General features: G+C 65.5%; 111 protein-coding genes, 1 tRNA gene and 1 pseudogene (1 of these 113 running past the window's edge). 60 read left to right on the top strand and 53 right to left on the bottom strand.

The annotated features are described in order from the left end of the window. The 3 genes in view from CSQ99_RS08390 to CSQ99_RS08380 are tightly spaced (each overlapping or abutting the next) and all read right to left on the bottom strand, a layout consistent with a single transcriptional unit that may run on beyond the window. Positions 1–559, bottom strand: the 5' end (the start) of a protein-coding gene (locus tag CSQ99_RS08390) for an AMP-binding protein (protein ID WP_099038592.1). It extends 992 nt beyond the left edge of the window; 559 of the gene's 1,551 nt are visible here — the first part of the coding sequence; the start codon lies at positions 557–559; its stop codon lies beyond the left edge, outside the window. Continuing rightward, entirely contained in the window at positions 556–1,302 is a 747-nt protein-coding gene (locus CSQ99_RS08385) for a GntR family transcriptional regulator (protein WP_099038591.1), read from the bottom strand. The genes CSQ99_RS08390 and CSQ99_RS08385 overlap by 4 nt, the downstream gene beginning before the upstream one ends. Continuing rightward, the gene (locus CSQ99_RS08380) at positions 1,299–2,906 is read right to left on the bottom strand and encodes an SMP-30/gluconolactonase/LRE family protein (protein ID WP_099038590.1); all 1,608 of its coding nucleotides are present in this window, start codon (positions 2,904–2,906) and stop codon (positions 1,299–1,301) included. The genes CSQ99_RS08385 and CSQ99_RS08380 overlap by 4 nt, the downstream gene beginning before the upstream one ends. 138 nt (positions 2,907–3,044) lie before the next feature. On the opposite strand from CSQ99_RS08380, the gene CSQ99_RS08375 reads away from it, so the two are divergent. From CSQ99_RS08375 to CSQ99_RS08320, 12 genes are all read left to right on the top strand, one after another. Then, on the top strand, positions 3,045–3,890 hold the full coding sequence (locus tag CSQ99_RS08375; protein ID WP_099038589.1) for an SDR family NAD(P)-dependent oxidoreductase: 846 nt from the start codon (positions 3,045–3,047) through the stop codon (positions 3,888–3,890). Next, positions 3,890–5,302 carry an aromatic ring-hydroxylating oxygenase subunit alpha gene (locus tag CSQ99_RS08370; protein ID WP_099038588.1) on the top strand — a complete coding sequence of 471 codons (1,413 nt, stop codon included), beginning with the start codon at positions 3,890–3,892 and terminating at the stop codon, positions 5,300–5,302. Before CSQ99_RS08375 ends, CSQ99_RS08370 begins: the two co-directional genes overlap by 1 nt. 68 nt (positions 5,303–5,370) lie before the next feature. Further along, complete coding sequence (locus tag CSQ99_RS08365; protein WP_099038587.1) at positions 5,371–7,221, top strand: flavin-containing monooxygenase; 1,851 nt, start codon at positions 5,371–5,373, stop codon at positions 7,219–7,221. 60 nt (positions 7,222–7,281) lie between these two features. Then, positions 7,282–8,238: an SDR family NAD(P)-dependent oxidoreductase gene (locus CSQ99_RS08360; protein ID WP_099038586.1), complete on the top strand. Its 957-nt coding sequence runs from the start codon at positions 7,282–7,284 to the stop codon at positions 8,236–8,238. Further along, positions 8,231–9,388, top strand: a complete 1,158-nt coding sequence (locus CSQ99_RS08355; protein WP_099038585.1) for a CaiB/BaiF CoA transferase family protein — start codon at positions 8,231–8,233, stop codon at positions 9,386–9,388. The genes CSQ99_RS08360 and CSQ99_RS08355 overlap by 8 nt, the downstream gene beginning before the upstream one ends. Before the next feature lie 3 nt (positions 9,389–9,391). Beyond that, positions 9,392–10,543, top strand: coding sequence for an acyl-CoA dehydrogenase family protein (locus CSQ99_RS08350; protein WP_099038584.1), 1,152 nt, complete (start codon positions 9,392–9,394; stop codon positions 10,541–10,543). A 5-nt stretch (positions 10,544–10,548) separates the two neighbouring features. Next, the gene (locus tag CSQ99_RS08345) at positions 10,549–11,466 is read left to right on the top strand and encodes an acyl-CoA dehydrogenase family protein (protein WP_099038667.1); all 918 of its coding nucleotides are present in this window, start codon (positions 10,549–10,551) and stop codon (positions 11,464–11,466) included. After that, positions 11,463–12,374, top strand: coding sequence for a Gfo/Idh/MocA family protein (locus tag CSQ99_RS08340; RefSeq protein WP_099038583.1), 912 nt, complete (start codon positions 11,463–11,465; stop codon positions 12,372–12,374). The genes CSQ99_RS08345 and CSQ99_RS08340 overlap by 4 nt, the downstream gene beginning before the upstream one ends. Further along, the gene (locus CSQ99_RS08335; RefSeq protein ID WP_176560931.1) at positions 12,371–13,576 is read left to right on the top strand and encodes an acyl-CoA dehydrogenase family protein; all 1,206 of its coding nucleotides are present in this window, start codon (positions 12,371–12,373) and stop codon (positions 13,574–13,576) included. Before CSQ99_RS08340 ends, CSQ99_RS08335 begins: the two co-directional genes overlap by 4 nt. Beyond that, a complete protein-coding gene (locus CSQ99_RS08330; RefSeq protein ID WP_099038582.1) occupies positions 13,576–14,526 on the top strand; it encodes an acyl-CoA dehydrogenase family protein in 951 nt (316 codons plus the stop codon). The genes CSQ99_RS08335 and CSQ99_RS08330 overlap by 1 nt, the downstream gene beginning before the upstream one ends. 19 nt (positions 14,527–14,545) lie before the next feature. Then, positions 14,546–16,258 (top strand): thiamine pyrophosphate-binding protein, encoded by a 1,713-nt coding sequence (locus CSQ99_RS08325; RefSeq protein ID WP_099038581.1) that lies wholly within the window; start codon positions 14,546–14,548, stop codon positions 16,256–16,258. A gap of 52 nt (positions 16,259–16,310) precedes the next feature. Beyond that, positions 16,311–17,735, top strand: a complete 1,425-nt coding sequence (locus tag CSQ99_RS08320) for an aldehyde dehydrogenase family protein (protein ID WP_099038580.1) — start codon at positions 16,311–16,313, stop codon at positions 17,733–17,735. A 6-nt stretch (positions 17,736–17,741) separates the two neighbouring features. Here the strand turns inward: CSQ99_RS08320 and CSQ99_RS08315 are convergent, their stop codons facing one another. Beyond that, a complete protein-coding gene (locus CSQ99_RS08315) occupies positions 17,742–18,062 on the bottom strand; it encodes a DUF1330 domain-containing protein (RefSeq protein ID WP_099038579.1) in 321 nt (106 codons plus the stop codon). Positions 18,063–18,097: 35 nt separating this feature from the next. Between CSQ99_RS08315 and CSQ99_RS08310 the strand changes: the two genes are divergently transcribed. Further along, positions 18,098–18,991 carry an amidohydrolase family protein gene (locus CSQ99_RS08310; RefSeq protein WP_099038578.1) on the top strand — a complete coding sequence of 298 codons (894 nt, stop codon included), beginning with the start codon at positions 18,098–18,100 and terminating at the stop codon, positions 18,989–18,991. 23 nt (positions 18,992–19,014) lie between these two features. Next, complete coding sequence (locus CSQ99_RS30935; RefSeq protein ID WP_176560930.1) at positions 19,015–19,161, top strand: hypothetical protein; 147 nt, start codon at positions 19,015–19,017, stop codon at positions 19,159–19,161. Positions 19,162–19,165: 4 nt separating this feature from the next. Here the strand turns inward: CSQ99_RS30935 and CSQ99_RS08305 are convergent, their stop codons facing one another. Next, positions 19,166–19,822: an SDR family oxidoreductase gene (locus CSQ99_RS08305; RefSeq protein ID WP_099038665.1), complete on the bottom strand. Its 657-nt coding sequence runs from the start codon at positions 19,820–19,822 to the stop codon at positions 19,166–19,168. A 247-nt stretch (positions 19,823–20,069) separates the two neighbouring features. Here CSQ99_RS08305 and CSQ99_RS30930 point away from each other — a divergent pair, with 247 nt between their 5' ends. The 3 genes from CSQ99_RS30930 (at position 20,070) to CSQ99_RS08290 (ending at position 24,169) form a co-directional block, all read left to right on the top strand. Beyond that, positions 20,070–22,958 (top strand): beta strand repeat-containing protein, encoded by a 2,889-nt coding sequence (locus CSQ99_RS30930; RefSeq protein WP_176560929.1) that lies wholly within the window; start codon positions 20,070–20,072, stop codon positions 22,956–22,958. Positions 22,959–23,036: 78 nt separating this feature from the next. After that, complete coding sequence (locus CSQ99_RS08295) at positions 23,037–23,414, top strand: RNA-binding S4 domain-containing protein (protein ID WP_099038577.1); 378 nt, start codon at positions 23,037–23,039, stop codon at positions 23,412–23,414. A gap of 32 nt (positions 23,415–23,446) precedes the next feature. Continuing rightward, the gene (locus CSQ99_RS08290) at positions 23,447–24,169 is read left to right on the top strand and encodes a 3-keto-5-aminohexanoate cleavage protein (protein ID WP_099038576.1); all 723 of its coding nucleotides are present in this window, start codon (positions 23,447–23,449) and stop codon (positions 24,167–24,169) included. On the opposite strand, the gene CSQ99_RS08285 is transcribed toward CSQ99_RS08290, so the two are convergent. Then, entirely contained in the window at positions 24,159–24,605 is a 447-nt protein-coding gene (locus CSQ99_RS08285) for a cupin domain-containing protein (RefSeq protein ID WP_099038664.1), read from the bottom strand. The two genes, CSQ99_RS08290 and CSQ99_RS08285, sit on opposite strands and share 11 nt — an antisense overlap. Positions 24,606–24,627: 22 nt before the next feature. Here CSQ99_RS08285 and CSQ99_RS08280 point away from each other — a divergent pair, with 22 nt between their 5' ends. Together CSQ99_RS08280 and CSQ99_RS08275 are read left to right on the top strand one after the other, a co-directional pair. Next, positions 24,628–25,065 carry a hypothetical protein gene (locus tag CSQ99_RS08280; RefSeq protein WP_099038575.1) on the top strand — a complete coding sequence of 146 codons (438 nt, stop codon included), beginning with the start codon at positions 24,628–24,630 and terminating at the stop codon, positions 25,063–25,065. Beyond that, on the top strand, positions 25,062–25,658 hold the full coding sequence (locus tag CSQ99_RS08275; protein ID WP_099038663.1) for a GNAT family N-acetyltransferase: 597 nt from the start codon (positions 25,062–25,064) through the stop codon (positions 25,656–25,658). The genes CSQ99_RS08280 and CSQ99_RS08275 overlap by 4 nt, the downstream gene beginning before the upstream one ends. Positions 25,659–25,739: 81 nt before the next feature. Here the strand turns inward: CSQ99_RS08275 and CSQ99_RS08270 are convergent, their stop codons facing one another. The 4 genes from CSQ99_RS08270 to CSQ99_RS08255 all read right to left on the bottom strand — a co-directional run bounded on the left by CSQ99_RS08270 (position 25,740) and on the right by CSQ99_RS08255 (position 29,928). Then, positions 25,740–26,189, bottom strand: coding sequence for an Hsp20/alpha crystallin family protein (locus CSQ99_RS08270; protein WP_099038574.1), 450 nt, complete (start codon positions 26,187–26,189; stop codon positions 25,740–25,742). Positions 26,190–26,306: 117 nt separating this feature from the next. Further along, positions 26,307–27,155, bottom strand: coding sequence for a winged helix-turn-helix transcriptional regulator (locus CSQ99_RS08265; protein ID WP_099038662.1), 849 nt, complete (start codon positions 27,153–27,155; stop codon positions 26,307–26,309). Between the two features lie 33 nt (positions 27,156–27,188). Next, positions 27,189–28,712 (bottom strand): carotenoid oxygenase family protein, encoded by a 1,524-nt coding sequence (locus tag CSQ99_RS08260; RefSeq protein ID WP_099038573.1) that lies wholly within the window; start codon positions 28,710–28,712, stop codon positions 27,189–27,191. Between the two features lies 1 nt (position 28,713). Beyond that, the gene (locus CSQ99_RS08255; protein ID WP_099038572.1) at positions 28,714–29,928 is read right to left on the bottom strand and encodes an acetyl-CoA acetyltransferase; all 1,215 of its coding nucleotides are present in this window, start codon (positions 29,926–29,928) and stop codon (positions 28,714–28,716) included. 187 nt (positions 29,929–30,115) lie between these two features. Between CSQ99_RS08255 and CSQ99_RS08250 the strand changes: the two genes are divergently transcribed. Both CSQ99_RS08250 and CSQ99_RS08245 read left to right on the top strand, forming a co-directional pair. After that, the gene (locus CSQ99_RS08250; protein ID WP_099038571.1) at positions 30,116–30,823 is read left to right on the top strand and encodes a GAF and ANTAR domain-containing protein; all 708 of its coding nucleotides are present in this window, start codon (positions 30,116–30,118) and stop codon (positions 30,821–30,823) included. After that, positions 30,801–31,493, top strand: a complete 693-nt coding sequence (locus CSQ99_RS08245; RefSeq protein ID WP_099038570.1) for a DUF6766 family protein — start codon at positions 30,801–30,803, stop codon at positions 31,491–31,493. The genes CSQ99_RS08250 and CSQ99_RS08245 overlap by 23 nt, the downstream gene beginning before the upstream one ends. On the opposite strand, the gene CSQ99_RS31270 is transcribed toward CSQ99_RS08245, so the two are convergent. Next, on the bottom strand, positions 31,433–31,696 hold the full coding sequence (locus CSQ99_RS31270; protein ID WP_245908799.1) for a helix-turn-helix domain-containing protein: 264 nt from the start codon (positions 31,694–31,696) through the stop codon (positions 31,433–31,435). The two genes, CSQ99_RS08245 and CSQ99_RS31270, sit on opposite strands and share 61 nt — an antisense overlap. A 114-nt stretch (positions 31,697–31,810) precedes the next feature. Continuing rightward, positions 31,811–31,883, bottom strand: a tRNA-Arg gene (locus CSQ99_RS08235). Between the two features lie 119 nt (positions 31,884–32,002). Here CSQ99_RS08235 and CSQ99_RS08230 point away from each other — a divergent pair. The 3 genes from CSQ99_RS08230 to CSQ99_RS08220 are packed head-to-tail and all read left to right on the top strand — an operon-like array spanning position 32,003 to position 33,584. Beyond that, positions 32,003–32,719 carry a hypothetical protein gene (locus CSQ99_RS08230; protein ID WP_176560928.1) on the top strand — a complete coding sequence of 239 codons (717 nt, stop codon included), beginning with the start codon at positions 32,003–32,005 and terminating at the stop codon, positions 32,717–32,719. After that, a complete protein-coding gene (locus CSQ99_RS08225) occupies positions 32,716–33,306 on the top strand; it encodes a cytochrome c oxidase subunit 3 (RefSeq protein WP_099038569.1) in 591 nt (196 codons plus the stop codon). Before CSQ99_RS08230 ends, CSQ99_RS08225 begins: the two co-directional genes overlap by 4 nt. After that, entirely contained in the window at positions 33,306–33,584 is a 279-nt protein-coding gene (locus CSQ99_RS08220; RefSeq protein ID WP_099038568.1) for a cytochrome C oxidase subunit IV family protein, read from the top strand. Before CSQ99_RS08225 ends, CSQ99_RS08220 begins: the two co-directional genes overlap by 1 nt. Here CSQ99_RS08220 and CSQ99_RS08215 read toward each other — a convergent pair whose 3' ends face one another. Beyond that, positions 33,585–34,406 (bottom strand): TIGR03621 family F420-dependent LLM class oxidoreductase, encoded by an 822-nt coding sequence (locus CSQ99_RS08215; protein ID WP_099038567.1) that lies wholly within the window; start codon positions 34,404–34,406, stop codon positions 33,585–33,587. A gap of 177 nt (positions 34,407–34,583) precedes the next feature. Here CSQ99_RS08215 and CSQ99_RS08210 point away from each other — a divergent pair, with 177 nt between their 5' ends. After that, entirely contained in the window at positions 34,584–35,684 is a 1,101-nt protein-coding gene (locus tag CSQ99_RS08210) for a glutamate--cysteine ligase 2 (RefSeq protein ID WP_099038566.1), read from the top strand. On the opposite strand, the gene CSQ99_RS08205 is transcribed toward CSQ99_RS08210, so the two are convergent. The 16 genes from CSQ99_RS08205 to CSQ99_RS08130 form a co-directional block, all read right to left on the bottom strand. After that, a complete protein-coding gene (locus CSQ99_RS08205) occupies positions 35,681–36,391 on the bottom strand; it encodes an anti-sigma factor (RefSeq protein WP_099038565.1) in 711 nt (236 codons plus the stop codon). The two genes, CSQ99_RS08210 and CSQ99_RS08205, sit on opposite strands and share 4 nt — an antisense overlap. Beyond that, positions 36,388–36,969 (bottom strand): sigma-70 family RNA polymerase sigma factor, encoded by a 582-nt coding sequence (locus CSQ99_RS08200; RefSeq protein WP_099038564.1) that lies wholly within the window; start codon positions 36,967–36,969, stop codon positions 36,388–36,390. Before CSQ99_RS08200 ends, CSQ99_RS08205 begins: the two co-directional genes overlap by 4 nt. Next, positions 36,966–37,751 (bottom strand): DUF1295 domain-containing protein, encoded by a 786-nt coding sequence (locus tag CSQ99_RS08195; RefSeq protein WP_099038660.1) that lies wholly within the window; start codon positions 37,749–37,751, stop codon positions 36,966–36,968. The genes CSQ99_RS08200 and CSQ99_RS08195 overlap by 4 nt, the downstream gene beginning before the upstream one ends. After that, complete coding sequence (locus CSQ99_RS08190) at positions 37,748–39,016, bottom strand: class I SAM-dependent methyltransferase (RefSeq protein ID WP_245908823.1); 1,269 nt, start codon at positions 39,014–39,016, stop codon at positions 37,748–37,750. Before CSQ99_RS08190 ends, CSQ99_RS08195 begins: the two co-directional genes overlap by 4 nt. Positions 39,017–39,018: 2 nt before the next feature. Next, positions 39,019–39,786: a DUF1365 domain-containing protein gene (locus CSQ99_RS08185; protein WP_099038562.1), complete on the bottom strand. Its 768-nt coding sequence runs from the start codon at positions 39,784–39,786 to the stop codon at positions 39,019–39,021. Then, positions 39,780–41,081: an NAD(P)/FAD-dependent oxidoreductase gene (locus CSQ99_RS08180; protein WP_099038561.1), complete on the bottom strand. Its 1,302-nt coding sequence runs from the start codon at positions 41,079–41,081 to the stop codon at positions 39,780–39,782. The genes CSQ99_RS08185 and CSQ99_RS08180 overlap by 7 nt, the downstream gene beginning before the upstream one ends. 36 nt (positions 41,082–41,117) lie before the next feature. Beyond that, positions 41,118–42,182 carry a poly-gamma-glutamate hydrolase family protein gene (locus CSQ99_RS08175; RefSeq protein WP_099038560.1) on the bottom strand — a complete coding sequence of 355 codons (1,065 nt, stop codon included), beginning with the start codon at positions 42,180–42,182 and terminating at the stop codon, positions 41,118–41,120. Beyond that, entirely contained in the window at positions 42,183–43,385 is a 1,203-nt protein-coding gene (locus tag CSQ99_RS08170; protein WP_099038659.1) for an Nramp family divalent metal transporter, read from the bottom strand. A gap of 113 nt (positions 43,386–43,498) precedes the next feature. After that, on the bottom strand, positions 43,499–43,738 hold the full coding sequence (locus CSQ99_RS08165) for a hypothetical protein (RefSeq protein ID WP_099038559.1): 240 nt from the start codon (positions 43,736–43,738) through the stop codon (positions 43,499–43,501). A gap of 199 nt (positions 43,739–43,937) precedes the next feature. Continuing rightward, positions 43,938–44,195, bottom strand: a complete 258-nt coding sequence (locus CSQ99_RS08160; RefSeq protein WP_099038558.1) for a hypothetical protein — start codon at positions 44,193–44,195, stop codon at positions 43,938–43,940. Between the two features lie 30 nt (positions 44,196–44,225). After that, complete coding sequence (locus tag CSQ99_RS08155; protein WP_245908797.1) at positions 44,226–45,383, bottom strand: NAD(P)H-dependent amine dehydrogenase family protein; 1,158 nt, start codon at positions 45,381–45,383, stop codon at positions 44,226–44,228. 10 nt (positions 45,384–45,393) lie between these two features. Beyond that, positions 45,394–46,185: an SDR family oxidoreductase gene (locus CSQ99_RS08150; RefSeq protein WP_099038557.1), complete on the bottom strand. Its 792-nt coding sequence runs from the start codon at positions 46,183–46,185 to the stop codon at positions 45,394–45,396. 197 nt (positions 46,186–46,382) lie between these two features. Then, positions 46,383–47,294, bottom strand: coding sequence for a non-homologous end joining protein Ku (gene ku, locus CSQ99_RS08145; protein WP_099038556.1), 912 nt, complete (start codon positions 47,292–47,294; stop codon positions 46,383–46,385). Between the two features lie 9 nt (positions 47,295–47,303). Continuing rightward, positions 47,304–48,251 carry a carbohydrate kinase family protein gene (locus CSQ99_RS08140; RefSeq protein WP_099038555.1) on the bottom strand — a complete coding sequence of 316 codons (948 nt, stop codon included), beginning with the start codon at positions 48,249–48,251 and terminating at the stop codon, positions 47,304–47,306. Next, positions 48,251–49,636 (bottom strand): mannitol dehydrogenase family protein, encoded by a 1,386-nt coding sequence (locus tag CSQ99_RS08135; RefSeq protein ID WP_099038554.1) that lies wholly within the window; start codon positions 49,634–49,636, stop codon positions 48,251–48,253. The genes CSQ99_RS08140 and CSQ99_RS08135 overlap by 1 nt, the downstream gene beginning before the upstream one ends. After that, complete coding sequence (locus CSQ99_RS08130; RefSeq protein ID WP_099038553.1) at positions 49,633–50,634, bottom strand: NAD(P)-dependent alcohol dehydrogenase; 1,002 nt, start codon at positions 50,632–50,634, stop codon at positions 49,633–49,635. The genes CSQ99_RS08135 and CSQ99_RS08130 overlap by 4 nt, the downstream gene beginning before the upstream one ends. Before the next feature lie 114 nt (positions 50,635–50,748). Here CSQ99_RS08130 and CSQ99_RS08125 point away from each other — a divergent pair, with 114 nt between their 5' ends. Genes CSQ99_RS08125 through CSQ99_RS08100 form a run of 6 tightly spaced genes read left to right on the top strand, consistent with a single transcriptional unit; the run spans position 50,749 to position 57,374 of the window. Beyond that, complete coding sequence (locus tag CSQ99_RS08125) at positions 50,749–51,771, top strand: sugar-binding transcriptional regulator (protein WP_425437794.1); 1,023 nt, start codon at positions 50,749–50,751, stop codon at positions 51,769–51,771. A 19-nt stretch (positions 51,772–51,790) separates the two neighbouring features. Continuing rightward, positions 51,791–53,155 (top strand): ABC transporter substrate-binding protein, encoded by a 1,365-nt coding sequence (locus tag CSQ99_RS08120; protein ID WP_099038656.1) that lies wholly within the window; start codon positions 51,791–51,793, stop codon positions 53,153–53,155. Further along, positions 53,155–54,129, top strand: a complete 975-nt coding sequence (locus CSQ99_RS08115) for a carbohydrate ABC transporter permease (RefSeq protein WP_099038552.1) — start codon at positions 53,155–53,157, stop codon at positions 54,127–54,129. The genes CSQ99_RS08120 and CSQ99_RS08115 overlap by 1 nt, the downstream gene beginning before the upstream one ends. Further along, entirely contained in the window at positions 54,129–54,998 is an 870-nt protein-coding gene (locus tag CSQ99_RS08110; protein ID WP_099038551.1) for a carbohydrate ABC transporter permease, read from the top strand. The genes CSQ99_RS08115 and CSQ99_RS08110 overlap by 1 nt, the downstream gene beginning before the upstream one ends. Positions 54,999–55,032: 34 nt before the next feature. Continuing rightward, entirely contained in the window at positions 55,033–56,112 is a 1,080-nt protein-coding gene (locus CSQ99_RS08105; RefSeq protein ID WP_099038550.1) for an ABC transporter ATP-binding protein, read from the top strand. A gap of 2 nt (positions 56,113–56,114) precedes the next feature. Further along, positions 56,115–57,374, top strand: a complete 1,260-nt coding sequence (locus tag CSQ99_RS08100; RefSeq protein WP_099038549.1) for a DUF4032 domain-containing protein — start codon at positions 56,115–56,117, stop codon at positions 57,372–57,374. A gap of 89 nt (positions 57,375–57,463) precedes the next feature. Here CSQ99_RS08100 and CSQ99_RS08095 read toward each other — a convergent pair whose 3' ends face one another. After that, entirely contained in the window at positions 57,464–57,697 is a 234-nt protein-coding gene (locus CSQ99_RS08095; protein ID WP_099038548.1) for a hypothetical protein, read from the bottom strand. Positions 57,698–57,728: 31 nt separating this feature from the next. On the opposite strand from CSQ99_RS08095, the gene CSQ99_RS08090 reads away from it, so the two are divergent. Continuing rightward, positions 57,729–60,020: an ATP-dependent DNA ligase gene (locus tag CSQ99_RS08090; protein ID WP_099038547.1), complete on the top strand. Its 2,292-nt coding sequence runs from the start codon at positions 57,729–57,731 to the stop codon at positions 60,018–60,020. A gap of 37 nt (positions 60,021–60,057) precedes the next feature. On the opposite strand, the gene CSQ99_RS31150 is transcribed toward CSQ99_RS08090, so the two are convergent. Next, positions 60,058–60,567 carry a MarR family winged helix-turn-helix transcriptional regulator gene (locus CSQ99_RS31150; protein WP_099038546.1) on the bottom strand — a complete coding sequence of 170 codons (510 nt, stop codon included), beginning with the start codon at positions 60,565–60,567 and terminating at the stop codon, positions 60,058–60,060. Between the two features lie 92 nt (positions 60,568–60,659). Between CSQ99_RS31150 and CSQ99_RS08080 the strand changes: the two genes are divergently transcribed. Beyond that, positions 60,660–61,355 carry a class I SAM-dependent methyltransferase gene (locus CSQ99_RS08080; RefSeq protein ID WP_218014583.1) on the top strand — a complete coding sequence of 232 codons (696 nt, stop codon included), beginning with the start codon at positions 60,660–60,662 and terminating at the stop codon, positions 61,353–61,355. 54 nt (positions 61,356–61,409) lie between these two features. Here the strand turns inward: CSQ99_RS08080 and CSQ99_RS08075 are convergent, their stop codons facing one another. Further along, positions 61,410–61,982, bottom strand: coding sequence for a TetR/AcrR family transcriptional regulator (locus CSQ99_RS08075; protein WP_099038545.1), 573 nt, complete (start codon positions 61,980–61,982; stop codon positions 61,410–61,412). Between the two features lie 97 nt (positions 61,983–62,079). Here CSQ99_RS08075 and CSQ99_RS08070 point away from each other — a divergent pair, with 97 nt between their 5' ends. The 3 genes from CSQ99_RS08070 to CSQ99_RS08055 all read left to right on the top strand — a co-directional run bounded on the left by CSQ99_RS08070 (position 62,080) and on the right by CSQ99_RS08055 (position 66,506). Further along, positions 62,080–62,556 carry a DUF1772 domain-containing protein gene (locus CSQ99_RS08070; protein WP_099038544.1) on the top strand — a complete coding sequence of 159 codons (477 nt, stop codon included), beginning with the start codon at positions 62,080–62,082 and terminating at the stop codon, positions 62,554–62,556. Between the two features lie 373 nt (positions 62,557–62,929). Then, positions 62,930–63,310, top strand: a complete 381-nt coding sequence (locus CSQ99_RS08060; RefSeq protein ID WP_099038654.1) for a DUF4267 domain-containing protein — start codon at positions 62,930–62,932, stop codon at positions 63,308–63,310. 136 nt (positions 63,311–63,446) lie between these two features. Continuing rightward, a complete protein-coding gene (locus tag CSQ99_RS08055; RefSeq protein WP_099038543.1) occupies positions 63,447–66,506 on the top strand; it encodes a serine/threonine-protein kinase in 3,060 nt (1,019 codons plus the stop codon). Here CSQ99_RS08055 and CSQ99_RS08050 read toward each other — a convergent pair. Further along, complete coding sequence (locus CSQ99_RS08050) at positions 66,503–67,126, bottom strand: FHA domain-containing protein (protein ID WP_099038542.1); 624 nt, start codon at positions 67,124–67,126, stop codon at positions 66,503–66,505. The two genes, CSQ99_RS08055 and CSQ99_RS08050, sit on opposite strands and share 4 nt — an antisense overlap. Positions 67,127–67,243: 117 nt before the next feature. After that, on the bottom strand, positions 67,244–68,257 hold the full coding sequence (locus CSQ99_RS08045) for a hypothetical protein (RefSeq protein WP_099038541.1): 1,014 nt from the start codon (positions 68,255–68,257) through the stop codon (positions 67,244–67,246). A gap of 223 nt (positions 68,258–68,480) precedes the next feature. Between CSQ99_RS08045 and CSQ99_RS08040 the strand changes: the two genes are divergently transcribed. Further along, entirely contained in the window at positions 68,481–69,446 is a 966-nt protein-coding gene (locus tag CSQ99_RS08040; protein ID WP_099038540.1) for a linear amide C-N hydrolase, read from the top strand. On the opposite strand, the gene CSQ99_RS08035 is transcribed toward CSQ99_RS08040, so the two are convergent. Then, positions 69,443–70,318 carry a TIGR03619 family F420-dependent LLM class oxidoreductase gene (locus CSQ99_RS08035; RefSeq protein WP_099038539.1) on the bottom strand — a complete coding sequence of 292 codons (876 nt, stop codon included), beginning with the start codon at positions 70,316–70,318 and terminating at the stop codon, positions 69,443–69,445. The genes CSQ99_RS08040 and CSQ99_RS08035 overlap by 4 nt on opposite strands. A 65-nt stretch (positions 70,319–70,383) precedes the next feature. Here CSQ99_RS08035 and CSQ99_RS08030 point away from each other — a divergent pair, with 65 nt between their 5' ends. Further along, on the top strand, positions 70,384–70,656 hold the full coding sequence (locus CSQ99_RS08030; protein WP_099038538.1) for a DUF4235 domain-containing protein: 273 nt from the start codon (positions 70,384–70,386) through the stop codon (positions 70,654–70,656). Between the two features lie 3 nt (positions 70,657–70,659). Here CSQ99_RS08030 and CSQ99_RS08025 read toward each other — a convergent pair whose 3' ends face one another. Both CSQ99_RS08025 and CSQ99_RS08020 read right to left on the bottom strand, forming a co-directional pair. Then, the gene (locus CSQ99_RS08025) at positions 70,660–70,941 is read right to left on the bottom strand and encodes a DUF4873 domain-containing protein (RefSeq protein ID WP_176560927.1); all 282 of its coding nucleotides are present in this window, start codon (positions 70,939–70,941) and stop codon (positions 70,660–70,662) included. Further along, the gene (locus CSQ99_RS08020; protein WP_099038536.1) at positions 70,938–71,828 is read right to left on the bottom strand and encodes an AurF N-oxygenase family protein; all 891 of its coding nucleotides are present in this window, start codon (positions 71,826–71,828) and stop codon (positions 70,938–70,940) included. Before CSQ99_RS08020 ends, CSQ99_RS08025 begins: the two co-directional genes overlap by 4 nt. 125 nt (positions 71,829–71,953) lie before the next feature. Here CSQ99_RS08020 and cobF point away from each other — a divergent pair, with 125 nt between their 5' ends. The 4 genes and pseudogenes from cobF (at position 71,954) to CSQ99_RS31260 (ending at position 73,994) form a co-directional block, all read left to right on the top strand. Then, entirely contained in the window at positions 71,954–72,709 is a 756-nt protein-coding gene (cobF, locus tag CSQ99_RS08015; protein WP_099038535.1) for a precorrin-6A synthase (deacetylating), read from the top strand. A 4-nt stretch (positions 72,710–72,713) separates the two neighbouring features. Then, on the top strand, positions 72,714–73,115 hold the full coding sequence (locus CSQ99_RS08010; protein ID WP_099038534.1) for a phage holin family protein: 402 nt from the start codon (positions 72,714–72,716) through the stop codon (positions 73,113–73,115). 15 nt (positions 73,116–73,130) lie between these two features. After that, positions 73,131–73,373 (top strand): annotated as a pseudogene (locus tag CSQ99_RS31265) (DNA-formamidopyrimidine glycosylase family protein); the annotation flags it as partial. 153 nt (positions 73,374–73,526) lie between these two features. Beyond that, the gene (locus CSQ99_RS31260) at positions 73,527–73,994 is read left to right on the top strand and encodes a zinc finger domain-containing protein (RefSeq protein WP_245908818.1); all 468 of its coding nucleotides are present in this window, start codon (positions 73,527–73,529) and stop codon (positions 73,992–73,994) included. On the opposite strand, the gene CSQ99_RS08000 is transcribed toward CSQ99_RS31260, so the two are convergent. Then, positions 73,987–74,559 carry a chorismate mutase gene (locus CSQ99_RS08000; RefSeq protein ID WP_342746687.1) on the bottom strand — a complete coding sequence of 191 codons (573 nt, stop codon included), beginning with the start codon at positions 74,557–74,559 and terminating at the stop codon, positions 73,987–73,989. The genes CSQ99_RS31260 and CSQ99_RS08000 overlap by 8 nt on opposite strands. 26 nt (positions 74,560–74,585) lie before the next feature. Between CSQ99_RS08000 and CSQ99_RS07995 the strand changes: the two genes are divergently transcribed. The 4 genes from CSQ99_RS07995 (at position 74,586) to CSQ99_RS07980 (ending at position 76,701) form a co-directional block, all read left to right on the top strand. Next, on the top strand, positions 74,586–75,335 hold the full coding sequence (locus tag CSQ99_RS07995) for an SDR family oxidoreductase (RefSeq protein ID WP_099038531.1): 750 nt from the start codon (positions 74,586–74,588) through the stop codon (positions 75,333–75,335). A gap of 46 nt (positions 75,336–75,381) precedes the next feature. Further along, positions 75,382–75,762, top strand: a complete 381-nt coding sequence (locus CSQ99_RS07990; protein ID WP_099038530.1) for a hypothetical protein — start codon at positions 75,382–75,384, stop codon at positions 75,760–75,762. 110 nt (positions 75,763–75,872) lie between these two features. Next, a complete protein-coding gene (locus tag CSQ99_RS07985) occupies positions 75,873–76,181 on the top strand; it encodes a helix-turn-helix transcriptional regulator (RefSeq protein WP_099038529.1) in 309 nt (102 codons plus the stop codon). Then, complete coding sequence (locus CSQ99_RS07980) at positions 76,156–76,701, top strand: hypothetical protein (RefSeq protein WP_099038528.1); 546 nt, start codon at positions 76,156–76,158, stop codon at positions 76,699–76,701. The genes CSQ99_RS07985 and CSQ99_RS07980 overlap by 26 nt, the downstream gene beginning before the upstream one ends. 260 nt (positions 76,702–76,961) lie before the next feature. On the opposite strand, the gene CSQ99_RS07975 is transcribed toward CSQ99_RS07980, so the two are convergent. Beyond that, entirely contained in the window at positions 76,962–77,888 is a 927-nt protein-coding gene (locus CSQ99_RS07975) for an SDR family NAD(P)-dependent oxidoreductase (RefSeq protein WP_099038527.1), read from the bottom strand. A gap of 50 nt (positions 77,889–77,938) precedes the next feature. On the opposite strand from CSQ99_RS07975, the gene CSQ99_RS07970 reads away from it, so the two are divergent. Beyond that, positions 77,939–78,511 (top strand): TetR/AcrR family transcriptional regulator, encoded by a 573-nt coding sequence (locus CSQ99_RS07970; RefSeq protein ID WP_099038653.1) that lies wholly within the window; start codon positions 77,939–77,941, stop codon positions 78,509–78,511. A gap of 15 nt (positions 78,512–78,526) precedes the next feature. Here the strand turns inward: CSQ99_RS07970 and pgi are convergent, their stop codons facing one another. Further along, complete coding sequence (pgi, locus tag CSQ99_RS07965; RefSeq protein ID WP_099038526.1) at positions 78,527–80,206, bottom strand: glucose-6-phosphate isomerase; 1,680 nt, start codon at positions 80,204–80,206, stop codon at positions 78,527–78,529. A 48-nt stretch (positions 80,207–80,254) separates the two neighbouring features. Between pgi and CSQ99_RS07960 the strand changes: the two genes are divergently transcribed. Together CSQ99_RS07960 and CSQ99_RS07955 are read left to right on the top strand one after the other, a co-directional pair. Further along, on the top strand, positions 80,255–81,703 hold the full coding sequence (locus tag CSQ99_RS07960; RefSeq protein WP_099038525.1) for an NAD-dependent succinate-semialdehyde dehydrogenase: 1,449 nt from the start codon (positions 80,255–80,257) through the stop codon (positions 81,701–81,703). Positions 81,704–81,815: 112 nt separating this feature from the next. After that, a complete protein-coding gene (locus tag CSQ99_RS07955) occupies positions 81,816–83,744 on the top strand; it encodes an SGNH/GDSL hydrolase family protein (protein WP_245908795.1) in 1,929 nt (642 codons plus the stop codon). Between the two features lie 3 nt (positions 83,745–83,747). On the opposite strand, the gene CSQ99_RS07950 is transcribed toward CSQ99_RS07955, so the two are convergent. Next, the gene (locus CSQ99_RS07950; protein WP_099038523.1) at positions 83,748–84,035 is read right to left on the bottom strand and encodes a chorismate mutase; all 288 of its coding nucleotides are present in this window, start codon (positions 84,033–84,035) and stop codon (positions 83,748–83,750) included. A 224-nt stretch (positions 84,036–84,259) separates the two neighbouring features. Between CSQ99_RS07950 and pcrA the strand changes: the two genes are divergently transcribed. Then, positions 84,260–86,560 carry a DNA helicase PcrA gene (gene pcrA, locus CSQ99_RS07945; RefSeq protein WP_099038522.1) on the top strand — a complete coding sequence of 767 codons (2,301 nt, stop codon included), beginning with the start codon at positions 84,260–84,262 and terminating at the stop codon, positions 86,558–86,560. On the opposite strand, the gene CSQ99_RS07940 is transcribed toward pcrA, so the two are convergent. Beyond that, on the bottom strand, positions 86,557–87,126 hold the full coding sequence (locus CSQ99_RS07940) for a hypothetical protein (RefSeq protein ID WP_099038521.1): 570 nt from the start codon (positions 87,124–87,126) through the stop codon (positions 86,557–86,559). The two genes, pcrA and CSQ99_RS07940, sit on opposite strands and share 4 nt — an antisense overlap. Next, complete coding sequence (locus CSQ99_RS07935; protein WP_099038520.1) at positions 87,127–88,203, bottom strand: M23 family metallopeptidase; 1,077 nt, start codon at positions 88,201–88,203, stop codon at positions 87,127–87,129. 274 nt (positions 88,204–88,477) lie between these two features. Here CSQ99_RS07935 and sucC point away from each other — a divergent pair, with 274 nt between their 5' ends. The 3 genes from sucC (at position 88,478) to CSQ99_RS07920 (ending at position 92,199) form a co-directional block, all read left to right on the top strand. Beyond that, on the top strand, positions 88,478–89,644 hold the full coding sequence (gene sucC, locus CSQ99_RS07930) for an ADP-forming succinate--CoA ligase subunit beta (protein WP_099038519.1): 1,167 nt from the start codon (positions 88,478–88,480) through the stop codon (positions 89,642–89,644). Positions 89,645–89,657: 13 nt separating this feature from the next. Beyond that, entirely contained in the window at positions 89,658–90,560 is a 903-nt protein-coding gene (sucD, locus tag CSQ99_RS07925) for a succinate--CoA ligase subunit alpha (protein ID WP_099038518.1), read from the top strand. A gap of 106 nt (positions 90,561–90,666) precedes the next feature. After that, positions 90,667–92,199, top strand: coding sequence for an acetyl-CoA acetyltransferase (locus tag CSQ99_RS07920; protein ID WP_099038517.1), 1,533 nt, complete (start codon positions 90,667–90,669; stop codon positions 92,197–92,199). 86 nt (positions 92,200–92,285) lie between these two features. Here the strand turns inward: CSQ99_RS07920 and CSQ99_RS07915 are convergent, their stop codons facing one another. Further along, positions 92,286–93,134 (bottom strand): LLM class F420-dependent oxidoreductase, encoded by an 849-nt coding sequence (locus CSQ99_RS07915; RefSeq protein WP_099038516.1) that lies wholly within the window; start codon positions 93,132–93,134, stop codon positions 92,286–92,288. A gap of 274 nt (positions 93,135–93,408) precedes the next feature. Between CSQ99_RS07915 and CSQ99_RS07910 the strand changes: the two genes are divergently transcribed. Genes CSQ99_RS07910 through purH form a run of 4 tightly spaced genes read left to right on the top strand, consistent with a single transcriptional unit; the run spans position 93,409 to position 98,004 of the window. Next, the gene (locus CSQ99_RS07910) at positions 93,409–94,248 is read left to right on the top strand and encodes a DUF5336 domain-containing protein (protein ID WP_099038515.1); all 840 of its coding nucleotides are present in this window, start codon (positions 93,409–93,411) and stop codon (positions 94,246–94,248) included. Between the two features lie 57 nt (positions 94,249–94,305). Further along, positions 94,306–95,796: a cell division protein PerM gene (locus CSQ99_RS07905; protein ID WP_099038514.1), complete on the top strand. Its 1,491-nt coding sequence runs from the start codon at positions 94,306–94,308 to the stop codon at positions 95,794–95,796. Between the two features lie 10 nt (positions 95,797–95,806). After that, positions 95,807–96,439, top strand: coding sequence for a phosphoribosylglycinamide formyltransferase (purN, locus tag CSQ99_RS07900; RefSeq protein WP_099038513.1), 633 nt, complete (start codon positions 95,807–95,809; stop codon positions 96,437–96,439). Further along, the gene (purH, locus tag CSQ99_RS07895) at positions 96,436–98,004 is read left to right on the top strand and encodes a bifunctional phosphoribosylaminoimidazolecarboxamide formyltransferase/IMP cyclohydrolase (RefSeq protein ID WP_099038512.1); all 1,569 of its coding nucleotides are present in this window, start codon (positions 96,436–96,438) and stop codon (positions 98,002–98,004) included. The genes purN and purH overlap by 4 nt, the downstream gene beginning before the upstream one ends. A gap of 1 nt (position 98,005) precedes the next feature. Here purH and CSQ99_RS07890 read toward each other — a convergent pair whose 3' ends face one another. Continuing rightward, entirely contained in the window at positions 98,006–98,263 is a 258-nt protein-coding gene (locus CSQ99_RS07890) for a DUF7218 family protein (protein WP_099038511.1), read from the bottom strand. A gap of 151 nt (positions 98,264–98,414) precedes the next feature. Between CSQ99_RS07890 and CSQ99_RS07885 the strand changes: the two genes are divergently transcribed. The 3 genes from CSQ99_RS07885 to CSQ99_RS07875 all read left to right on the top strand — a co-directional run bounded on the left by CSQ99_RS07885 (position 98,415) and on the right by CSQ99_RS07875 (position 102,335). Then, positions 98,415–99,797, top strand: coding sequence for a sigma 54-interacting transcriptional regulator (locus tag CSQ99_RS07885; protein ID WP_176560926.1), 1,383 nt, complete (start codon positions 98,415–98,417; stop codon positions 99,795–99,797). Then, complete coding sequence (locus CSQ99_RS07880) at positions 99,790–101,784, top strand: vWA domain-containing protein (protein WP_099038509.1); 1,995 nt, start codon at positions 99,790–99,792, stop codon at positions 101,782–101,784. Before CSQ99_RS07885 ends, CSQ99_RS07880 begins: the two co-directional genes overlap by 8 nt. 71 nt (positions 101,785–101,855) lie before the next feature. Beyond that, positions 101,856–102,335 (top strand): hypothetical protein, encoded by a 480-nt coding sequence (locus tag CSQ99_RS07875; RefSeq protein ID WP_099038508.1) that lies wholly within the window; start codon positions 101,856–101,858, stop codon positions 102,333–102,335. A 9-nt stretch (positions 102,336–102,344) separates the two neighbouring features. Here the strand turns inward: CSQ99_RS07875 and CSQ99_RS07870 are convergent, their stop codons facing one another. The 8 genes from CSQ99_RS07870 to CSQ99_RS07835 all read right to left on the bottom strand — a co-directional run bounded on the left by CSQ99_RS07870 (position 102,345) and on the right by CSQ99_RS07835 (position 112,228). Next, positions 102,345–102,926, bottom strand: coding sequence for a DUF1707 SHOCT-like domain-containing protein (locus tag CSQ99_RS07870; protein ID WP_099038652.1), 582 nt, complete (start codon positions 102,924–102,926; stop codon positions 102,345–102,347). Between the two features lie 126 nt (positions 102,927–103,052). Beyond that, positions 103,053–103,814 carry an SDR family oxidoreductase gene (locus tag CSQ99_RS07865; protein WP_099038507.1) on the bottom strand — a complete coding sequence of 254 codons (762 nt, stop codon included), beginning with the start codon at positions 103,812–103,814 and terminating at the stop codon, positions 103,053–103,055. After that, positions 103,815–104,585 carry an enoyl-CoA hydratase family protein gene (locus tag CSQ99_RS07860; protein WP_099038506.1) on the bottom strand — a complete coding sequence of 257 codons (771 nt, stop codon included), beginning with the start codon at positions 104,583–104,585 and terminating at the stop codon, positions 103,815–103,817. It abuts the gene before it with no gap. After that, positions 104,585–105,745 carry an acyl-CoA dehydrogenase family protein gene (locus tag CSQ99_RS07855; protein ID WP_099038505.1) on the bottom strand — a complete coding sequence of 387 codons (1,161 nt, stop codon included), beginning with the start codon at positions 105,743–105,745 and terminating at the stop codon, positions 104,585–104,587. The genes CSQ99_RS07860 and CSQ99_RS07855 overlap by 1 nt, the downstream gene beginning before the upstream one ends. A gap of 8 nt (positions 105,746–105,753) precedes the next feature. Further along, positions 105,754–107,685, bottom strand: coding sequence for an acetyl/propionyl/methylcrotonyl-CoA carboxylase subunit alpha (locus CSQ99_RS07850; protein WP_099038504.1), 1,932 nt, complete (start codon positions 107,683–107,685; stop codon positions 105,754–105,756). Positions 107,686–107,781: 96 nt separating this feature from the next. Continuing rightward, a complete protein-coding gene (locus CSQ99_RS07845) occupies positions 107,782–109,377 on the bottom strand; it encodes an acyl-CoA carboxylase subunit beta (RefSeq protein WP_099038503.1) in 1,596 nt (531 codons plus the stop codon). Then, positions 109,374–110,522: an acyl-CoA dehydrogenase family protein gene (locus CSQ99_RS07840; protein ID WP_099038502.1), complete on the bottom strand. Its 1,149-nt coding sequence runs from the start codon at positions 110,520–110,522 to the stop codon at positions 109,374–109,376. The genes CSQ99_RS07845 and CSQ99_RS07840 overlap by 4 nt, the downstream gene beginning before the upstream one ends. After that, positions 110,519–112,228: an acyclic terpene utilization AtuA family protein gene (locus CSQ99_RS07835; RefSeq protein WP_099038501.1), complete on the bottom strand. Its 1,710-nt coding sequence runs from the start codon at positions 112,226–112,228 to the stop codon at positions 110,519–110,521. Before CSQ99_RS07835 ends, CSQ99_RS07840 begins: the two co-directional genes overlap by 4 nt. Positions 112,229–112,493 lie beyond the last annotated feature (265 nt).

Genomic DNA, 112,493 nt, shown 5'->3' with positions numbered 1-112,493 from the left:
ACGTGTAGAGGATCATCCGCACCGTGTCGGGATTCAGCACGGGCAGCACCGCTGCGGTGTTCGTGGTGAAGGAGGCGTAGGACGTGTGCGTGCCTGCATCGCCGCGGACCACCACAACTTCCGGCGGTGACGCCATCGACGCGGTCACCCGATCCAGCATGGCGGCGTAGTCGTGGTTGCCGAAGGTCGACGGCACGAAGACCGCGCGGCTGTCCGCGTCGGACAGGATGAACGCGAGCTCGCGATCCCGCAGCGAGGGAAGGATCGGGTTCACCACCATGCCTGCCAGTGTCGCGCCGAGATAGATGACGGCGGCTTCGTGCCAATTGGGCAACATGAAGGACACCACGCCGCCCGCGGGCATCAACTCCATCAGGCTCTGAGCCAGCGCGGTCGCCTTTTCATGCAAGGCCCGACAGTTGAGCCGAATATCGCCGTCCACCAACACCGTTCGCTCGGGCGTCGCCCTGGCGGCGTCCCGCAACGAGTCGGCGAGCGTCTCGTTCACCCACAGCCCGCGCCGGTAGGCGTCGGCCGCACGCTGCTCGTCGACCCTCACTGCCCGGACAGCCCCTTTACCCGGCGCATCGTCATCGAATGCCGGTAGCGCGACGACGGATGCGTGTTGACGGTCACCTGTGCGACCTCACCGTCGGACGTCTTGTACGTGCGCTGCATCTCCAGCGCAGCGGTGCCCACGTCGACCTGCAGCGCGTCGGCCAACTCAGCGGTGACCGGTACCGCGGAGATTTCTTGACGTACCTCGACGACGCTGACCCCGAACAGGTCCTCGATCAGGGGGAAGATGGGCCCTGAATGCCGTTGCAGCAGGCGGCCGACCGCCGCGAATGCCCGGTTGATGTAGTACTCCGTCGCGCAGACCGGTGCCGCGGTGCCGTCCACCCGGAAGCCTCGGACCGCGAGCCATTCCGTCCCCACACTCAGGCCGGTCCGCTCGGCGAGGCGTTCGTCGATCATCACCATCGCGTTGGACTCGATGGCGAGCTGCGCGCCCGAGGCGAATGCGAGCAGATCATTGATCGACATCACGTCCTGGGCATAGCTGGTGGCCTCCGGACGCGGAACGACGAGCGTCCCGGCACGCGGCCGGGACGCGACGAGGTTGTCGTCGCGCAGCCGTCGCAGTGCCTCGCGCACCGTGTAGCGGCTGACCTCGAAGCGTTCGCACAATTGCTGCTCGGTCGGTAACTGTGAACCCACGGGATACACCCCGTCGACGATCTCCTTGCGAAGGGTGCGCGCCACCTGGAGGTACCGGTGGTCGGCAGGCGTGACGGTCATTTGCGTCGCAATGCCAGAACGCTGCCGTCGCCGTCGGCCGAGACGTACAGACTGCCGTCGGGCCCCGAGGTGATGCCGGCGAACGGTCCCTGCGGACCGGAGAATGGCGGCATTCCCTTGAGCGGCTTGGGATTCACCCCTGGCGGCGGGCCGACCGGCATGCCGGAGGCGATGGTGTGCCGTTCACCGCTGGTCAGATCGACGGCGATGACCTCTTTCGCGCCCGCGTCGACGATGTACAGCCGACCGTCGCGGACATGGATGCCCTGTGGCCGCTGCAATCCGTCGACGACGGTCTCGGTCGAGCCGGTCAGCCGCACAACGCGGCCCGCGCCCGACTCCGCCACCAACGGCACTCCGTCGGACCCGAACGCCACGCCGATCGGGTCCTGCAGTCCGGAGGCGAGCAGTTCGACGTTGCCCGACCGCAGCGCGTGCACGCTGCCCGTGCCGAGTTCGGCGAACACGATGCTGTCGCCGGGGCCGATGGCAACGCCGTAGAGCTGATCGAATCCATCTGCCAGGTAGTCAGTTTCGCCGTCGCCCGGCCGGTAGCGGGCGATCTGGCCACCCGACGTCGCCACCACGAAGACTCCCTCGCCCGCAGGAGCCAGCCCGCGCAGAAAGCCGGGATACCCCGGGGTGAAGAGCATTCCGACGATGTCCAGCGAGCCGTCGGCGCCGACGGCGTAGAAGTACGTGCCGTCGGCGACGTACAGCCGGCCGTCGTCTGCGACGACCAGGTCCAGCGGCCAGTTCAATCCGCCCGGTAGCGCCGTGCGCGTCTCACCGCCGGCCAGTATCTCGGTGATTTCGCCGGTGAAGTTGGAGACGAACAGTCGGTCGCCGAGGAAGGTCAGGTTGTCGAGACCCGGGTTGAGCTGTGCCAGCAGCGTCTTGTTGCCGGTGCGCGGGTCGATACGCAGTACCTGCCCGCTGGCCACCTGGGTCGACACCAGGAAGCCGTCGGCGTCGAACTTGACCGCATCCGGCACGCCCAGATCACCGGTCACCCGCTGCGGTTCACCGCCGTCGGGATCGATGCGCCAGATCTCGTTGGCCGTCATCAGCGGGTAGTACAACATTCCGTCCGGCCCGACCTCCATCGCGTTCGGCGATGGCAGATCCTCCAGCAGAATTCGCGATGCGCCGGTAGCCCGATCGAGTTCCATCAGACGGCCGCCATCACGGCATTCGTTGATGAACAGCCGGTCGGCGTGCACGGTTATCCCGTTGGCGCACGGAAGGCCGTCGCGCAGCACCCGTGCCGCGCCGCCGGGCTCACGCACGCTCACCCGCCCGTCCATCACCTCGGTCGCGTACAGGTTGCCGCTGGAGTCGAAGGCGACGTCATCGGGTGCGATGATCTCGCTCCCTTTGGGACTGACCGCCTCGATGTCGCCGCTTCCCAGATTCACGGCGCTGATCTGGCTGCCGGTCACCTGCGCGACGTAGACGCGGCCATCGGGTCCCGTCCGCAGCCCGTTCGCGCCGAACAGCCGGCTCGGCATCGTGAGCCGCTCGAGGCGCCAACCGTCGGCGACCTCCGGATTGGTCGCGATATACCGGGAGGGCGGGCGCGATGCCGTCGCGGGAAGAGTCATGACCCCGGACGTTATCAAGCCCTGCTAGTCCAGACAATAGCCCGAAGAGCCTGCTCGTCCACCCTTGACGGGGCGATAACCGCTGCGGAATAGTGTTCTGCAATATGCAGAGCACCGTATGTTGTCCGGACAAATGACATGGATGACCTTCTGAGGCTGGACGGGCGCATCGTCGTTGTGTCCGGGGCGGGCGGTGGCGGCATCGGCACCACGATCACCCGGATGGCGGCGCAGGCCGGAGCCACCGTGGTCGCGGTGAGCCGATCCAAGGAGAACCTCGACGAGCATGTCGCGCCGCTTGCCGATCAGGGCTTGTCCGTCGTGCCGGTCTCCGCGGACGCGTCCACCGACGACGGCGTCGCCGCCGTCATGGATGAGGTGCGACGCACCGACGGTGCCCTGTACGGGTTGGTGAACATCGCGGGCGGGGCCGCGCCATCGACGTGGATGCCCTCGACGCGGGTGACGCGTGAGGACTGGCGGGCACTGTTCGCCGCCAATCTCGAAACCGCGTTCTTCATGAGCCAGGCGGTGGCCGCAGAAATCCGCGAGCACAAGAACCCAGGATCGATCGTCTCGATCTCTTCGATCAGCGGGATGAACACGGCGCCGTTCCATATCGCCTATGGCACCGCGAAGGCGGGGGTGGTGGCGATGACGCGGACGATGGCCGCCGAACTCGCACTGGACAACATCCGTGTCAATGCCGTTGCGCCGGGCGTGACGGCGACGGCCGCGTCACGCACCTATGTCGACGACGACCCCGACCGCGACCGCACCGCCATCGCAATGGGCCGTCGCGGCACCCCCGAGGAACAGGCGGGCGCGATCCTGTTCCTGCTGTCGGACATGTCGAGCTATATCACCGGCCAGACACTGCTCGTGGACGGTGGGCTCAACCTCAAATGGACGCATCTGGGTGCCGACAACACCTCACTCTTTCTCGCTGACGATTCCTTCCGAGAAGCCATTAGGAGGATCTAATGACCCACACCGAATCCGATCTCGACGCCACCATCGAGGTCGACGCGGAACCCGACGACTCGACCGGCGAGATTGCCGAAGATCTGTCGTCGCCGATGACCATCGGTGTCGAGGCATACATCTCGCAGGAGTACGCCCGCGCAGAACGAGACCGGCTGTGGCGCAAGGTATGGCAACAGGTCGGCCGCGTCGAGGAGATCCCCGAAGTCGGCGGCTACCTGACCTACGACATACTCGACGACTCGATCATCATTGTACGAACGGGCGCGCACACCTTTGCCGCACACCACAACGTGTGCATGCACCGCGGACGCAAACTGGTCGACAATCCCGACGGCGCCAAGAACGCCGTCGGCCGGGCGCGCAAATCCTTTGTCTGCGGATTCCACGGCTGGACATACGGTTTGGACGGCGCCTGCACCCACATCCGCGAGCAGGACGACTGGAAGGGTGCGCTGACCGCCGACAACACCCACCTCGTTCCCGTCCAGGTCGATACGTGGGGCGGCTGGTTGTTCGTCAACATGGATCCCGATTGCGAACCATTGACGGATTACTTGATGCCCGCGGCGAAGATCCTCGACCCGTTCGGTCTGGAGAACATGCGCTACAAGTGGCGCAAGTGGCTGTACTTCGACTGCAACTGGAAGGTCGCGATGGAGGCCTTCAACGAGACCTACCACGTGTTCACCACGCACCCGGAGTTCAACAAGTTCGGCGAATTCAAGGGTTGGGCCAAGGCGCAGGGCAAGCACAGCAACATCGGCTATGACGCGCCAAAGGGTATGGACGAGACCAAATCCAAGATCCGCCTCGGCACCGGTGATCCACGCATCTCGACAGCAGAGATGCAGATCTACACGATGGAAGAGACCAACGCGACCACCACAAACACCTTGGTGAACGCCGCCAAGCGGCTCGTCGACGAATTGCCCGAGGGCACACCCGCCGACCAGGTGTTGCAGCACTGGCTGGCTTCTGCGCGCCGCGACGACGAGGAACGCGGCGTCATCTGGCCGACGATCCCGCCGGACATCCTCGGTCAGAGCGGCACGGCCTGGCAGATATTCCCGAACTTCCAGGTGGGCCAGGGGCTGACGAGCGCGCTGTGTTACTCCGCCCGGCCCGATCCGAGCTACGACCCCGACAAGTGCATCTTCGAGGTTGCGGTCTTCGAGCTCTACCCCAAAGGCGAAGAGCCGCAGACGGAATGGCAGTACACCCCGAAAGACTCCCCGAACTGGCTCTCGGTCCTGCCTCAAGACTTCTCGAACATGGCCGCCGTGCAGCAGGGCATGAAGTCGGCCGGCTTCGGTGGGACCAAGCCCAACCCGTACCGCGAGCGCAGCACCGTGAACCTCCACTTTCAGCTGTCCAAGTACATGGGCACCGGCGAACCACAGGAGCTTTAGCGAATTCGGCGCGCTAATGCACCGTCACGGTCGGTTTGCGCGCCGAATTCGCCAACAAGAGGAGATATATGACGACGACCGAGAACACCTGCGGTCCGACTGACACCCCTACCGACATCGACATCCCAGCGATTCGCGAGAAGTACGCAGCCGAGCGGGCCAAGCGTCTGCGGCCCGAAGGCGGGTCGCAGTACCTGGAGCTCGAAGGGGAATTCGCCGAGTTCTACGAGGTCGACCCCTATACGACGGTGACCGACCGCGACCCGATCGTCGAAGACGCCGAGGTCGTGATTCTGGGCGGCGGCTTCGCCGGACTGCTGGCGGGCGCGCATCTCACAAAGGCCGGCGTCGACGGTATCCGTGTGATCGAGATGGCGGGCGACTTCGGCGGGGTGTGGTACTGGAACCGATTCCCCGGAATCCAGTGCGACAACGACGCTTACTGCTACATCCCATTACTCGAAGAGCTGGACTTCATGCCGTCGAAGAAGTTCGCCGACGGTGCCGAGATATTTCAGCACTGCCGCAACATCGGCAAGCACTTCGGCCTGTACGACGGCGCGCTGTTCTCCACCCAGGTGCGCGAACTTCGTTGGGAGGATGCGACGCAGCGTTGGCGGATCAGTACCGACCGCGGCGACGACATCCGGGCGCGGTTCGTCGTCATGGGGCAGGGCTCGTACAACCGGCCCAAACTGCCAGGAATCCCGGGTATCAAGGACTACACGGGCCACGTGTTCCACTCGGCGCGATGGGATTACGACTACACCGGTGGTGACGCCGATGGCGGCCTGGAGAAGCTTGCGGACAAACGAGTCGCCCTCGTGGGCACCGGCGCGACCGGAATCCAATTGGTGCCGCACCTCGGCCGCGATGCCAAAGAGCTCTTCGTGTTCCAACGCACACCGTCGTCGGTGGATGCGCGCACCAACCCGGCCACCGATCCCGACTGGGCCGCGTCGCTGCAGCCGGGCTGGCAGGAGGAGCGCAAGCGCAACTTCCACAACTGGTCGCCGTTCGTCGGCGTCGTATTTGGCGAGCCGGATCTGGTGTGCGACTTCTGGACTGAGCTCGGCCGCAATTTGACCGCCCGAATCGCGGGTAGCGATGACCCCACGGCTGTGACCATTGAGCAGATCATGGCATTTCGGGAAGAGGAAGACTTCAAGATCATGGAGCGGCTGCGTCGCCGCGTCGCCGAGATCGTCGACGATTCCGACACCGCCGAGGCGCTCAAGCCCTACTACCGGTTCATGTGCAAGCGCCCGACGTCCAGTGAGCAATATCTGGCCACCTTCAACCGGCCCAACGTCACGCTTGTCGACGTGTCTGCGTCCAAGGGCGTGGAACGGCTGACCGAGAAGGGAATCGTCGCCGACGGTGTTGAATACGAGGTCGATTGCGTCGTCTTCGCCAGCGGCTTCGAGATTTCGACGGAGATCAGCCGCCGGTACGCGATCGACCAGATCGTCGGTCGCGACGGGCTCTCGCTCTTCGACTACTGGCAGGACAACTACAAGACCCTGCACGGGATGACGAGCCGCGGATTCCCGAACCAGTTCTTCATGGGCTTCATTCAGGGTGGAGTATCGGCCAACACCACGGCGATGTTCGAGCAGCAGGCCAAGCACATCGCCTTCATCATCGCCGAGGCGCAGAACCGCGGTGCGACGACGGTCGAGCCCAGTCAAGAGGCTCAGGACGCCTGGGTGCAGACGGTCCGCGAGCTTGCAATCGACAACTCGGCATTCGAACTATCCTGCACGCCAGGCTATTACAACAATGAAGGCCGAGGAGGTGCCGTGGGCAATGGTTCGTTCCTCGGCGACTTCTATTCACCCGGCTTCTACGCCTTCGAGGAGTTGATCGCCGAGTGGCGGGACAAGGGAGACCTCGATGGCCTTGTCCTCGGAAACTAGCGATTTGTGTGCGCTCACGTGCGGTGAGCGCACGTTCTTGCACACAAATCGGAGGTACGAATGGCTGACTTGAGATTCGACGGTCGGGTGGCCGTCGTCACCGGCGGTGGCAGGGGGCTCGGCCGCTCATACGCCCTGCTGCTGGCCGCACAGGGTGCGAAGGTCGTCGTCAACGATCCCGGCGGAGACCTGTCCGGAGGCGGTAATGCCTCCCACCCACCACCCGATGCGGATGCCACGCCCGCCGACGATGTGGTGCGCGAGATCGTCGCTGCCGGAGGGGAAGCGGTCGCCAGTACCGACTCGGTGGCCACCGCGGCCGGTGGCACGGCGATCATCGAGACCGCGCTGGAACGGTTCGGCCGCGTCGACATCCTCATCCACAACGCCGGAAACGTCCGGCGCGCCCCATTGCGGGAGATGACCTATGAGGACTTCGAGGCCGTGGTCGACGTCCACCTTCGCGGCGCTTTCCACGTTGTGCGGCCGGCATTCCCGGTGATGTGCGATGCAGGCTACGGACGCATCGTGCTGACCTCGTCGATCGGCGGGCTCTACGGAAACCACGGAGTCGCGAACTACGCGGTCGCCAAGGCGGGCGTGATCGGGCTGTCGAACGTCGCAGCGATGGAAGGCATCGAACACGGTGTGAAGAGCAACGTGATCGTGCCCGCTGCCGTCACGCGCATGGCCGAAGGCATCGACACGTCGGCATATCCGCCGATGGGACCCGAACTGGTGGCGCCTGTGGTCGGGTGGCTCGCGCACGAGACCTGTTCGATCACCGGGGAAATCCTCGTCGCGCTCGCGGGTCGAGTGGCCACGGCCATGGTGGCCGAGACACCTGGGGTATACCGCCCGTCGTGGTCGATCGCCGACGTCGGTGCGAACATGACCGCGATCCGCGACGACACCCAACCGCTGGTGTTCCCCGTCGTGCCAGACGGTCACGGTGACCACATCCGGTACAGCTTTCAAATGGCGGCGCATGAGTCATCGGAAGTGAACCATGCCTGACGGTCCGCTGGCGGGCGTACGCGTCGTCGACCTCACCGCGATGGTGATGGGTCCGTACTGCACGCAGATCATGGCGGACATGGGCGCCGATGTTGTCAAAGTTGAACCCCCACAGGGTGATAACACACGATTCATCTCCGTCGGCCCGGAGTCGGGGATGAGCGGAGTGTTCGTCAACGTGAACCGCGGCAAGCGGAGCATCGTCTTGGATCTGCAAACCGACGCGGGTAAGGAAGCGCTGCGCGCGCTCATCGAACGCGCCGACGTCTTCATCCACTCGATGCGATCGAAGGCGATCGCCAAGCTGGGGTTCAGCTACGAGGATGTCGCCGCGATCAATCCGGCCATCGTCTACACGAACTGCTACGGATACGGTCACCGCGGGCCCGACCGCGACCGGCCCGCCTACGACGACACCATCCAAGCCGAATGCGGACTGCCCGCGGTGCAGCAGCAGCTGACGGGTCAGGCCGACTTCGTGGGCACCATCATCGCGGACAAGGTGGCCGGGCTTACCGCGGTCTATGCGACGACGATGGCGCTGTTCCACCGCGAGCGCACGGGGGAGGGACAGGAGGTGGAGGTCGCGATGTTCGAGACCATGGCATCCTTCATGCTGGTCGAACATGCCAACGGCGCCATGTTCGACCCCCCGTTGGGCCCGGCCGTCTATCCGCGCACCGTGGCGCCGAATCGCAGGCCGTATCGCACCAGCGACGGGTACATCGCGGCGCTGATCTACAACGACAAGCACTGGGACGCCTTCATCAATGCGGTGCAGCCGGCATGGAACAACGATAAGTACGCGACCCTCGAGCTGCGGTCCAACGACATCGACGCCGTGTACGGATTGCTTGCCGAAACCTTGAAGGAGCGCACCACCGAGGAGTGGCTCGCGCTGTTCGGTCAGCTGGAGATTCCCGCGGCGCCGCTCAACACACCGGATGCATTGTTCGACAACGCGCATCTCAACGCCGTCGGTCTGTTCGAGACGGTGGACACCGTGCACGGGCCGGTTCGGTTCCCAGGTGTGCCGACGTGGTTTTCGCGTACCCCCGGCAGAGTCGCCGGCCCTGCTCCGCTGTTGGGTGAAGACACCGACGATGTGCTCGGCGAGCTCGGGCTTACCGGCGCGGAAAGATCGGGGTAGGCCATGGATTTCGAGATGGGACAGAAGGCCGACGCGCTGCGCACAGAGCTGCGCGAGTTGGTGAACAGTAATGTGCCCGAACACTTTCTGGGTGCGTTCACCGACAATCCGGCCGACCTGGAGACCGCGCAAGCCTTCTGCCGGCTGCTGGCCGAGCGCAACCTGCTGTGCCTGTCCTGGCCCGAAGAGTTCGGCGGCGGCGCGGCATCGGTATGGGAGCAGACAGTGGTGCGCGAAGAGATGTGGGCGCACCACGAACCACGCGGAGCGCAGTACATGGGCGTGAACTGGGTCGGGCCGATCATCATGAGGCACGGCTCAGAAGAACAGCAGCGCAAGCATCTGCCGCCCATCTCGCGCGGCGAGGTCATCTGGTGTCAGGGGTTCTCCGAACCAGAAGCTGGCTCGGACCTTGCATCGCTGCGGACCACAGCGCGACTCGACGGCGACGGCTGGCTGGTGAGCGGTCAGAAGATCTGGACCTCCTACGCCACCATGGCTCAATGGTGCTTCCTGCTGGCGCGGACGTCGAGAGGTGAGAAAAAGCAGCAGGGTCTGACGATCTTCCTGGTTCCGATGGATGATCCGGCGATCCAGGTGCGACCGATCCGCGCCATGTTGGGCCCGCACCACCTCAACGAGGTGTTCTTCGATGATCTGCGGGTCACCGAGGCCGATGTGCTGGGCACCGTCGACGCGGGCTGGTCGATCGTGCAGGACGTGATGTCCTTCGAGCGGGTCGGCATCGCCCGGTATGCCCGGTGCGAGCGTCTCCTGGCGGCTGCGCCAACGGTTCTCGGGGACCGCTGGGATCAGCTGCCGGCAGAGCTTCGCGGTCGGTGGGTCCGCATGCTGACTCATTGCCGCCGGGCCCGTTTGATGGCCTACCGGGTGGTCTCGTTGCAGAGCAGCGGGCGCATCCAGCCGGGCGACGCGGCGGCATATCGGATCGCCGTCACGAAGCTGGACCAGGACAGCGCCGAGGTGCTGATGGACATCGCGGCCGAGGTGGCCCACGACGATCCACGAGCGGCATGGTTCCTCGGGGAGGTCGAGGACCATTGGAAGTACTCGCAGGCCTCGACGGTGTCATCGGGCAGCATCGAGATGCAGCGCATCCTGCTGTCCCGCGCACTATTGGCGGCCGCCAAATGAGCGAGATGGTGCTCGACCTATCCGACGATGCCAAAGAGTTTGGTCGCCAGGCGCTTCGGGCGTTCGAGTCGGCCGGTGGCGATCAGCTGGTGCAAGACGCGGAGGCGAAACCCGCCGGCAGGGAGTCGCTTGCGGGGCCCGTGCTCGCGGGACTCGGTGCATGGGATCTCGATCCGCGCAATGACACCGACGGCCTCGAGGCCGCCGCGGCGCTGTGTCGCAGCGCCGGTTACTGGGCGGTGCCCTATCCGGTCGCCGAACGGTTGGCTGCCCCCACCGATCTCGATGTCGACGGCTTGGTCGTGGTCGCGGACAACCGTCCGTCCGGTGTGATCGCGGGTCTCGAATCGCGCTGGGTCGCGGTGACAATGGACGGTGCACGGTCGAAGGTGACACGTCAGGGTGCAGCCGGCCCTGCGTTCGTCACCGAACTCGAGCTGTCCGCGATCGACGATGCCGGTGCCGCTGATGTGGCGCTGGGTCTGGTGCTGCCGTGCTGGACGTTGCTCGGAATGTTGGATCGCGCGATCGAGCTCACCATCTCGCACATCAGCCTGCGCAAGCAGTTCGGGCAGACGCTGTCGTCATTCCAGGGTGTGCAGTTCCAGCTGACGGACGCCGAGGTCGAGCGCAGCGGGGTGGACATCCTCGCGAAGTACGCGCTGTGGAGCATCGGTTCAGGGCGGCCGGATGCGCTCAACGACGCTCTGGCGCTGAGGATGTCGGCCATCGAGGCGGCGGAGATCGTCTTCCGCGTGTGTCACCAGCTGCATGGTGCGGTCGGGTTCTGTGACGAGACCACACTGTCGTGGCTGTCGCGCTACAGCCAGCCGCTGCGCCGATTGCCGCTGGGCCTTTCGGCGACGCGCGACGAACTGACCCGCCGGGTTGGCGGATCGGGTCTGACGGGACTCTTCGCATGAAGGTGGCCGTCATCGGGACCGGCTTCGGCAAGCACGCCGCCGCCCCGGTCTACGAGAGCCTCGGACTCGATGTCGAGGTGATCAGCCCGCGTGACGTCGTCGCGGTGCAGAACGCCATGGCGTCGGACGTCGACCTGGTCTCGGTGCACTCGCCGCCCTTCATGCACGTCGATCACGTGAGCGCCGCAATCGACCACGGGCACGCGGTGCTGTGCGACAAACCGTTCGGGCGCGACGCGGCCGAGGCCGAGGCGATGCGGAAACGCGCAGACGGGGTGCTGCACTTCCTGAATTTCGAGTTCCGCTACAACGAGTCGTGGGCGAAGGTCAAGCAGCTCGCTGACGATGGAATCATCGGCACACCAATACATTTGAACTGGACGTTCTACGGCAGCGGACTGCGTGGCCGCAAGTTCGGTTGGATCAACGACCGTAAGCTCGGTGGCGGCTGGATCGGCGCCTACGGATCGCATCTGATCGACTTCACCCGGTGGCTGTTCAACAGCGAGGTCGCCGACTGCGGTGGAGTGACCCGCATCGACGGATCGCCGCGCGAGGCGACAGCCGAGGATGCGTATTCGGCATGGTTCACGATGGCGAATGGCTGCACCGCCGCGCACGACACCGGCTTCGCCGCGGCGGTTCCCCTCGCACCACGTGCGACGCTGCTCGGCAGCGGGGGCTCTATTGAACTGAGCGCAGACACGACATTGGTCGTCCATCGGCCGGGTGAGGACCCGCAGACGTTCGAATTCCCGCCCGCGCCACGGCGGTCGCCGCCACCGGCATTGTCGGCGTTTCTCGGCGAGGTCGTCGAAGCGGTCCGGACCGGCACGCAGATCACTCCCTCGTTCGACGACGGTGTCGCGGTAGCCCGTGCCATGGATCAGCTACGGGCCACCTCATGACCGGCGAAACTGAAGATATGCGAGAGTTTTCAGGGGATTCTCCTGCACAAGCTCAGTTTCGGCAAAGTGTGCGCGCGTGGTGCGTTGACCACATCCCGAGCGATTGGCGTCAGGCCCAAACCGGCGCCACCGAAGAGGAATTCGTCGCGTTCCAGAAGTCGTGGTTCGCCGAGTTGCGCAGCGCGGGCTTCGCCGTCCCGCACTGGCCCCGCGAATGGGGCGGCGGTCTCTCAGTGGCCGAGCAGGTGGTGCTGTACCAGGAGCTGGCCGCCCACGACGCGCCGCGGCTGGTGCTCGCGTTCGTCGGGATCCACCACGCGGCATCGACCCTGCTGGTCGCCGGTACCGAAGATCAGCGCCGTCGTCACCTTCCGGCGATACTCGACGGGGAGATCTGGGTGCAGGGCTTCTCGGAGCCCGAGGCCGGGTCCGATCTTGCCGGCCTGCGCACCACCGCGCGACGCGAAGGTGACGTCTTCATCGTCAACGGCCAGAAGCTCTGGGCCAGCGGCGGTATGCACGCCGACTGGTGCCTGTTGTTGGCCCGCACCGACCCCGACGCCCCTAAACGCAAGGGCATCTCGTATTTCCTGCTGGATATGACGACACCCGGCGTCGACGTGCGGCCGATCCGCAATGCGATCGGGGATTCACACTTCTGCGAGGTGTTCCTCAACGATGTGAGCATCCCCGCCGCCAACCTCATCGGCACCGAGAACCAGGGATGGCAGGTCGCCCAGGCAACACTCGGCGCGGAACGTGGCATGACGATGCTCGAACTCGCCGAGCGTCTCGGTAATGCCGGCTTCAAGTGGCTACTCGAGAGCAGCCCGGTCGACGATCCGATCGTGGCGGATCGACTGGCACAGTTTGAGATCGAGCTCACCGGCCTGCGCGGGCTGTGCAGGAAAGTCGTCGAGTCCGCCGAGGCTGGTACCGCCGGCCCCGCCGACGCATCCATCGTCAAGCTGTTCTATAGCGAGCTGTTGCAGCGGATGACGGATTTCGGCGCGGAGGTCGGGGGACTGGCCGCCCACACCGAGTTGGCCAAGCCGATGTCCAGCGGCTGGGAGTCCGGCGCCTGGATGCTCGACTTCATCGGGTCGTGGGAGTGGACGATCCCCGGTGGGGCGAGCGAGATCCAGCGCACCATCATCGGCGAGCGCGGGCTGGGCCTTCCGCGAGAACCGAGTGCCGTCTGATGGCCGCCGACTATTCCGAGTTCCACGACGAGTTGCGCTCAATCGCAGGCGATTTGCTGGCCAAGGACCGCGCGGTAGGCTGGCCGGTGCTCGTCGACGCGGGCTGGGTCGGGCTGGAAGTGCCAGAACAGTTCGGAGGCGCCGGTGCGACGTTCGCTGAAACTGCGGTGGTCTGCGAGGAGATAGGACGCGCCGCAAACACCAACAGCTATCTCGGTAGCGCTGTCCTGGCGGTCGGCACATTGAAGGCGCTGCAGCCCAGCGATACTCGTGATGAACTGCTGACCGACGTGGCGTCCGGGGCGATCAGGCTGGCCGTCGCGATCGAATCGGATTTTGTGCCCGACGCCGAGGGTGCCGACCGGATCCTCGTCCTCACCGAAGGCGGCGTCGCAGTCAGTGCACCGACCGTCACCGCGAGGCCGGTGCTCGACGAGACACGCAGACTGGCCACGGTCACGGCGACCGACACCGCTGAGGTGCTGCAGTTCGATGGGGATCCCGCCGCTGCGGTGCAAAGACTGCGTGATCGGGCGGCGGTGGCCGTCGCGTGCGACAGCCTGGGTGTGTCGGAGGCGATGCTGACCGCGACGGTGGGCTACGCGAAGGTGCGCGAGCAGTTCGGCAGGCCGATCGGCTCGTTTCAGGCCGTCAAGCACGCGTGCGCCGACATGCTCGTCGCCATCTCGGTGTCGCGCCAACTCGTCGGCGCCGCGGTCCAAGCCATCGTCGACGACGACCCCGACGCCGATGTCGCCGCCGCCATGGCCAAGTCACACGCCTGCGGATCGGCCGTCGACATCGCGGGCAAGGCCATGCAGCTACACGGCGGCATCGGCTACACGTGGGAGAGCGGCATCCACGTCTATCTCAAACGCGCCGCCCTCAACCGCTCACTGTTCGGTTCGCCGTCAGCTCATCGCAAACACTTAGCTCAACGCTATCTATAAGGGAATCAAGGAGTTTCACATGGGTGTACCCGTCTACAAGCGCATTCTCGACCTGTTCGAGGCCGAGGGCGTCAACACGCTGTTCGGCATCCCGGACCCCAACTTCGTGCACATGTTCTCCGAGGCAGATGCCCGCGGTTGGTCGGTAGTGGCGCCCCACCACGAGTTGAGCGCCGGCTTCATGGCGGAGGCGGCCTCGCGGATGACCGGCAAGCCCGGTCTGTGCATCGGCACCCTCGGTCCGGGTATGGCGAACATCGCCGGTGCAATCCAGTGCGCCTTGGTGGAGAACTCGCCGGTGATCTTCCTCGGCGGCCAGCGCGCCCGTATCACCGAGCGGCGCGTGCGTCGCGGTCGCATCCAATTCATCCAGCAGGAACCGCTTTTCGCGGCCTCCGTCAAGTACAGCAGCTCGATCGAGTACGCCGACCAGACCGACGAGATCATCCGCGAGGCGATCCGCCGCTCGATGTCCGGAACTCCGGGACCGTCCTACATCGAGTTCCCGTCGCACGTGATTCTCGACGAGCTCGATGTCGCAGATCCTCTGCCGCCCAACCGGTATCGACTCGTGAACCAAGGTGCGGGTGCGCGTGAGGTCGCCGAGGCCGCGAAGCTGATCCGTGAGGCGAAGAGCCCGATCCTGTTGGTGGGCCACGGCGTGCACACGTCGCGCACCCAGCAGGAGGTCAAAGAGCTGGCCGAGCTGATGGCCTGCCCCGTCATCCAGACCTCCGGAGGCACGTCGTACATCCCGGGACTGCAGGATCGGACGTTCCCCTACCTGTTCTCGCCGGCCGCCAACGAGGCCGTCGAGGAATCCGACCTGTGTGTCGCGCTGGGAACCGAACTCGGTGAGCCGATGCATTACGGCCGTACCCAGCACTGGGCGGGCAACGACGCCAACCGCAAATGGGTGTACGTCGAGCAGGACCCGGCCGCCATCGGCGTCAACCGCCAGTTCGACGTACCGCTGGTAGGCGATCTGCGCGGTGTCGTGCCGCAGCTCGTCGAGGCGCTGCGCGACACCCCGCGCGCGCCGTCGGCCAACCTCGAGAAGCTCGTCAAAGCCGATGCCGACGAACTCGCGCAGTTGGCCGAGAATGCGCCGTCGGGACGGTCGCCGATTCATCCGGCGCGGTATGTCGTCGAGTCCACCAAGGCGTTCAAGGAGCTCGAGGACGGCATCATGGTGCGCGACGGCGGCGCGACGGTGATCTTCCAGTGGACGTACTCGCAGTCCAAGCCGCGCGACGTGATCTGGAACCAGAACTTCGGTCATCTCGGCACAGGCCTGCCCTATGCGGTCGGCGCATCGGTTGCCGAGGGCGGCAAGCGGCCGGTGATGCTGCTGACAAGCGACTCGGCATTCCTGTTCCATATCGCCGAGCTCGAGACCGCGGCCCGGCTGAATCTCCCGCTGGTGTGCGTCGTTGGCGTCGACCATCAGTGGGGCCTGGAGGTGGGTGTCTACAAGCGCACGTTCTCCCAGCCGTCGCCGCAGCCCGGCGTGCACTGGAGCAAGGACGTCCGGATGGACAAGATCGCCGAGGGCTTCGGCTGCCACGGCGAATTCGTCGAGAAGGAAGATGAGATCGGACCGGCCATCGCCCGCGCCTACGCGAGCGGCAAAGTCGGTGTGGTGCACGTATGTATCGACCCCAAGGCCAACTCCGAGGAGATGCCGAAGTACGACAGATTCCGCACCTGGTATGCAGAAGGCACCCAGTAAGCGCCGCGGTCGAACCGCGAAAAACGGCAAGCATTTAAGGAAGAGTGAACTCATGCGCGAATATCTGAAGTTCTACATCGATGGCCAGTGGGTCGACCCGATCGAGCCGAAGACCCTGGACGTCGACAACCCGACGACCGAGCAGGTGTCCGGCAAGATCGCGATCGGCTCCGCGGCCGATGTCGACAAGGCGGTGAAGGCGGCCAGGAAGGCCTTCGCCACCTGGTCGGTGAGTAGCCGCGAAGAGCGCCTCGATCTGTTGCAGGCGATCCTGGCCGAGTATCAGAAGCGGGCCGCCGACCTCGGCGAGGCCGTCTCCGAGGAGATGGGCGCGCCACCGTCACTCGGCTCGGGCACCCAGGTGTATCTCGGCCTCGGGCATCTCAACGGTGCCATCGACGCGCTCAAGAACTTCGAATTCGAAGTGCCGCGCGGCGCTGCGATGATTTTCAAGGAGCCGATCGGCGTGTGCGGGCTGATCACTCCGTGGAACTGGCCGATCAACCAGATCGCCTGCAAGGTGTTTCCTGCGCTGGCGACGGGCTGCACGATGGTGCTCAAGCCGTCGGAGGTCGCGCCCTACTCCGGACAGATCTTCACCGAGATCATGGATGCGGCCGGCACGCCGGCGGGTGTCTACAACATGGTCTTCGGTGAAGGCGCCGGCGTCGGCGCCGCGCTGTCCAGCCATCCCGACATCGACATGGTGTCCTTCACCGGTTCGACGCGGGCGGGCATCGACGTCGCCAGGAATGCGGCGGCGACGGTGAAGCGGGTGACGCAGGAACTCGGCGGCAAGAGTCCGAATATCGTGCTCGACGACGACAACTTCGCGCAGAACGTCGCCGTCGGTGTGGCGGCGATGATGCCGAACTCGGGGCAGAGCTGTAATGCACCGTCGCGGATGTTGGTACCGAAGTCCCGCAAGGACGAAGCCATCGCCGCCGCGAAGGCCGCGGCCGAAAAGGTGACAGTCGGCGACCTCGCGGACAAGTCGGCCATCGGTCCGGTGGCGTCGAAGGCGCAGTTCGACAAGATCCAGGGCCTGATCCAGAAGGGCATCGAGGAGGGCGCCACGGTCGTGGCGGGCGGTCCCGGCCGACCCGACGGTCTCGAGACCGGTTACTACGTCAGGCCGACGGTGTTTGCCGACGTCACCAACGACATGACGATCGCGCGCGAGGAGATCTTCGGGCCGGTGCTGTGCATCCTGGACTACGACGACCTCGACGACGCGATCGAAATCGCCAACGACACCGAGTACGGGCTGGCAGGGTACGTCTCGGCGGCCGACATCGAGGCGGCGCGTGGGGTGGCACGCCGGATCCGCGCGGGCCAGGTCGCCATCAACCACGCGTTCGACCTGAACACGCCGTTCGGTGGCTACAAGCGCAGCGGCAACGGCCGTGAATGGAGTGAGTACGGCTTCGACGAGTACCTGGAGATCAAGGGCACTCTCGGCTACTCACCGGCCTAAGGCTTGCTAAGGCTTGAGCAGCGGTCGCAGATCGTCGAGGCGGTCGAAGAGGTGCCAGATGTAGGACGACGACCCGTTCTCCCGGTGTGCGTGCAGATCGGCGAGTTCGGGGTCGTTGCAGTAACTGTCGAACGCTTCGCGTGAGTCCCATTCGACGAGAATCAGCACCTTGCGTGGCTCGATGTCGCCGGTGATCGAGTCGTTGAACTGACCGAGCGCGACGACGCGGCCGCCGTGCTTGGCCACCTCCTGCGGGGAGCGCTTGGAGTACGCGAGGTATTCGTCGCGGTCGGCGATGTCGAAGAGGTTGAGCGCATAGACCGTCACGCCGCTGACGCTACACCGCGCCCTAGACTGCGCATATGGGCGAGAAGTACGAGTACGGAATCGATTTCGACCGGGTCGCGGCCATTGATATCCACACGCACGTCGAGGTCGATGGCCACGGCCACAAGGCGTACGACGACGAACTGGTCGACGCGGTAGGGCGCTACTTCAAGCGCGGACCTGGCGCGCTGTCGAGCGTCGACGCACTCGCCGACGAGTACCGCAGACACAACACGGCTGCGGTCGTCTTCACCATCGATGCGCGCACCGGCATGCGGCACGTGCCGAACTCGATCGAAGACCTCATCGCCGGGGCGGTACGCAACAACGACGTGTTGATCCCGTTCGGCAGCGTCGACCCGTGGCATGAGCGCCGCGCGGTACACCGCGTACACGAACTCGTCCGCGACTACGGGGTCAGGGGCTTCAAGTTCCATCCGAGCATGCAGGCCTTCGAACCGAACAACCGCAAGTTCTATCCGATCTACGAGGCGATCACCGAGGCAGGCGTACCCGCGCTCTTTCACACCGGACAGACGGGCATGGGCGCGGGACTGCCGGGCGGGCACCGCATCAAACTGCGCTACTCGGATCCGATGCTGCTCGATGACGTCGCCGCCGACTTCCCGGACATGACGATCGTGATGGCGCACCCCGCGGTCCCCTGGGTGGACTCTCAGATCGCGATCGCGACGCACAAAACGAATGTCTACATCGACCTGTCGGGGTGGTCGCCGAAATACTTTCCGCCGCAACTGGTGCGTGCCGCGAGCCGGCAGCTGCGGACGAAGGTGTTGTTCGGAACCGACTATCCCTATATCCAGTTGGACCGCTGGCGCCGGGACTTCGACGAACTCGACGTCGACCCCGCGGTGATTCCGCTGATCTACAAGGAGAACGCGCTGCGCGTCCTGGGGATCACTTCCTAGCGCGATGAGTCTCTGACGCGGCGGTGTTCAACCGGACCATCGAGGCAGCGTCGAACAGTGACGAATTCCGCTACAGCACAGCTAGTTTCGATGGTGAGAACCTTCTCGGCAGCGTGGCAATGGATGTCGATCCGAGTTGGTTCTTCTTCAACCTCTCGTCGCTGCAGTGAGCGCCTAGGCGATCATCAGCGAGTCAGCGCCGCCGACGTACACGATCCCCGACGGGTTCGCGGTGTTGGCGGCCTTGGCAATCGCGCCCGCGAATGTCTTGTCGCCGGCATCGCCGGACACCACCGTGAAATGCACACCGGCGCGGCGGAACTCCGACCGCAATGCGTACAGCGCGGTTTCGCCCGCCCACTTGCTCGCGGCGACGGCCGTCTGCCCCTTCGGCACAGCCCGATGGGGGAAGAAATGGGCGGCGTGGCTAGTGACGAAGACGATGCGGCCACCGACCGGCATCAGCGGCACAGTCTTGAGCGCAATACGTCGCTGGGCGTCGCGGTTGAGGCGCTTCGCATGACCGAGATCGGCGCCCGACGCGGTGCCGACCGACGCGTTCAGAATCGCGGCGTCCAGGCGTCCGAAGCGGTCCGCGATGGTGTCGATCATCGCGGCGCACTCGGCCTCGTCGGCGATGTCGGCGCGCAGCGTCGACGCATGCCCACCTGCGCTGCGAATGGCCTCAGCGATTGACTCGGCCCGCTCGGCTCGCTTGCGGTAGTTCACGACGACGTGGGTGTCGGGGCTGGCGACTTGCTGCGCGATTTCCGCGCCGATGCCGCTCGATCCGCCGGTGACCAGGACGATTCGTGTAGGTCCGTGATGCATGTCGGCTTCCTTCCGTCGCAGTGCTGCGTGCGCCTGGGGTCCCACCGTACACGAATCTCTAAGAAAAATAAGGCATATATAAGGTCACAATAAGGCAAGGGTCGGGTGTAGTTGGGGTGTCGACTCGTTTGCTGGGAAGTGGGCGTCAGCAATTTTTGACGTCGTAGAAAAACTAGCTTCAAAAAGTATTTTGTGTCGCTCATACGCGGTGATGGCTAAACATTGATCTTGTCCATATGCTGCGTGGATGAGTTGTGCGAAGCACATCGGTCGGGTTGGTGCGTTGGCGGTGGCGTTGGGTGTCGGCGCGGCGATTGTGGGCCTGCCCGCGGTGGCGTTCGCGACAACCGAGGGGGAGTCGACCTCGGACTCCTCGCCCCGCGACCCGTCGAACAATGCCCCTGAGGACAACGACGCCCAAGATTCCGGTAGCGACGCCGACGAGAAAGACGCCGACGAGAAAGACGCCGACGAGAAAGACGCCGACGAAAAGGACGTCGGCGCGATGGATGCCGACGCGGACGTCCACGCGAAGGACGCGGACGTCAAGGACGCTGAGGTCCCCGGGTCGGAGTTGCCCGTCGTTGAATCTCTGGTCGATGAGGTTCCGGTCGAGCTTGTCGACTTGCCGAACGGCAATGACCACACGCCACTGCAGGACGTCCCGGTAGAGGTTCTGGATCCGCCGGGACCTCTCGTCGTCGAGGACGAAGTGGTGATCGAGCCGCCGCCGCCGTTGCCTCCGAGCACGCCGCTGGTCATCGAGCCCCCCGACGAGGATCCGACGGAGTTGCTGACGTCCACGGGTTCGGTGATCGTCGAGGACAACGAGGGTCCCTCGTTGGTCATAGTTTCGACCGGACTTGTGGGTGGTGGTGTGGATCCGGGCGAATCGCCGGGCCCGACTGATCCGATCGAGTCGTCGGCGATGTTGGCGTTGTTTGCCTTGACCCGGCGCACCGAAACCGAAGACGTCACTCTGCAGTCCGCCGATTCGTTGCAGACCGCCAATGCGTTGGTGTCGGTCGCGGCGGTGCAGTCCGACCCGCCGATTCTCTTCATGATCAAGATCGGTGATTTCACCTTCAGCTCGACGGGGTGGGGTTCGTTCGCGCTGTCGATCGGTGCGGGTTCGCACGCGTATGCGAGCGGGTGGGGCAGCTATGCGATCGCCATCGGGGTCAATGCGTCTGCGAGGGCAAGCGGCGGCGTCGGCAATCGGGCGTTCGCGTGGGGAACAAATGCGACGGCCGAAGCGGGCGGCGACGGGCAGGGCAACGATTACAACCGCGCGATGGCGTTCAACGGCGGCACGGCGACCGCGGGAAATGCCGGTGATGACAACGACTTCAACCGCGCGTTCGCCAATTACGGCGGTGTCGCCGTCGCCGGCAGCGGTGACTGCGGCTGCCAGGGCGGCAACGACAACGACAACAACATTGCCAGTGCCGTCGGGTTCGGAAGCGAGGCCTACGCCGGGTACGGCGGCGAACGGAACAGTGGCAACCAGGCATCGGCGAGCGGTGGAGGGCAGGCCGAAGCGGGTGCATTCGGGGACAACAACACCGGCAACATCGCTACTGCCGCCGGCGCCGGAAGCTTGGCCACCGCAGGAACCGACGGAAGCGATAGCACCGGCAACACTGCTCACGCGACCATGGGCGGTATCGCCATCGCCGGCGCCGGTGACTGTTCGTGCGGCGGCAGCGACAGCGATAACAACACGGCGACCGCCGACGGTGATGGGAGCCAGGCCTACGCCGGAGTCGCGGGCAGCAGAAACAACAACAACGTTGCGAACGCCACTGGCGGCGGGATCGCACAAGCCGGCACCAATAGTGACGACAGCACGGGGAACAGAGCCAACGCACTCAACGGTGGTGTTGCCGTGGCAGGCCGCTTCGGCTCCGGTCATGACGGCAACACCGCTAGCGCGAACGGCGCGGACGCGACTGCCGCAGCCGGGGCTGGCGGCGATGACAACGACAACAACACGGCGACCGCTGACGGCGTGGGAAGCAAGGCCTACGCCGGATCGGGCGATAGAAATCACAACAACGTTGCGGAGGCCACCGGCGGCGGTACCGCAGAAGCCGGCGGGTCTGGTGACGACAACACGGGGAACAGAGCCACCGCACTCAACGGTGGTCTCGCCGCTGCAGGCACAGTCGGGTCCGGGAATAACAGCAACACCGCGAGCGCGAACGGCGTGGGTGCCACTGCCGCAGCTGCCTCCGGCAGCACCAATAGCGACAACAACTCCGCCACGGCGACCGCGGGCGCGTCAGCGAATCCGACGTCAGCATGGGCCGGCTCAAATGGCGACGACAACGACGGCAACATGGCCACGGCCGAAAACGGAGGGACTGCGAGAGTTGGGGAATATGGCACCAACAACAGGGGCAACATAGCTACTGCCGTCGGCGAGGGAAGCTTGGCCACCGCAGGAACCAACGGGAATGATTTCACCGGCAACACCGCTCACGCGACCATGGGGGGTGTAGCCAACGCCGGCAGTCGTGACTGTTCGTACTGCGCAGGCGACAGCGATAACAACACGGCGACCGCTGACGGTGATGGGAGCGAGGCCCACGCCGGCGCGTTGGGCGTCAGAAATAACAACAACGTTGCGAACGCCACCGGCGGTGGGCGCGCACAAGCCGGCACCAACGGTGACGACAACACGGGGAACACGGCTAGCGCGAGCGGCGCGTCACTGATTGCCGCGTCAGCGGAGGCCGGCGTACGTGGCTCCCAAAACAGTGGTAACACGGCCACGGTCATAAACGGTGGGGCTGCGAGTGCTGGGACTGACGGCGACGGAAACGGAAGAAACACGGCCACGGTCGAAAACGGAGGGGCTGCGACAGCCGGGACGGGCGCCTTCAACGGTGAAAACACGGCCACGGTCGAAAACGGGGGGGCCGCGAGTGCCGGGACTTCCGGCGTCACCAGCGGATTCAACATTGCCACGGTCAAAAACGGAGGCATTGCGAAGGCTGGGATAAATGGCCAAAGCAATCTCTACAACGGTGCCATCGCGACCGATGGTGGAGACGCACAAGCGGGGATCGGTGACTTCCGCAGCGCGAAGTTTGCGATCGCGGGCGCCGGCGAAACAATGATCAACCCCTGATCTCTGGATCTCCTATCGCGGCGGGATGAGTGCCAGAAGCGGCTGTCCTTCAATCGCGCGGCCCCCACTACTTGGTCCATGATGGATGGCGTGGAGTCGACGCGCGTGGATCGCTGGCTGTGGTCGGTCCGGCTCGTCAAGACGCGACCCGCCGCCGTCGACGCGTGCCGGGGTGGGCACGTGCGGGTGAACGGGCGGCCGGCCAAGCCGGCCACCACGGTGGCACCGGGTGACGAGGTCCGCGCACTGGTGGGTCAGACCACGCGGGTCGTCGAGGTGGTGCGGGTGATCCAGAAGCGCGTCGGTGCCGCCGATGCAGCGACCTGCTTCCTCGACCGAACGCCCAAACCCGAGCCGACCGAGACGGTTGCGGTCGCGGTCCGCGACCGGGGTGCGGGGCGGCCGACCAAGCGGGATCGACGGCTACTCGACAAGCTGCGCGCCGGCCGACTCTGACTCTGTGCGCCGGTCGCTGCAAAGATGGGGTGATGCCCTCCAAGACCTACGTCAAGGCGTGCATCAACGGTGCTCGCACTCCCGACCAACACCCCAACCTTCCGGTCTCGCCGGATCAACTGGCCGCCGAGGCGCTCGCCGCGCATCAGGCGGGTGCCAAGGCTGTGCACATGCATCCCAAGACCGCCGACGGCGTCGATTCGTTGGAGCCTGCCGTCGTCGACGCCGCGGTATCGGCGGTACGTCACGCGGTTCCCGGCTTGCCCCTGGGTGTGACGACCGGCTACTGGGCGTTGCCCGACGCCGACGCCCGGCTGCGTGCCGTCGATCGGTGGAGCGAGCTGCCCGACTTCGCCTCGGTGAACTGGCATGAACCAGGCGCCGAAGCGCTCGCTGAGTTGCTGCTCGGCAAGGGCCTGGGCGTCGAGGTCGGCATCTTCCACGCCGAGGCGGCGGCCTCGTGGGCGGCCTCCGACATCGCTGCACACTGCATGCGGGTGATGATCGAACTGCAGGGCGACGGTGATATCGCCACCGCCGACGCCCTGCTCAGTCAGGTGATGGCGGTGGGGTCTCCGGCACCGGTGCTGCTGCATGGGCTCGACGAAAGTTGTTGGGCCTTAGTGGAACACGCAGGCCGGTGCGGCGTGCAGACCCGCATCGGACTGGAGGACACGGTTCGCCTGCCGGATGGTTCGCTGACACCGGGCAACGCCGAACTGGTCTCCGCCGCGGTCGATCTGCTCAGTCGGTAGACGCCCCGAGAGCGAAGTCGGCGAAGTCGAATCCAGGCACCACGACGCAGCTGACGAGGCACGGCTGGTCGTCACGCGGGCGGGCGCGCTGCCAGTGACCCGGCGGAATGACAATTTGGGGGGATTGGCCGGCGAGGATGTCCGCGCCGAGCAGATATGTTGTGGCGGTGTCCTGTTCGGGGCCGAACTCGAGGAGCAGCGGCCCGCCTGAGTGGTAGAGCCACACCTCGGCGCTGCGCACGGTGTGCCACGCCGATTGCTGGCCCGGCATGAGCAGAAACAGGATTGCCGTTCCCGCACTGCGCGGGCCGGTGTAGTCCAGCGGAAGTGCCGATTGGGGCACCGTCAACTCGCTGCGCCAAGTCTCCTTGTACCAGCCGCCCTCGGGGTGAGGGGCCATGTCGAGGTGGCGCGCCCAGTCGGGCAGTTCGGTCATGGCAATACCGTAGTCTCGGTTCATGTCGCGCCTGCGTCCCGGTTGGCTGGTCGCACTGTGTGCAGCGGTCCTCGTGGTCAATGCGTGGTTGCCCTGGTTGACGGCTGATGGTGCGCGCGCCAGCGCGGTCGGTGGCGTCGTCGGCGATATGGATGAACTGCGGAACCGGCTAGCCGGCTTCGGCGTCGGTCAGCTCATCGTCTTGCTGGCAGCGACCTTGATCGTGGCGGGAGCGATGGCGGCACGCGGGTTGTCGGCTCGGGTGGCATCGTCGGCAGCGCTGGCTATTTCGGTGCTCCTGGTGGTGCTCACCGTGTTCTACTACCGGCTCTACGTGTACACCCCGGTGTCGGCGGGATACGGCCTCTACATCGGCGTCGCGGTGGCGATCGCGGCGGCGTTGCTGTCGGTGTTGGCGATGATCGCCGCGTGGTCGGCTTCCACCGGTCGGACGACATGAGCGGGTTCGTCGAACCGGTCTCATTGACCGGGGACCGCTGGGTGACGCTGGAACCGATTAGCCGCGACCATGTTCCGGAGATCAGTGCGGCTGCCGCCGACGGTGAACTGGGTCGCCTCTGGTTCACCGCCGCACCTGCCCCGGAAACGGTCGAGCGGTGGGTCGACGCCCGCTTGGCGGTGCAGGCGCCCGATACCGGACTGACGATGGTGGTGCGCCGGCTGGATGGCACGTTGGTCGGCTCGTCGAGCTACATGAACGTCGACCCGGTCAACCGACGACTGGAGATCGGCAACACCTGGTACGTGGAGTCGACGCGCCGCAGCGGGGTCAACAGCGAGACGAAGCTGCTGATGCTCGGCCACGCCTTCGACGAGCTGGATTGTGTAGCAGTCGAATTCCGTACGCACTTCTTCAATTTCACCAGTCGCGGCGCGATCGAGCGGCTGGGCGCGAAACTCGACGGCGTCCTGCGCAGTCACCAGGTGCTGGCCGATGGGTCGCGGCGCGACACCGTCGTGTACTCGATCCTGGATATCGAGTGGCCCTCCGTGCGGAACAACCTGCTGTACCGGCTGAACCGTCACGGCTGACGTCTTCTCGGCACGTCGAGTCTGCGGACAGATCGCGATTCGTCTCTAATTGGCGATCTGCCCGCAGTCTCGAGTGAGCGGCTACTCGGAATCGACGGTGGTTGGCTCGATCGACTGTTGGCGGCCGCTGTGAGTGATCTCGATCTTGCGCGGCTTGGCGCGCTCGGCGACCGGGATTGTCACGGTGAGCACGCCGTTCTCGTATGTCGCCGAAATCGCCGTCGCGTCAATGCCTTCCCCGAGGGAAAGCTGTCGCCGGTAGGTGCCGAAGAAGCGCTCATTGGCGAGCCACTGGACGGCATCCTCTGATCGGGCGGTGCGATGCGCGGAGATCGTGAGGGTGCCGCTGTCGACGTCGACATCCACCGATCCCGGGTCGATGCCAGGCAGGTCCGCGGTCAGCACGTAATGGTCGTCGATCTTGCACAGGTCCATCGGCATGAACCGAGGGGTGCGAGTTGATCCGGTCTGGCTGGTCAGCAGTCCCCGGGTCAACGCGTCAAGGTCACTGAACGGATCAAAACGAAGCACAGCAATCCACCTCCTATGTCACTCAGAGCCCGCCCCTCTGGCGGGCGACTAAATCACTGTGCACCTGCGAGGTTAGCACTCTCATAGGGAGAGTGCCAGAATTTTTCCGCAACTTTTTCAGGTCGCTTGGACGTGCGCGCCGCGTAGCGGTTCTGAGCACTGATCGCACTGCAGCACCGCGGTGAACTCGCCTCCGCACGTCGTGTGCGTAAGGATCACCGCGGGCCCTTCGGGTGCCGGGTACCAGCGCTGCGCCCAGTGCAGCGCGGTCACCAGAACCGGGAACAGGGCACGGCCCTTCTCGGTCAGGCGATACCGGTTGTCGGACACCTGGAACACCCCGTTGCCGGTGAAAATCGACAGCCGGTCGGTGATCGAACCGGGAGGGGCGTTCAGCTGCGTCTGGAAATCGGTGAAGCGGCTCATTCCGACGAATGCCGCGACCAGCAGTGCGAAACCCCAGCGGTTTCCCATGACGCTCATCGTCTGGGGGAACAGTCCCGCGGCCTGATCGGACGCAGAGCGTCGCCGGGTGGCCGCCCCAGGTATCGAGCGTGGCCAGGAGCCGCTCGGCCCCCACTGCGCGACAACGTCTTTCTCACTCGCGGCCTCGCTGCACGAGCCGCACGTGACCACAGGGGTGAAGTCACCGCCGCAGGGGGTGTGGCGCATGCCGGGTAGTGGATCGCTGTGGTCGGGCACCCAGTGCCGCTCCCACTCCCAGATCGACACCAGCATCGGCCACAGCGACCGGGAGCGTTCGGTGATGACGTACTCCGACCGGGGCGGATTCGACTGGTAGGAAAGACGTTCCAGCAGTGCCGCGTCGGTCAGCGACCGTAGCCGCGCCGTCAACACCGAGTTCGAGATGGGCAGTCGCGTCCGGAAGTCGCCGTACCGTGTAATGCCGAGGAGTGCTTGCTGGACGACGAGCAGCGTCCACTCGTCACCGAGCAGCCCCAGCATGCGCGCGACGGCGTTGGGCCCGGGCTCGGCCACCTACAGGCCGATCGCGCCGGCCGCGGTATCGCTGTTGCGCCAGCGTCGCAGCTCCGCCCCGGGTGCCCACGTGGAGTGTGTCCCGCTGGAAATCCGTTCCGGTAGCGCAAGTTTGCATACGGGTCCGTCGGCGACTCGGGCCGCGTCGAACACGAGGCAGTACGAGGCGTCGTCGGTCATGTCGGTGGTGAGCGTCACCAGGTAGCCGTCGTCCTCTGCGGCACTCCCGACGCGCGGCGCCATTGCGGTCTCGCTGCCGTAGACGCCGTCGCCGAAGGCGAACCGTTCCTCGACGCCGGTAGCAAGGTCGTGCTTCACCAGTCCGTCGAACAGGAACCATCCCGGCTTACCCGTTGCGGCATACGTGTAGCGGTACTTGTCGCCGGCGTAGCCGCCGTTGATCATGCCGAATTCGGTGGTGGAATCCGACAGTCGCTCTTCGCGCGTCTCTCCGGTGACGAGGTTGAACCGCCAGCGATGCAGGTGGGTTTGCAACCCGTCGAGGGCGAGATACCGGAACGCCTTCTTGTATTTGTCGCCCGTAAGGGTGTCGACCGGATTCGGGTCGCCCTCGAAGAATCCGTCGAGGACGATCTCGTCGCCGTCTTCGTAGGCGTTGACCCAATGCAACACGAACGTCGGGTCGGCTTCGAACCAGCGGATCTCATCGGACCCGCCACGACGGGGGATGACCGCGAACCGAGACGGCATGTCGCGGTGGAACCCGGGCAGATGGACGCCCGCCTGCAACAGTTTCGGATCCCAGAACAGCGGAAAGTCGTTGAGAATGGCGTAGTTCTCGGTGAACGCCATGTCGTGGGGGAGTCGCGGGCCTGGTAGCGGAATGTCGGTGAAGTGCACCAGATCGTTGGCGTCGTCGACGACGCCGTAGCGCATGTACGGCGCCTCCTTGCTGTAGGTGAAGAACAGCAACTCGCCGGTGCGGTCGTCGACCTTCGGATGCGCCGAGACTCCCCAGTCAAAGGGGAAGCCGCCGCCCCAGTCCTCTTTGCCCAACGTGTCACCGGTGAAGGGGTCGATGCGGTACATGTCGCCGCATTGGTAATGACTCGTCAGCGCTCTGCCGCGGTGGACGATGACGTCGGTGCTCGACGCGTCCTTCATCAACGTCCTTGCGCCCCAGCCGTAGTCGCGCTTCGACAGCTGTATGGGTTCGGCCAGGCCGGGCCACAGTGGGCCGCCTTCTTCGTTCTCGGCGACGAAGCCGTCGGTGCGCACGAACCTGTTGCGGTAGAACGCCTTTCCGTCACGAAATCCGACGACATGCACCATGCCGTCTCCGTCGAAGGGATGATAGAACTTCAGCGCCGGATGCAACGGGTTCTCGGTGTTGCGCAGGTACACACCGTCCAGGTCGTGCGGGATCTCACCTTCGACGGCCTGCAGATCGTCGGCGTCCCATTCGGTCGTTTGTGGACGCCACGGGCCGGTTCGGTACGGATGGTCGTCGTCCTCGGGCAGCGTGGACAGGTACTTGCCGACGACCTCTACGTTCGCACTCATCTCATACTCCGCTCACGACGAAACTGACGGTGGTGGCGGTGCTCCCGCCGAAGTTCAACGTGCCGAACGTCTTTGCGCCCTCGACTTGGTAGTCGCCCGCGCCGCCGCTGACTTGCTTCGCGGCATCGAGAAGCATCCGCACACCGGAGGCGCCGACGGGGTGCCCGCCGCCGATCAGGCCGCCGCTGGGGTTGATCGGCAGCCGTCCGCCGATCTCGATCTCGTTGTTCTCGATCGCTTTCCACGACTCGCCGGGCCCGGTGAGGCCGATGTGATCGATGGCCAGGTACTCGCTGGGGGTGAAGCAGTCGTGCACCTCGAAACCGTCGACGTCGTCGAGGGTGACCTGAGCCCGGTCGAGCGCGTCGAGCACCGCCCGCCGCACGTGGGGCATCACATACGGATCATCGGCGGAATGGTCGAACTTCTGCTGGAGTCCGAGGCCGACGGTGCGATGCCCCCAACCGTCGATCCGCCCGATCGGACGCGCGTTGGGATGGTCGCGCAGCCATTCGTCGGTGACGAGGACGATCCCGGCGCCGCCGTCGGTCATCTGGCTGCAGTCGAAGCGGCGCAGCCGGCCCTCGACGATGGGGTTGGTGTCATCGTCGTCGGTGAGCGGATCCGGAACCGTCCACGTCCGCGTCTGTGCGTTGGGGTTGTTCCGTGCATTGGCGAAGTTGAGTTGGGCGATCGCGCGCAGGTGGGCCTCGTCGATGCCGTAGCGGCGGTCGTACTCGGCGGTCACTCTGTCGAACATGTGCGGCCACATGAACTTGGCGTCGGTGCCCTCGTGGTCGGTCCACGCGGCGGCGCCGAGGTATTCGGCGGCGGTGTCCCCGGGCACCGTTTTCTCCAATTCGACGCCGACGACCAGCGCGGTTCGGTATGCACCGGATCGGAGATCCGCAATGGCCGCCAGCGTCGCGACGCTGCCTGAGGCGCATGCGGCTTCGTGCCGGGAGGCGGGCGTATCCCACAAACCGCCGTTCACGGTGGCGGGCATAGCGCCGAGGTGTCCCTGGCGGGCGAACATCTCTCCGAAGGCGTTTCCGAGGTGCACGACCTCGATACTTGATGCCTCGACCTGGGCCGCCGCGAGTGTCGAATTCACCACCTCGGCCGCCAGGTCGGCGAAGTCGTGTCCCTCGCGCGCCAGGTTGCGGGCGAAATCGCTCTGATAACCGCCGAGGATCCAGACGTTCGAGCTGGCCATGACCCAGACGGTACTACAACTAAGAGAGTGACTACAGGGGTACGGCCCCGTCGGCACTCAGGTCTGAACCGACGGAACCTTGGCTTGCGTAGAAGTCGACTGCCACGCGAGCCTCTATTGGGACTGCCCGATGTGTGAGATGGCAAACGTTCGTGTATCGGACAGCCGGATTGGGAAGCCTGTAGCGATGACCGAAGAACGGAACCACGATCTAGCCCAGCGGATGGCTGAGTTGGCGCGCGCGGCTGCGGCCCCCCGCAGCGTCGAGGAGGTTCTTTCGGACGTAACGTCAACGGCGAAGGAGCTGATTCCGGGAGTCGACACGGCGGGTGTGCTGCTCGTCGCCAAGAGCGGAAAGTACGAGTCTTTGGCCGGCACCTCTGAGCTGCCTCACACACTTGACGACCTGCAGATGAAGTACGACGAAGGGCCGTGCGTTCAGGCTGCGCTCGATGACTTGATCGTGCGCACCGAAGACTTCCGGAGCGAGGAACGGTGGCCCCAATACTCACCGAAGGTCGTCGAACTCGGCGTGCTCAGCGGATTGTCGGTCAAGCTCTACACCGCCGACCGCACCGCTGGCGCACTGAACTTATTCGCATTCAAGCCGAACGCCTTCGGCGCCGAGGACGAGACGACCGCGACTGTTCTTGCCGCGCACGCAGCCGCCGCGATATTGGCCAGTCGTCAGGGCGAGCAGTTGCAGTCGGCCCTGACGACCAGGGACCGCATCGGCCAGGCCAAGGGCATCATCATGGAGCGCTACGGCGTTGACGACGTGGCGGCGTTCGACATGCTGAAGCGGCTTTCGCAGGACAGCAACGTGCGGTTGGCCGACATCGCGCAACGGGTCATCGACACTCGGAGCACCGGTGGCCCGCGCGACGCCGACTAGGCGGTCGCTACGCGACACGGTCCGCGAGAACGGACTCTTACTGGCATGCCTTGGCCTGTTCGCGGTGTTTTTCGTCGGCATGATCGTCTCCGGCGCCGCGACCTACAACGAGGAACAGCTGGAACACGGCGCTTCCGAACAGCTCTCGGTGCTGCAGTACCTGACGACCGGGCACTTCGTCGAGGCGACCTTCGAGAACTGGGAGTCAGAATTCCTGCAGATGGGGATGTACGTCGTCCTCACGGCGTTCCTGTACCAGAGGGGCTCGTCGGAGTCGAAGCCGTTGACCAGGAGCGCGCCTCAAGACGCCGATCCGCGCGAAGGGTACAAACGGAATTCGCCGTGGCCGGTCAAGCGGGGCGGATGGCCGCTGGCCGTCTACGAGCATTCGTTGGTGATCGCGTTCTTCGTGTTGTTCTTCGCATCGTGGGCGTTGCACGCATGGGGCGGTGTCAGCGCGTTCAACGAGGAGCAGATCCAGCACGGGCAGCCGGCCATCTCGGTATGGCGGTACGTGACGACAGCGCAGTTCTGGTTCGAGTCGATGCAGAACTGGCAGAGCGAATTCGTTGCGGTCGCGGCGATCATCGGATTGTCGATTTTCCTGCGTCAGCGCGGGTCTGCGGAATCGAAGCCGGTCGCCGATCCACACCGCGAAACCAGCGCCTGAGTTGGTGTTGGTTCGGCGTCGAAATCCACGTTCTGCAGGCGTCTACTCGCACTTCCGCTATAGAACGTGGATCTCACGACCCAGGAGTGCAGCGTCTGCCGCGACACCCCCACCTTCGAAGCGACCTGCGAGATCGACAACCCGTCGCTGATCACCGCCAACACGGCCTGATACCGCTGCTCGGCCACGCTCAACTCCCTCATTCAGGGAGTGTCAAGCATCAACCGAAGCACCTGTAAAGCATCAGCCGAAACACTGTCAGCCATCAACCGACATAGAAATGGCAACCATCACCCGAAGCAATACACATCACACTGTGCCCCCGGCATGATTCGAACATGCGACACCGGCTTTAGGAGAGCCGTGCTCTATCCCCTGAGCTACGGGGGCCTGACCGGAGGAAGCTTACCGGTCATGACCGCCGGGACCTGCGCAGCCCAGAGCATCAGTTTTGGCAATTTTGACAAAACTTCTTCCGAATCGGCTCGCCGCACCGTAGCCTCCGAGCCGTGGAGCTGAAGTTGCAGCGCGTCGGCGCATGGTGTGGAACCGCGATGATCGTCCTTTACAGCGTGTGCTTTTCGGGCATCGCCAAACTCTTTCCGCCGACGTCCCCGACGGAAACGGCCGCGCAGACCGACGCCTTTCTGGCCACCGAGAACCTCTGGGTGCGTTTCGGGCTCGCCGGGGCACTGCTCGCCGCCGCTCTCGCGATTCCCTTCCACGCGGTGATCGTGCTCCGCCTGCGGCGAGCCGAAGGGCATTGGGGCATGCTCACGCTCACGCAGGTGCTCGCCGCGGCGATCTTCACCCCGGCGATGATGTTCTCGCTGATGGCGTTGGCGGCGGCCGCATTTCGAGCCGGACAGCGTGATCCGGAGATCACCCAGGCGTTCAGCGATTTCTTCTGGCTGTGGTTCATCGGCATCGTCGGCACCATCGTCATGCAGAACATCACGCTGGCGATCGCGTCCTTCACCGACAAGGGTGAACCCCCCACATTCCCGCGCTGGTACGGCTTCCTCAACCTCTGGGTCGCGATGTTGTCGCTCCCTGGCTGCGTCGTGATCGCCATGAACACCGGACCGCTCGCATGGGATGGCGCCTTCTCCTACTACCTGCCTGGTCTCGCCTTGATTGTCTGGATGATCGGCACCACTGTCGTGCTGCTGAAGTCCATCAAGGCGGAGGAAGCCGCCGAAAGTCAGCTGGCCGCAGCGCCGTGACGGCGGCGTCGACGGTGCCGGTCGAACCATCCGCCCGGCGGATCCCCGGCGAGTCCGGCACGTGGGTGTTCCTGTTCGGCGACATGCTGGTGTTCGGCGTCTTCTTCGTCACCTTCATGGTCGAACGGGCGAAAGCGCCCGAGGTGTTCGACGTCGCGCGGACGTCGCTGCACATCGGCGTCGGCGTCATCAACACCCTGGTTCTGCTCACCAGCTCGCTGTGCATCGTGGTCGCGCTCGGCGCGATCCGCGGCGGCGCGAAATCCATTGCCACCAATGCAGTTTCCGTGGCGATCGCGTGCGGGCTGGTATTCATCGGCCTCAAGGTGTTCGAATACGTTGCGCTGGCCACCAGCGGCCATGGGCCCGGAGCCAACAACTTCTTTCTCTACTACTTCATCCTGACTGGCCTGCATCTCTTCCATGTCTGCGTGGGAATCGGCGTACTGGCGCTACTGCTGACGCAGACCCGACGTGACGAATTCAGCCCCACCCGAATGGCGGCCATCGAGGGCGGCGCGTGCTTCTGGCACCTGGTCGACCTGCTGTGGATCGTCCTGTTCGCACTGCTGTATCTGGTGAGCTGATGAAGGGGCCTTCGGTATCAGAGCTGGTTCGCAACCGGGCCGGCCTCTCGTGGTTGATCCTCGTCGCGGCGACGGTCGTCTCGTGGGCCGTCGGAGCCGAACACGGCACCGGCTCGATGGTGGCGATCGTCGTGCTGGCCATTGCGGCGATCAAGGTGCGCCTCGTCGGCTTGGACTTCATGGAACTGCGCCACGCGCCGATACCGCTACGCGTGATCTTCGAGGTCTACTGCTTCGCCATCTGGGCGGTGCTGTCCGGCCTGTACCTCTGGCTGTAACTAGCGCAGTTCGGCGATCACCTTGGCGAACTCTTCGCCGTGCTGCTGCTGCACGGTGATGTACGTGACGCCGTACTTGTCGCGCAGACCTCGGATCGTGTCAGCGATGTCGGTTGGCGTGCCCGAGAACACCGCGGGCGTGGCCAGCATCTCTTCTTCGGTCAGGTCGGGCAGGAACCGTCGCACGAGCGACAAATCCGGAACCCCCGAGTTGTCGGTGGGCAGAGCGATCACCGAGAGGTTGAGTTCCAGCTCGTCGAACCGGTCGCCCGCGGCCTCGCGCACGAAAGCGATGCGATCGGCGAGCGGATCGGCGCCCCCGATGATCGGGTAGCCGCCCGTCAGGCCGATGATGTCGGCCCGCTGCGCGGCGAGGGTGAGCAGCTTGTCGCCGTTACCCGCGATGAGGATCGGCACGTCGGCCGCGTGCTCGTTCATGTGCTCGGTGATGTGACGCAGCCACGCGACGCGTTCGCCTGCCGTCGGGTACGGCAGCTCGGCCTGCTCGAACTCCTCCTTGACGTATCCGGCGCCGAGGCCGAGGTCGAAACGGCCGCCGCTGAGATCGCGCAGCGACGTGACGTCACGTGCCAGCAGCGCGGGCCGGTAGAAGCCGGCGTTGAGCACGAAGGTGCCGACCCGGAGCTTCTCGGTGGCCATCGCCATCGCCGTCATCATCGGGAACGGCGCCGTCGTATAGAGATGGTCGGCCATGTGGATGACGTCGTACCCCATGCCCTCCGCGCGGCGTGCCCAGTCCTGGACCGACTTCTGACGACGTGCAGCTTGCAGCCCGACACCGAACCGGAAATCTTTGACCATCCGTTGATCGTAGAAGTTCGTCTCGGCGAGGTTTAGCAGGTGTCGGCAGCGGGCATCATTCTGCCGCTGACTTCAACTCTTGGATACCAACCACCGACTTGTCACCCCGATCCGGTCCGTCGTGAGCAAGCCTCCGACGGGCCGGATCAATTTTCAGACCGGATCAATTTTCAGACCATGGCCGCACATCCCACGATCGGCGTCGAAGAGGAATTCCTGCTCGCCGAACCCGCGTCGGGCGAACCGGTTGCCGTCAACAAGGCGGTCGCCGGTCACTCGGCCGAGCGCGGAGTGAAGCTCCAACTCGAGCTGACGAGCTGTCAGGTCGAGACCACCACCGACGTCGTCGGCGGCACCGGTGAACTCGCCGACCAGCTCCACCGGTTGCGTCGCATCGCGGCGGAAGCCGCTGAGGCCGGCGGCGCCCGGCTGTTGGCCGTCGGCCTGCCACCCACCGTGCCGCACGAGTTCCCGATCACCGATACCCCGCGTTACCGCGAGATCGCCGACAGGTTCGGCATGATCGCCCACGAACAAGGGATCTGCGGCGCCCACGTGCATGTCGCCGTGCCGAGCCGCGAAGCCGCGATACGCGTCATTAACCGGGTGCGGCCATGGCTGCCGCTGTTGCTCGCGCTGACTGCGAACTCGGCGATCTACCGCAACACCGACACCGGCTATGCCAGCTGGCGCAGCGTCCTGTGGGCGCGGTGGCCGAGTGCCGGACCGCCACCGACGTTCGACTCCGTCGACGAGTACGACGCCGTCGCCGAGATGCTGGTTCGTTCAGGTGCAGCGCTCGATGACGGAATGATCTATTGGGATGTGCGGCCCTCGGCGAACTTTCCGACCATCGAGTTTCGCGTCGCCGATGTGCCGGCGACGGTGGCCGAGACGGTGCTGCTGGCGGCCCTGATTCGCGGGGCGGTGATGACAGCGCTCGACGACGAGCGGCAAGGGCTACCGCGGCCGGCGCTTTCAGCTCATGCGCTGCGCGCCGCGTACTGGAAATCGGCCCGTGACGGTCTCGACGGCGACGCGCTGGATCTGACCGAAGGCCACGAGTGTGCGCCGGCGCGAGAGTTGTTGGGCCACATGGTCGAGCGCGTACGGCCCGCGCTCGAAGCGGTCGGTGACTACGACCTGGTCACCGGTGAACTCGACGGTATCGCCGCGCGGGGCAATGGTGCGATGCGACAACGACGGGCGTGGCAGCGTCGCCACGACATCGCCGATGTCATCGCCGAGGCTGCCGACGCCACCCTCGAAGGAATCTAGACCAGTGGTAGAGCTGCGAAAGGCTCCGTAGTCGGCTGCTGTGAACCGCCCGGCGGTTCGATGGTGAACGCGAGAGTGCTCGACCCGTCCAGATCCGGGAGCACCGCGGTGGTCGACGGCGCAACCGCCTTGGCATCCATGGTGCCCGCGGAATGCGGACCGTCGTCGTTGATCAACCACATCTGGTAGACCGTGCCGGCCTCCGGAGGCGTCACATTGTTCATCACCAGCACGCCTGCGTCCCTCTCGCGGGAGAAGACCACCGTCGCTGTTCCGCCGCCGGGAATGTCACCGGAAATGGTTCGCACGTCGGGCGCGGCGAAGATCTGCTCCGCGGTGGTTACGGTCGGTGCAGGTCGCAGCGCCAGTCCGATGCCGAGGGCCCCGAGTCCGATGACGACCGCGGCCGCGGCGGCCAGAATCGTCGCCCGCCAGGGCCTGGGCTTGCGCCGCAGCGGGACTACTGGCGCCGCATTGATTTCGGCGAGAACCCGATCGCGGAGTTCGTACGGCGGCTCGACAGCGGTGGCGGCCGAGATCACTGCCATGGTCTCGCGTACCGCGCGGACTTCGTCGTCGAAGGCCCGCGCGACCTCGGGCGGCGCATCCGCCAGACGTCGTTCGATGTCGGCGCGCTCGGCTTCCGGTATCGCGTGCAGCGCGTATGGGGTCGCGAGGGCCGTCAGGTCGTCTGTGGGCTGAGTCATGCGACCCCCAAGCATCGGCGTAGGCCGCGGATGGCGTCGCGCATCCGCGATTTGATCGTCGCGAGGTTGGCCGACAGCCGCTCGGATACCTGGACGTAGGTCAGGCCGTCGTAGTAGGCGAGTTGGATGGCCTCTCGCTGTGTGTCGGTCAGAGAGCCGAGGCAATCGGCGACCTGGCGCCGCTCGTCGCTGCCGATCACCGAATCGGCCACCTGGTCCGACGGTGGCTCGACGTTGGCGGCGCCGTAGCGGGACTCACGCTGACTGGCGGCCTGTTCGGAGCGCACGCGGTCCACCGCCCGGCGATGCGCCAGCGTCATCAACCACGCCAGCGGCGAGCCCGCAGCGGGGTTGTATGCGTCAGCGGTGCGCCACACCTGCAGGTAGATGTCCTGGGTGGTTTCTTCGCTATAGCCGGGATCGCGCAGCACGCGCGTGACCAGGCCGAATACCCGCGCCCGGGTCTGGTCATAGAAGGTCGCGAACGCGTCGACGTCCTGCCGGGCCACCTGGCGCAACAGCTGGTCGAGGTCCGTTGTCACAAGCCGTAGCCTATCGACAGCCGCTATGAGCGTCACGGTATTCGCGATCTAGGCGGTCGAGGTACGAAAAATGAAGTACGGGAACGATATTCATCGTACCCATCGCGGTCCGCCATGTATTTCTCGGTAAGGCGGGCACCGGTGGCGTATACCAGAAAATACGTCATGACCACCGGCGACAACACCGTGGTGAGCGAAATCCAGCCCGCGACGCTCACCAGCCACAGTCCCCACCACACGCATGCATCGCCGAAGTAGTTGGGATGCCTGGTCCACCCCCACAGCCCGCGGTCCATGATGACGCCTTTGTTGGCAGGGTCGGCCTTGAACTGACGCAACTGGTGATCGCCGATACCTTCGAACAGCAGGCCGAGTGCCCACACGGCGACGCCGGCGATCAGCACCGGGGTCACGATTGGCGGCGTCGGACCAAGGACGGCCGAAAGTTGCAGCGGCAGCGAAACAAACCAAGTCGCCGCGCCCTGGATCAGGAAGATCTTGCGAATCACATGACCCGCCGAGAAGTCACCGCCCAGCAGGTCCTCATAGCGCGGGTCCTCGCCCTTTCCCGCCGACTTGACGATCATGTGCCATGCCAAGCGCAGTCCCCACACCGCAACGAGGACCAGCAGCAGGATTCGCCGAAACAGATCACCCGTGCCGACGAATGCGGCGACGGCCGCCACCGCGACGAAACCCACACCCCACGCGACATCGACGATGTTGTAGCGGCCGATCCGGCGACCGATGAGAAATGTCGTGGTGTGAACCACGATGACGATGGCCAGCGACGCCGCAGAGACGACCAGGAAATTCATGGCCGGTGCCCCGACGGCGCGAACGTCCACTGATAGACGTCGAGGTACCCGGACCGGAATCCGGCCTCGGAGTAGGCCAGGTAAAGCTCCCACATCCGCTGGAACACATCGTCGAAACCCAACTCTGCCAGAGAATCCCGGCGGTCGACAAAACGCTCCCGCCACATCCGCAGCGTCTCGGCGTAGTGCGGTTGCAGGGAGAACATGTCGACGGTGCGTAGCCGGGTAGTGGACTCGGTGATCCCGATGATCGCCTCGGTCGACGGCAGCAGGCCGCCGGGGAAGATGTACTTCTGGATCCAGGTATGAGTGTTGCGACTGGCCAGCATCCGGTCGTGCGGCATCGTGATGGCCTGAATTGCCACCCGTCCGCCAGGCGTCACCAGCCGATCCAGAGTCTGAAAGTACGTGGGCCAGAACCGGTATCCGACGGCCTCGACCATTTCGATCGACAGCACAGCGTCATAGCGGCCTTCGACGTCGCGGTAGTCGCACAGGTCGATCTCGACTCGGTCGGACAGACCCGCAGCAGCCACCCGTTGCCGAGCCAGTCGCTGCTGTTCGGCTGACAAGGTGACCGAACGGACGTGGGCGCCGCGCGCCGCTGCGCGGATGCACAGTTCGCCCCAGCCGGTGCCGATCTCGAGCACTCGGCTGCCCGGGCCGACCGCCGCGGTGTCGAGGAGTCGGTCGATCTTTCGGCGTTGCGCGTCGGCGAGGGTCGACTCGTCGGCGGGCACGACGTCGAAAAGCGCGCTGGAGTACGTCATCGTCTCGTCGAGGAATTCGGCGAACATTGCGTTGGACAGGTCGTAATGCTCGGCGATGTTGCGGCGCGCCTGTCGACGGCTGTTGTGCTGTGACCGCGGCTGGCGGACCACCGCGAGGGGGCGGAATCGCTGCAGGACAGGAGGAATAAGCTCCGTCAGCCGCTTGCCGAACTCGGTGAGCAGACCCGCGATATCAGAGGAGCTCCAATCGCCGGCCATGTACGACTCGCCGAATCCGATGAGCCCGTAGCGACCGACTCGGCGAACCATCGCCGCGGGCCGATGCACCACCATTGTCGGCAGCGTGGGGTCGGCGGCGCCGACCACTGTGCCGTCGGGGTACACGACGCGTATCGGTAACCGTGCCGCCGCGCGGCGGAAGAGCCGGTCCGCGACAGCGCCCGTTGCGGCGCTGACCGGTCCGCCGGGCACCCGAGCCACGGCGGGCCATCTCTCGGAATCAATTGTGGCCGGTGAGGATAACGTCAGATCCATACTCACGACTGGTTGACTCTTTCTTGGTCGCGGGACTTCGTACGCGGCACGTGGCCGGAATCGGTTCGCGGTACGACGGGAACCCGTCGCAACCAGAGTGTGATGCCTTGTATCCGAATTCCGATCGCGCCCATCAGCGGAGCGACGGGCGCCACCAGTTGCAGTCGGAGGATCTCGGCGATGCCTGCGCGTTTGCGGTTGCCACGCATGGTGACGACGAATGCCGGCTGATTCTCGCGGTGCAACGAAATTCGCACGTCGAGGTTCTCGTCGGGCCGAGGTGCGGTAACCAGGTAGTGGCCGTCGACCTCGTTGAACGGAGAGACGTACAGCTTCTTCATCACGATCGCGGGGTGATCGCTGTCGGGTGGCAACAGGTACGCATGGCGTCCGCCGTAGGTGTTGTGTACCTCGGCGATGACGTGCCGCAACGTGCCGTCCGCGTCGTGGCACCAGTACAGGCTGATGGGATTGAACACGTACCCGAGTACCCGGGCCTGGAGCAGCGCGGTGATCCGGCCACCTCGTAAGTCGATGTCCCGCTCGGCGAGAAACACGTCGATTCGTTGCCGCAGTGTGTCGTTCGGCCCGTCGATCTCACTGAAGTGATCGCGAACGTCGAACCGGGCGAACGGCCGCAGCCATCGAGGAAGCTTCGGCAAGTCGTCGACATCGACATACCAGCTGTACCCGCGATGCTCGAAATAGTGATGCACAGGGGCGCGACGCAGATGAGTGATCCGCGTGCGGTAGATGGCGGGCGTCAGCATGGCACCGCCTCGCGGACGAGCGTCTGCCATTCGACGCCGAGGCGTCGCGCGGCCCGCAGTCCAGATGCCGCGCCGTCTTCGTGGAAGCCCCACCCGTGATAGGCACCGGCGTACACCACGCGATCGTCGTCCAGGGTTGGCAAAAGCTTCTGGGCGGCAACGGAGTCCGGTGTGTACATCGGATGGCTGTAGGTCATCTCGGTGAGCACGGTCCCGCGGTCGACGCGGTGTTTGCCACCTAGGGTTACCAGGAACCGGCGGCCGCCGCCCAGCCGCATCAGTCGGGTCACGTCGTAGGTGACCATCACCTGTGCGTCGTCGGCGGTCGCCAGGTAGTTCCACGACGCACGGGCGCGTCGATGCCGCGGCAGCACCGACTCGTCGGTGTGCAGTTGCGCTTGGTTGGTGCTGTACCCGATGGCGCCGAGCACGGATCGTTCGGCGGATGTCGGCTCGGCGAGCATCAGCAATGCTTGGTCGGGATGGGTGGCGATGACGGCCGCGTCGAAACGTCGCGGCCCCGAGATCTCGTCGGACACCTCGACACCGTCGGGCAGCCGGCGCACCGAGCGCACCGCGGCGCCGAGGCGCACCTCGTCGATGAACTTCGCCACCGCTTCCACGTAAGTGGCCGAGCCGCCGACCACAGTCCGCCAGGTGGGGGAGTCGAAGACCGACAGCATGCCGTGGTGTTCGAGGAACACGAACAGGTAGCGCGCCGGATACTGCAGCGACTGGCCAGGAGGAGAGGACCACACCGCCGCGATGAGCGGCGTCATGAAGTGGTCGATGAAGTACTGGGAGAAGCCGTGGTGGTCGAGGAAGTCGCCGACCGTCGCGTTGTCCTCGTCACTCTCGAGGAGGCGCAGCGCCTCCCGGTGGAAGCGTTTGACCTCGGCCAGCATGAACAGGTAGCGCGGACGGGTGAGCGACGACCACGATGGAAACAGCCCGCCGATCCCACGGGCGCCTGCGTATTCGAGTCCACTCGCGTCGTCGCGAACCGACATCGACATGTCGGTCTCCCTGGTGGCGATGCCGAGTTCGTCGAACAGTCGACACAGCGTCGGATAGGTGCGCTCGTTGTGCACGAGGAAGGCCGAGTCGACGCCGATTGTGCGGCCGTCGTCGTGGTCGAGCGGTATCCGGTGGGTGTGGGCGTGGCCGCCGAGCCGGGTGTCGGCCTCGTAGAGGGTCACGCGGTCGCGTTGTGCCAGGACATATGCGGCGACCAGGCCGGACACGCCGCTGCCGATGACCGCGACGGATCGTTGGAGGGGGTTGGAACTTTCCACATCAGGTATTCGGAGCGAGGGTGGTTCCGGATGGCTCTAAGCCGTGGGCGCTTCCCATGAGCGTGCGGTTGCGGCCAGCCCCTGTACCAACGCCGAGGTTGCGGGAGAGATGCCGTCGTCGCCAGGTAATTGGCTGCGCGGGCTGATTCCGCGGACGCGCGGGGTGAGTTCGAGTTGGGTGCCGCCCCCGGGGACGCGGTTGACCGGGTTGTCCGGGTGTAGGCCCCGAAGCTCGCGGGGGATCGCGCCGAGCTCCGTGATGACCTGATAGCCCGGCACCCTGACGTGGCGCGCGAGGTGCTCGGCCAGTAAACGGTTGCGGCCGCCGGCGAGCAACTGCGTGCTGCGGCCGATCCGGCCATACCCGTGCAGCGACACCGCCACGTCGACATGCCCGAGGAACTCGGCGAGCCGCTCGGACTCCGCGGCGTGATAGCGCGCCGACGGCAGGTGGTGTGGATAGTGGTCGGGATGGCGAACCACGTACAGCGACGCGTCCGCGGCGTCGGCGGCGCGCTCGGCGATGACGTCGGTCATCTGCTCCAGGCCGCCGCCGTGGATTGCCATGAATCCGAATCGCGATCGCAACGCCACGTCTTCGGTGATTCCCGGTTCGGCCAGTAACTCCGAAAGTGACTGTGGAGCAAGAGCACTCGACTTGACGGTGCTGCTCGGCCACTGTGCGGGATCCCATCGCCGCAGGAAGTCGATCCACCGCTGCGGGAGGCCGTGATGTAGCGCGCCGTCGACGATGCGCTCCAGGTACCCCGGCCGCGGCGGCCCCGGTTCGACCCGGTGATCGATGTAGACCCACGCCTGGTACGGCCCGTCATCGGTGTGCACGGTGAGCCGGTCCCGGCGATAACGGACCGGGACGCCTTCCGCGCTGTCGAGGGTGGCGAGGTCGTGATCGGTCAGTTGCCACACCACACCGTGCACCTGCGAGCCGTCGAACGGTTCTACGGTCGCCACCCCGCGCTCGTTGATCAGCCAGTCGTGGTCGGCCAGCGTGGCAGGCCGGGGATCGACTGCGCCCGGGCACCGCCGCGCCATCTGTCGAACGCACAGGTTCGACCCGTAGGCGAAGTAGGTATGCGGCATTCAGCCCGTCACGGTCAGATAAATGAGCACCACGTTGAGCACAGTAATCAATCCGGCGACAAGCCACCCAAGAGCTGAGGTCACACGGTGATTGACGTCGTCGCCCATCACAGCGCGATCGCTGGTCAGACGCACCAGCGGGATCAGCGCGAACGGAATTCCAAAGGACAGTACGACCTGGGACAACACCAGCGCGCGGCTCGGGTCGACACCAATTGCCAGGATCGCCAGCGCTGGCGCAAGGGTGATCAGCCGTCGCACCACCAACGACATCGACACGTGCAGCAGGCCCTGCATGATCATTGCGCCGGCATAGGCGCCCACCGACGAGGACGCCAGCCCCGACGCAAGCAGTCCGATCGCAAAGAGCAGCGCAACTGTTGGGCCCAACGTGTCGCCGACCGCGGCGTGCGCGCCCTCGATCGAATCCGTGTTGTCGCGTCCCTGCAGGTTCGTCGCCGCGACAAGCAGCATTGAGAGGTTGACGGCACCTGCGACGACCATCGCGATTCCGACGTCCCATCGGGTGACGCGCAGCAGCATGCGGCGCATGGGGCCCGGTTCGGGATGGCCGTGGCGGTCGCGCGCGAGGCCGGAGTGCAGGTAAACCGCGTGTGGCATGACGGTCGCGCCGAGCATCGCCGCCGCCAGCAGCACGCTCTCAGTACCTGCGAACATCGGCACCAGCCCGGCGGCCACCTCGTCCGCCGGTGGTGGTGAGACGAACAGGCTGGTGAGAAATCCGATCGCAATTACCAGGAGCAGGCCGGTGATCACACGCTCGAACATCTGCTGACCCCGGCGGTCCTTGACCACCAGCAGCAGCAGCGACACCGCTCCCGTGATCACGCCGCCGGTGAGCAGCGGGAGGTCGAAGAGCAGGTACAGCGCGATCGCACCACCCATCACCTCGGCGAGATCCGTTGCCATCGCGACTAATTCGGCTTGCAGCCAGTAACCCAGCCGAGTCGAGCGTCGCATCCTGGTGCCGATGGCCTCGGGTAGCGACAGCCCGCTCACCAAACCCAGTTTCGCCGAGAGGTACTGGACCAGGCAGGCCATCGTGTTGGCCACCACGATGACCCATACCAACAGGAAGCCGAATTGCGCGCCGGCGCTGACATTGGCGGCGACGTTGCCGGGGTCGACGTAGGCGATGGCGGCGACGAACGCCGGGCCGAGCAGCATCCAGCTCGGCCGCATCTTCACGTCGGCGCCCTCGGACAACCAACCCACCTTCTATCGGAAATGCGAATAGAAAAGTTAGGTTAGCCGAAATCTGCCGAAAACTGCAGCCGACGTGAACTAGGGGCGTCTCACCAATCGAAGCCGCCGAGCCCGATGACCAGGCCGCCGGTGCCCCATGGCATCCAACCCCAGTTGTTTACGGGTTGGGGCGAGGTGACGATCTGAGCGCTGCCATTGGTCTCGCACTGCGTGGTGGTCGGGCCGATGTTGACGCATCTGGGTGCCGCCGCAGCGGCAGGCGTGACGACGAAGGCGCATGCGCCCACCGTCGCGAAAATCATGGCGGAATAACGAATTCTCGACCGCATCGTGGGCCTCCTTAAGGCCGCGGTAGTGGTGGTAGCCACCATCCAGCAACAATGCCGGATCACAGAGCTTGTCATCGGACGAAGACTGATACGTCGACGCGGCACCCTGTTCAGATACCTGCAAAAGTGTTGTGAGACACCCAATATGGACCCGAAGAAGCGTCACCTGGGTCGTGGCGAAACCTGGCGATAACCCCGATCAGGGGAAGTAATAGCCGTCGTTGCCCCACATGTTGCCCCACGGGCCGGCGTACACCGGAGGCGTGGCGTTGATCTGCACGTTGCCCGGCGATGCGCACTCGGTCGAAGAGCCGGAGAAGGCTCCACCGCCACCGGTTTGGACGCACTGTGGGAGCGTTGAGTTCGACTGGGCACCGGCCGCGGGAGCGGCCAAAATTGCGGCTGCAACTCCGGCAACGGCAAATAGCGGAGCGAAGTATCGAAGTGTGGTCCGCATAGGCGCGCCTCTCTCTAAGGAAATCCCCGGCTAGTTCACAGCGTACAGCCCTTTTCCAGTTACGAGGGGTAAGTCCAGCGTCGTTGTGATGCCCGCTGGGGCAGCGACCACCGCAGGGATCGCATTGACGACGCGGGCGGCCGTTGCAACCAGTCCGGCGTGATTGTGATCGCCGTTCGGGCTGCTCAGACATAGGTCCAGCGCGTAGGAGGGTTCGCCGGTGATCTCGATGCGGTAGGAGCCGCCCTCCTGCGCCGGCTGCGGCCAGTCGGGACGGAGGTCGTCGCGCAACCGCGTGACGTGTTCGAGCACGACGGCAACCTTGCCGTCCTTCTTTCCTTGGACCTCGAAGCGCAGTGCCGCCGCAGTGCCCTTCTCGATGTGGCCGGACGCGATGTCGAAATCCTCTGGCGCGGGCTCGCGCACGTAGGTCTCGGTCACCTCGTCGAGTTCGACGCCGAGGCCTGCCGCCAGTTGCCGGACGACCGAACCCCAGGCGAGACTCAGGACACCGGGTTGCAACAGCATCGGCAGGTCGTCGAGGGGTCTGCCGAACCCCATGACGTCGAACATCACCGTGGCGCTGTCGTACGTGTCGTAGTTGATGATCTCCATGCAGCGGATCTGCTCGATGCTCTGGCAGGTACCGGCCAGAGCGAGCGGAAGCAGGTCGTTGGCGAAGCCGGGGTCGATGCCGTTGACAAATATGGTCGAAGACCCCTTTTCTGCCGCATCCTCGATCGGCTTCACCAGTTCATCCGGCAGCACCTGCCACGGGTGCTGCAGGAACACCGCGCTGCTGCCGACGACGTTGACGCCGGCCGCAAGGATGCGCCGGTAGTCCTCGAGCGCATCGGGCAGGCGGTTGTCGGCCATGGCGGTGTAGACCGCGCACTGCGGCTTGGTCGCCAACACGGCATCGAGGTCCGTGGTGGCGGTGATACCCGTCGAGATATCCAGTCCCGCAAGCTCTCCGGCGTCCTTGCCGGCCTTGGACTCCGAGGACACCCATACGGCGGTGAGCTCGAACTGCGGATCCTTGATGAGCTGGGTCAGCGCATGACGGCCGACGTTTCCGGTGCCGATCGCGGCGACTTTGATGGTCGCCGTCGGCGGTGCCGACAATTCAGATGAAGTCGGCTGAGCCGACGATTCAGATGAAGTCGGCGGTGCCGACAATTCGGTCATAGCGGGCTCCTCACAGATCCGGGATGGGCAGGTCGAGGTTCGGGAAGGTGAGGCCGCCGTCGACCTCGAGTGTCTTGCCGGTCAGGTAGGACCCGGCGGGGGAGGCGAGGTACACGGCGGCGGCGGCGATGTCTTCGGGCTCGCCCAGTCTGCGCATGGGCGTGACCTTCTCCATCGGTTCGCGCAGTTCGTCGTTGGAGGCCACCACGTCGAGCGCCGAGGTGAGAATCGATCCGGGGGCGATCGCGTTGACCCGGATCCGCGGGCAGAGATCCAATGCGGTGAGCCGGGTGTAGTGGGCGAGCGCAGCCTTGGCGGTGCCGTACGCGGCGAAACCGCGGCCGGCTTCGCGACCCATCGTCGAGGTGATGTTGATGATGCTGCCGCCGCCTGAATGCTCGAGCATCAACGGCACGGCGGCGGTGGTGAGTGCATGCGCGGTGGCGACGTTGAAGGTGAATGCGTCGCGCAGGTCCTTGGTGGAGGTGGTCAACAGCGTGTTGGGCATGGTGCCGCCGACGTTGTTCACGACGATGTCTAGTTTGCCGAAGGCCTCGACAGCCTCACCGGCGAGCTTGGCCGTGTCCTCGGGGTGTGCGAGGTCGGCAACCACGATGTGAGCCTTGCGGCCGACAGCCTTGACCTGCTCAGCGACCTCTTCGAGTTGCGACTGCGTGCGGGCCGCAATGACCACGTCCGCACCGGCTTCCGCGAATGCCAGGGCCATCGCGGCGCCGAGGCCGCGTCCCGCGCCTGTCACCACCGCGACTTGGTCGTCCAGCCGAAATCTGTCCAGAATCACGATTGCTTCCTTCCGTCGCCCGAGCGGACCTTAGCAATACTAGGCAGCGGCGGTAAGCGCTTTCTGAAACACGTTCTAATTTGGTCGGCCGGGGGAGCAACGTCTCCGACAAGCCGCGCCTAGCTTGGCACCAAGCGCATATACCCACCGGACCGGTTAACCGCAGTGTGCGCGGCGGCGCGGACAGGACGCACCCCCTATTTCTTGGCGGCGGCTTTCTTCGCTGCCTTCTTGGCGGGGGCCTTCTTCGCGGCTTTCTTGGCAGGCGCCTTCTTGGCCGCCGCTTTCTTGGCCGGCTTGTCTGAACCGCCACCACCTTCGCGGCGCGCCTTGACGCTGGCCTCCAGCTTCGCGAGCAGATCCGAGACGTCCTCGGTCTCGTCGAGCTCCTTCGGCTGCTCCTCGGTGGTAAACGCCTCGCCGCCTTCGAGTTTCGCCGCGATCAGCTCGTGCAGCTGTTCCTGGTAGTCGTCGTGGTAGCGGTCGGGGTTGAAGTCGTCGGTCATCGACTCGACGACCTGGCTCGCCATCTTGAGCTCGGCGGGCTTGATGTCGACTTTCGTATCGAGCGAGGGGAAGTCGGGATCGCGGATCTCATCGGGCCACAGCAGCGTCTGGATGACCATGACGTCGCGTTTGGAAAAGTCCTGGACGCGCAATGCGGCAAGTCGGGTCTTGTTGCGCAGCGCGAAGTGCACGATCGCGACCCGATCGGTGTCCATCAGCGTCTTGGCCAGCAGCACATACGATTTCGATGACTTGCCCTCGGGTTCGAGGAAGTAGCTCTTGTCGTACATCATCGGATCGATCTCGCTGGCGGGAACGAACTCCAGCACCTCGATCTCACGGCTGCGTTCCTCGGGCAATGTCGAGATGTCGTCGTCGGTGATGATGACCGTCTGACCGTCGTCGGATTCATAGGCCTTGGCGATATCGCGGAACTCGACGACCTCGCCGCACACCTCGCATACCCGCTTGTACCGGATGCGCCCGTTGTCCTTCTCGTGCACCTGGTGGAACTTGACATCGTGATCTTCGGTTGCGCTGTAGACCTTGACCGGGACGTTCACCAGGCCGAAGGCGATTGAACCCTTCCAAATAGAACGCATAACGCCAGGTTAGCCGGGCTGGGACAACTGCGGGCCGGAGCTCGCCGCGGCGGCGTCCCGTGTTGCGCGATCGGGCAGGTCAGCGCCCGCACGGCCGACGGTCAGCGCCGACGAGAGCGCGGCCGTCCGCACCACCGAATTGAGGGCGTCCAGCCCGATACGGCGCAGGTCGTGACGCCGCTCGGCGCCCAGCAGGTTCAACTCCCACAGCGCGTCGATCAGGCCGGTCATGAACGAGTCGCCTGCGCCGACGGTGTCCACGACGTCCACCGGCAACGCCGCGATCCGCGCCGTGCCTGCCTCGCACATCGCGAATGCGCCACGCTCGCCCATGGTCACCGCGACGATCGACGGGCCAAGGCTCAGCCAGGTCCGCGCGATCTGCTTGGCCGACCGATTCGGATCGATCCAGCGCATGTCCTCGTCGCTGGCCTTGACCACGTCGCACTTCTCGAGGAGCCGGTCGATGCGGCCCCGCGCGGCGTCACCGTCCTCGATCAGCGCCGGGCGCACATTGGGATCGAACGTGATGGTCGCCGACGGGTGATACGCGTCCAGCAGCGCGGCCGTGGCCCGGCAGCCTGGTTCGAGCCACGTCGCGATGGAGCCGGTATGCGCGACCAGTGGTGGTGTGACCTCCGGTGTTCCCGACAGCTGCCAGTCGATGTCGAACTCATACTGCGCCGAGCCGTTGTCGTCGAGTGTGGCAAGCGCGGTGGGCGTGCGATCGGCGGTTGTGCTCCCCGGAACGAGTTGCACTCCAGAGCTTTCCACGTACTCGACGATGCGACGGCCACGATCGTCCTCGGCGATGTGGGTGAGGAAGTCGACCCCTCGTCCCAACCGGGCCAGCCCGACAGCCACGTTGAGCGGACTGCCGCCGACGTGTTCACCGGTGACCTGACCACCTCGTTCGACGATGTCGATCAGCGCCTCGCCGATCACCAGCGCTCTCATCACGTGTCCTTCCGAAGCAACGCCTGAAGCGTCGCGCGCGCGCCGTCGCGGTGCAGTGAGTCGAGCGCCCATAGATAGGCCTCGACGAAGCGGGTATCGCTCGCCAGGTGACCGAACACCTCGGTGTTCTCGATGAATGCTGTCGGGTTCTCGAGTTGTGACTTCGCCAGCGGCACCAGGGTGTCGGCCAACTGGTCCTGCACGTCGATGGGCTCGCCCTGTTCGTCGACACCCTCGGTGTAACGCGCCCAGCTGGCGACGGTGGCGGCCGACAGTTGCACGGGTGCACCGGTTTTCAAGTTCTCTCTGATGACCGGGAGCAGCCATTTCGGGATGCGATCCGATGAGCCGAAGCACAGGCGTGCAATTGTGTCCTTGACACCCGGATTGGCGAACCGCTCGATCAGCGTGTGCTTGTAGTCCGGCAGGTCGATACCGGGCACGGGCTTCAGCGTCGGGGTGGCCTCGGTGTCCATGTACGACATCAGGAACTCGGCGAACAACGGGTCACCGGCGGCATCGTGCACAAGCCGATACCCCGCCAGATACGCGAAGTAGCACAGACTCTGGTGACTGGCGTTGAGCAAGCGCAGCTTCATCAACTCGTAGGGTGTGACATCGTCGACCATGAGCACATCGACCTTCTCCAACGGCGGGCGGCCATCGGAGAAATCGTCCTCGAGCACCCACGACGTGAACGGTTCGGCGACCACCGGCCACCGATCGTCAACGCCGAACTCGTTTTCCACGACGGCGACGACCTCGGGCGTGGTGACGGGCGTGATGCGGTCCACCATCGAATTCGGGAACTTCGTGTGTGCGCGCATCCAGTCGCCAAGGCCGGGGTGAACGCGCTCGGCGTAGGTGGTGAACGCGTGGCGGGCGACATCGCCGTTGCCCTCGATGTTGTCGCAGGAGACGATCGTCGGCGACGCGATGCCGCGCTCGCGTCGACGGGCAAGCGCCGCAGCGACGAGACCGAACACGCTTTCGGGTCCCGCCCCGTCGATGTTGTACCCACCCTCGGTGATGGTCAGCGAGATGATGCGGGTGCTCGGCGCGGCCAGCAGTTCGATCACCGATTCGGGATCGTCGGGCGCGTAGCGATAGTCGACGATCGATCCGATTACCCGCGCGTCGCGAGTGCCGTCGGGATTCTCGAGCAACAGCGTGTAGAGCCCGTCTTGGGCGGCCATCACCTCGGCCATCTTGCGATCGGCCGCCATCACCCCGACTCCGCAGATGCCCCAGTCTTTCGCGAGGCCCATCTCAAGGAGACGGTCGAGGTACATCGCCTGATGGGCGCGGTGGAAGCCGCCGACCCCGAAATGCACTATGCCGATGCTGATTTCGCTGCGATCGTAGCTTGGCCTGCTGAATGTCATGACACGGTCACCACCGACTTGACGCTACCCGGGATCCGGTCTGAGTCCAGGGCATCGGCGACCTTCTCCAGCGGGAAGCGGGCCGTCACCATGGCGTCGAGGTCGACGCGTCCGGATTCCACCAGTGCGATCGCCGTCGGCCAGGTGTTGGCGTACCGGAACACGCCCGTCAGCACCAGCTCACGATTCTGGATCAGCTGTGTGGGCAACTCCATCGTTTCGGCGCCAGAACCGACCAGGACCACCCTGCCCGCCGGACACACCGCGCGAATGCCGGCAGCGACGGCCGCTGTGGCACCGGACGCATCGATGAACGCGTCGACCGCGAGATCGTCGGTGTCGCCGGAGGTGGGGTCGACGGCTGCGGTGGCGCCGAAGGCCAGGGCGCGGTCGCGGCGGGTCGCGTCCGGATCGCTGACGACGATCTCCGTCGCACCATAGGCCCTGGCGAGCTGAGTCACCACGATGCCGATGGGGCCGGCGCCCGCGATGAGCACCCGCGATCTGCCGTCGAGTTCGGCCTTGCGGATCGCGGCGATGCCGACGGAGAGCGGTTCGCAGAGTGCCGCCGCGTCGTCGGACATTGCGTCGGGCACCGGGTGCGCGAAGTCCGCGCCGATGGTCACGTAATCGCAGAGCGCGCCGTCGACCGGCGGGGTGGCGAAGAAGCGCATATGCGGACACAGGTTGTAGTGGCCGCGGCGCGTCTCGGCGCTGTCGGGGTCGGGCCGCTGCGGTTCGATCGACACCCGCTGGCCGATACGGGACGGGTCGACTGATTCGCCAACGCTGACGATGGTGCCCGCCGCCTCGTGTCCGAGGACCAGGGGCGCCTCCACGACGAAGCCGCCCAACCGCCCATGCCGGTAATAGTGCGTATCTGAGCCACAGACACCCACTGACGAGACCCGTATCAGCACGTCACCGTGCTGCGGTGTCGGCACCGGCCGCTGCTCCATTTCGATCCGGCCCTGCTCGACGAGTACGGCGGCCCGCATTCGGGTATCGGGCGAAAGTGTTGTGTGCGTCACACTCACCATGTTAGCGTGATGAGCATCTACACGCATCTGTGAGCAAATGCTCACCGATTGAGGGGAAGTGAGGCGGCATTCGTGACCGCATCGACGTCGAACGGCAAGGTGGCCGGGGCACCGGCGCAGAGCCGTGCCTCGACGCCTGAGGACCTTCGACTCGCGCTGCGGGCAGCCACGCTGTACTACCTCGACGGTCTGACCCAGGCCGAGATCGCCACGCGTCTCGGTGTCTCGCGGCCCACCGCGGGGCGATTGGTGGCACGGGCAAAGGCCAGGGGACTGGTGCGCATCGAGGTCGTTGTGCCGCCCGATATGCGTGACGATCTGCACGCCGATGAGGAGCGTGAGCTCGAACGCCGGTTCGGCCTGACCGAAGCGGTGGTGGCCGGGCACGGCATCGACGTCGGCTCGCCCGGACGGCCGGCAGCGTTCGCGAGCGTGGGTCGCGCCGCGGCCGCACTGTTGATGCGCCGGCTCGAGCCCGAGGATGTCCTCGGATTCACCTGGGGCCCTGAGCAGGTCGCGGTGGCCACGGCGCTGGTGCCGGGCGTGGCGAGCTGTCGGGTCGTGGTGCAGCTGGACGGCGCCATGTCCACCGCGGCGTACCAGACCGGCACGGAGCTTATCCTCAGCCGGTGCGCAGATATGTTGCGTGCCAGCACGATCCGCTTGCCCGCCCCGCTCTACGCCGACCCATCGACCGTAGCCTCGATGCGCAGCGACTCGGTGATGTCGCGGACACTCGATGCGGGCAGACGGGCCGATATCATGCTGTTCGGCGTCGGCGCCGTATCGACTTCAACGACTCTGTTCGAAGGCAGTTTTCTCGACATCCGCATGCTCGACGAGCTGATCTCGCTGGGAGCGGTGGGTGAGATCGGGGGCCGATTCTTTGACGCGGAGGGCGCTCCCGTCGACACCGAACTTCAGCAGCGCGCGGTCTCCGTGCCACTCGAGGACATCCGCGGCTGCCAGAAGACGATCCTGATCTCCAGTGGCGCAACAAAATATCCCGCCACGCTTGGCGCGCTCCGCGGAAACTTGGCCAGGTTGCTGGTTTGCGACATCGATTGTGCTCGTTGGCTGCTGGCCCAGAAATGATGCAGTGAAAGGTGAAGTGATGGTGAAAGCGCTCAAGCGATGTGCCGCATTGGCGGCCGTGGCGGGCCTGACTCTGACGGCGGTGGGCTGTTCCGGTGCGGGCAGCCTCGGCGCTTCAGACAATCAGGTGACCATCGCGCTGGTGTCCAACTCGCAGATGACCGACGCGCAGAAGTTGTCGACCGAGTTCGAGAAGGAGAATCCCGGCACGAAGCTGAAGTTCATCACGCTGTCGGAGAACCAGGCGCGCGCCAAGATCACCATGTCGTCAGCGATGGGCGGCAGCGAGTTCGACGTCGTGATGATCAGCAATTTCGAAACGCCGCAGTGGGCGAAAGATGGTTGGCTGATGAACCTTTCGGAGTTCGCGAAGAACACACCGGGATACGACGAGAACGACTTCATACCGTCGCTGCGCGACTCGCTGTCGTATGAGGGCAACATGTATGCCGTCCCGTTCTACGGTGAGTCATCCTTCCTGATGTACCGCAAGGACCTCTTCGAACAGGCCGGTATCCAGGTCAATCAGGATCCGAATTACCAGCCGCAATGGCAAGAGGTTGCCGAATGGGCGAAGAAGCTCAAGACCGACGACCGAGCGGGAATCTGCCTGCGCGGCAAGCCGGGCTGGGGTGAGGTGCTGGCACCGCTTGACACCGTTATCAACACATTCGGCGGTCGCTGGTACGACGAGCAGTGGAACGCCCAACTCAACAGCCCCGAGGTGAGCGAGGCCGTCAACTTCTACGTCGACCTCATCAACGAGGCCGGCGAACTGGGCGCCTCGTCAACGGGATTCCAGGAGTGCGCCAACCTGTTCGGTCAGGGGCAGACGGCCATGTGGTACGACGCGACGTCGGCCGTCTCGGTGCTGGAGGACCCCAAGACCTACCCGGACCTGGTCGGCAAGATCGGCTATCTACCGGCGCCGATCGTCGAGAAGCCGGACTCGGGGTGGCTCTACACCTGGGCGCTGGGAATCCCGAAACACGCCAAGAATCCTGAGGGCGCGTGGAAGTTCATCTCCTGGATGACCAGCAAGGACTACATGAAGCTGGTCGGCGAGCAGCTGGGATGGGCCCGCGTCCCACCGGGCAGTCGGACGTCGACCTATACCGATCTTCCTGAGTATGAGGCGATCTCCGAGTCCTACGGGCCGCTGACGCTTCGGTCGATCGAGAACGCGAGCCCGAACGAGCCCACGGTGCAGCCGGTTCCGTACACCGGCGTGCAGTTCGTCGGTATCCCGGAGTTTCAGGACCTCGGTACTCGGGTGAGCCAGCAGATCAGCGCAGCGATCGCCGGACAGAAGACGGTGGACGAAGCGCTCTCCCAAGCACAGGAATACGCCGAGGTCGTCGGCCGCACATATCAGGAGAAGTGATGACCGTTACCGCTGATACCAGGGCTGACGCTAGCGAGGGCGCCGTGGCCGAACGGGTCCGCAAGATCCGGGAGGCGCAGGGCGCCGGGGTGAGTCGCGCCGAAGGCTGGCGCCGACGCGGCCCGCTACTCCCCGCGCTGATCTTCATGATCGTGGTCACCCAGATCCCGTTCCTGTTCACGCTGTACTACTCGACGCTGTCGTGGAACCTGGTGCGGCCGGGCTCGCGTCAGTTCGTGGGACTGAGCAACTACATTGCCGTCGCGAAGGACAGCCAGTTCTGGCGGGTGGGCCTGAACACCGTCATCCTCATCGTCGGTGTCGTGCTGGTTTCGGCATTTCTCGGCCTGCTGATTGCGCTGCTGCTGGACCGCGCATTCTTGGGCCGGGGCGTCGTCCGGACACTGCTGATCACGCCGTTTCTTGTCACACCCGTTGCGGCGGCGCTGATCTGGAAAACCACGATCCTCGATCCGACGAACGGCATCCTCAACTGGGTGCTGTCGCTGGTCGGCATCGGTCCGGTGGACTGGATCGGCCAGTTCCCACTCACCATGGTCATGGTCGAACTGATCTGGCAGTGGACACCGTTCATGATGCTGCTGATCCTCGCCGGCCTCCAGTCGATGCCTCGCGACATCCTGGAGGCCGGTCGAGTCGACGGTGCGGGCGCGATACAACTCTTCCGCGAGTTGACGCTGCCCCACCTTCGGCGCTTCATCGAATTGGGCGTGGTGCTCGGTGCGGTCTACCTGGTGAACACGTTCGACGCCATCTACATGATGACGCAGGGCGGGCCGGGCATCGCGAGCGCGAACCTGCCGTTCTACATCTACCAGCGGGCGTTCCTCGGCTTTGACATGGGCCAGGCGGCGGCCATGGGCGTGGTGGTGGTGATCTTCACGATCTTCATCGCGAGCTTCGCGCTCCGGTTGATCTTCAAATCATTCTCCGGCAAGGAAGAGGCGGCCTGATGACCACCACTGCTGAAACTGTTTCGGCGACAGATGCTCCCGCGCAGTCGTCGAAGAAGAAGGCCAGGAAGTTCGACGCGTGGGGTGCGGTGGCCTGGTTGGTCGGGCTGGGGTTCTTCTTCCCGGTGTTCTGGATGGTGTTGACATCCTTCAAGCAGGAAGGTGACGCGGCAACCAGCCCGCCAACCCTGTTCTTCACGCCCACGCTGGATCAGTACGGGAAGGTGTTCGATCAAGGCATCGGGCCCGCCATGCTGAACTCCGTTTGGGCCACCGTCATTTCGACGCTTCTGGTGCTGCTCCTCGGCACTCCCGCGGCCTTCGCGTTGTCGTTGCGGCCGGTGCGCAAGACGCAGGACGCGTTGTTCTTCTTCATGAGCACCAAGATGCTGCCGATCGTCGCGGCGATCCTTCCGTTGTATGTGATCGTGTCCAACATCGGTCTGCTGGACAACATCTGGGCGTTGGTCATTCTTTACACCTCGATGAACCTACCGATCGCGGTGTGGATGATGCGGTCGTTCTTCCTCGAGGTGCCAGCGGAACTGCTCGAAGCGGCCAGTCTCGACGGCGCCAGCCTGTGGCGGTCGGTACGCGAGGTGATCCTCCCGTTGGTGTCACCCGGTATCGCAGCCACGGCGCTGATCTGCGTCATCTTCGCCTGGAACGAGTTTTTCTTCGCGGTCAACCTGACCGCGGTGAACGCTCAGACGATGCCGGTGTACCTCGTCGGCTTCATCGCCGGTGAGGGTCAGTACTGGGCCGTGCTGTCGGCGGCCGCAACCATGGCGGCACTTCCCGTGATCCTGTGCGGGTGGTTCGCACAGAACAAGCTGGTGCGCGGACTTTCGTTCGGCGCGATCAAGTAACCCCCGAAACCCCGACAAAACACGGAGAACACCAATGGCATCCATCACCTACACCAACGCCACCTGCATCTACGAGGGCTCGGACAAGCTCGCGGTCGATTCGCTCAATCTCGACATCACCGACGGTGAATTCGTTGTCCTGGTGGGTCCGTCGGGATCCGGAAAGAGCACGGCGCTGCGCATGCTCGCCGGCCTCGAGGACATCGACGAGGGCACCATCGAAATCGGCGGCAAGAACATGGTCGGCGTGCCGTCCAAGGACCGCGACATCGCGATGGTATTTCAGAACTACGCGCTGTATCCGAACAAGACCGTCGCCGAGAACATGGGTTTCGCGTTGAAGCTGCGCGGCGTGTCCGCCGACGAGCGCCGCAAGAAGGTTGAAGATGCGGCCAAGATCCTCGACCTCACCGAGTTCCTGGATCGCAAGCCCGCCAAGCTGTCCGGTGGACAGCGTCAGCGCGTGGCGATGGGGCGCGCCATCGTCCGCGAGCCACAGGTGTTCTGTATGGACGAGCCACTTTCGAACCTCGACGCGAAGCTGCGCGTGCAGACCCGCACCCAAATCGCGGCGCTGCAACGGCGTCTCGGCACCACCACCGTCTATGTCACGCACGACCAGGTCGAGGCGATGACAATGGGCGACCGGGTGGCCGTTCTGCGGTTCGGGAAGCTGCAGCAGTTCGCCTCGCCCAACGAGCTATACGACCGGCCGGCCAACGCCTTCGTCGCGGGATTCATCGGATCGCCGGCGATGAATCTGGTGGACCTGTCCGTCGCCGCCGACGGCGTCAAGATCGGCGATTCGACGCTGCAACTCGAGCGTGACGATCTGACCAAGCTGAGCGACGCGGGCCTATCGGAGGTCACCTTCGGTATCCGGCCCGAGCAGCTCGAGATCTCCGACTCCGATGGCGTCGAGGTCGTGGTCGACCTAGTCGAGGATCTCGGCAGTGAGGCGTACGTGTACACCCACGCAGGTTCGGGCGTGGAACTGGTCGCGCGGTGCAACCCGCGCACCGCGCCGAAGCTGGCCGACACGGTTCGACTGCGCAAGAACCCCGAAGGCGCGGTGCATCTGTTCCGTCCGGAATCCGGCGAGCGCATCAACTGAGCATGCGTGCGCCGGAGTTCCGGCTCCGGACAACAAATCCGGGTCTGCTGGCGCTCCCGTGGGACCGGCCGCTGCGCGAATGGACGGTTCCCGACGTCCCATTGCGCGACATCGCGGTGGGACCCAGCCGTCACCTGGTGAAGTTCGTCGACGCCGACGACGCACTGTGGGCGGTCAAGGACATGCCGCCTCGAATCGCGGCCAAGGAGTACGACGTCCTGCGGCGGCTCGAAGAGATGGGCCTGCCCGCGGTGCGTCCCGCCGGTGTGGTGGTGCAGCCCGAATTCGACACCGCGATTCTGGTCACCCGATATCTAGAGGGGTCCTGGCAGTACCGCCGGCTGTTCATGCGGCTGCCGCCGGATCAACCCAAACACCGGGCCCGGCTGCTGGACGGGATGGCCGGCTTGTTGGTTGAGCTGCACCGGCACGGTGTGTTCTGGGGTGACTGCTCGCTGGCCAACACGCTGTTCTCCCGTGACGGCCAGATCCTTCAGGCGTGGCTCGTCGACGCCGAGACCTCGGAGGTGCACCCCGCTCTGAGCCGGGGTCAGCGCGAGCACGACCTCGACATCATGGTCGAGAACGTCGCAATGGGAATGGTCGACCTCGCCGAACGCCTCGGGCGAACCGCCCTGGAAGATGTGTTGATCGCAGAGGTGGAGCAGACCAGAACCCGGTACGAGACGCTCTGGGACACGCTGCACGCCGAGCCCGTCTTCGGCTTCACCGACCGCTATCGCGTCGAGGGGACCGTCCGTCGCCTGAACGAGCTTGGGTTCGCGGTCGACGAGGTGTCGCTGCAGCCGATCGAGTCGGGCGACCTGAAACTTCATGTAGCCGTTGGTGATCGGCGATACCACGCGCAGCGACTGCAGGAGCTCACCGGACTGGACGTGGGCGAGGGGCAGGCCCAGATATTGCTTGGCGACCTGCTGGCCTACCAGGCGCAGCTGTGCCGGGAAGCCGGCCACGATGTAGACGAGTCCACGGCGGCGCGGCTGTGGGTTATCGAGGTGCTGACCCCCTACGAGCGCCTCGCACACGACGTCGTCAACCGGAAGGGCACTCCGATCCAGGCGTACTGCGACCTGCTCGAGGTGCGGTGGCTGTTGAGCGAGCAGGCGGGCCACGACGTCGGCACGAACAAGGCACTCGCGGCGTTGGCCCGTGGCGTCATCCCCACCGATTCCGCGGCGAAGATGGCGATCGCCGAAACGCCCACCGAGCCGTTCGAAGTGCTGGCGTTCGACGATGAGTAGATGCGCAGGTGCGAAGATTGCGCCCAGGGCTGTTCGCGTCGCGAATCACCGACCCTGTGTGCACTCTTGAGCCATCCCAGTGATCTGCGTTAGCCGACCACCGCAGGGTTGGCCGGGTCCAGGCCGCTCGGCAGGTTCGGGCTGAGGCCGCTTCCACTTCCGTGGGTGGCCTCCTGATGGGCCATCGGTCGGCAGTTGTTGTCCATCGGCGTCTGGTCGCCGGAACAGTAGGGCACAAGATCTTCAGGGTCTGCGCCGGCCTGCGGGGCCGAGAAGACGATGGCTGCCCCTGCAAGCAGGCACGCCGCAAAGATTCTTCTCATAGTCCGACGCTACCGCGGGTAATACCTTGGTGTGGTGGATCAGTTCGGTCGGGTGAAGCTGACCAACCCCGACAAGGTGCTGTACCCGGCTACGGGGACCACCAAGGCCGAGGTCTTCGACTACTACATCAACGTGGCCGAGGCGATGGTGCCGCACATCGCAGGTCGGGCGGTGACCCGTAAACGCTGGCCAAACGGCGTCGACGAGCCCGCATTCTTCGAGAAACAGCTCGCCTCCTCGGCCCCGGACTGGCTCGAGCGGGGTTCGATCACTCACAAGTCGGGCACCACCACGTATCCGATCATCAACAGCGCCGAGGGGCTGGCGTGGATTGCGCAGCAGGCGTCGTTGGAAGTGCACGTGCCGCAATGGCGATTCGTCAGCACCTGGACCAGAGAGGAAGGCGCCGAGCAGACGCCGGGGCTCGCCACTCGCATCGTGTTCGACCTCGATCCCGGCGAAGGCGTGACGTTCCGGCAGCTGTGCAAGGTGGCTCATGAGGTTCGCGATCTCATCGCCGACATCGGACTGACGACCTTTCCACTCACCAGCGGCAGCAAGGGACTGCATCTGTATGTACCGCTGGCCGAGCCGATCAGTTCACGAGGTGCGTCGGTGCTCGCGAAACGGGTGGCGCAGCAGCTGGAACAGACAATGCCCAAGCAGGTCACCGCGACCATGACGAAGAGCCTGCGCACCGGCAAGGTGTTCCTCGACTGGAGCCAGAACAGCGCGGCTAAGACGACAATCGCGCCGTATTCCCTTCGCGGACGCGAACATCCGACCGTTGCCGCGCCCCGAACCTGGGATGAGATCGACGACCCGAAGTTGAAGCACCTGCGATTCGACGAGGTGCTCGAACGGGTGGCCAAACACGGTGACCTGCTGGCTGAGATGGATGCCGACGCACCAGCGGCGGATGCGCTGACCACCTACCGCAGCATGCGCGATGCCGGCAAGACACCCGAGCCGGTCCCCAACGTCGCGCCGACCGCGGGCAACGACGACTTCTTCGTCATCCAGGAACACCACGCACGGCGGCTGCACTACGACTTCCGGCTGGAGCGCAACGGTGTGCTCGTCAGCTGGGCCGTGCCGAAGAACCTGCCCGACACGCCGTCGGTCAACCACCTGGCCGTGCATACAGAGGACCATCCGTTCGAATACGGCAGCTTCGAGGGCGAGATACCGAAGGGCGAGTACGGCGGCGGCAAAGTGATCATTTGGGATACCGGCACTTACGAGACCGAGAAATTCCGCGATCACTCCCCGGACGGCCCCGAGAAGGGCGGCGAAGTCATCATCACGTTGCACGGCAAAAAGATCGACGGTCGCTACGCGCTGATCCAGACGAACGGCAAGAACTGGCTGGCGCACCGCATGAAGGAGCAGGCCAATCCGCAGGCGAGCGATCTGGCGCCGATGCTCGCCACGGAAGGCTCGATTTCGAAGTTGACCTCGGCGCAATGGGCGTTCGAGGGCAAGTGGGATGGCTATCGGGTGCTGGTCGACGCGAACCACGGCCGGCTCAACCTGCGGTCCCGCCGTGGCCGCGACGTCACTGACGAGTATCCGCAATTCGCAGCGCTCGCAGCCGATCTCGCAGATCACCAGGTAATTCTCGACGGTGAAGCTGTGGCACTCGACGAGCACGGGGTGCCGAGCTTCGGCGAGATGCAGAACCGCGCGCGATCCACCCGGGTGGAGTTCTGGGCGTTCGACATCCTGTATCTCGACGGGCGATCCCTTCTCAAGGCCAAGTACTCCGATCGTCGCCGCCTGCTGGAAGCGCTCGCCGAAGGTGGCGGCTTGATCGTGCCGGACCTGCTGCCCGGCGACGGTCCCGAGGCGCTGAAGCATGCGCGTGAACAGCGCTGGGAAGGTGTGGTCGCGAAGAAGCGGGACGCGACCTATCAGCCGGGGCGACGGTCGTCGTCGTGGATCAAGGACAAGATCTGGAACACCCAGGAAGTCGTGATCGGTGGTTGGCGGAAAGGTGAGGGCGGCCGCTCCAGTGGTATCGGCGCGTTGATGCTCGGGATCCCGGCTGACGGTGGCCTGCAGTTCGTGGGACGGGTCGGCACGGGATTCACCGAGAAGGAGCTGACGAAGCTCAAGGGCATCCTCAAGCCGCTGGAAACCGACGAATCGCCTTTCAATGCACGTCTTTCCAAGCTCGACGCCCGAGGCGTCACCTTCGTGCGGCCGGAGCTGGTGGGCGAAGTGCGTTACAGCGAACGGACCTCCGACGGCCGGTTGCGTCAACCCAGTTGGCGAGGTCTGCGTCCCGACAAGGAGCCGTCCGAGGTTGTTTGGGAGTAGCTGATCAGTCGAAGACGCTGTGCCGGTGCGCAACCGTTCAGTGATCGGAGTGCGAGGCGGGGCGGTGCTTGGAAATGAGCAACTCGCGTTGAGCGGCCATGGCTGCCCCCGTGTCGGCGAGGTAGCGGCTGACGACGTCGAGCTCGGCGGACGTGAACTGATCCATAACCTCCCTACTCTGCCGCCTGATGGGGGCGAAGTACTGGTCCACCAGCCGCTGCCCGTCGGGAGTGTTCTCCAGGATCACCCGTCGTCGGTCATGTTTATCGCGCACCCGTCGGAGGTGTCCCGCTCGCTCGAGACGGTCGACCACTGCGGTCACCGCTCCCGACGTCAGCCCGAGGGACTCGCCGAGCCAGCCCGCGGTCGTCGACTCGCCCTGCTCGCGACCGACGCGTACTCGGATCAGGGCGTTCACGTCGGTGGCGTGCATCTGGTGCAGGTCGACGAAGGCGCTGCCGAACTTCTCCGCCTGCGCTACTAGACGCTGGGTGAGCTGCATGACGCGTTCGTATCGGTCCTCGACGTCTCGCTTGGTTGACCCCACCGGTCGCCTTCCGTATTATCTTAATAGTAAAGATAATTGATGAGTGAGATAAATTGTAACTCGCTACGCGTGTTTCGAAAGAGAGTTGAAGCGTGACGCAACCGACGGATGAGATGTTCGAATCGGCCTATCGCGGTGACGGCGCGCAGATTCGGATGGGCGGCAACGGTCGCCCGCCGTGGAGCATCGGTGAACCACAACCCGAGATCGCGGCACTCATAGAAGCGGACCGGTTCCATGGTGAGGTCCTCGATGCCGGCTGCGGAGAAGCCTTCACCGCGCTCGAGCTGGCTCGACGGGGGTTCACCACCGTCGGGCTGGACACGTCCGCGACGGCGATCGACATGGCCCGTGCGGAGGCCGCCCGCCTCGGCCTCACCACCGCGAGCTTCGAGGTGGCCGACATCAGCGACTTCACCGGGTACGACGGTCGTTTCGGCACCGTGGTGGACTGCACGCTGTTCCACTCGATGCCAGTCGAGTTGCGCGAGGGCTACCAGCGTTCGATCGCCGCGGCCGCAGCCCCGGGGGCGTCGTACTTCGTATTGGTCTTCGACAGCGCCTCGATGCCGACCAGCGGACCCCTGAACTCCGTCTCCGAAGACGAACTACGCGAAGCTGTTTCGCCGTACTGGGTTGTCGACGAGATCCGACCCGCCCGGATCCACGCCAACCTTCCCGAAGAAGCGCTCGCTTCCCTGAAGGACGCCGGCGGCTCTGACCTTCGCGACGAGGGTCAAGGTCGCACGTCGATAGGAGCCTGGCTACTCTCGGCCCGCTTGGGCTAAAGATGCACGCGCCCGACAGGGCCGTCCGAGGTTGTGTGGGAGTAGTTCCTCTCGTCAGCCGGTGAACTGTTGGACGAGTAGTTGCAGACGCTCCGAGTCGTAGCCGGGGCGTACCCGGCCGGTGCGCCCGAGGGTGACCAGACCGTGCAGTGCGGCCCACAGCACCTCGGTGAGGGCGTCCGCCTCCTGTTCGTCAGCGACGAGCCCGACCGCTTGGCGCAGTTCGGCGAAGGCCGCCGTCAGCTGAGGCGGGGTGTTTTCGGCGCCGAAGGGCAAGGTGGTCGTGCGGGTGAACATCGCGTCGTACGCCGCGGGATTGTCACGGGCGAAGTCGAGGTAGGCGTGCGCAATCCGGGTCATGGCGTCGCTGGTCTCGCCGGCGCCGGAGCGGGCCGTGCGAAGCGCGTTGGCGAGTTCATCGAATCCGTCGAGTGCGACGGCATCAGCGATTTGTTCCATGCCCGCGAAGTGCTTGTACAAGACGGGCTGGCTGTATTCGATCTCGGTGGACAGCCGTCGCGTGGTGACGGCGTCCCAGCCTTCGGCCTCCGCCAGCCGGCGGGCAGTCGCGACGATCAGCTGTCGGCGCGCGGCGCGCTCGCGCTCACGTCGGTCCTCGATGGCCATGCCGAACTATAGCATCGCTAGAAACTGTAGCGATGCTATTGACGAGATGCCAGAACAGGGTTAGCGTTGCTAGCACTCAGACGGAGAGGCTCTCGACATGGATTTTGACCTCATCATTCGTGCCGCCGCGCTGGTCGCGGTGCTGGGCACGGGTGCGGTTTACGGCACCGACGTGTTCTGCGCGATCGTGCTGCGGCCCGCCTTGGCGTTGGTCGACGACCGTGCGCTGATCGCGGTCATGGGAAGCGTCCATCGATACGGCGACCGCAGGATGCCCGTGCCCGGAGTGCTCGGACTGGTGGCGACCGCGACAAGTGCGGTGCTGGCCGCGGTGGCCTCACACTGGGCGCAGGCCATCGCGGCGGGCACCGCGCTGGTCCTGCTGTTGGTCTGGCTCGTGCTCTACGCACGGGTGAGCGCACCCATCAATCGACAACTGACCGCCGCGGCCGACGCCGGACAGGTGTTATCGAACGGGCGTGCACTGCAAGCGAAGTGGGACCAAATCATCGGAACCCGCGCGATGCTGCAAGGTCTAGCACTGGCCGCGCTGTGCGTCGTGCTGGCGTTATGAGACGTCCGATGTCACCTGAAGGAGAACGGTATTCGGTGTTCCAGCTGAGGATTTACACCTTGCGATCGGCGGAAGCGCTGCGGCAGTACGCAGCGGTTCACTGGGACCGCCACCTGGCAACCTTCACGACTTTTGGGGTAGCCACCCACGGCGTGTGGACCGAACGAAGCAACGGCGCCCATCGACTCGTCGCGCTGATCAGCTACCCGCGAGGCGCTGACCCCAAGAACTCACGCGACACATCATGACCAGCCCACAGTTCGCCGCTGACATGGCCGGCTTCGATACCGACGAGATCGTCGACGTTCAGGCGGTGCTCCTTGACCCGACCTCGTTCTCACCTATTCACTGACGAACCCCAGGAGTGCTCGACGTGACCATCACAGCCATCGGTTACATGCTCGCGGGACTCATCGCCGCGGGCATCATCTTCATCGGCGCCCGATTCATCGTTGCTCCTCGCGCCGCGGCCGCCGGCTACGGTGTGCAACCGGATCTCGGCCAGCCGGCGACCCGCGCGTACCTCAGTGTCAAGGGCGTCCGCGACATTGCATCGGGGCTGTTCCTCTTCATACTGATGGCCGCGAGCGCGACGCACCTGCTCGGTTGGGTGATACTCGCCGCCACGATAATTCCGCTCGCCGACACGACCATCGTGCTCGGCAACGGCGGCCCGAAGTCGATCGCCTGGGGGGTCCATGGCGTGACTGCCGTAATCATGCTCGTGACTTCTGCGCTCCTGCTGATCCCGTAGGTGCCCAAGAAGCACGAGCTGTAACTCATAGGACACGACAAATACTGCGCTTGCGGTGACTTTGCTCGGTACTTTGTGGGGCGGAAATATCGGCGTTTCGAGCAATATCCGCATTTCACCGGAGGACGATAGGCACATGCCGAGCGGGATAGCGTCTGAACTGGCAGCCGCCGGGTTCGAAGACGCCGTCGAAGTTGGCCGGGGCGGCAGCGGGGTCGTCTATCGATGCTCCCAGAAGTCGCTTGGGCGAAGTGTTGCCATCAAGGTGCTTGCGTCCGACCTCGACGACACGGATCGGGAGCGATTTCTGCGCGAGGGCTTCGCGATGGGAGGGCTTTCCGGCCATCCGAATATCGTGAACATCCTTCAGGTCGGCGTCACCGAGAATGGTCGGCCTTTCATCGTGATGCCGTATCACTCCGTGGGTTCCCTGGCTGAGCGGTTGCGCCGTGAGGGCCGGATCGCGTGGCCCGAGGCATTGCGCATGGGCGTGAAACTGTGTGGCGCGCTCGAGACCGCCCACCGGACAGGCACTTTGCATCGCGACATCAAACCCGCGAACATCCTCTTCAACGATTACGGCGAACCGCAACTGAGTGACTTCGGGACTGCGCGCATCGCCGGTGGGTACAAGACGGTGACCGGATTCTTCACCGGCACCCTCTCCTACACCGCACCTGAGGTCCTCGCAGGCAATCCGCCGACGGTCGTGGCCGACGTGTACTCCCTTGGCGCAACGATCTACGCGCTGATCGCCGGAGGGCCGCCGCATGAGCGCAAGGCCGACGAGGATCTGATCGCCCACTATCTGCGCATAACGTCGACACCGGTGCCGGATCTGCGGCCGCACGGAATCCCCACCGATGTGTGCGCCGCGATCGAGAAGGCGATGTCTCGCGAGCCCGGCGACCGGCAGATGTCGGTGGCCGACTTCGGCCACGAGCTGCAATTGGCGCAGCGTCACAACGGGTTGACGGCCGATCCCATGGCGCTCAGCGAGCCCGGCGGTGAGTTGGAGTCGACGGGCGGAACCCAAGCGCTCCCGCTCTCAGGGGTTCCCGGCCCGACCGAGGCGTCTCGATCCGCTGTCCCTGCCGACGTGTCGGAATCCGTTGCCGGCGCCCCGGTGATCACGCAGGGCTCGGGGCCACCGTTGGACCCGAACATGTTCGCCCATACCGCGTCCGTCAGCCAGGGGAGTGTGCCCTGGCAGATACCCCCGACTCCGCCGGACCCCCCGCCGCCGTCGGCACCGCCGGCCGAGGCCGGCCCGCAGCCTGATCCCGAGCCTGCGGTCACGCCGGAGAAGCACGACCGAAAGAGACTCCTGATCACCGTCGGCGCCGCGGCGGCAGCGGTGCTCTTGGTGATCAGCGGCATCTTCATCTTCACGTCGCGCGACAAGGGCGGCGACGCAGAGCAAGCTGCCGCGAACCGACCGACCGTCGAAGCGCAGCCGGAATGGGGACCGATCGCGGATGCGCGCGTCGCCCGTGATGCGGTGGCGGCCACCGAGGCCGACGGCACCATCTGGGTCTTCGGCGGCATGGGGGCCGGTAACCAGGTGAGTGGCGCCCACGAGGGATTCGACCCCGCCATCGACAGCTGGAAAGGCGGCGAGGACCTGCCGGTGCCGGTGCAGCACGCAATGGCGGTGACATGGGAGGACACCCCGGTCGTCCTCGGCGGTTGGCGCACCGACGGCACGAATCAAAAGGTGGCGACCGACAAGGTCTGGCGCGTGGTCAACAGCCGCTGGGTGGAGTTGCCGCCACTGTTGCAGCCCCGCGCTGCCGCCGCGGCCGCCGTGGTCGACGACCAACTCGTCGTCACCGGCGGCGTGGACGCCAGCGGCAAGCTGCTGAACACAACCGAGATCTACGACGGCACCGGATGGAGGCTTGGTGCTCCGATACCGACGCCACGCCAGATGTCGGGTGCGGCGTCCGACGGCACGCTCGTATACGCGGTCGGTGGCACCAACGGCACCTCGGATCTGACCGCAGTCGAGGCGTACGACCCCATCGCGGACAAGTGGACGACCATGCCCGCGCTCCCCGAGGGGCGCAGCGATTTCGGTGTGGCGATCGCCGACGCACGGTTGGTGGCGGTCGGTGGCATGTCCTCAGGAGAGGCGCTCAACAGCGTTGCAGCGCTTGATCTGACGACGTCGACCTGGACCGCGCTGCCGGATATGGGGACCGCGCGGCACGGCCTTGCGGTCGCCGCCGTGGGTAAGACCGTCTACGCGATCGGCGGGTCGACCGGTGCGGCAGACGACGAGATCACGCCATCCGCGGAAGCGCTGAAACTCGCACCGCGCAAGCCGCAACCGGCAGCGGAATGGCGGTTGCTACCGGATGCGCCGACCGCAAGACTGATGATGGCCTCGACAGTCCTCGACGGAAAGATCTGGATCGCGGGCGGCATGTTGGGTCATGCGGAGACGCTCGACACCTTCGAGAGCTACGACCCGAAGACGGGAGACTGGGAAACGCACCCCCCGCTGCCCGAAGCGTTGCATCACGCAACAGCGGCGGCCTATCGCGGCGAGGTGGTCGTCATCGGAGGTGCCAGCGAGACCGTCGCGGAGGCGTCGAACAAGGTGTTCGCCTTCCGCAACGGGAAGTGGGAAGAGCTGCCGAGCCTCCAGCACGCCAGGGCCGCGCCGTCGGCGGCGGTGGTCGACGACAAGCTCGTGGTCATCGGGGGGCAGGACGACAAGAAGCTCGTCACCCAGACCGAGGTCTTCGATGGCGAATCCTGGACAGCGGCCGCCGATATGCCAACGCCGCGTGAGCATTTGGCCGCGGTATCGGACGGTGTCTACGTGTATGCGGTCGGCGGTCGGTCGCTAAGCGCCGACGAGAACTCGGCGGCCTTCGAGCGTTTCGACCCGGAAGCCGGAAGCTGGGAAAAACTGCCTGACATGCCGACGCCTCGCGGCAGTTACGGCGCCGGTCTCATCGACGGCCGGATCGTCGCCGTCGGTGGCGAGGAACCGACGCGGGTACTTCCCACGGTGGAGATGTACGACATCTCTACCGGGAAGTGGACGACGCAGGCGCCGATCAACACGCCGGTGCACGGCCAGGCGGTGGCCGCCGTCGACACAACCCTGTTCTGTATTGGCGGCGCGGACCGGCCGAGCCACGAGGGTCCGGTGGCGGTCCTCGAGGCGCTCGACTTCACCTAGTTCTCGGTGCTCCCGCTGTCGCGCAGCTGCGCAATCGTGACAGCGCCGCGCCGAAGTGCCTCGTTGGCCAGCCGCACCCGCCGGTCCCCCTCGGCAGGGATGGCGAACTTGTCATAGAGGTTCTGCAGGTGTTGTTTGACGGCGGCCTCGGTGACGTAGAGCTCGCCCGCCATCCGTCGTACCGAGGCCGGCTCGGGGAACATGTCGTCAGAGACCAACGGACGGCACAACACCATGAGGACGTCGACTTCGCGTCGCGTCAGCCTCGGTGGAAGCTGGGCGGGATCAGGCACGATCGTCGCCTCTTCGACTGGGACACCGGACTGCCGAGCCTCCAGATACACCACCCGTGACTTGCCGATGCGCACCTCGTCGCCGGAACGCAGAACGCGCTCCGCGGTGATCTTCTCACCGTTGACGAAGGTGCCGTTGCGACTGCCGACATCGCGTATCGACCACGCGGAACCATGGTTCTCGAGAATGGCGTGCAGGCGAGAGACGGTGGCGTCATGTTCGAGCGCCACCACATTTGTCGAGGCCTTGCCGAGAGTCACCCGCTCGCCGGCCAATGGGACCAGCTCCCGGCCTGACGGCGTGAAGACTTCCAAATGGGAAGACATGAGACCTCCTGTCAGGGGCAATTTTCACCCACAGGACGGGTCTATGGTCTTCGAACGCGCCGTGCACGTCGCCGCGGGTCGTCGAACTATGTCTCGACGACCCGCGGCTCCCTGCGCCTAGTGCGGTGAATTGGTGACCTTCTTCTTGAAGCGGATTGCCCGCTTGGCCAGCGTCGACTCTGACAGCGGAGGCCACGGCCAGCCGCTGCGCTCCCCGCGCGGCGCCTTGAGGAACGCCAGCCCCAGGAACAGGCCGAAGATGAGATGCCCGACCAAGGTGATGATCACCGTGGCGGTATTCAGCGGAAACATCCTTTCCTCGCCGTGCGGGGACAGGGCGACGGTTGCCATCAGGCCGGCCCACGTCGGAAAGACCCCGAAAGCGACTGCCGCCCCTACCGCATAGACGTTCTTCCATCGGTCGATGCCGATCGCGAACGCCACGACGAAGAAGGCCACACCCAGCCCGCCGGCGTCGCCGAGGTACCGGTACACGTAACCGACCGCTGCGCTGCCCGTGGTGTCCGGCTCGCCGGTGACGAACGACCCCATCACCGGGATGAAGTCGCCCATCAGTCCCAGCACGTGCACGGCGAACAGCCTGGCTCCGTCGTAGACGATGCAGGCCACCATGCCTGCGATCAGGCCGCGCCCGACGATCATGTCCATCCGGTGCGGCGCGAACGCGATCAGCGTGGCGAGCACCGCGACGAGCGTGATGGTCACCAGGGTGACGGTGCTCTGCGCGACCAGACCGAAAACCTCGGCCGAAATCGCGAGGATCGGCATCGCCGCCAGCAAAAGCACCAAGCCGAGCCGCGCGTACTCCCACTTGCTCGGCGGCCTCACCTCCGCCTTGTTCAGTTCGAGATAACGCTGCCGGATCGTGTTGGTGATCTTGCCGACGACCGGAACGTCGACGAGGGGGCGTAGCCGCACCGTGTCGCTGTCGAAGTTGCTGATGGCCTTCGGCAGCGCTTTGAGACGCATGGTCATGGGCTCACCGGGGACCGGGACTTTCGGAGACGTTGTGGCTTGCGGGATCAGCTTGGTCGGCAGATCGCCGGGGCGCAGCCGCACGGTTTCTTCAGGAGCCGGTGCGGTCGTGCCGGTCGGTGCTGTCGCGAACATGATCTTTTTCCTATTTCGGTGGTGTAGACGACCTTCACGGTCGTTTTCGTCGTTCTGGACGACATTTATGATCGTTTTCGGTGCAAAGTCCGCGTAATCGCCACGAAGTCAGGTTTCGCCTGCCGGCGGATAGGTTTTCCTATCCGTCAGGCAAGTACTCCCGCGAATCCACGGCCCGGCATGGCACGCTGAACGCCGATTCTCTTGGGAGGTGGCGAGGCAGATGTGCACTCGGGTGCTGTGGAATACCGACGGTCGGTACGTGATGGCCGGCCGCACAATGGACTGGCCCGAGTCGACACAACCCACCATCGTCGCCTTCCCCCGAGGGCGTGACCGCGACGGCGGCAAGGTCGGCGACATCGTCGCGATCGCCGACAATCCGCTGCGCTGGACCACTCGCTACGCCAGCTTGGTCACCACCGTGTACGGGATCGGCACCGTCGACGGATTCAACGAGGCGGGGCTTGGAATACATGCCCTGTTCCTCAAGTCGACGGACGTCGGAACCCGCGATCCGGCCCGACCGGGCCTCCAGATGGGGTTGTTCGGCCAGTACCTGCTCGACCAGGCAGGCAGCGTCACCGAAGCGCTGGCGTTGTTGGACACGTTCCAACCGGTGATGGTCGAGGCGCACGGGCGTCAGGCCACGATCCATTTCGCGCTCGAAGACGTCGGCGGGGACTCGGCGATCATCGAGTTCGCGGGTGGCGAACCCGTCGTCCACCACGGCCGTGAGTACACCATCATGACCAACGATCCCACCTATGACGAGCAGCTGGATTTGCTTGCGAAGCAAGACTTTTCACACCCAAGCAGTGATACTCCACTACCTGGAAATGTGAACCCGAGGGATCGATTCCAGCGCGCGGCATACTATTCGGCCCTCCTGATGCCGCCCGCCGATCGGCGACAGGCGGTGGCGAGCGTGATGGCGATCATGCGCAACGTCTCGGTGCCCTTCGGTGCGCCCTACCAGGACTTCGGTGTCTACAACACCGAATATCGGACGGTCGTCGATCTGACCGAGAAGATGTACTTCTTCGAACTGTCGACAAGTCCGAACGTGATCTGGATCGACTTCGACGCACTGGAATTGGGTGATGAGCCGTTGGAGATCAACCCCTACGACACCACTCTGGTCGGGGATGTCACGGCCCGGCTCCAACCGCGACCGGTGCCGTTTTAGACCTTCGAGATGACCTTCTCGCCGTATTTCTCGATGGCACGAAGTTTGTTCTCCAGCGGTTCGGGGTCCGGCCCAACGGCGTAGGGCATCCGGAAGCCGACCATGATGTTGGTCACGCCCCGATCCGCTAGCCGTTTGATGCCGTCGGGCTTGTAGGCGTCGAGCGACTGGGCGTGGATCTCAAATGGGCCCGTCCGGCCCTCCTCCTCGCGAAGTTCGTTGAGCCGCTTGATGTATCGGTCAAGTGCTTCGGGATCGCCGAGATCGCCGCCGCCGTGCATCCAGCCGTCGTTACGTGCCGCCCGCCGCAGGGCGGCCTCTGCGTGCCCGCCGATGAGGATCGGGATCGGCTTGGTGGGCGCAGGCGACATCTTGGTCTTCGGGATGTCGTAGAACTCGCCGTGGTATTCGAAGTAGTCACCGGTCGTCAGTCCCTTGACGATGTCGATGCACTCGTCCATGCGCTTGCCGCGCCTGGCGAACGGCACGTCCATCAGCTCGTAGTCCTCGGGCCACGGGCTGGTACCCACGCCGAGAGCGAGGCGGTTGTCCGACATGGCGGCCAGCGAGCCGGCCTGCTTGGCGGTCAACGCGGGCGGGCGGATCGGCAGCTTGAGGACGTAGACGTCGAACCTCAGTGTCGTGGTGACCGCGGCCAGTGCACTGGAGAGGACGAACGTCTCGACGATCTCCTTGCCGTCAAGGAACTCGCGGTTCCCATCGGGGGTGTACGGGTACTTCGAGTCCGACTCATACGGATAGGCGACGCTGTCGGCGATCGTCATCGCATCGAACCCGGCGGCCTCGGCCGCCTTGGCGAGTGGGATGTAGTACTTCGGATGGGTCAGTGATTCCGCGTAGGTGAAGCGCACCTGCCGATATTAGAACGTGTTCTAGTCCTAGGTTTGAGGAACCGGTCGACGGGAACTGTGTGGCCATGAGCGCTGCATCTAAAGCCCTGTACAAGCCGCTGTCGATCGCCACGAGCGTGGCCGGAGGCCTGTTGGCCGGCAAGGTCTTCACGGAAATCTGGCAGCGAGTCAGCCCGTCCGATCAGGAGCCACCGGAGCCGAAAGATCTGAACCGCTCGACGCGCGAGGCGCTGATCGCCGCGGCGGTGCAGGGTCTCATCTTCGGACTGGTGCGCGCGGCGGTGGACCGGGCTAGCGCGAAGGGGTATCACGCGCTCACCCAGGAAGATCCCCGCTGAGTCCTACGCGCTGGCCCCCAACGCAAACGGCGGGCCGCCCACCCCGGCCACCGAATAGCCGCCTTGTGGTGTCCGCTCGACGATGCGTGCCTGCGCCTGGTTGGCGCCGACCGTAACGGTGATCTGCTGGGGCAGCTTGACGTCGCCGGCCAATTCGTCGAAAACCGTTCCCTGCCAGTGGTATCGGCCGTCTATCGGTTCAACGTGGCCGGCCAGGCGCACGCGGATCGTGCGCTCGTCGGATCCGATGCGCACGGTCGCTGGCCCGTCGTAGATGTCGCTCACCGGGGCAGGAACCCGCTGCGCCGCCACATGCGGCGGGCGATCGGCCCCATCAGTCCGACTTCCTCGAGGAACGCCGCCAGCGGTGCGAATCCGGTGACGTGGGTTTCGTGCCGGTGCGCGCTGCTGCGTGCCAGCCGACGTGCCTTACGTGCGTCGAGACCGACGCGGCGGTACTGCACCTTGTTGGTGAACAGGAAACGGAAGAAGTAGCCGCCGACGCCGTTGATGTTGGCCACGAAGAACTTCGGCAACCGACGCATGGTCGGCGTCCGCTTGCGCAACCCGTCTCGGGCGAACTGGATGTGTCGCGCTTCCTCGGTGACGTGAATACGCATGAGGCGCTGAATGATCGGCTGCAGGTCGTCGTCGTCCATCATCTGTCGTTGCAGTGAGTCGAAGATCTCCTCACCGAGCAGCGCGGCGACCCAGAGTATCGGCCCCTGGAAGGTGAACGGCAGCAGGTTGATGACGAATCGCTGGTAGTACCTGGGCCGCACCGGTTTTGCGCCGACGCGCTCGATGGCCTTGCCGAACATCACCATGTGGCGTGTTTCGTCACCGAGCTCGGTGAGCTCGTAGTGCGTGGCACTGGCGGTGGGGTCCTGATGCATCATTTTGCGCAACAGCGCCTGGTTGAGGATGTTCTCGAACCAGATGCCGGCCGACAGCGTGTTCACCAGCTCCTGGCGGGACAGCTCGATCCGCTGCTCGCGGGTCATCGAGTCCCACAGCGGGGTCCCGTAGAGCGAGACGCACTTGGGCGGCAGGAAGAACTTGTCGGGGTCCAGCGGCGCATCCCAGTCGATGTCGACGACCGGCGCGTAGGACTTCTTGACGGAGCCCTTCAACAGACGTTCGGCGAACTCTTCACGAGTGGGTGCTGTCATGCGCGACTCCCTCCGATGGCGTCGTCGTCGACGTTGTTTGAAAAGGTACGGAGCCTGGCGCGAAGATGTCAATACCCCGGGTATCGCATACCTACGGTATTCCCAGCTCATGGCATACTCGGCGCGTGACTCGCCGCATCCACGTCATCGGTATCGGCGCGGGCGATCCCGACTACGTGACGGCGCAGGCGGTGGCCGCGCTCAACGACACCCAGGTTTTCTTCGCGATGGACAAGGGAGATACCAAGGACGATCTGGTCGCGCTGCGGCGCCTGATCTGCGAGCGGTTCATCCGCGGGCCGGGCTACCGGTTCTACGAGATGCCCGACCCGCCAAGGGCCAGGACCGTCGTCGACAGTCCGGCCTATCGGCAGGCCGTCGCCGACTGGCATGCCGAGCGCGCGCGTCTGTGGGCCGCTGCGATCACGTCCGAACTCGGGCCGAGCGGCGTCGGCGCGTTTCTGGCTTGGGGTGACCCGTCGCTTTACGACAGCACGCTGCGAATCCTGGACCGTGTAGCCGAGCACGTCGACATCGACTACGACGTCATCCCAGGGATTACCGCGATACAGGCTCTGACAGCTCGACATCGCATACCGCTCAACGATATTGGTGAACCTGTTCTCATCACGACCGGACGGCAACTGCGCGAGCAGGGACTGGTTGGCAGCGCGGTGGTGATGCTCGATGCCGACTGTTCGTTCCAGGACTGCCCGCCCGGCACCCGAATCTGGTGGGGCGCCTACCTCGGCACGCCCGACGAATTGTTGTTCTCCGGGACCGTCGGTGAGGTCGGCGGGCGCATCGCTGCGGCGCGCGCCGATGCCCGCGCCGAACACGGCTGGATCATGGACACCTACCTACTGCGTTCGGCAGACTGATCGCATGGGTTCATTCCTGCTGCGTGCGGCATTGACCGGGTTCGCACTGTGGGTGGTCACCCTGATCGTTCCCGGAATCGGCTTTGTCGGCGGAGATTCGACGCTGCAAAAAGTCGGCATCGTCTTCGTCGTCGGGGTGGTCTTCGGTCTGGTCAACGCGATCATCAAACCGATCGTGCAGATCATCTCGATCCCGCTCTACATCCTGACGCTCGGACTGATTCACATCGTGATCAACGCGCTGATGCTGTGGATCACCTCGTGGATCACCGAGAACACCACCCACTGGGGCTTGTTCATCGACGACTTCTGGTGGACGGCGATCTGGGCCGCGATCGTACTGTCGATCGTGAGTTGGCTCTTGTCGCTAGTGGTCGGCTCGGCTGAGCGTTCGACCGCCCGTTAGCGGCACACTGGACACATGCCCGAACTGCCGGAGATCGAAGCGCTTGCCGATCATCTGCGTCGCCAGGCTGTCGGGCTGACGATTGGACGTATCGACGTATCGGCGTTCTCGGTGCTCAAGACATTCGATCCGGCGATCGCAGTGCTGCACGGCCAGACCGTCACCGACGCCAACCGGTGGGGCAAGTACCTCGGCGTCCAGTCAGGCGACCTGCACCTGATCACCCATCTGTCGCGTGCAGGCTGGCTGCGATGGTCGGACAAGCTCGCGGCGGCGCCGCTGAAGCCGGGCAAGGGACCGATCGGCCTTCGAGTCCATCTCGGGAAACCGGGGGAGGCGCCAGGATTCGACCTCACCGAGGCCGGCACACAGAAGCGGCTGGCGGTCTGGCTGGTCGACGATCCGACCAAGGTGCCGGGCATCGCCGCACTCGGCCCCGACGCGCTCTCGCTGGGGCCGGAGGAACTGGCCGGCGTGCTCGCCGGAAACACCGGGCGGATCAAGTCCGTCATCACCGATCAGAAGGTGATCGCCGGAATCGGCAACGCCTACAGCGACGAGATCTTGCACGTCGCGAAGATCTCGCCGTTCGCGACGGCGGGCAAGCTCACCGAAGCGCAGCTGGCCGCCCTGCACGACGCGATGATCTCGGTGCTGACCGACGCGGTCAGCCGTTCGGTGGGTCAGGGCGCGGCGACGCTGAAGGGGGAGAAGCGCTCTGGGCTGCGTGTGCATGCGCGAACCGGACTGCCCTGCCCGGTATGTGGCGACATGGTGCGCGAAGTATCGTTCGCCGACAAGTCATTTCAGTACTGCCCGACGTGCCAGACGGGCGGCAAGATCCTGGCGGACCGGCGAATGTCCCGACTGCTCAAGTAGTTTGACAGTACGACTGTGTGGCCGACGTCAGCGCTTGCTGGTAGAGCGGATCGAGTCCGCGCGCCGCGACCACCGCAGCCGTTGCGTCTGCGACATCCTGAGCGCAGCCCTGGCTGTGCAGCGCATTCCAGTGCAGGGCAATCTCGTTCACCAGCGTCTTGTTGTACCCGTCGATTTGCGCGCGCGACGCCGAGAGATCGGGTGCGGTGGTCGGAGCGGTGTTGGGATCGAACTTCCACTGGCCGAAGCGCGTGTACTGGATTCCCTCGTTTGCGGCGATCTGGTCGGCGAAGACCTCGCGCACGTATCCCGGCTCGATGCCATGCGCTGTCGCGTCGGCTCCGGCTGCGTCGAGTACTTTGTTGGCTCGTTCGGGGTCGGTGATCGACCCGCCGTTGATCCACTTTGTGGCGGCCACCGGATCGGCGGTCGCCAAGCGCGCAGCGGCGGTGTCCACCAGCTGTTGGAACGGGTAGAAGGGCTGGGCTGCGGCGACTGGAGCTAGTGCGACCTGGACCGCAAGCAGGGCAGCGCCCAGTAGAAGTGAACTTCGATTCGGGATCACCCCACCATCATGCATAAGCTGAGCGCGTGACTCGACAGAAGATCTTGATCACCGGCGCCAGCTCAGGGCTGGGTGAGGGCATGGCTCGCGCATTCGCGGCCAGGGGCCGCGATCTCGCGTTGTGCGCCCGCCGCGTCGACCGGCTCGACGAGTTGAAGGCCGAGCTGCTCGAGCGTCATCCCGGCATCTCGGTGGCCGTCGCGGCGCTGGACGTCAACGACCACGAGCAGGTGCCCAAGGTCTTCGCTGAACTGTCCGACGAACTGGGTGGTATCGACCGCGTCATAGTCAACGCAGGCATCGGCAAGGGTGCACCGCTCGGGTCGGGAAAGCTGTGGGCCAACAAGGCCACCATAGAGACGAATCTCGTTGCCGCACTTGTCCAAATCGAGACCGCGCTGGAGATGTTCAAAGCGGCCGGCAGCGGACATCTGGTGCTGGTGTCATCGGTGCTGGGAAACAAGGGCGTGCCGGGAGTGAAGGCCGCGTATGCCGCGAGCAAGGCTGGCGTGTCCTCTCTCGGAGAGTCGCTGCGGGCCGAATACGTCAACAGTCCGATCAAGGTGACCACGCTGGAGCCGGGCTACATCGAATCCGAGATGACGGCGAAGTCGGCGTCGACGTTGTTGATGGTGGACAACGAGACCGGGGTCAAGGCGATGGTCGATGCGATGGAGCGCGAGGCAGGTCGGGCGGCCGTCCCGTGGTGGCCATGGGGACCGCTGGTACAGCTGATGCGGGTTCTCCCGCCGCGGCTTGCACGACGTTTTGCTTAGAAAGACTCTAGGTTTAACCGGCCCGCGCGCGTGGTAGCCCATTTGCATGAACGCAAAACTGACGAAGATGACGCCCTTACTGTTCGCGGGTGTTGCGGCCGCTGCGATCGCCGCTGCGCCCATCGCCGGTGCTCAGCCGGCGCCACCTCCGCCGTGCGTGAATGCTGACGGCACGCCGTGCGGTTCCCTTGGCAATGTCAACGCCGGACCCGGTGGCGGTGCCGACGTGAACATCCCAGGTGGTCCGGTCGGTACCGCTGACGGCGGCGGAGCCTCCGGTGTAATCCCTAACGGTCCTGGTGGCTCCGCGGATCTGGGTGGCGCCAGCGGCTCACTATCGCCGGTCGGACCCGGCGGTTCAGCAGGTCCTGGCGGGGCGAGCGGATGCCTGCCGAACGTCGGGTGCATCAACATCCCCGCGCCTTAACCCGGCATAAGACAAACCCGCAGCGCGGCGCACGTCCCTCGTGGGTGTGCGTCGCGTTGCGTTGTTGTGGCGACTTGACAAGTCGTTGGGTTTTTACAACACTCTGTTGCATGAGTCCGGTGAGGCGAGGCGCAGCCCTTCCTATCCACAACCGCATCGGCGTCCTGCGCGCGGAGCGGCGGATGACGCGAGTGCAACTCGCGGAGTTGGTCGACGTCAACCCGCAGACCGTCGGCGCGCTGGAACGGGGCGACCACTTTCCAAGCCTCGATCTGGCGTTCCGGATCTGCGACGTCTTCGGCCTGCCCGTGGAGGCGGTGTTCTCACGCACCCCGTTCGCACCGCTGTCCACCGAGCTCTACCGAAAACCCATGCAACGAGGAGGCGAAACCGATGTCCAGCTCGACAACGCAGACTGACCCGACGCTCATAGACAGATACCAGGACTTTCGCACCAGGCGATTTCTCAAGCGCGAACGCACGTACGCTCACGCGCTGCCGCGTTGGCGCACGCAACGACGCCGTCGAGCGCTGGTGGTCACGTTGGCGGTCGCTTTCGCCTTCATGGCGGTGGTAAGTGTGATGTGCGCGTTCGGCATTCGCTGGGCACCGCTGCTATGGCTGCCTGCATGTGTGTTGTTCTACCCGGTGTGGCTGGTATTGCAGATCGTGTCCGGCAGGCAAGGTGATGCGCCGCAGGCGGCACTGGACGAGTACGAAGTGCAGCAGCGCAACAGTGCGCGCTCGATCGGCCTGACCGTCACCCAGAACCTGATGCTTTTGCCGATCTTCTACCTCATAGTCGGTTCGGTGCTCACAGGCGGGACCGACATCAACATGGCGTACGCGGGCGGGCTGATGGCGACCACCGTCTTGGTGATCGGCGGTTGCCTGCCGGCGATGATCCTGGGCTGGATCCGCCCGGACCCCCTCGCCTAACTACGCGCGATTTCGGTGCGCCTACGTTCGCTCAGCGATCGTCGGCGCACCGAAGTCGCTACGCCGAGCGGCCAAATGAAGGCCGGCCGCACGATCCTCCAATGCGTTGCTACGACGGCCGATATCGCACTTTCCCCGAGTGCACGCGGGAGATGGCGTTGTTGACGCCGCTCATGGGAAAGGTCTCGAACTTGGGCCGTACAGTGCTCAATTATGGCGTCCAAAGTGCCTGCCGCGTCGCCCAATTCGTGGTTGTCGTTTCATTCGGGGTGGTGATGATCGCGGACTTGGTGGCCAGCGGTAGCAATGCTGTGGTCTTTGCTGCCCTTCGGATAGTGAGGCCGAAGGGCGGCGCTAAGGATGCGGTCCAGTGTCCGGTCAGGCATTAAGCCCACTAATCGGATCACTGCGGCTTCGCGGCCGATCGTGTAGCGAGTACGCGGCTTGCTGGCAGTCACCGCTTTGGCGACCACTCTGGCCGCGGCGTCTGCCGACAAGCCGGACTTGGTGGACGACGCGGCCTGCGAGTTGACGGCGTGCACCAACGGGCCGTAGCGCTGGTTCTGCTCCGGTGTCATGGCCGACACCAACTTGTCGGCGGTGGCGATCGCCCTGTCGAGCATTTCGGTGCGCACCGCGCCTGGTTCGATCACGACCACCCCGACGCCCAGCGGTGCCATCTCTCGTCGTAACGAATCGCTGACCGCCTCGAGCGCGAACTTCGTCGCGGCGTATGGGCCGTAGGTGGCCATGGCGACCTTGCCGCCCACGGAGCTGATGTTGATCACGCGACCCCTACTGCGGATCAGGGCCGGCAGCAATGCCTGGGTCATGGCGACGTGTCCGAAGAGGTTGACCTCGAACATTCGTCGCCATTCGTTGATTGCGAAGACCTCGACCGGCACGTTGGCTTGGACGGCGGCGTTATTCACCAGTGCGCGGACGGCTCGGCCCTGCGGATCGCTTTGCACCCGATGGACCAACGAACGGATGTGGTCCGCATTGGTGATGTCGAGGATCACCGGTTCGACACCCGGTCCCCGAATGGCGTTGGCGTCCTGGTCGCGCCGGACACCGGCGAGGACATGAAACTTGCGCCGCGCCAGCTCGCGTGCGGTAGCCGCGCCCATGCCCGTGGACGCTCCGGTGACGATGGCAAGCTCTTGAATTTCAGATGACGTCGTCATCTAGCCAAGGCTACACTTTCAGATGACAGCGTCAACATAAGATGTCGGTCATGAGCCGCACCGAATCCGCTGCCGCCACCCGCCGCGCCCTGCTCGACGCCGCCGCCGAACTACTCGACAGTGGAGGACCCGGCGCGATGACGCTGCGTGAGGTGGGGGCACGCGCAGGCGTAACCCGCGGCGCGCCGTACCGGCACTTCGCCAACAAAGAAACGCTGCTGACCGCAATCGCCGCCGAAGGCTGGGAGCGTATCGGCGATCACATGCACGCGCTAGAGACAGACTCGCGACGTGAACCCGCTGAGAAGCTGCGTGCAGCGCTCGGCAGCCTCATCGCTCTCAGCCGCGCGCAGCCGCACCTCTATCAGCTGATGTTCACCGCACCAGCAGGAGACCCGTCAGCAGTGGTTCGGGCCGCGCAGCGCGGTTGCACCGAGTTCTCCATCATCGTCTCCGGAGTCGTCGGCGAACAGAATGCCGAGCGCTATGCGGCCATCCTTCTGACCGAAGCGCACGGTGCCGCAGGCCTGGAGGCCAGTGGCCTCCTGCATACCGACAAATGGCACACCACCGCCGAAGAACTCATCGACACCATCCTCGCCATCGTGATTCCGGCGCGATGACGCCTGCCGCGCGGCTCATGCCGATCTACCGCGCTCCGCGCGGTAATGCCTTACGAGGGCGTCGGTCGAGGAGTCCGACTGCTCAGCGGGGGAGTCGTCGCCGGTGAGCACCGGAAGCAGCGCCTTGGCCTGGGTCTTGCCCAGCTCCACACCCCACTGGTCGAACGAGTCGATGCCCCAGATGACGCCCTCGGTGAAGACCTGGTGCTCGTAGAGGGCGATCAACTGGCCCAGCGCTGACGGCGTCAGCTTGGTGGCCAAGATCGATGTGCTGGGCCGGTTGCCCGGCATCACCTTGTGCGGGACCACTTCCGGCGGCGTGCCCTCGGCCGAGATCTCCTCGGCGGTCTTGCCGAACGCCAGCACCTGGGTCTGGGCGAAAAAGTTGCTCATCAACAGGTCGTGCATACTGCCCGTGCCGTCGGCGGTCGCCAGGTCATCGGTCGGCTGGGAGAACCCGAGGAAATCGGCGGGTACCAGCCGGGTGCCCTGATGCAACAGTTGGTAGAACGCGTGCTGGCCATTGGTTCCGGGCTCGCCCCAGAAGATCTCGCCGGTGCTGGTCGTCACCGGTGAGCCGTCGGCGCGCACAGACTTGCCGTTGGATTCCATGGTGAGCTGCTGCAGGTAGGCCGCGAACCGCGACAGATCGTTCGAATACGGCAGCACCGCACGGGTTTCCGCTCCGAAGAACTCGTTGTACCAGAGCCCGATCAGGCCGAGCAGCACTGGCGCGTTGGCTTCCAGCGGCGCCGTGCGGAAGTGCTCGTCGACGATGTGGAACCCGGATAGGAACTCCGCGAACCGCTCTCGGCCGATGACGGCCATCACCGAAAGGCCGATCGCGCTGTCGACGGAATAGCGGCCGCCGACCCAATCCCAGAAGCCGAACATGTTCTCGGTGTTGATGCCGAAGTCGTCGACGAGCTTCTCGTTCGTCGACACCGCCACGAAGTGTTTCGACACGGCGTCCTGTCCGGCACCGCCGCCGAGTCCTTCAATCAGCCAACGCCGCGCGGCTGTCGCATTCGTCAGCGTCTCAAGTGTCGAGAACGTCTTGGACGCGACGATGAAAAGCGTTGTGGCCGGGTCGAGTCCGTCGAGCTTGGCCACCAGGTCGGCGGGATCGACGTTGGATACGAACCGTGCCGAGATGCCCGCGTCGGCGTAGTGGCGCAGGCCGAGGGTGACCATCGCCGGGCCGAGATCCGAACCACCGATCCCGATGTTGACGACGGTCGTGATCCGCTCGCCGGTCGCACCGGTCCACTCGCCGCTGCGCAGCCGGTCGGTGAAGTCGCCCATCTTGTCGAGCACCCCGTGAACGTCGGAGACGACGTTCTGGCCGTCGACTGACAGCTCGGCACCGCGCGGCAAGCGCAGGGCGGTGTGCAGCACCGCGCGATCCTCCGAAGTGTTGATGTGCACACCGGAGAACATCGCGTCGCGGCGCTGCTCCAAACCTGCCACGCGGGCCAGGTCGACCAACAGCGCCAGCGTCTCGCGGGTGACGCGGTGCTTGCTGTAGTCGATGTAGAGATCGCCGACGGTCAGCACCAGTTCTGTCCCGCGAGCCGGGTCTTCGTGGAAGAACACGCGTAAGTGTTCGTTGCCGATATCGTCGTGATGCCGTTGCAGGGCCTGCCATGCGGCAGTGGTGGTGATGTCGGGAATCTGCGATGTATCGGCGGTCATGTAGCCGACACTAATGCGGCCAAATGTCCAAAGGTGTAAGAGGGAGTAATGGATACCGCCAAGCTGCTGTCGTCTGTGCCCACCGGTCTGTGGATCGGGGGCGAGGAGCGCAAAGGTTCCTCGACATTCGACGTACTCGACCCGTCCGACGACAACGTGTTGGTCTCGGTTGCCAACGCGACACCCGAGGATGCCGTCGCCGCCCTGGACGCCGCGTGCGCCGTGCAGGCCGATTGGGCCGCCACTGCGCCCCGCGAGCGCGGCGAGATCCTGCGCTCGGTGTTCGAGACGATCACCGAACGCGCCGAAGACCTCGCCACCTTGATGACCCTGGAGATGGGCAAGGTGCTTCCGGAGAGCATGGGTGAGGTCAAGTACGGCTCGGAGTTCTTCCGCTGGTTCGCCGAGGAAGCGGTGCGCATCGCCGGCCGCTTCACGCCGAGCCCGGCGGGCACCGGGCGCATCCTCGTGACGAAACAGCCGGTGGGGCCGTGCTACGCCATTACGCCGTGGAACTTCCCGCTGGCGATGGGCACCCGCAAGATCGGCCCGGCATTCGCGGCCGGCTGCACGATGATCGTCAAACCGGCCCAGGAGACGCCGCTGACGATGCTGCTGCTCGCCAAGCTGATGGGCGAGGCGGGCCTGCCCAAGGGCGTGCTGTCGGTGCTGCCGACGAGCAGCCCCGGCCCGGTCACCGAGGCGCTGATCAACGACGGCCGGCTTCGCAAGCTGACGTTCACCGGATCGACCGGCGTCGGGAAGGCGCTGGTGAAGCAGTCGGCCGACAAACTGCTACGCACGTCCATGGAGCTCGGTGGCAACGCGCCGTTCATCGTGTTCGACGACGCCGACGTGGATGCCGCGGTCGACGGCGCGATCCTGGCCAAGATGCGCAACGGCGGCGAGGCGTGCACCGCGGCCAACCGCTTCCACGTCGCAAACGCGGTGCGGGAGGAGTTCACCGACAAGCTCGTCAAGCGGATGAGCGAATTCACGCTCGGCAAGGGCACCGACGAGTCATCGACGCTGGGCCCGCTGATCAATGCCAAGCAGGTCGCGACCGTCGAGGATCTGGTGTCCGACGCGGTGTCGCGCGGTGCGACAGTTGCGGTCGGCGGTGTCGCCCCCGGCGGCCCCGGGAACTTCTACCCGGCGACGGTTCTGGCCGATGTGCCCGCCGACGCCCGCATCCTCAAGGAGGAGGTGTTCGGGCCCGTCGCGCCGATCACCGGCTTCGACACCGAGGAGGAGGGCATCGCCGCCGCCAACAACACCGAGTACGGCTTGGCGGCCTACGTCTACACGCAGTCGCTGGACCGCGCGCTGCGCGTCGCCGAGGGAGTCCAGGCCGGCATGGTCGGCATCAACCGCGGCGTGATCTCCGACCCCGCCGCGCCGTTCGGCGGCATCAAGGAATCCGGATTCGGCCGCGAAGGCGGCTCGGAGGGCATCGAGGAATACCTCGACGTGAAGTACATCGCACTGACCAAGTAACGCCGCTCTCGCGCTGGGCTCACACCGAAGGTGGGAGCGAGTCGCAAAAGGCCCCCTTTTCGTCGGCGTGTCGGGGACTTTCGCGTCTACCCGCGCGGGCAAGATTTCGGCAGTGAGAGCCGTCCATCGTCACCGCGGAATTCCCGCGTTGGACGGCATCCGCGCCGTCGCGGTCGCGTTGGTGCTGGCCGACCACGGCGGCATTCCGGGGCTGTCCGGCGGCTTCCTCGGCGTCGATGTGTTCTTCGTGCTCAGCGGATTCCTGATCACCTCGCTGCTGCTCGACGAGCACCGTCGCACCGCGCAGATCCGCCTCGGCGATTTCTGGATCCGGCGCGCCCGCCGATTGCTGCCCGCGCTGCTTGTGATGGTGCTCGTGGTGGTCGCCGCCCGTGATCTGTTCTCGCCCGAGTCCACGGCATCGCTGCGCGACGACGCCGTCGCCTCCTTCTTGTGGATATCCAACTGGGCCTTCGTCGCCCAGCGCGCCGACTACTTCGCGCAGGGTGCTCCACCGTCGCCGCTGCAGCACACGTGGTCGCTCGGGGTCGAGGAGCAGTACTACCTGCTGTGGCCCCTGCTGCTCATCGGTGTCGCCGCGCTGTTCTGGGCCCGGCTGCGATTGGCCGTCTTCGTGCTGTCCATTGTCGGCGTCATCGCCTCGGCGACCGCGGCGATCGTGCTCACCACCGACTCGACGCTGAATCGGGTCTACTTCGGCACCGACAGTCGCGCGCAGGCGTTGTTGGTGGGGTCCGCGGCGGCCGCGCTGCTGGTTCGGGACTGGTCGGTGCTCAACGACGGCGGCACGCTGATCCGGACGCGCTGGGGCCACATCGTCGCGCGGATTCTGCCGTTCATCGGCGTGGCGGTGTTGGGCGCGGCGGCGCACTATGCGACCGGCAGCGTCAGCGATTTCCGCAGCGGTCTGCTGATCACCGTGGCGATCGCGGCCGTTCTCGTCGTCGCACCGGTGGCGTTGGAGCAGGAGGGACCCGTCGCCCGCGCCCTGGCGTGGGGACCGCTGGTGTGGCTGGGCGCGATCTCCTACGGCGTATATCTGTGGCACTGGCCGGTCTTCCTGGCGCTCAATGGTGAACGTACGGGACTGTCCGGCTGGCCGCTCTTCGCGCTGCGCTGCGCTGCGACGGTGGCGCTGGCCGCGGCGTCGTGGTGGCTGCTGGAGCAGCCGGTCCGACGGTGGCGGCCGATGTTCGTGCCGATGCTGCCGCTGGCGGGTGCGACGGTCGCGACTGCCGCCGTGGTGACGATGACGGTGCTGCCGGTGGGTGTGAAACCCGAGGTGGTGCAGGGCCCGCCGATCGATTCGGCCGCGCTGGTCGCGCCGGAGGTCCCCGTCGAGGTCCGCAAACCGACCGCGCACGATCCGGGAACCCGGACTGTCGCGGTGTTCGGCGACTCGGTCGCGTGGACGATGATGCGGTACCTGCCGCCGACGCCGGGACTTGCGTTCACCAACTACACGACGATCGGGTGCGGCATCGCCCGCGGCGGCCCCTACCGATATGTCGGCCAGACGCTGAATCAGAAGCCCGAATGCGACGCCTGGCCCAGTCGGTGGTCACAGCGCATCAACCATGACCGGCCCGATGTGGTGCTGCTGATCGTCGGCCGCTGGGAGGTCGTCGACCGGATGAACGAGGGTGTCTGGACGGACATCCTGGAGACCGGTTACGAGGACTATCTGCGCGGCGAACTCAACCGTGCGCTCGACATCCTCGGTGCGACTGGAGCGCGGATCGTCGTCACCACCGAGCCGTACAACCGGCGTGCCGAAAAGCCGGACGGCAGCCTGTATCCCGAAGACGATCCCGATCGCGTAGACGAGTGGAACGCGTTGTTGCGCAGCGTCGCCAAGCCACGCAAGAACGTCGAGGTGCTCGATCTGAATGACAAGCTCGGACCGCGAGGTGTCTACACCAACTGGGTCGACGGCATCCGGATGCGCAGTGACGGGGTGCACCCGACGCCGCAAGCGGTGAAGTGGTTGACGCCCTGGCTGACCGACGCGCTGCGCTGAGTCCTAGTGGCCGAGGCGGCCGCGACCCAGGCGCAGCAGCAGCATCGCCAGGTCTTTGCCCTCGGGCCCCAGTTCGCTGTAACGCTCGATGACCTTCATCTCACGGCTGTGCACCAGGCGGGTGCCACCGGACGCCATTCGGGCCCTACCGATGAGCTTGGACACCTCGGTGCGGCGCTTCACGGCTTCCAGGATCGCCGCATCCAACCGGTCGATTTCCTGGCGAAGGTCGTCTATGTCTGGCAACTGTTCGGCTTCGATCGCTTGAATTGTCATTTGTTGTCCTCGCATTCTGTCGTGTGGAGATCGGATCCCTCCGGTTTCGGGCCTCACACACGAGACGAGCCCCGGATCCGAAGCGGACCGCGGGGCTCGTTGAAGCAGCTAGACCACGGGTACCGCTGGCGGATACCCGAAGAAAAATCGACCTTGCTGCAGGAGCATGCAATGAGTGTGCCACTAAGGGCCACGCCGACGCAAAGGTGTCGCTGTGCAGCGGTAAGTTCGTTAATGAAATGGTCATCTCTTCTGCGGTCGCCGAGACCGAACAGTTGCTCGACGGGCTGAACCCCCATCAGCGTCAGGCGGTGCAGCATGAGGGGACGCCGTTGCTCATCGTTGCCGGCGCGGGGTCGGGCAAGACGGCCGTGCTCACCCGACGGATCGCCTATCTGCTCGCCGCCCGCGAGGTCGGTGTCGGGCAGGTACTGGCCATCACGTTCACCAACAAGGCCGCCGCCGAAATGCGCGAGCGGGTGGTCAACCTGGTAGGCCCGCGCGCTCGATCAATGTGGGTGTCGACGTTCCACTCCACGTGCGTGCGAATCCTGCGCAACCAGGCCTCGCTGCTGCCGGGGCTCAATTCGAACTTCTCGATCTACGACGCCGACGACTCGCGGCGGTTGCTGCTGATGATCGGCAAGGACATGGGGTTGGACACCAAGCGCTACTCGCCGCGGTTGCTGGCCAACGGCATCTCCAACCACAAGAACGAACTCGTCAGTCCCGAACAGGCGGCGGCCGAAGCTTCGGAGGCCGGTGAGGAGCTGCCGCGCATCATCGCCGAGGTCTACAGGGAGTACCAACGTCGCCTGCGCGCTGCCAACGCACTCGACTTCGACGATCTCATCGGCGAGACAGTCGCTGTGCTGCAAGCGTTTCCGCAGATCGCTCAGTATTACCGGCGGCGGTTCCGGCACATCCTGGTCGACGAGTACCAGGACACCAACCACGCCCAGTACGTCCTGGTGCGTGAGCTCGTGGGAAGGGAGACCGAAGACGGGGTGGACCCGGCCGAGCTCTGTGTCGTCGGCGACGCCGACCAGTCCATCTATGCCTTCCGTGGTGCCACCATCCGTAACATCGAGGACTTCGAACGCGACTTCCCCAACGCCACAACGATTCTGCTGGAGCAGAACTATCGCTCGACGCAGAACATCCTGTCCGCGGCCAATTCGGTGATCTCGCGCAACGCCGGCCGCCGTGAGAAGCGGCTGTGGACCGACTCCGGCGAGGGTGAGCTGATCGTCGGTTACGTCGCCGACAACGAGCACGACGAGGCGCGTTTCGTCGCAGGCGAGATCGATACGCTTTCCGACCGCGGTGATATCACCTATAACGACGTCGCGGTCTTCTACCGCACCAACAACTCCTCGCGTGCTCTGGAGGAGGTGTTCATCCGGGCCGGCATTCCCTACAAAGTCGTTGGCGGCGTTCGTTTTTACGAGCGCAGGGAGATTCGCGACATCGTCGCCTACCTGCGCGTGTTGGACAACCCCGGCGATTCAGTGAGCATGCGTCGCATCCTGAACACCCCGCGTCGCGGGATCGGCGATCGGGCCGAGGCGTGCGTCGCGGTGTATGCCGAGAGCACCGGCGCCAGCTTCAACGATTCGCTGCAGGCGGCGGCGGAGGGCAAGGTGCCGATGCTGAATTCCCGCTCGGAGAAGTGCATCGCGGGTTTCGTCGAGATGCTCGACGAATTGCGCGGGCGTCTCGACGGTGAACTCGGCGAACTCGTCGAGGCGGTGCTCGATCGCACCGGCTATCGCACCGAACTCGAGAACTCGAGCGATCCGCAGGATCTCGCGCGGCTCGACAACCTCAACGAATTAGTCAGCGTCGCACATGAATTCAGCACCGATCTGGCCAATGCGGAGGCGCTCGGCGAGCCCGAGGATGAAGACATCCCTGATACCGGTGTGCTCGCCAAGTTCCTGGAGCGGGTGTCGCTGGTCGCCGACGCCGACGAGCTGCCCGAGCACGGCGCGGGTGTGGTGACGATGATGACGCTGCACACCGCCAAGGGCCTCGAGTTTCCGGTCGTGTTCGTGACTGGCTGGGAGGACGGCATGTTCCCGCATATGCGGGCGCTGGGCGATCCGACCGAGCTGTCCGAGGAGCGACGGTTGGCCTACGTCGGCATCACCCGCGCGCGCCAGCGGCTCTACCTCAGCCGGGCCAAGGTCCGCTCGTCATGGGGCCAGCCGATGCTCAATCCGGAATCCCGCTTCCTCAAAGAGATTCCGCAGCATCTGATCGACTGGCGGCGTACGGACCCAGGCCCGTCACTATCCGCGCCGATGAGTGGAGCGGGCCGATTCGGCACGCCGCGACCGTCGCCGATGCGGTCCGGCGCAGGCAAGCGGCCACTGCTGGTGCTCGAGCCAGGCGATCGGGTCAACCACGACAAGTACGGCCTCGGACGCGTCGAGGAGGTCTCCGGCGTCGGTGAGTCGGCGATGTCGCTGATCGACTTCGGCAGCGCGGGCCGGGTCAAGCTGATGCACAACCACGCCCCGGTGTCCAAGCTCTAGGGCCTGCCCCACCGCGCCGTAGCGGGCAGCAGCGCGCACGCGATCGTCGCCAGCGGCAGCACCGGGATCGCGTACACCACCGGCGGCAGCTTGGCGCCGGCCACGAACAGGCTGGAGAAGATCAGCAGTGCGACGACGGCGCCGACGATGATCAGCAGGCGGCTAGCCCGGCGGCGCAGCAGCAGCCCGATCAGCCCCGCGATGAGGGCAGCTGCGGAGATGGCGGTCAGGAACGCCACCGCCACGCAGAACAACAAGTCGGATTCCCACCAACCGGTGATCAGGTCGGTGGCGATGACCGCGGTCGCCCAGCCGCTGAGAATACTCAGAATGGCCGTCGCGATCGAGGTGCGCGGATCAGGCCAGGGGTTCTTGGGAGTCACTGCCGCGGGCCTGGCGCGCGGGATGTAACTGGTCTGCGGCTCAGCAGCCTCCGCGGCCGGGAACTCCCCGGTGGGATGGCGACGGATGATGGATGTCTGCGGATCCGCACCGACGGGGATTTCGCCCGTGGGGTGCCGACGAATTATCCGCGCAGAACCCGAGGGGTCGTCATCACTGGCCACTTAGCCAGAGTAATTGGACACCGAGAGTCCGCGTTTTGAGAGCCAACCGACTGGGTCGACGCGGTCGGTGCCGTTGAGCAGCACCTCGAAGTGCAGGTGCGGTCCCGTCGAGTTTCCGGTGTTACCCATCTTGGCGATCTGGTCGCCCGCCCAGACACGCTGCCCGATGTCGACATTCCACGAGCTGAGGTGGCCGTAGAGCGTGACGGTGCCGTCGGAGTGCCGCAGCTTGACCCAGTTGCCGTAGCCGCCGCTGGGTCCGGCGTCGATGACGACGCCGTCGGACGCCGCGAGTATCGGTGTGCCGATCGAGTTGGCGATGTCGATGCCGCCGTGCAGCACGCCCCAGCGGTAGCCGAAGCCCGACGTCCATGCGCCCCTGGTGGGCATCATGAACATAGGGCGCTGCAGACGTGCCTCGCGCTCAGCGCGCTCCTGGGCGAAGGCGGAGGCCTTGGTGACCTCTTCGGCGTGGATGGCCGAATCAAAGGTCGAGGAGACGGACACGACCTGCATGCCGTCGGTCGAACCGGTGATCGCGCCGCCGGCGAGGACGTTCTGGTCGGCTGCCAGAACGGTGCCGGACGTCGGCTCCGAGGCGTTGGCCATTGTGTAGGCGCCTGCCGCGGTGGCGCCTACCGCCATCGCGGCGACCATCAACCGGCCCCTGACGGGGACTTCCTGCTTACGGTGCGCGCCACTGCGGCTCGCGACGGCGAAGACGTCGGTCGCGGCGACTCCGTCGCTGACGTCGGTGTGGCTGTCCCGGTAGGCGCGAGATGAACGCTGTTCGTCGCGCGGATCACGAAGGAATTCGGACGGCACGGCCAGTCGCAGCGGTAGCTGATCGTCGGTGTCGTGCAGGTCGTCGAGCTCGGGAGCGTGGATGACCCGGGCTTCGCGGTCGAAGGCACTGTTCGGGTTCAAGTCCAGGTCAGCCCCGAGATCCGGCAGGTCACCAAACTCGTTGAACGGAATGATGTCGGTGACTTCAGCGGCTCGTTCAGCGGGGCGACCGATGATTTGCCGATTCGTCGACACTCCAACCGGAGATCGAGACGAACGGTGTTGAGCCAACCTGAAAGTCCTTTGCCTCGTGATCTATTCGTTACCAACACGGACCAAAGGCACGTTAACCAAATCCCAATGTTGGTGGCAACCCGAGGACGTATTCCACCGGAGAATGTGACATGTATCACTGACACCCGGCGGTGAGATCCACCACATGACGGGTGGGCGGTTCTGAGGTCTCAACCTCGTGTGGATAAAGTTCCCCCGAGCCCGCCAGGGGTAAACCTCCGACCTACACAGCTCATAGACGCGCTTCACAGACAGGGATGTTTCAGAGCCCATGGACCTTTTCGAATACCAAGCCAAAGAACTGTTCGCCAAGCACAACGTGCCCACCACACCCGGCCGCGTCACCGACACCGCCGAAGACGCCAGGGCCATCGCCGAGGAGATCGGCAAGCCCGTCATGGTCAAGGCGCAGGTGAAGGTCGGCGGACGCGGTAAGGCCGGCGGCGTGAAGTACGCCGCGACGCCCGACGATGCGTTCACCCATGCGCAGAACATCCTGGGCCTGGACATCAAGGGCCACGTCGTGAAGAAGCTGCTGGTCGCCGAGGCCAGCGACATCGCCGAGGAGTACTACATCTCCTTCCTCCTCGATCGCGCCAACCGCACCTACCTGGCGATGTGCTCGGTCGAGGGCGGCATGGAGATCGAAGAGGTCGCGGCGACCAAGCCCGAGCGGCTCGCCAAGGTGCCCGTCGACGCCGTCAAGGGTGTCGACCTCGCGACGGCTCGCTCCATCGCCGAGCAGGGCCACCTGCCCGCCGAGGTGCTCGACGCGGCCGCGGTGACCATCCAGAAGCTGTGGGAGGTGTTCGTCGCGGAGGACGCCACCCTGGTCGAGGTCAACCCGCTGGTGCGCACTCCCGACGATCAGATCCTCGCGCTCGACGGCAAGGTCACCCTCGACGGCAACGCCGACTTCCGCCAGCCCGGCCACGTGGAGTTCGAGGACCGCGACGCAACCGACCCCCTGGAACTCAAAGCAAAAGAACACGACCTCAACTACGTCAAGCTCGACGGTGCGGTCGGCATCATCGGCAACGGCGCCGGCCTCGTCATGTCGACGCTGGACGTGACTGCGTACGCCGGCGAGAGGCACGGTGGCGTCAAGCCGGCCAACTTCCTCGACATCGGTGGTGGCGCGTCCGCCGAGGTGATGGCGGCGGGCTTGGACGTCATCCTCAACGACGCTCAGGTCAAGAGCGTGTTCGTCAACGTGTTCGGCGGCATCACCTCCTGCGACGCCGTGGCCAACGGCATCGTCAACGCGTTGAAGATCCTCGGCGCCGAGGCGAACAAACCACTGGTGGTTCGCCTCGACGGAAACAACGTCGAAGAAGGCCGCCGCATCCTTGCCGAGGCCAACCACCCGCTGGTGATCCAGGCCGACACCATGGACGCCGGCGCCGACAAAGCCGCCGAGCTGGCGAACAAGTCTTAAGGAGACATGACCGATGTCCATTTTTCTGAACAAGAACTCCAAGGTCATCGTCCAGGGCATCACCGGCGGCGAGGGCACCAAGCACACCGCGCTCATGCTCAAGGCGGGCACCCAGCTGGTCGGCGGCGTGAACGCGCGCAAGGCCGGAACTGAGGTGTCTCACGTCGATAAGGACGGCAAAGAAGTCAAATTGCCGGTGTTCGGCACGGTCGCCGATGCGATCAAGGAGACGGGTGCCGACGTCTCGGTCGTCTTTGTACCGCCGAAGTTCGCGAAGGACGCGATCATCGAGGCCATCGACGCCGAGATCCCGCTGCTGGTCGTGATCACCGAGGGAATCCCGGTGCAGGACAGCGCTTATGCGTGGGCCTACAACGTCGACAAGGGTCTGAAGACCCGCATCATCGGCCCCAACTGCCCGGGCATCATCACGCCGGGCGAGGCGTTGGCAGGCATCACACCGGCCAACATCACCGATTCGGGCCCGGTCGGTCTCGTGTCGAAGTCGGGCACCCTGACCTACCAGATGATGTACGAACTGCGCGATCTGGGCTTCTCGACCGCTATCGGTATCGGCGGCGACCCGGTGATCGGCACCACCCACATCGACGCGATCGAGGCATTCGAGAAGGACCCCGAGACCAAGGTCATCGTGATGATCGGTGAGATCGGCGGCGACGCCGAGGAACGCGCAGCCGACTACATCAAAGCCAATGTGTCCAAGCCGGTCGTCGGCTATGTCGCGGGTTTCACCGCACCCGAAGGCAAGACCATGGGCCACGCGGGCGCCATCGTGTCGGGCTCGTCTGGGACCGCACAGGCCAAGAAGGAGGCCCTCGAGGCCGCCGGCGTCAAGGTGGGCAAGACCCCCTCGGAGACCGCACGCCTGGCTCGGGAGATCCTGCAGAGCCTGTAGTCCTCTCACCGCAGTCTTCGGGCGGGCGTGAGATGCGCCGCAGAATTAGGAACACGTTCTAGTCATCGATTAGCCTGACGAATTAACACTCGTCAGGAGGTCCGTAATGGCGGTCGATCCGCGCACGCCGGTGCTGGTCGGTGTCGGCCAGTTCACCGAGCGCATCGACGATCCCTCCTATCGGGGCATGTCGGCCGTGGAACTGGCGACGGCCGCGACGCAGGCCGCGCTCGCCGACACCGGCGTGGACGTCGACACCGTGGCGAAGGCGATCGAGGTGTTCGTCGGACTGCGGCAGTTCGAGATCTGCACGCCGTTCGAGAAGCCCCGGCTGGGCGCCTCTGACAACTACCTGCGTTCGGTGGCCAAGCGGGTCGGCGCGGATCCGGCACGAGCGGTGCTGGAGCCCATCGGCGGGAACGGACCGCAGAAGCTGGTGACGGAATTCGCCGGGGCGATCGCCGCGGGCGACATCGAGGTCGCGATCATCCTCGGTTCCGAGAATGGTTCCACGTTAAAGACGTTCGCGCGCCGCGAAGACAAGCCAGACCACGGTGAGACCGTCGGCGGCCAGCTCGAGGACCGGGGCTTCGGCTTCGAGCAGTACATGAGCGAGTACACCGCCATGCACGGGCTGACTGGTGCGCCCGTGCAGTACGGACTACTCGACAACGCCCGCCGCGGCCGGCTGGGTATCAGCGTCGCCGACTACCGCAAGGACATGGCCGAACTGTTCGCGCCGTTCTCCAAAATCGCTGCCAAGAACCCGTTTTCTTCATCGCCGGTGGAACGTTCGGTGGACGAACTGATAACCGTCACCGACGAGAACCGGATGATCTGCGACCCGTATCCCCGTTTGATGGTGGCCCGCGATCAGGTGAATCAGGGTGCGGCCGCACTGTTGATGTCGGTGGCGGCCGCACGCCGCCTCGGCGTGGCCGAAGACAAGTGGGTGTACGTGCGTGGCCACGCAGATCAAACTGAGCAGGACCTGTTGGATCGCGTCGATGTCAGTATCAGCATCGCGGCGAAACAGGCTGTAGCAGAGGCGCTTCGGGTGGCAGGCATAGGCATTCACAACGTTGCGACCTTCGACCTCTACAGCTGCTTCCCGTTCCCCGTCTTCGCGGTGTGCGACGAGTTCGGGCTGGCCGCCGACGACCCGCGTGGCCTTACCCTGACCGGCGGCCTGCCGTACTTCGGCGGTCCCGGCAACAGCTACTCGCTGCACGGTATCGCCGAGACGGTGATCCAAATGCGGGACACGCCAGGGGCATTCGGCCTTGTCGGCGCCAACGGCGGCGTCATGAGCAAGTACTCGGTCGGGGTCTACTCGACAGAGCCTGCCGATTGGTCTGGCGACCGCAGTAAGGCTCTGCAGGAAGATATTGCCGCACTCCCGAAGGTGGCAGTCACCCGCAATGCCGAAGGGCGGGCCACGATCGAGACCTACTCGGTGCGTTACGACTGGCCCGTCACCACCGGCGTCATCATCGGCCGACTCGACGCCGACGGTAGCCGGTTCATGGCGCTCACCGACGACGAAGATCTGGTCAAGCTGATGACCGACGGCGACCCGCTGGGCGCGGCCATCTCGGTGACGAACGACGGTAAGAAGAACACCGCCACGTTGGGCTAGCACCTTCCCGCGAATGTGGGTTACCCGCACCCGGAAGTGCGGGCAAGGGTGTCGTAAGCCCACACTCGCGAGCGGGCGACGTGCGTCTAGACCAGCGCGGCGAGCTTTCCTGCGAGGCGTTCGACGTAGGCAGCGACCTCTGGCTCGGATTTGTCGGGCAGGCCGAACAACACCTCGGTCACCCCGAGATCGGCCCATTTGGCCAGCTTGTCCGGATCGGGCTTGAAGTCGAGCGCGACGATCTGCGGCGCCCCGTCGCGCCCGGCGGCCGCCCACGTGTCCTGAAGCAACTTGACCGGGGCGTCGATGTCGAAGTCACGCGGTGTGGTGATCCAGCCGTCTGCCGAGCGCGCAATCCACTTGAAATTCTTCTCCGTACCCGCCGCACCGACGAGCACCGGGATATGCGCTTGAACCGGTTTGGGCCAGGCCCAGGACGGACCGAACTTGACGAACTCGCCGTCGTATTCGGCTTCCTCTTGGGTCCACAGGCTGCGCATGGCCTCCAGGTATTCGCGCAGCATCGTGCGCCGTCGGCCGGGCGGCACGTTGTGGTCGGCCAATTCGTCGGTGTTCCAACCGAATCCGACGCCCAGTGAGACGCGGCCGCCGGAGAGGTGATCCAGGGTGGCGATGGACTTCGCCAATGTGATGGGGTCGTGTTCGACCGGCAGCGCCACCGCCGTTGACAGCCGCACCCGGGAGGTGACCGCACATGCGGCGCCAAGCGACACCCACGGGTCAAGGGTGCGCATGTAGCGGTCATCGGGTAGCGACTCGTCGCCCGTGGTGGGATGCGCGGCCTCGCGTTTGATCGGGATATGCGTGTGCTCCGGCACGTAGAACGTGGTGAAGCCATGCTCGTCGGCGAGTTTGGCGGCGGATGCCGGGTCGATACCCCGGTCGCTGGTGAAGAGCACAAGCCCGTAGTCCATACCAGGATTAGAACGTGTTCTAGTCCGGAGGGCAAGCGGCCAGGTGTCGGTACCTGTCGGCGGCCCACGGACGTAGTCGGCTACTCACAACGTGGGCCACCCGCGGCGCAACAGTCGAGTCAGTCGGCGCGGTCGCGCCCGGCTGACGCGACCTCCGGCCGCGGTGCCCGAAATGCAGGATCTCGTAGCGGATTCGCGCCCGAACCCTCGCCGACGTCGTTGCCAAGGTCGGTGCGCTAGCGTGGGTTCGAAGCCGTCCAGCACAGGAGAGGTCATGTCGTACCCCCAAGGTCCGCCCGGGAATCCCGGATACCCGTCCGCACAGCAGCCGACCACTCAGTTCTCGGCACCGACGCAGCAGTTCGGCAGGGCACCCGAGCCTGGGCCGGTGGGCCCCGCTGGTCCGAGTCAGCTGCCGATGTACCTGACCATCGCCGTCGCGGTGCTCGGATTGGGTGTGTATCTGTCCAGCTTCGGACCGCTCTTCACGGCGGGCGCGGACTACTTCACGCCGACGCTGCTGGATCTCGGTGTGGTCGCGGCGATCGCCGCCGGATTGATCGCCGGCGTGTCGCTACTGCCCAAGCAGAAGCTCGCGCCCGCGGCGATCGCGGTGCTCTCGGTGCTGGCGTTCCTTCTGGTGATCGCAATCGTGCTGACGGCGCCAGAAGGGGTGTCCATCGACTGGGGCCTCTACCTGATCATCGCGTTCACCGTGTTCCAGGCGATTGTCGCCGTGGCGGTGCTGTTGTTCGATGCGGGTGTCATCACCCCGCCTGCGCCGCAGGCGCCCCGGTACGAGCCGCAGTACGGCCAGTACGGCGCACCCGGCGGGCAGTACTACGGCCATCAGGCTCCGCACAGCGGTCCGCAGCAGCCGCAACAGCAGGGACTGTCGCAGCGTCCCGGTTATCCGTCGCAGTATGGCGGGTACCAGGGCGGCGGCCCGTCGACCGGCGGATTTGCCAGCGGTCAGCAGAGCGGACCTCCGACCCCGCCCACCGGATTCCCGACTTTCGGGCAGCCGCCGCCATCCTCGGCGCCGACCACCCAGGCACCGATGCCGACGCAATCGGCGACGTCTTCCACGCAGTCAGGCCCCCCACCGTCGTAGTCTGAGCCGCGCGTGCGTCAACTTCGCGCGCACGAGCTTGCGCGAGGAGCGGCCTTAGTGGACAACCGACCAGTCGGCACACGCCAGGCGCGTGAGCTGCTTGGGGTCGCGTTCGGGCCGTCCGTCGTGGCGCTGGGCGTCATCGCGGCAGTGGTGCTGTTGCAGCTGTTGATCGCCAACAGCGACATGACCGGGGCGCTCGGCGCGATCGCGAGCATGTGGTTGGGCGTCCATCTGGTGCCGATCTCGATCGGCGGCAGCGAGCTCGGCGTCCTGCCGCTGCTGCCCATGCTCGCGATGGTGTGGGGCACCGCGCGTTCGACCGCGCGGGCCACGTCGCCGGCGGGCTCTTGGTTCGTGACGCGATGGGTCGTCGCATCGGCCCTTGGCGGCCCGCTGTTGATCGCGGCGCTCGCACTGGCCGTCGTGCACGACGCCGCATCGGTGCTCACCCAGCTCCAGACCCCCGACGCGTTGCGCGCCTTCGGCAGCGTGCTGGCGGTGCACGCGGCCGGCGCGGTGATAGGTGTCGGGTCGCGGGTCGGACGACGAGTACTGGCGGGCTCGCCCCTGCCTGCGTGGCTGCCCGATGCGTTCCGCGCAGCCAGCGCCGGAGTGCTGGCGCTCCTGGGGCTCTCGGGCGTCGTGATGGTCGGATCGATGGTTGTGCACTGGGCGACGATGCACGACCTGTACGGGATCACCGACTCGATTTTCGGGCAGTTCAGCCTGACCTTGTTGTCGATCCTGTACATCCCCAACGTGCTCGTCGGCACCGCCGCGGTCGCCGTGGGCTCCAGTGCGCACATCGGGTTGGCGACGTTCAGTTCGTTCACCGTGTTCGGGGGTGACATCCCGGCCCTGCCGGTGCTGGCAGCCCTGCCCACGCCACCGCTGGGCCCGATCTGGGTGGCGCTGCTGATCGTCGCCGCGGCATCGGGTGTGGCGCTTGGCCAGCAGGCAGCCCGCCACCCGCTGCCCCTGCTGCCCGCGATCGGCAAGCTCGTGGTCGCCTCCGCGATCGCGGCGCTGATCATGGCGGTGCTCGGCCATGCGGGCGGCGGGCGGCTGGGCAACTTCGGTGATGTCGGCGTCGACCAGGCCACGTTCGGACCTGCGGTCTTCCTGTGGTTCGCCGGCATTGGAGCGCTGACGGTGGCGATGTCCGGTGGTATCGCCCGGCGGGTCAGGGCGCCCAAACCGGCGCCGGAGCCCGAGGAGGAGCCGGGGCCGGAGGACGAGGCGGAGGATGAGGCGCAGCTCGAGCTGGCGGCCGAATCAGAACCCGAGCCGGAGCCAGCGGCCGGGCCGGACCCGGAACCCGAGTTCGAGCCGGCGTTCGAGGCCGAGCCGGCCGCCGAGGACTCTGACATCGAGGACTCTGACATCGAGGACCCGGACGTCGGCCCCCGGGCCCAGGTCGAACCCCGGGATATCGACCCGGACGCTTTCGGTGACCCCGAGGACCACTTCGTTGTCGACGACCTGCCCGACGATCAAGCCACGCCGGGTGCGACCACGGACCGGGCGCCGAACCGCGACGATTAGGCTGCCAGGCGTGCAGCAACCGCTTCGTGTGCCCCCGAAGGTGCCTGCACGGGTTGTGGTGCTGGCGTCGGGCACCGGATCGCTGTTGCGATCGCTGCTGGACGCCACCGGCGGTGACGACTATCCGGCCCGCATCGTCGCGGTCGGCGTGGACCGCGACTGCCAGGCCGTTGACATCGCCGCATCGGCGTCGGTGCCCAGCTATGCCGTACGACTGCGCGACCATCCTGACCGCGAGGCGTGGGACGCCGCGATCGCCGACGCCACCGCATTGCAGGAGCCCGATCTGATCGTGGCTGCCGGTTTCATGAAAATTCTTGGGCCCCATTTTCTTTCCCGATTCATGGGGCGGATCATCAATACCCACCCGGCGCTGTTGCCGGCATTCCCGGGTGCGCACGCCGTTGCCGACGCACTCGAATACGGCGTCAAGGTGACGGGCTGCAGCGTGCACCTCGTCGATGCCGGAACCGACACCGGGCCGCTGCTGGCTCAAGAAGCCGTGCCGGTGCTCGACGATGACGACGAAGCCAGCCTGCACGAGCGGATCAAGGTCGTCGAACGACGACTGCTGGTGGACGTTCTGGCCGCGGTGGCTACCCGCGGCGTGACCTGGACCGGACGAAAGGCGACCGTAGGATGACTGACCGTAGGGCGATTCGGCGCGCATTGATCAGCGTGTACGACAAGACCGGTCTCGCCGACCTTGCGCGCGGATTGCACGAGTCGGGTGTCGAACTCGTCTCAACCGGTTCGACCGCCAAAACCATTGCCGACGCTGGCGTTCCGGTCACCTCGGTTGAACAGGTCACCGGGTTCCCCGAAGTGCTCGACGGCAGAGTCAAGACGCTACACCCGCATGTGCACGCCGGGCTGCTCGCCGATCAGCGCAAGCCCGAACATGTTTCGGCGCTGACCGAACTCGGCGTCGCGCCGTTCGAACTGGTCGTCGTCAACCTCTATCCGTTCACCCAGACCGTCGACTCCGGTGCCAGTGAAGACGAATGCGTCGAGCAGATCGACATCGGCGGTCCGTCGATGGTGCGTGCCGCAGCCAAGAACCATCCCAGCGTCGCGGTGGTCGTCGATCCGCTCGGCTACGACGGTGTGCTCGCCGCGGTGCGGGCCGGCGGCTTCACGCTGGAGGAGCGGAAAAAGCTGGCCTCCTTGGCCTTCCGGCACACGGCCGAGTACGACGTCGCGGTCGCGGCGTGGATGTCGTCGGTGCTGGCCTCTGAGGGTGACGCCTCCCCGCCGTCGCTTCCATTGTGGGCCGGTGCGACGTGGCGGCGCGAAGCCGTACTGCGGTACGGCGAAAACCCCCATCAGCAGGCCGCGTTGTATCGCTACGACTCCGGGTGGCCGGGTCTCGCCCAGGCGCAGCAGCTGCACGGAAAAGAGATGTCCTACAACAACTACACCGATGCCGATGCCGCGTGGCGTGCCGCGTTCGACCACGAAGAGATCTGCGTGGCGATCATCAAGCACGCCAACCCGTGCGGAATCGCCATCTCCTCGGTGTCGGTGGCCGACGCCCACCGCAAGGCGCACGAATGCGATCCGCTGTCCGCGTTCGGCGGCGTGATCGCGGCCAACACCGAGGTGACAGTCGAGATGGCCGAGACGGTCGCCGACATTTTCACCGAAGTGATCATCGCGCCTGCCTATGAGTCGGGCGCGGTGGAAGTTCTTGCGCGCAAGAAGAACATCCGCGTGTTGTTGGCGTCCGAGCCGCAGCAGGGCGGTACCGAATTCCGCCAGATCAGCGGCGGACTGCTGGTTCAGGAGCGCGACGAGTTCACCGCACCCGGCGACGATTCCGCCAATTGGACACTGGCCACCGGCTCTCCGGCAGACCCCGCGACGCTGACCGATCTGAAATTCGCGTGGCTGGCCTGCCGCGCGGTGAAGTCGAACGCCATCGTCGTCGCCGCCGACGGTGCCACCGTCGGCGTGGGCATGGGTCAGGTCAATCGGGTCGACGCGGCGAAGCTGGCCGTGCAGCGGGCGGGCGACCGCGTGCAGGGGGCGGTCGCCGCGTCCGACGCGTTCTTCCCGTTCCCCGACGGGCTCGAGGTGCTGACGGATGCCGGCGTGAAGGCGATCGTGCATCCCGGTGGTTCCGTGCGCGACGACGAGGTGACCGCGGCGGCCGCGGCGGCGGGCATCACGCTCTACCTGACGGGCGCCCGGCACTTCGCGCATTGAGCTACGAGTTGCGGATCTTGTCGATCAGCTTCGACTTGGTCAGCGCCGAGTAGCCCGAGATGCCGATCTCCTTGGCGCGCTTTTTCAGCTCTGAAACCGTCCAGTCGTCGTAAGACCCGGACTTTCCGCCCTTGCGGCCCACGACTGATGTGCCGCGAGCGGCAGCGGCGTTGGCGATCCTGGCGGACTTTTGCTTCGAGTTGCCTTCCTCGCGCAGGTCCTCGTACAGCTTTTCGTTCTTGATGGACGGATTCGGCATTCGGGTGCCTCCTTGAGTTCGTTCTGCCGTGGGAAGAATTCCCATTGCCGAGGCTTTTATGCAGGGATCGAGCGTGCGCAGAATGTGACGGATTGGCGGCGTGTCGACGAGGGGACGGGCACGGTCGCGGGTCACGTCGTAGCGTGGAGTGGTGACATCACCTAACGATTTGCCCCGGACCGTCGGCGAGCTGAGGGCCTCCGGTCATGTCGAGCGGGGCGTCAAGGCCGAAATCCGCGAGAACCTGCTGGCCGCGCTGGCCGAAGGCCGTAATGCGTGGCCGGGCATCCTGGGCTTCGAGGACACCGTGCTCCCACAACTGGAACGTGCCCTTATCGCCGGGCACGACGTGGTGCTGCTTGGCGAACGCGGACAGGGCAAGACCCGTCTGCTGCGCGCGCTGACCGGCCTGCTCGACGAGTGGACCCCCGTCATCGCCGGCGCCGAGCTCAGCGAGCACCCCTACTCGCCGATCACCCCCGAGTCCATCCGACGGGCCGCGGACTCCGGCGACGACCTGCCCGTCGAGTGGCGGCACCGCAGCGAGCGCTACACCGAGAAGCTGGCGACCCCGGATACCAGCGTGGCCGACCTGGTCGGCGACATCGACCCGATCAAGGTGGCCGAGGGCCGCAGTCTCGGTGACCCGGAGACGATCGCGTACGGCCTGATTCCCCGGGCACACCGGGGCATCGTCGCGATCAACGAGTTGCCCGACCTCGCCGAGCGCATCCAGGTGTCGATGCTGAACGTGATGGAGGAGCGCGACATCCAGGTGCGCGGTTACACGTTGCGGCTGCCGCTGGACGTCGTCGTCGTCGCGAGTGCCAATCCCGAGGACTACACCAACCGCGGCCGCATCATCACGCCGCTGAAGGACCGCTTCGGGGCCGAGATCCGCACCCATTATCCCTACGAGCTAGAAGCCGAGGTCGGGGTCATCCGCCAGGAGGCGCATCTGGCCGCCGAGGTTCCTGAATACCTCGTGCAGGCGCTCGCCCGCTTCGCCCGCTACCTGCGGGAGTCGCGGTCCATCGATCAGCGTTCCGGTGTGTCGGCGCGCTTCGCGATCGCGGCCGCCGAGACGGTCGCTGCGTCGGCACGCCACCGCTCGGCCATTCTGGGTGAACAGGATCCGGTGGCGCGGGTGGTGGACCTGTCGACGGTGATCGACGTGCTGCGCGGCAAGTTGGAGTTCGAATCCGGTGAGGAGGGCCGCGAGCAGGCGGTGCTCGAACACCTGTTGCGCCGCGCCACCGCGGACACCGCGCAGAAGCTGCTCGGCGGTATCGACGTGGGTCCGTTGGTGGTCGCGATCGAGAACGGTTCGGCGGTCACCACCGGCGAGCGGGTTTCCTCCCGCGACGTGTTGGCCGCGGTACCGGAGGTCCCGGCGATCGCGGAGATCCAGAAGCGACTGGAGGCGACGACGGACGGGCAGCGGGCGGCGGCCGTGGAGCTTGCGCTCGAGGCGTTGTATCTGGCCAAACGGATCGACAAGGTGTCAGCAGAAGGCGAAACCGTATATGGCTAAACGCACTTCGCGATACTCGCGATACACCGGTGGGCCCGATCCGCTGGCCCCGCCGGTCGATCTGCGCGAGGCGCTCGAGCAGATCGGCCAGGACGTCATGGAGGGCAGCTCGCCGCGACGCGCACTGTCGGAGCTGATGCGGCGTGGCACGGAGAACATGCGCGGCGCTGACCGGCTCGCCGCCGAGGCCAACCGTCGCCGTCGGGAAATGTTGCAGCGCAACAACCTCGACGGCACCCTGGCCGAGGTCAAGAAGCTGCTCGACGAAGCAGTGCTGGCCGAGCGCAAGGAGCTGGCCCGGGCGCTCGACGACGATGCGCGGTTCAACGAGATGCGGATCGAGTCGCTGCCGCCGTCTCCCGCGAAGGCGGTGCAGGAACTCTCCGACTACGACTGGCGCAGCCCCGAGGCGGCCGAAAAGTACGACCAGATCAAAGACCTTCTCGGACGCGAGATGCTCGACCAGCGGTTCGCAGGCATGAAGCAGGCGATGGAGAACGCCACCGACGAGGACCGACAGCGCGTCAACGAGATGCTCGACGATCTCAACGACCTGCTGGACAAGCACGCCAACGGCGAGGACTCCCAAGAAGACTTCCAGAACTTCATGGACAAGCACGGCGAGTTCTTCCCGGAGAACCCGCGCAACGTCGACGAGCTGCTGGACTCGCTGGCCAAGCGGGCCGCCGCCGCGCAGCGCTTCCGTAACAGCCTGTCCCCGGATCAGCGGGCCGAGTTGGATGCGTTGTCGCAGCAGGCATTCGGCTCACCGTCGCTGATGAACGCGCTCAACAAGCTCGACGGTCACCTACAGGCGGCGCGCCCGGGCGAGGACTGGTCGGGATCGTCGCGGTTCTCCGGGGACAACCCGATGGGCATGGGCGAGGGCACTCAGGCGATGGCCGACATCGCCGAACTCGAAGAGCTCGCCGAGTCGCTGTCGCAGAGCTACGCGGGTGCCACCATGGAGGACGTCGACCTGGACATGCTCGCCCGTCAGCTCGGCGACGAAGCCGCCGTGGACGCCGCGACACTGGCGGAACTCGAGCGGGCACTGGTGAACCAGGGATTCCTGGATCGCGGCTCGGACGGGCAATGGCGACTGTCGCCGAAAGCGATGCGCCAGCTGGGGCAGGCGGCGTTACGTGATGTGGCACAACAGCTTTCGGGACGACACGGTGAACGTGATACCCGCCGGGCGGGTGCGGCCGGCGAGTTGACCGGCGCGACGCGGCCGTGGGCGTTCGGTGACACCGAACCCTGGAACGTCACGCGAACGTTGACGAACACGGTGCTGCGCCGGGCCGGCACCGGTGGCGCCGACATGCCGTTGAAGTTCACCGTCGAAGACGTTGAGATCTCTGAGACCGAGACACGCACGCAGGCCGCGGTGGCGCTGCTGGTCGATACCTCGTTCTCGATGGTGATGGAGAACCGGTGGCTGCCGATGAAACGCACCGCGCTGGCGTTGAGCCACCTGATCAGCACGCGATTTCGCTCGGATGCGTTGGAGATCATCGCCTTCGGCCGTTATGCGCGCACGGTGTCCACAGCCGAATTGACCGGGCTGGAGGGTGTCTACGAGCAGGGCACCAACCTGCACCACGCGCTGGCGCTGGCCGGTCGGCATCTGCGCAGGCATCCCAACGCACAGCCGGTGCTGCTCGTCGTGACCGACGGTGAGCCCACCGCGCACCTGGAGTCGTATAGCGGCGGTGCTGGAGCTGATCCGGCGACTGCGCCGCCGGGCGTGTTCTTCGATTACCCGCCCCACCCGCGGACCATCGCCCACACGGTGAAGGGCTTCGACGACATGGCAGGGTTGGGCGCGCAGGTGACGATCTTCCGGTTGGGCAGCGATCCGGGACTTGCGAAGTTCATCGATCAGGTCGCGCGCCGCGTGGAGGGTCGCGTCGTTGTGCCCGACCTGGACGGTTTGGGTGCCGCCGTGGTGGGCGACTACCTGCGGTCGCGGCGGCGCCGATAGGCCACCCGAGTTGCACGACGGGGGCGAGGCGCAACCCTGCGTGCCCGGTTGGTCCCCTGTAGGGTTTGGGCGTGCTGAGCAGACTGCTGACAGGCCTCGGGATGGCTGGATCAATCGCGGTAATCGCCTTTCCAGCGGCAGCTTTCGCTGAACCGGCCCCAGGCCCTCCCAACGTCAATGCCTTCGCACCGCAGAGCCCGGCTGAGTATTCGGTGAATGAGGGCGCGTGGTACGCCTTCAGCGCGCCCAACGGCGTGACCTGCGTGCTGGACCGCCAGTCGGGCGGCTATGGCTGCAGCGGGCCGATACCCGCCGCGCCTGGCGGCGCCAACACGGTGAGCGCGGGACCAGTCGGTGGGCCCGGCTTCGCCACCTCCGACCGTCCGTTGTACGGCGTATCCGTGGCTGCAAAGCCGTTGCCGCCCAACACCCGGCTGTCATTCCGAAGCGTGAGCTGCGGCACCGACGGAGTCGCGACGTTGTGCACCAACAGCGCCGATCAGACTGGTTTCGTACTCAGCCCGGCGGGAAGCTTCGTCTACGGGGCCTGATCTCGCGGCCTAAGCGCTCTTGCGCTGCTTGCGCTTGACGCCGACGCTGCCCCACAGCGAGAAGCCGCGGATACGCACGCACGGCGCGCCCGGTGAGCCGTTGCCGCTCACGCTCTGGTCGAATACGCCCATCACACCGACGCCGCGCAGGTCGACGTTCACCTCGGGCGGTATCAGGATGGTCTGGCCGCCGAAGATGGAGTACGAGTGGATCTCGACGTCGGGCGACGTGAAGTCGGCGTACCGCAAATCCAGCACGCCGCCGCCGAACAGAGCAAACGTGGTCAACCGTTTGGGTACGTTCCAGCGGCCGCGGCGCTCGAAGCCGCTCATGATCGCCAGCAGCATCGTCGACGGCGCAGGCCGGACGGGTCCGCCGGTGCGGCCCCGCGTGACCGCGCCGGGCAGGTCGGCGGAGAGCCGGTCGAGCTCTTCATAGGTCTGAGCGGCGTAGGCCCTGTTCAGGCGTTCTTCATATTCGCGCAGCGGCAATCGACCCTGAGCCGCGGCATCGCTGAGCAGCTGCGCCATCTGAATACGATCAGTGTCAGCAGCGCGCATCGAACCGTTTCGGGACGCTGGAGTCGTCATCCCGGCCATCTGTTCTTCGCGCAAGACGTCATCACTGACGAGCCTACGACGAACGCTGGCACATGCAAGGCCGATGGCCAAACTGTGCACTCACCGTCGCCGGCGAATCAGATAGATAAGCAAACTTTATTCCGCGGCGGCCACATGATCGGCAAACTCGGTGGTGCCGACGGGGTTGTCGGGCGCGAGGTTCGCACCCGTCCGAAAGGCAGCAACGATCCGTCCCGGAACAGGGACGGAAACCACCTTGCGGCGGCCACGATGTGCGGTCAGGTAGATCCGCGCCAACTCCGCATGAGTGTGCACCGTCGGCCCGCCGATGTCCGGCACCCGGCCCGCGGGCTCGGCGTCGATCAATGCGACGAGCCGGTCCGCGACGTCGCGGGTGTCGATCGGCTGGAATCTGACGTCGCGCAGCGCCCATAGGACGGGGGAGTACTGCTGGATAGCGAAGGAGGTATTGATCAGGTCGTGAAACTGCGTCGCGCGCAGCACCGTGTGGCCGATGCCGGCGCCTTCGAGTGACTGCTCGACGCGAAGCTTGGTTCGGTAGTAGGGCAAGGGGATTCGGTCGATACCGACAATCGACACGTGCACGAGGTGGCCGGTGCCCTTTCGTCGCACCGCAGACGCGAGGTTGTGTATCGAGGTGACGTCCTTGTCGCCGGTCGGCTGCGTCGCGCAGTTGACGATCACGTCAACGCCGCCGACCGCTGCGTCGATTCCGGTGCCCTCGAGCAGATCGCCGCGATGCCATTGCACCGACGAGTCATGGGCGCGCTCGCGTCGGCTCAGCGCATGCACCCGATGCCCGGCCGCGAGCGCGGCGGTCACCACCTGGCTACCGAGTGTGCCCGTCGCTCCGGTGACGAGGATTTCGCGTGACATCTATCTCACCCAGTTCGGCGGGCGCTTGTGCAGGAACGCCAGCATGCCCTCTCTGGCCTCCTCCGATACGAACAACTCGGCGGACTGTCGGGTCAGTGCCTCGGCGTCGCGGTCGAACGCCGCCAGCAGTGGCGCGGTGGTCAGTGCCTTCGACGCCGCCAGCCCCTGCGGCGAGGCCTTGCCGATCTCAGCGGCCAGGGTCGTCACCGTCGCCTCGACGTCGTCGGCGGCGATCGTGACCAGGCCGATGTCCGCGGCCTCGGCGGGTCCGAACTTCTCGCCGGTCACGAAGTACCGGCCCGCGGCGCGGGCCGTCATTCTCGGCAGTAACGTCAGCGAAATGATCGACGGCGCAACACCAATGCGGGCTTCGGTCAGCGCGAACGTACTGGACGGGCCGGCCACACCGATGTCGCATGCGCCGAGCAGTCCCAGGCCGCCCGCGCGGACATGCCCGTCGATCGCGGCGATCACCGGCACCGGGAGCTCGAGGATCCGGCGCAGCAGCCGGGTCAGTTCGCGCGCCCGGTCAGCGGCAACATCGGCGGGGTCGGCTCCAGACGATGCTTGCGCGAGATCGGCTCCTGCGCAGAAGGTTCCGCCGGTGTGACCGAGCACCACCACACGGACGCCGGCCTCCTCGGTGGCGGCCGTCAAACCTTGATGCAGCTGGTCAACCAGCGCGGTCGAGAGGGCGTTGCGGTTGTCCGGCGAGTCCAGCGTCAGACGAGCGACGCTGCCTTCGACGTTGTAGCGGACGAGTGCGGCCATCAGTACGAGCGTGGCAGACCAAGCGAGGTCTGCGCGACGAAATTGAGGATCATCTCCCGGCTGACGGGTGCGATGCGGGCCAACCGCGACGCGGTCAGCACCGAGGCGATGCCGTACTCCTTCGTCAGGCCGTTGCCACCGAGGCTCTGCACCGCCTGGTCGACCGCCCGAACCGACGCCTCACCGGCGGCATATTTGGCCATGTTGGCGGCCTCGGCAGCGCCGCCGTCGTCACCGAGGTCGTACAGGGTCGCAGCCTTCTGCATCATCAGCTTCGCCAGCTCGATCTCGATGTGGTTCTGCGCCAATGGGTGGGACAGTCCCTGATGCGCGCCGATCGGCGTCTTCCATACCTGCCGCGTCTTGACGTACTCGGTCGCCTTGTTGATGGCGAAGCGGCCCATCCCCACCGCGCTGGCGGCACCCATGATGCGCTCGGGGTTGAGTCCGGCGAACAGCTGCGCGATCGCTGCGTCTTCGGAGCCGACGAGCGCATCGGCGGGCAGTCGCATCTCGTCCAGGAAGAGTTGGAACTGGTTCTCGGGGCTGACGATCTCCATGTCGATCTTGGTCCACGACATGCCCGGGGTGTCGGTGGGCACTACAAATAGCGCAGGTTTGAGGCTGCCGGTCTTATGGTCCTCGGTCCGACCGACGACGAGCACCGCTTGGGCCTGGTCGACGCCGGAGATATAGACCTTCTGCCCGGATAGGATCCAGTCGCTGCCGTCGCGCCGCGCGGTGGTGGTGATGCGGTGGCTGTTGGAGCCCGCGTCGGGTTCGGTGATCGCGAACGCCATGGTGATCGAGCCGTCGGCGATGCCGGGTATCCACCGCTTCTTCTGTTCGTCGGTGCCGAACTTGGAAATGATCGTCCCGTTGATGGCGGGGGAGACCACCATCAACAGCAGGGCACAGCCGGCCGCCGACATCTCCTCCATGACGAGTGACAACTCGTACATCCCGGCCCCGCCGCCGCCGTACTCCTCGGGCAGATTGACTCCGATGAAGCCGAGTTTGCCTGCTTCACTCCATAACTCGGTGGTGTGTTCGCCTGCGCGCGCCTTCTCGAGGTAGTACTTCTCGCCGTAATTGGCGGCCATCGCGGCGACGGCCTTGCGCAGGGCCTGTTGCTCTTCGGTCTCGATGAAACTGCTCATGTGATTCCTTAAGGGTTGTCCACTCGGGCGAGTACTCGGGCCAGTGCGAAGCCGACGTCGACCTGCTGGCCCACCTCGACGTTGAGTTCGGTGAGGGTCCCGTCGCCGGGCGAGGTCACGGTGTGCTCCATCTTCATCGCCTCCAACCACACCAACGGCTGCCCGGCGGTGACCGAGTCGCCGACCGCGGCGCCGATGCGCAGCACCGACCCCGGCATGGGTGCCAGCAGCGACCCCTGCGCGACGGCGGCATCGGGATCACCGAATCGGGGCAACGTAACAAGATGCACGGGGCCCAGCGGCGAGTCGACGTACACGCCCGAGGAGTATCTCGCGATATCGAAGGGGCGTTCCACGCCGGCGACCGAAAGAACGACACGGCAAGGGGTGGCCGACACGAGGGTGACGTCGTCGTAGTCAGGTAGGTCGACGCCGGCGCGCGTGTATCGATAGCGCACCGTCAGCTCGTCGCCGGCGTGGGCGTAGGACTTCGTCTGGAAACCTGACGGAAGGTTGCGCCAACCGCTCGGAGCGGCGGCGAACACCGTTGCGTCAGAGCGGTTCTGTGCGGCATCGGCCAGCGCCGCGGCGACGGCGGACAACGCGACCGCGCGGTCGTCGGCCAGTGGTGCGGCCAGCCGGTCGAGGCCGTGGGTGTCGAAGAACGCCGTGTCCGTGGCGCCGTCCAGGAACGCCTGATGCCTAAGCACGTTGACCAACAGATCGCGGTTGGTCCGGATGCCGTGGAGCCGGCTGCGGGTCAACGCATCGGCTAGGACGGCTGCGGCCTGGCGCCGCGTCGGTGCGTAGGAGATGACCTTGGCGAGCATCGGATCGTAGAAGATCGACACTTCCGACCCGTTCTCAACGCCGGTGTCGACACGCACCGTCTGGGGAACCTCGAAGCGGTGCATGGTGCCGGCCTGCGGCTGCCAGTTCTTCGCCGGGTCTTCGGCGTAGAGCCGGGCTTCGATGGCGTATCCGCGGGTCGGCGGCGGTTCGGCGTCGAGCCGCCCGCCGTCGGCGACAAGCAGCTGCAACTCCACGAGGTCCAGACCGGTGGTGGCCTCGGTGACGGGGTGTTCGACCTGCAGCCGGGTGTTCATCTCGAGGAAGAAGAAATCGCCCGACTCGTCCGCCATGAACTCGACGGTGCCCGCGCCGCTGTAACCGATGGCCTCCGCTGCCAGCCGGGAGGCCTCGAAAAGCCTGGCGCCCATGCCCTCGATCCGCTCAACCAACGGTGAAGGCGCTTCCTCGATGATCTTCTGGTGCCGCCGCTGGATCGAGCATTCGCGTTCGCCGACCGCCCAGACGGTGCCGTGTTGGTCGGCCATCACCTGGACCTCGACGTGGTGGCCGGTGGCGAGGTAGCGCTCGCAGAACACCGTCGGATCGCCGAAAGCCGACTGCGCTTCGCGGCGCGCGGCCTCCACTTGCCCGGCCAGTCCCGACAATTCGTCGACCACGCGCATACCGCGGCCGCCGCCGCCCGCCGATGCCTTGATCAAGACCGGCAACTGGTCGGCGGTCACGGTGTCGGGGTCGAGTTCTTCGAGCACCGGGACGCCCGCGGCCGCCATCATCTTCTTCGCCTCGATCTTGGAGCCCATCGCGGCGACAGCGGCCACCGGCGGACCGATCCACGTCAGGCCGGCGTCGGCCACCGCGGCAGCGAATTCCGCGTTCTCCGAAAGGAACCCGTACCCGGGGTGGATCGCGTCGGCGCCGGCCGCTCGTGCGGCGGCGATCAACTGTGCTGCATCGAGGTAGCCGCGGGTGCCTTCCAGCCGCACCCGGGCGTCGGCCTCGGCGACATGGGGAGACGCCGCGTCGGGGTCGGTGTAGACGGCGACTGTCCCGATACCCAGCTTGCGGCAGGTGGCGAAGACGCGCCGCGCGATCTCGCCGCGATTGGCGACCAGCACTCGAGTGATCATCTGGTGCCTCCCCGCTGTCGAGACTGAGCTTGTACAGGAGAAGTCCCGGAATTCTTCTGCATAACTTCAGTTTCGACCTCTGTGATCATCTGGTCCTCACATCCGGAAGACGCCGAAGTTCGACGTGCCCTTGATCGGGCCATTGGCGATGGCGGACAGGCACATTCCCAGCACGGTGCGGGTGTCGCGCGGATCGATCACGCCGTCGTCGTAGAGCCGTCCGGACAGGAACATCGGCAGCGACTCCGCCTCGATCTGCGCCTCAACCGCGGCGCGCAGCGCGGCGTCGGCATCCTCGTCGAATTCCTGACCTCGGGCCTCGGCGGCGGCCCGGCTCACGATCGAAAGGACGCCCGCCAGCTGAGCCCCGCCCATGACGGCGGACTTGGAACTGGGCCAGGCAAAAAGGAATCGGGGGTCGTAGGCCCGGCCGCACATGCCGTAGTGGCCGGCGCCATAGGAGGCGCCGATCAGCAGGGAAATGTGCGGCACTGTCGAGTTGGAGACGGCGTTGATCATCATCGAGCCGTGCTTGATCATCCCGCCTTCCTCGTACTTCTTGCCGACCATGTATCCGGTGGTGTTGTGCAGGAACAACAGTGGTGTGTCGGAGCGGTTGGCCAACTGGATGAACTGGGTCGCCTTCTGCGATTCCTCGGAGAACAACACGCCGCGGTGGTTGGCCAGGATGCCGATCGGGTAGCCGTACAGCGTGGCCCAGCCGGTCACCAGCGAGCCGCCGTAGAGCGGTTTGAACTCGTCGAAGTCCGAGCCGTCCACGATGCGGGCGATGACGTCGCGCGGATCAAAGGGGATGCGCAGATCGGCGGGCACGATGCCGACCAGTTCGTCGGCGTCGAAGAGCGGCTCGGTGACCGGCCCCGGCAGTGGTCCCTGCTTGCGCCAGTTCAGCCTGGCCACGATGCGGCGGCCGATACGGATCGCATCGAGCTCATCAACGGCGAAGTAGTCGCCGAGTCCCGATGTGCGGGCGTGCATCTCGGCGCCGCCGAGGGACTCGTCGTCGGATTCCTCGCCGGTCGCCATCTTCACCAGCGGCGGCCCGGCCAAAAAGACCTTGGATCGCTCCTTGATCATCACCACATGGTCGGACATACCTGGGATGTAGGCGCCGCCCGCGGTCGAGTTGCCGAAGACCAGCGCGATGGTCGGGATACCTGCCGCGGAGAGGCGGGTGAGGTCCCGGAACATCTGACCGCCGGGGATGAAGATCTCTTTCTGCGTCGGCAGGTCGGCGCCGCCGGACTCCACCAGTGACACCACCGGCAGCCGGTTCTGCAGCGCGATCTGATTGGCGCGCAGGATCTTCTTCAGCGTCCACGGATTACTGGTGCCGCCCTTGACAGTGGGGTCGTTGGAGACGACAAGGCACTCGACGCCTTCGATTACACCGATGCCCGTCACAACGCTGGCGCCGACGGTGAAGTCGGTGCCCCACGCGGCCAATGGACTCAGTTCCAGGAACGGGGAATCGGGGTCGAGCAGCATCTCGATGCGCTCGCGCGCCGTCATCTTGCCGCGGTCGTGGTGGCGTTTGACGTACTTGTCACCGCCGCCGACCAGCGCCTTGGCGTGTTCGGTGTCGAGCTCGGCGAGCTTGGCGGTCATCACGTCGGCAGCCTCGGAGAACGCCGCCGACCGTGGATCGATGGTCGACTTCAACGCGGTCATGATTGGAAGCCAAGGGTTTTGGCCGCCAGGCCGGTGAGGATCTCCGTCGTACCGCCGCCGATGCCGAGGATCCGCATATCGCGGTACTGCCGCTCTACCTCGGATTCGGTCATATATCCCATCCCGCCGAACAACTGCACCGCCTGATTGGCCACCCACTCGCCGGCTTCGACGGCGGTGTTCTTGGCGAAGCACACCTCGGTGATCAGATTGCTTTCGCCGGCGAGTTGCCGTTCTACGATCGCGCGCGTGTACACGCGGGCCACATCGACCCGTCGCGCCATCTCGGCGAGCGTGTTCTGCACGGATTGTCGTGTGATCAGCGGCTTGCCGAACGTCTCGCGGTTGCGGCACCACTCGACGGTCAGGTCGAGACACCGTTGGGCGCTCGCATACGCCTGTGCGGCAAGGCCGACGCGTTCGGAGACGAATGCACCGGCGATCTGGATGAAACCGGTGTTCTCGCCGCCGATCAGGTTGGCGGCGGGCACGCGGACGTCGGTGTAACTCAGTTCGGCGGTGTCGGAAGACCGCCACCCCATCTTGTCCAGCTTGCGGGTGACCTCGAATCCAGGTGTGTTTCTCTCCACGACGATCAACGAAACACCCGCCGCGCCTGGGCCTCCCGTGCGTGCTGCGGTCACGACGTAGTCGGCCCGCACTCCCGAGGTGATGTAGGTCTTCGCGCCGTTGATGACGTAGTCATCGCCATCTCGCACAGCGCGGGTGGTCAGATGTCCGACGTCCGAACCGCCGCCCGGTTCGGTGATGGCAAGGCTGCCGATCAGATCGCCGCGCAGTGTCGGCCGCACGTAGGTGTCGATCAGCCGCGCATCGCCGGAGGCGATCATGTGCGGCACGGAGATGCCGCAGGTGAACAACGATGCGAAGACCCCGCCTGGTGCACCGCAGTAGTGCATCTCCTCGCAGATGACCACCGCGTCCGCGCCGTCACCGCCACCGCCACCGATCTCCTCGGGTAGGCCCGCCCCCAGCAAGCCTGCGTCGCCTGCCTTGCGGTGCAGCTCGCGCGGGAGCATGCCGGTGTGCTCCCACTCGTCGACATTGGGCAGGATCTCGCGTTCTGCGAACGCCCGCACCGTCTTTCGCAGCTGTTCTCGCTCGGGGGTATTCCAGATGCTCATGACAAGAACTCCTCAGGAATGTCGATATGGCGGCTGCGCAGCCATTCACCCAGACCCTTGGCCTGTGGGTCGAACCGGGCCTGGTAGGCCACGCCCTGGCCGAGGATGCCTTCGATCACGAAGTTGACTGCGCGCAGGTTGGGCAGCAGATCACGGGTGACTTCGAGATCGGCTGTCTCAGGCAGCATCTCGCGAAGCTTCTCGACGGTCAGTGTGTGTACCAGCCACCGCCAGTGGTCGCCACGGCGTACCCACACCCCGACGTTGGCGCTGCCACCTTTGTCGCCGCTGCGGGCGCCGGCGATCACGCCCAGCGGTACCCGTCGGGTCTCGCCAAACGGAATCGGCTCGGGCAATGCGAACGGCGGCACCTTGGCCAGTTGCAGAGTTTCCGTGGCCGGGGGGATATCGACGCGGCTGCCATCGGAGTGCACGGCCACGTGCGGTACCTCGGTGGCCGGGACGAAGGCAGGGTGGAACACCCCGTAGATCTGACCGTCGCCCGGCGGCGTAGTGCTGGTGAATCCCGGATAGCTCGCCAGTGCGAGTTCGACTGCAGCCGAAGAGAACCGGCGTCCGACGTTGGCGGGATCCGGATCGCGCACCACACACCGCAGCAGCGCGCTGGCCGCTTCCTCGGTGTCGGCATCGACGTGGTCGGTGCGTGCGAGCGTCCACTGCATCTCGGCAGGCGTGACCGTCAGGGTGCTCTCGAGTTGTTTGCGCACCAGCGCTGCCTTGGCCTCGATGTCCAATCCGGTGAGCACCAAGGTCATCTCGTTGCGGAAGCCGCCGACACTATTGAGCGAAACCTTCAACGTCGGAGGTGGCGGTTCGCCCTTCACTCCGCTGATCCGAACGCGGTCGGGCCCGTCGTCGGACAGCTCGATGGTGTCGACGCGCAGCGTCGCATCGGGATTGGCGTAACGCGCGCCGGTGATCTCGTAGAGCAGCTGTGCGGTGACGGTGTCGACGGTGACGGCTCCGCCGGTGCCGTGATGTTTGGTGATCACCGACGACCCGTCGGCGGCGACCTCGGCGAGCGGGAAGCCCGGACGGAGTAAGGCCGTCAGGTCGGGAAAATCCCGAGCGAAGAACGCGTAATTGCCGCCGGTGGCCTGCGCACCGCATTCGATGACGTGGCCGGCGGCGATCGCACCCGCGAGCTGGTCGTAGTCGGTGCGGCTCCATCCGTGATGTGCGGCCGCGGGTCCGACGATGACCGACGCGTCGGTGACTCGGCCGGTGACGACGACATCGGCACCCGAGTTGAGGCAGTCCACGATGCCCCAAGCGCCGAGGTAGGCGTTGGCCGCCAGCGGCGTGCCGAGCCCCAACTCCTGGGCGCGCGGCAACAGATCGTCGCCCTCGACGTGGGCCACGCGCACGCTCAACCCGAGACGGTCCGCCAACTCCCGTACCGCCTGCGCCAACCCGGCGGGGTTGAGTCCGCCCGCGTTGGCGACGATGCGCACGCCGCGGTCCAGTGCGAGGCCGAGGCACTCTTCGAGCTGGACCAGAAAGGTCTTGGCATAGCCGCGGTCGGGCGACTTGGCCCGGTCGCGCGCCAGGATCAACATCGTGAGTTCGGCAAGGTAATCACCGGTGAGGTAGTCCAGCTCGCCGCCGGTGAGCATCTCCCGCATCGCCGCGAGTCGGTCACCGTAGAAACCCGAGGAGTTGCCGATTCGGACCGCAGAGCTCACTCACACACTCCCCTCGCCATCGAGACGTGCCCAACCAACCGGTAGGTTAGTCGCAACTCCTCCGAGATTGCATTGAGGGTCGTGAATGGGCTCGATCAACGACCCTGGGCGCAATCTCGACGCCAGGCCGCGGACTCGCTAGGAGGGCGCTGAACAAGGCGGTTCTGAGACTGGCCGGCGGGACGGGCCAGGGCGCGAGAATTGGCGTGCTGTCGCTTGCGAGGGCGGGATCGTGGTGGGGATGGGCTCTCCGGGCCCGTGACTG

Source organism: Mycobacterium neglectum (genome assembly GCF_002591975.1).
Classification (GTDB): Bacteria; Actinomycetota; Actinomycetes; order Mycobacteriales; family Mycobacteriaceae; genus Mycobacterium; species Mycobacterium neglectum.
This window is presented reverse-complemented; position numbering and strand designations above follow the sequence as displayed.

What these genes read in the sequence shown, in the direction of transcription:
- CSQ99_RS08385 (WP_099038591.1), bottom strand. Translation starts at nt 1,302, where the DNA reads ATGACCGTCACGCCTGCCGACCACCGGTACCTCCAGGTGGCGCGCACC.
- CSQ99_RS08380 (WP_099038590.1), bottom strand. Translation starts at nt 2,906, where the DNA reads ATGACTCTTCCCGCGACGGCATCGCGCCCGCCCTCCCGGTATATCGCG.
- CSQ99_RS08375 (WP_099038589.1), top strand. Translation starts at nt 3,045, where the DNA reads ATGGATGACCTTCTGAGGCTGGACGGGCGCATCGTCGTTGTGTCCGGG.
- CSQ99_RS08370 (WP_099038588.1), top strand. Translation starts at nt 3,890, where the DNA reads ATGACCCACACCGAATCCGATCTCGACGCCACCATCGAGGTCGACGCG.
- CSQ99_RS08365 (WP_099038587.1), top strand. Translation starts at nt 5,371, where the DNA reads ATGACGACGACCGAGAACACCTGCGGTCCGACTGACACCCCTACCGAC.
- CSQ99_RS08360 (WP_099038586.1), top strand. Translation starts at nt 7,282, where the DNA reads ATGGCTGACTTGAGATTCGACGGTCGGGTGGCCGTCGTCACCGGCGGT.
- CSQ99_RS08355 (WP_099038585.1), top strand. Translation starts at nt 8,231, where the DNA reads ATGCCTGACGGTCCGCTGGCGGGCGTACGCGTCGTCGACCTCACCGCG.
- CSQ99_RS08350 (WP_099038584.1), top strand. Translation starts at nt 9,392, where the DNA reads ATGGATTTCGAGATGGGACAGAAGGCCGACGCGCTGCGCACAGAGCTG.
- CSQ99_RS08345 (WP_099038667.1), top strand. Translation starts at nt 10,549, where the DNA reads ATGGTGCTCGACCTATCCGACGATGCCAAAGAGTTTGGTCGCCAGGCG.
- CSQ99_RS08340 (WP_099038583.1), top strand. Translation starts at nt 11,463, where the DNA reads ATGAAGGTGGCCGTCATCGGGACCGGCTTCGGCAAGCACGCCGCCGCC.
- CSQ99_RS08335 (WP_176560931.1), top strand. Translation starts at nt 12,371, where the DNA reads ATGACCGGCGAAACTGAAGATATGCGAGAGTTTTCAGGGGATTCTCCT.
- CSQ99_RS08330 (WP_099038582.1), top strand. Translation starts at nt 13,576, where the DNA reads ATGGCCGCCGACTATTCCGAGTTCCACGACGAGTTGCGCTCAATCGCA.
- CSQ99_RS08325 (WP_099038581.1), top strand. Translation starts at nt 14,546, where the DNA reads ATGGGTGTACCCGTCTACAAGCGCATTCTCGACCTGTTCGAGGCCGAG.
- CSQ99_RS08320 (WP_099038580.1), top strand. Translation starts at nt 16,311, where the DNA reads ATGCGCGAATATCTGAAGTTCTACATCGATGGCCAGTGGGTCGACCCG.
- CSQ99_RS08310 (WP_099038578.1), top strand. Translation starts at nt 18,098, where the DNA reads ATGGGCGAGAAGTACGAGTACGGAATCGATTTCGACCGGGTCGCGGCC.
- CSQ99_RS08305 (WP_099038665.1), bottom strand. Translation starts at nt 19,822, where the DNA reads ATGCATCACGGACCTACACGAATCGTCCTGGTCACCGGCGGATCGAGC.
- CSQ99_RS30930 (WP_176560929.1), top strand. Translation starts at nt 20,070, where the DNA reads ATGAGTTGTGCGAAGCACATCGGTCGGGTTGGTGCGTTGGCGGTGGCG.
- CSQ99_RS08295 (WP_099038577.1), top strand. Translation starts at nt 23,037, where the DNA reads ATGATGGATGGCGTGGAGTCGACGCGCGTGGATCGCTGGCTGTGGTCG.
- CSQ99_RS08290 (WP_099038576.1), top strand. Translation starts at nt 23,447, where the DNA reads ATGCCCTCCAAGACCTACGTCAAGGCGTGCATCAACGGTGCTCGCACT.
- CSQ99_RS08285 (WP_099038664.1), bottom strand. Translation starts at nt 24,605, where the DNA reads ATGACCGAACTGCCCGACTGGGCGCGCCACCTCGACATGGCCCCTCAC.
- CSQ99_RS08280 (WP_099038575.1), top strand. Translation starts at nt 24,628, where the DNA reads ATGTCGCGCCTGCGTCCCGGTTGGCTGGTCGCACTGTGTGCAGCGGTC.
- CSQ99_RS08275 (WP_099038663.1), top strand. Translation starts at nt 25,062, where the DNA reads ATGAGCGGGTTCGTCGAACCGGTCTCATTGACCGGGGACCGCTGGGTG.
- CSQ99_RS08265 (WP_099038662.1), bottom strand. Translation starts at nt 27,155, where the DNA reads ATGCTGGGGCTGCTCGGTGACGAGTGGACGCTGCTCGTCGTCCAGCAA.
- CSQ99_RS08260 (WP_099038573.1), bottom strand. Translation starts at nt 28,712, where the DNA reads ATGAGTGCGAACGTAGAGGTCGTCGGCAAGTACCTGTCCACGCTGCCC.
- CSQ99_RS08255 (WP_099038572.1), bottom strand. Translation starts at nt 29,928, where the DNA reads ATGGCCAGCTCGAACGTCTGGATCCTCGGCGGTTATCAGAGCGATTTC.
- CSQ99_RS08250 (WP_099038571.1), top strand. Translation starts at nt 30,116, where the DNA reads ATGACCGAAGAACGGAACCACGATCTAGCCCAGCGGATGGCTGAGTTG.
- CSQ99_RS31270 (WP_245908799.1), bottom strand. Translation starts at nt 31,696, where the DNA reads ATGAGGGAGTTGAGCGTGGCCGAGCAGCGGTATCAGGCCGTGTTGGCG.
- CSQ99_RS08220 (WP_099038568.1), top strand. Translation starts at nt 33,306, where the DNA reads ATGAAGGGGCCTTCGGTATCAGAGCTGGTTCGCAACCGGGCCGGCCTC.
- CSQ99_RS08215 (WP_099038567.1), bottom strand. Translation starts at nt 34,406, where the DNA reads ATGGTCAAAGATTTCCGGTTCGGTGTCGGGCTGCAAGCTGCACGTCGT.
- CSQ99_RS08210 (WP_099038566.1), top strand. Translation starts at nt 34,584, where the DNA reads ATGGCCGCACATCCCACGATCGGCGTCGAAGAGGAATTCCTGCTCGCC.
- CSQ99_RS08205 (WP_099038565.1), bottom strand. Translation starts at nt 36,391, where the DNA reads ATGACTCAGCCCACAGACGACCTGACGGCCCTCGCGACCCCATACGCG.
- CSQ99_RS08195 (WP_099038660.1), bottom strand. Translation starts at nt 37,751, where the DNA reads ATGAATTTCCTGGTCGTCTCTGCGGCGTCGCTGGCCATCGTCATCGTG.
- CSQ99_RS08190 (WP_245908823.1), bottom strand. Translation starts at nt 39,016, where the DNA reads ATGGATCTGACGTTATCCTCACCGGCCACAATTGATTCCGAGAGATGG.
- CSQ99_RS08185 (WP_099038562.1), bottom strand. Translation starts at nt 39,786, where the DNA reads ATGCTGACGCCCGCCATCTACCGCACGCGGATCACTCATCTGCGTCGC.
- CSQ99_RS08175 (WP_099038560.1), bottom strand. Translation starts at nt 42,182, where the DNA reads ATGCCGCATACCTACTTCGCCTACGGGTCGAACCTGTGCGTTCGACAG.
- CSQ99_RS08170 (WP_099038659.1), bottom strand. Translation starts at nt 43,385, where the DNA reads ATGCGGCCGAGCTGGATGCTGCTCGGCCCGGCGTTCGTCGCCGCCATC.
- CSQ99_RS08165 (WP_099038559.1), bottom strand. Translation starts at nt 43,738, where the DNA reads ATGCGGTCGAGAATTCGTTATTCCGCCATGATTTTCGCGACGGTGGGC.
- CSQ99_RS08160 (WP_099038558.1), bottom strand. Translation starts at nt 44,195, where the DNA reads ATGCGGACCACACTTCGATACTTCGCTCCGCTATTTGCCGTTGCCGGA.
- CSQ99_RS08155 (WP_245908797.1), bottom strand. Translation starts at nt 45,383, where the DNA reads ATGACCGAATTGTCGGCACCGCCGACTTCATCTGAATCGTCGGCTCAG.
- ku (WP_099038556.1), bottom strand. Translation starts at nt 47,294, where the DNA reads ATGCGTTCTATTTGGAAGGGTTCAATCGCCTTCGGCCTGGTGAACGTC.
- CSQ99_RS08140 (WP_099038555.1), bottom strand. Translation starts at nt 48,251, where the DNA reads ATGAGAGCGCTGGTGATCGGCGAGGCGCTGATCGACATCGTCGAACGA.
- CSQ99_RS08135 (WP_099038554.1), bottom strand. Translation starts at nt 49,636, where the DNA reads ATGACATTCAGCAGGCCAAGCTACGATCGCAGCGAAATCAGCATCGGC.
- CSQ99_RS08130 (WP_099038553.1), bottom strand. Translation starts at nt 50,634, where the DNA reads ATGCGGGCCGCCGTACTCGTCGAGCAGGGCCGGATCGAAATGGAGCAG.
- CSQ99_RS08120 (WP_099038656.1), top strand. Translation starts at nt 51,791, where the DNA reads ATGGTGAAAGCGCTCAAGCGATGTGCCGCATTGGCGGCCGTGGCGGGC.
- CSQ99_RS08115 (WP_099038552.1), top strand. Translation starts at nt 53,155, where the DNA reads ATGACCGTTACCGCTGATACCAGGGCTGACGCTAGCGAGGGCGCCGTG.
- CSQ99_RS08110 (WP_099038551.1), top strand. Translation starts at nt 54,129, where the DNA reads ATGACCACCACTGCTGAAACTGTTTCGGCGACAGATGCTCCCGCGCAG.
- CSQ99_RS08105 (WP_099038550.1), top strand. Translation starts at nt 55,033, where the DNA reads ATGGCATCCATCACCTACACCAACGCCACCTGCATCTACGAGGGCTCG.
- CSQ99_RS08100 (WP_099038549.1), top strand. Translation starts at nt 56,115, where the DNA reads ATGCGTGCGCCGGAGTTCCGGCTCCGGACAACAAATCCGGGTCTGCTG.
- CSQ99_RS08095 (WP_099038548.1), bottom strand. Translation starts at nt 57,697, where the DNA reads ATGAGAAGAATCTTTGCGGCGTGCCTGCTTGCAGGGGCAGCCATCGTC.
- CSQ99_RS08075 (WP_099038545.1), bottom strand. Translation starts at nt 61,982, where the DNA reads ATGGCCATCGAGGACCGACGTGAGCGCGAGCGCGCCGCGCGCCGACAG.
- CSQ99_RS08070 (WP_099038544.1), top strand. Translation starts at nt 62,080, where the DNA reads ATGGATTTTGACCTCATCATTCGTGCCGCCGCGCTGGTCGCGGTGCTG.
- CSQ99_RS08055 (WP_099038543.1), top strand. Translation starts at nt 63,447, where the DNA reads ATGCCGAGCGGGATAGCGTCTGAACTGGCAGCCGCCGGGTTCGAAGAC.
- CSQ99_RS08050 (WP_099038542.1), bottom strand. Translation starts at nt 67,126, where the DNA reads ATGTCTTCCCATTTGGAAGTCTTCACGCCGTCAGGCCGGGAGCTGGTC.
- CSQ99_RS08045 (WP_099038541.1), bottom strand. Translation starts at nt 68,257, where the DNA reads ATGTTCGCGACAGCACCGACCGGCACGACCGCACCGGCTCCTGAAGAA.
- CSQ99_RS08040 (WP_099038540.1), top strand. Translation starts at nt 68,481, where the DNA reads ATGTGCACTCGGGTGCTGTGGAATACCGACGGTCGGTACGTGATGGCC.
- CSQ99_RS08030 (WP_099038538.1), top strand. Translation starts at nt 70,384, where the DNA reads ATGAGCGCTGCATCTAAAGCCCTGTACAAGCCGCTGTCGATCGCCACG.
- CSQ99_RS08020 (WP_099038536.1), bottom strand. Translation starts at nt 71,828, where the DNA reads ATGACAGCACCCACTCGTGAAGAGTTCGCCGAACGTCTGTTGAAGGGC.
- CSQ99_RS08010 (WP_099038534.1), top strand. Translation starts at nt 72,714, where the DNA reads ATGGGTTCATTCCTGCTGCGTGCGGCATTGACCGGGTTCGCACTGTGG.
- CSQ99_RS07990 (WP_099038530.1), top strand. Translation starts at nt 75,382, where the DNA reads ATGAACGCAAAACTGACGAAGATGACGCCCTTACTGTTCGCGGGTGTT.
- CSQ99_RS07985 (WP_099038529.1), top strand. Translation starts at nt 75,873, where the DNA reads ATGAGTCCGGTGAGGCGAGGCGCAGCCCTTCCTATCCACAACCGCATC.
- CSQ99_RS07980 (WP_099038528.1), top strand. Translation starts at nt 76,156, where the DNA reads ATGTCCAGCTCGACAACGCAGACTGACCCGACGCTCATAGACAGATAC.
- CSQ99_RS07975 (WP_099038527.1), bottom strand. Translation starts at nt 77,888, where the DNA reads ATGACGACGTCATCTGAAATTCAAGAGCTTGCCATCGTCACCGGAGCG.
- CSQ99_RS07970 (WP_099038653.1), top strand. Translation starts at nt 77,939, where the DNA reads ATGAGCCGCACCGAATCCGCTGCCGCCACCCGCCGCGCCCTGCTCGAC.
- pgi (WP_099038526.1), bottom strand. Translation starts at nt 80,206, where the DNA reads ATGACCGCCGATACATCGCAGATTCCCGACATCACCACCACTGCCGCA.
- CSQ99_RS07960 (WP_099038525.1), top strand. Translation starts at nt 80,255, where the DNA reads ATGGATACCGCCAAGCTGCTGTCGTCTGTGCCCACCGGTCTGTGGATC.
- CSQ99_RS07950 (WP_099038523.1), bottom strand. Translation starts at nt 84,035, where the DNA reads ATGCGAGGACAACAAATGACAATTCAAGCGATCGAAGCCGAACAGTTG.
- pcrA (WP_099038522.1), top strand. Translation starts at nt 84,260, where the DNA reads ATGGTCATCTCTTCTGCGGTCGCCGAGACCGAACAGTTGCTCGACGGG.
- sucC (WP_099038519.1), top strand. Translation starts at nt 88,478, where the DNA reads ATGGACCTTTTCGAATACCAAGCCAAAGAACTGTTCGCCAAGCACAAC.
- sucD (WP_099038518.1), top strand. Translation starts at nt 89,658, where the DNA reads ATGTCCATTTTTCTGAACAAGAACTCCAAGGTCATCGTCCAGGGCATC.
- CSQ99_RS07920 (WP_099038517.1), top strand. Translation starts at nt 90,667, where the DNA reads ATGGCGGTCGATCCGCGCACGCCGGTGCTGGTCGGTGTCGGCCAGTTC.
- CSQ99_RS07915 (WP_099038516.1), bottom strand. Translation starts at nt 93,134, where the DNA reads ATGGACTACGGGCTTGTGCTCTTCACCAGCGACCGGGGTATCGACCCG.
- CSQ99_RS07910 (WP_099038515.1), top strand. Translation starts at nt 93,409, where the DNA reads ATGTCGTACCCCCAAGGTCCGCCCGGGAATCCCGGATACCCGTCCGCA.
- purH (WP_099038512.1), top strand. Translation starts at nt 96,436, where the DNA reads ATGACTGACCGTAGGGCGATTCGGCGCGCATTGATCAGCGTGTACGAC.
- CSQ99_RS07890 (WP_099038511.1), bottom strand. Translation starts at nt 98,263, where the DNA reads ATGCCGAATCCGTCCATCAAGAACGAAAAGCTGTACGAGGACCTGCGC.
- CSQ99_RS07880 (WP_099038509.1), top strand. Translation starts at nt 99,790, where the DNA reads ATGGCTAAACGCACTTCGCGATACTCGCGATACACCGGTGGGCCCGAT.
- CSQ99_RS07870 (WP_099038652.1), bottom strand. Translation starts at nt 102,926, where the DNA reads ATGACGACTCCAGCGTCCCGAAACGGTTCGATGCGCGCTGCTGACACT.
- CSQ99_RS07865 (WP_099038507.1), bottom strand. Translation starts at nt 103,814, where the DNA reads ATGTCACGCGAAATCCTCGTCACCGGAGCGACGGGCACACTCGGTAGC.
- CSQ99_RS07860 (WP_099038506.1), bottom strand. Translation starts at nt 104,585, where the DNA reads ATGGCCGCACTCGTCCGCTACAACGTCGAAGGCAGCGTCGCTCGTCTG.
- CSQ99_RS07855 (WP_099038505.1), bottom strand. Translation starts at nt 105,745, where the DNA reads ATGAGCAGTTTCATCGAGACCGAAGAGCAACAGGCCCTGCGCAAGGCC.
- CSQ99_RS07850 (WP_099038504.1), bottom strand. Translation starts at nt 107,685, where the DNA reads ATGATCACTCGAGTGCTGGTCGCCAATCGCGGCGAGATCGCGCGGCGC.
- CSQ99_RS07845 (WP_099038503.1), bottom strand. Translation starts at nt 109,377, where the DNA reads ATGACCGCGTTGAAGTCGACCATCGATCCACGGTCGGCGGCGTTCTCC.
- CSQ99_RS07840 (WP_099038502.1), bottom strand. Translation starts at nt 110,522, where the DNA reads ATGAGCATCTGGAATACCCCCGAGCGAGAACAGCTGCGAAAGACGGTG.